The following is a 115,343-nucleotide window of genomic DNA, read 5'->3' as shown; positions in this document are numbered from 1 at the left end:
AGCCTTTTCCAGAAGCATCGGGGGCAAACAGCGTGACATGATGCCCAAGAGCAGCAAGAGCCTCAGACACATGCATGGCATGAACCACACCGCCGCGCGGGTTGGTTGAATGAGTGAGCATGGCAATGCGCAGGCTGCGGCTCATAGGGCGGCCTCCTCTTGCCTGAACTGCATCAACGGTTCTGCGGCATAATCGCGGATGACTGCCGAGCCAGCTGCCGCATGAATGCTGACGTCCGCGCCATGCCTGACCTCACCGATCGCCGCCGCCACCAGGCCGCGCTCGCCAAACAGGCCGAGTACGTCCGTCACATGCTGGCCGGGAACGGAGAGCAGAAAACCAAAACTCGGGAATGTGGCGAGCCAGCGCTCGAGCGTAACGCCTGGAGGAACCGGAATGGCATCAAGGTCAAGGCTGATGCCAACGCCGGAACATTCCGCCAGCATGATGGCCGTGCCGACGATACCGCCCTGGCTGATATCCTTGGCAGCCCTCGACCAGCCTGCCTCGGCGATCTGCGGTAACAGTTCAAGATCGGCCCGCAACCGCTGACCTGGGGCAAGGGTTGCAGCCTCCCAGTTGTTGAAAGGTTCCCGGTAGCGGCCACGATGGTCCACAACGGCCACCAGATGCTCTCCCGGCCTTGCATCAAAACTGGTGAGCAGACTGCTGGCGCGGCCGAGGACGGCTGCCGCGAGCTGCCCGCGGTCTGCCATCAGATTGGTATGCCCGCCAACAACCGGCACGCCATAGACCTCCGACGCAGCCTTCATGCCCGCCAGAACCTGACTGGCACCGGCCTCATTCGAAGCCCAGAGTGCATCCACCACAGCAACCGGCCGGCCACCCATGGCAGCAATGTCAGACAGGTTCACCATGATGCTGCACCAGCCCGCAAACCAGGGGTCTCCGGCGACGAACTCGTTCATGAAGCCTTCGATGGCAAAAAGCAGATAGCCGCCGGCATCGGCGAGTGCTGCACAGTCATCGCCAACAGCCACGGGACCGCCAGCAAGATTCAACTGCTGCGCCGCAACGGCGATGTCCCGTTTGGCGGCAATTCCGCGGCTGGAATGCAAGGACTTGACGATCTGGCTGAACTCGTCTGGCGTCAGTTGGGCCTTCATCCTCACGCTGCCTTTCTCGGCAGAGCCGTAAAGCCGGACTGAGGCGTGTAGCAGGGCGGATAATGCGCGAGGTCCGCCTGCATGCGCAGGTGAACCTTGCCGTGAAGCTCCACCTCCTCCAGCACCTTCCAGCGCATCCGGCGGAAAAGCAGCCCGTTCTGCTCCTGCACATGGGCAAGAAACGTATGCGCGCCCATGGCATGGGCGGAGGAGACGGCGAGCCGGATCAGGGCAGCTCCCAGCGCGCCAACCTTGCGGTAATCCGGATGGACCGCTAGCCGGGACCCCCACCACACGCCAGGCCGCTCCTCATGGATACGCACTGTCCCTGCAACGGCATCAGCCACCACGCCCAGCATCGCCAGTGCAACGATGGGAATTGCGGTTTCATCAATCGCATCACGATCACTGCCGCGAAAGATCCGCTGCTCTTCGCAGAACACAGCCTGACGCAATGCTTGGGCCTGTTCCCGCTCCCACGAGCAAGTGGCGAACTTCACCTGATATTCAGCGGCCCTGAAGGCCTGAACCGGCTCGATTATCATGCGGTCAGCCTCCGTTCATAAGTCGACAGCGCCGAACAGGCCCCGCATTTGCCGCAACCAGCCTTGATGTCCACTGACTTCAGCCCGCTCGTCACCAGCATGTCCGCCAGGGGCTGGAGAATTGAATGCATGAACGCTGCAGATGGCGCCGGGTGGCTTTCGAGCGGGGTACCCGAGATCGGCACGAAGGGGACAACGAAGGGATAGACACCCAGCGCAGTCAGTTTCCCGCAAATGTCCAGAATGGACTCCACGCTGTCGCCGAGGCCGGCGAGGATGTAGGTCGAGACCTGCCCACGCCCGAACACCTTCACGGCCGCCTCGAAAGATCTCATGTATTTGGAGACCGGGACCTGCGCCTTGCCCGGCATGATGCGGGCCCGCACCTCGGGTGTGACCGCCTCCAGATGCATGCCGAGCGTATCGATGCCGGCCTCGCGCATGCGCTCGAACCAGACATCATCCTCAGGTGGCTCGCACTGGCACTGCAGCGGCAGATTGACAGCCGCCTTGATGGCTCTTGCACTTTCAGCCAGAACCGCAGCGCCCCGGTCACTTCCCTTCGGCGTGCCCGTCGTCATCACCATATGCTTGACACCGTCCAGCTCGACGGCGGCTTTGGCGACTTCCGCCAGTTGCTGCGGTGTCTTGTGGGCAATGGTCCGCCCGGCGGCCAAAGACTGACCGATGGAACAGAACTGGCAGGTCTTCGTGCGGCTCTGATAACGGATGCAGGTCTGCAGCACGGTGGTTGCCAGAACGTCACGGCCATGCAGAACGGCGATCTTGGAATAGGGTATGCCATCCGCCGTGCTCAGCTCATAAAAGCGTGGCCGCAGCGGAAAGCTGACATCCGCCAGAACTTCGCCGTCACGGCTGATGCGGCTGCGGCCCTGTTCATCCGGCTTTTCCACCATGTAGGGGCTTTCAAAAGCACCCGCCGTGTGCACCGGCACCATCACCGTCATGCCATCAATCGTCATGGCCTTGTGGTCGGAAGGACCGGCTCCACCCCGGCGGCTTTCGTGCCCGGCCTTCGGGTCAACCAGCCTCACTCCGCAGGACTGCAATTCGTTGATCAGGGTTTCTGTCGCTTGCGGGCGTTGCAGCATGTCCATCGTTGGTGCTCCCTGTATCGGCGGCTGCCGGTTCGGTGGAAATTCGGGAAAAGGCGGGTTGGGTGACCGTCAGAGGGGCTGACGGGCGGTTGTCGAGCGAGAGCGACAGCAGTTCGGGCCGCGCGTAATGGCCAATCGAATCCATCATCCGTTTGCGTTTGAGGATGAGGCTCATGTCGAGGTCGGCGATGACCAGCCCCTCGCCCTCGGTCAACGGAGTGGCAAGATGCTTGCCCTCCGGCGAGATGATTGCGGTCATGCAGCCACCGCGAAGCGCCTTCTGCAGCTGCTCATCAGGGGTAATCGAGCGGACTTGCTCATCCGTCAGCCAGCCAGTGGCATTGACAACGAAACAACCGCTTTCCAGCGCGTGGTGGCGGATTGTCACTTCCATCTGGTCGGCGAAGATCGGCCCCACCATGGAGCCCGGGAACTGGGCTACATGGATTTCCTCATGCTGGGCCATCAGGGCGTAACGGGCGAGCGGGTTGTAATGCTCCCAGCAGGCAAGCGCACCGACACGGCCCGCCGCAGTGTCAACCACCGTCAGACCAGCCCCGTCGCCCTGCCCCCAGATCATCCTTTCATGAAAGGTCGGAGTGATCTTGCGGCGTTTCAGAACAAGGCTGCCATCCGCATCAAAGATCAGCTGCGCATTGTAGAGCGAGCCATGGTCACGCTCATTGACACCCAGCACCACAACCATGCCGGCCTCACGGGCGGCGGCCGCAACGGCCTCGGTCGCACCGGAGGGAACCGTGACGGCCTCCTCATAGAGGCGCAGATGCTCCTGACCCGATAGGACGGGCGGCAGAACGAAAGAGAAATAAGGATACCAGGGGACGAATGTTTCTGGAAAAACAATCAGCTCGACGCCTTTCCCAGCGGCCTCGCGGATCGTCTCCAGCACCCGGGAGAGTGTCTTTTCGCGTGAGGTCAGATCGGGCGCTATCTGGGCGGCAGCCACCTTGACTGATTTCTTGGCCACAGCGAACTCCTTGGCTTCTTGGTTGGATTTGCGGCGGAATGCGGAGCCTTTCAGCGGGCTGCCGGCCGGCCGCAGACCGGGGTGCAGGCTGGCCCGCACCCCGCAACAGGCTCAGAGCGTCCAGGTGTCGAGGATGAATGCACCGTCACGGCGATGGATGAGGATCAGGTCCAGCACATCCAGCGGATTGATCGGCTTGATGCCCGGGATCAGCGAAGGCTCCCCGTGGCCATAAAGCGCCTGAAGGGCAAAGCGGCACGCATAGACCTTGCCACCCTCCTCCATGAAACCATTGATCTGATTATTGAAATTGAGATGACCGGGGAAAGCTTCATCACCCAGCTTGGGGAAACCGCGCTGCACACCAAGCGTGACGCCGGGCCCATACAGCAGAACGGAGGTCTCGAACCCCTTGCGCTTCAGACGCTTGGCCTGGAGAAGGTTGACGAGGCCGATCGACCCCTCAAAGGCCACCGTGTGGAAGGTGATCAGGGCTTTCTCACCCTCCTTCGCTTGAACGTCCTCAAAGACCTTCTCTTCATAGTCGACAAAAAAATCACCGGCTTCGTGGGCGGGTTTGGTAACTGCAGGCATCCAAGGCTCCTGTGACTGAATATCTGCCCTCCTCTTCGGGGCAGCAGTCATTTTGCAAGCTGCATGCCAAATTGAATCAGCTCATAAAGCATTCATTTTCACATCATATGCATTCAATTATGCATACAATTTTCTGCAGATCGTAACCCGAAGCCCAGAATACAAACATTTCCCTGCTCGCCATTCCGGCAGAATGGCGTTTTTTTGATCCATTCAATATGCAGTCTTTCGCACTTCTACCGCCGCAGCCGGACTCTTTGCAGCTTTTGGGGTAGAAACCGATGCCAGCTATCGCAGCTAATTGTTGACTCCGCACCTGCGGCAACTTGCGTCATCCAAGAAGCCCCGAAACAGGAGTGACAGGAATTGATTGCATGAATATACAGTCATTCCGCAAATTGAAGGGATCACCATGAAGGAATGGACGCCGGATCTGCGGCGCAGCAGCAGCCCGCGCTACATGGCAATTGCAGACCTGATCGAAATGGACCTGCGCAGCGGCATCCTCGTGGTGGGGGACCGGCTGCCCGCACAGCGGGAGCTGGCAAAACGGCTTGGCGTGGATTTCACCACCGTGGCCCGTGGCTACGTGGAAGCCAAGAAGCGCGGCCTGATCGGCACCCATGTGGGACGCGGCACCTTTGTGACGGGCGGTCAAGACCGGGAACGCCGAGGATTTGCCCTGGACGCGGCACCGGACGCCAGGCGGCTGTCTGCGGCCGACTATTCGATGAACATGCCGCCCGACCCGGATGATCCAGAACTGGTCGAGCGCATGCGTGAAGGGCTTTGCGCCGTCGCGTCATCCATGGTGCCGCTGCTGCGCTATCAGAGCTTTGGCGGCTCGGAGATTGACAAGGACGCTGCAGCCGCCTGGCTGGGACGGCGGGCTCTGGTGCCTTCGCAGGAGCGCATCTTCGTAACCCCCGGCGCCCATCCCGCCCTGCTGACCATCCTGACCCTGCTGGCCAAACCCGGTCAGGTTATCCTGTCGGAGAATATCACCTACCCTGGCATCCGCTCGATCGCAGCCCAGCTGCGGCTGAGCATATGCGGCCTGCCGATGGATGAGCACGGCATCCTGCCGGACGCTCTGGCCCATGCCTGCGCCACCCGCTCGCCCAAGGCCCTCTATCTGAACCCTACGCTGCACAATCCGACAACGCTGACCATTCCCGTACAGCGCCGGGAGGAAATCTGCGCGGTTGCCCGCAAGTTCCGTCTTCCCATTATTGAAGACGATGCCTATGGCTTCATTCCACTGCATGCGCCGCCGCCACTGGCCTCGATGGCCCCTGACCTGACATGGCACATCGGGGGATTGGCAAAATGTATCGGCGCAGGCCTGCGCCTTGCCTTCGTCGCCGCCCCAGACACCAAATCAGCCTGGCCCTTTGCCGCTGCCATGCGCGCCAACTCGGTCATGGCCTCACCGCTGAACATGGCGCTGGCGACCCGCTGGATCGAGGACGGCACAGCAGACATGATCCTGCGCTTCATCCGCAGCGAAACCAGTGCGCGTCAGAGAATTGTCGCAGAGCATCTGCCGCCCGGCAGCTACAGCGCCGATCCGATCAGCTTCAACATCTGGCTGCCGCTGACCGAAGGATGGACCCGGTCCGGTTTTGCCGCCCATATGCGCAATTCCGGTCTCGGCATTGTCGCAAGTGATGCCTTCACCGTGGACAGCCAGGCCAGCGAAACTGTGCGTGTGTGCATCTGTGGCCCCATCACCCGTGAAAAACTACGCCACAGCGTCGAGTTCATGGCCCATGCACTGGAGGGCACGCCTGAAATGGCCGGTTCCTTCTTCTAGAATCTGGCAGGAGAACCGGAGACAGGGAAAACCAGCATGTGTCAGGTTCGGAGCGAACCTGACACATGCTGGCGTAGTGCAACCGGATAATGCTGTGCCTAGCAAAGCGGGTGGCCCGCCAGGAACTGATGCTACTCAGCCGCCGCCACAAACTCCGGAGTGTCTCCCTTGAGCCGGTCGAGAAGCTGTTCGCGCTTGGCTTCTGCCTTCTTCAGGTTCTCTTCCTTCACCGGGCCATAGCCGCGCACCAGATCCGGAACACGGGCCAGCTCAACCAGCAGGCCATAGCTGGCCTTGGGCAGCGCCGCGATGATGGTCTGGAGGTCAGCTGAATAGCTTGCCACAAGCGCCCGTTCTGCACGGCGTTCAGCCGTGCGGCCGAAGAGATCAAAGGCTGTGCCGCGCAGGCCCTTCATCCTCGACATCAGGCGGAAGGCGGAGAACACCCAGGGACCGAATGCCATCTTGGCCGGGCGCCCAGTCTTCGGGTCCTTGCCCCGGGACAGCAACGGCGGGGCGAGCATCACCTTTACCTTTTTCGGATCCTCGAACTGGGCCTTGAGCTTTGCGGCAAAGGCCGGATCGGCATAAAGCCGCGCCACTTCATACTCGTCCTTGTAGGCCATGACCTTGTAGAGCATGTCCGCCGCCGTCTCTGTGAGCCGGAAGGTGCCGGGGCCATGGGCGGCATCGGCTGCCCGCACGGCATCAATCAACTTGCGGAACCGGGCGGCATAGGCCGCATCCTGATAGAGAACCAGCTCGCGCTCCTGACGGGCAATGCGCACGTCCAGGGTCTCGGGCTCCAGCTTTTCCGGCTGCGGCAGGGCAGCCAGGATCTTTTCGGGAGCCGCCGCCAGTACCCGCCCGGCGCGGAAGGCCTTCACATTGGCCTTCACCTGCGCGCCGTTGAGATGCAGCGCCGTTTCAATGGCTTCCGCACTCACCGGCAGGGCGCCGCTCTGGAAGGCCATGCCCACCAGAATCATGTTGGCGTAGATGGAATCACCCAGAAGCTGCTCCGCGATCGTTGCCGCATCCGCTGCCTTGCACAGGATGGAAGCAGCCTCCAGCGACTTCAGCATCCGTGCCTCGTCGAAGGAAAGCGTCTGCTTCAGCACGAATTCCGCCGTCGGCGCCACGCGGGTGTTGGCAAAGACGCGGGTGGCGGAGCGGTTCGTCATGGCCAGCTGCTCGGCATTGGTGGCCACCACCATGTCGGAGGCAATCAGCACATCAAGGCTGGCGGTGGGCACGCGCGGACCCTCGATAGAGCGGGCCAGCGAGGCAAAGCGCACATGCGAGGTCACCGGCCCGCCCTTCTGGGCAAGACCTGTCATGTCCAGCGTTGAAGCCTGCTTGCCATCCAGATGCGCAGCCATGGCCAGCACGGCCGAGATCGTCGTCACTCCCATGCCGCCGATCCCCGCGATGAGCAGGTTCAGCGTCCGCTCCAGACCAGGCAGTTCCACCGGTGGCAAGCCGGCCAGAAGGCTGTCCACGTCCACGCCGTGGGTCTCAGCCTTGCGCAATGCCGCGCCCTCAATTTCCACGAAGGAGGGGCAGAAGCCCTTCACACAGGAAAAGTCCTTGTTGCAGCTGGACTGGTTGATCTGGCGCTTTTCGCCGTAGCGGGTCTTAACCGGCTCCACCGACAGGCAGTTGGACTGGACCGAGCAATCACCACAGCCTTCGCACACCCGGTCGTTGATGAAGAGCCGCAGATCCGGGTCCGGATAGGCGCCCTTCTTGCGGCGGCGGCGCTTTTCGGCGGCGCAGGTCTGGTCGTAGATAATGATGGTGACGCCATCAACCTTCTGAAACTCGCGCTGCACGTCCATCAGATGATCACGGTGCAGCACCTCCACCAGAGGTGCCAGATCCTTGCGGCCGGTATAGTTTTCCGGCCGCTCGCTGACGATCGCGATGCGCGCCACGCCTTCGGCCTCCAGCTGACGCGACATCTGCGGCACGGTGAGCGGACCGTCATGCGGCTGGCCACCGGTCATCGCCACCGCGTCGTTGTAGAGGATCTTGTAGGTAATTGGCACCTTCGAGGACACCGCCTGACGGATCGCCAGAATTCCGGAGTGGAAATAGGTGCCGTCGCCGAGATTGGCGAAGACGTGGGTGTCGCAGGCAAAGTCCTTCTGCCCCACCCACAGCACGCCCTCGCCGCCCATGGCAATCTGCCCGTCGGTGGTACGCCCGGCCTGTTCGGTCATCGCGTGGCAGCCGATGCCTGGCAGCGCGCGGGCACCCTCCGGGACGATTGTGGAAGAGGAATGCGGGCATCCGGAGCAAAAATAAGGAATGCGCACTGCACGCTCTGCATGCCCCTGCGCCCACATCACCTGATTGTTCATGCGAGTACTGACCGCCCGCATGTCCTCGGTGACCACATCCTCCGGCAGATAGCCGAGCAGCGCCCGGATGATTTCGGCAACCGACAGTTCCAGCACATCGGAGAGCATCGGCTCACCCTCAGGCGTCCGCTTGCCCCAGATGCGCGGACGGGCTTCCGCCGGCCAGTGATAGGAGATTTCCTTGATCTGCGGCTCCAGGAAGGCGCGCTTGTGCTCCACCACCATCAGCTTGTTGAGACCACGCGCAAACTCGGCCAGCCCCGACGGCTCCAGCGGCCAGGCGAGCGCTACCTTGTAGACCGCAAGGCCGATCTCCTTCGCCCGCTGTTCGTTGATGCCCAGAAGATCCAGCGCCTGCAGCAGGTCACGGTAGGCCTTGCCGGTCGCAACAAGGCCAAGGCGCGGGCGGCTGGCACCGAAGGCCACCCGGTCCAGCCGGTTTGCCCGCACATAGGCCTGAGCTGCCGGGATGCGCACATCGCGCAGCAGGCGCTCCGTCTCAAGCCGGTTGCCCAGCAGCAGCACACGGTTGAGATCATGCAGCAGCCAGGGGTCCTGCTCGGGGCGGACGAAATGGAGCCGGTCCGCATTGACCGAAATGGTCGCCGAAGCATCCATTGTATCGGCAAGGCAGATCAGCGCCGACCAGAGGCCGGCAAAGCGCGACATCTCAAAGCCATGAAGGCCGAAGTCGAGCACATCCTGAATATCGGAGGGATTGAGCACCGGGATTTCGGCATGCTCGAAAAAGAATTCACTCTGCGCGGGGAGGATCGAGGACTTTGCCAGATGGTCGTCGCCTGCAAGTGCAAGCACACCGCCGTTGCGGTCCACGCCCGAGGCATTGGCCTGCTTCAGCACATCCCCTGCACGGTCCACGCCCGGCGCCTTGCCGTACCAGATGCCGAAAACACCATCGAAATCGGAGCCCTTGCCCTGCAAGCGCAGCTTCTGCGATCCCCAGACCGCCGTTGCGCCCAGCTCCTCGTTCACGCCGGGCTTGAACACCACGTCATGGGCTGCAATATGCTTGCGAGCGCGGGTCAGTTCCGTGTCGTAGCCCGCCAGCGGAGAACCGCGGTAACCCGAGATGAAACCGCCGGTCCTCAGGCCAGCCATTCGATCCAGCCGCTGCCGGTCGAGTGCGAGGCGCACCAGCGCCTGAATGCCGGTCAGATAGATCCGGCCGCCTGTTGCGGTATATTTGTCGTCCAGCGACACCACGGGCGCGTAAGCGTTCATCGGTTCCCTCCTCGGCCGCCTGACGCCCGCCTTCTACTCCCGGGTGCCAGAGCGGTTTCTCGAAGACCAATATCCTCCTTTTCGCGGGTGATTTCTGTGCTATTGTGCCTCCAGCCAAGCCCTTGGCCGTGATTTTCTTCCCCGACAGGCCCATGACAGAGAATTTTCTTCTTGATCCTTCCGATATCCGCGTTTTGCGGGTCCTGCAAAGAGATGCGTCCCAGTCCATCGCAGAAATCGCCCGCGCTGCGGGCATGAGCCAAACGCCTTGCTGGCGGCGGATCAAGAAGCTGAAGGAGATGGGCGTCATCCGGCAAGTGGCCGCCATTGTCGACCGCGAAGCCGTCGGTCTCGGCTTCGTTGCCTATGCCTTCGTCAAGCTGACCGTACCCAGCCGTGAGAACATGGAGACCTTCGACAAGCTGGTGCATCACTGGCAGGAAGTCGTTACCTGCGAACGGATCACCGGTGCCGTGGACTATCTGATCAAGGTGGTCACCGAAGACATCAAGGCCTACGACAACTTCCTGAGGCTGAAACTTCTCGACAACACGCTGGTCTCCGACGTGCAGTCCCGCATTGTCGTCAACACGGTCAAAGACACTGTCGCTCTGCCCTTGCGCGAACGGTAAAACCGCCCCCGACACGCCAGGCACTTCAGGATCAGATCAAGCCCTTGCGGCTATTGAGTATCTTCAGGACGCGATACGTCAGTATCGGACGATTGGGCATTTTATCCGCATCCAGTGATCCTTGCTCAGGGCGGGCTGGCGACAGCCGTCCGGCACATAGTCATGCCTTGCCCGGAATGCAGTGCGCGCCCATTTCCCTCATCTTCGCCCAGCTGAACATCCTGCAAACGAGCAGAACGCAGGCCGTCTTCGGCCGCACACACTCAACCTGAACACGTAAAAAAACAAAATAAAACACAAAAAAACACAAGACAAAATACACTAATCACCAGCAGAAACCCAATAAAAATAGAGTTAAACATATAATAATATTATATATAAAAGAAAATACAGCAATGGAACTTCACAGTCGTTCCACTCATCCGTCCTCATCAATGGGCGGCCTGGCACACACGCAAACCGTGCACACCCGGCCGCATGAAATTGAATTGGAGATCAGGATGAGAAAGCAGCTCAAACCCGCCCACATCTTCGGCCACGGACTGTCCACCCTGGGTGCCCTCGCCATGCTGGGTGCAGGCAGCACCGCCCTCGTGATCGGCAGCTCAGCTCCGGCACAGGCTTGCAACATGGAATCCTATATCGGAAGTGTCTGCGCCTTTGCCTTCAACTGGTGCCCGCGGAACTGGCTGCCCGCCGACGGGCGGCAGATTGCGATCAACGGCAATCAGGCGCTCTACAGCCTGATCGGGACCCAATATGGCGGCTCCGCCCAGAGCGGACAGTTCGCACTGCCGGACCTGCGCGGCCGGGCGATTCTCAATTATGGCACAGGACCAGGGATGCTCCCCCAGCCTTTTGCCGCCCAATCCGGCACGCAGACAACAACCCTCACAATAGCCAACCTGCCTCCGCACAATCACTCGGCGACATTTGTCGGCACCGGCGGCGGCACGCAGACAGTCAACGTCCCTGCCTCAGCAGGTACCCTGGGCGTCACCGCAAAACTTAATGCAAAAGATGCATTTGGCAGCGCAACTCTTGCTGCCAACTCCTATTTCGGCAAGGGCGCCGCATCAGGCGGCGGCGCAGCAAACATCTATGTTGCTTCCCCCAGCACAGCGCCAGACGTGGAACTGAGCGGCCTTGACGTGCAATTGACGGGTGCCGCCGGCAATGGCCCCATCAGTTTCACCTACCAGTCAGGCATCACCGGCGGCGTCGTAGCAATTGGCAATACTGGTGGTGCCACAGCCTTCGTGAACCAGTCTCCTTCGCTTGCCATGAGCTACTGCATTATGATCAACGGCCTTTACCCTGACAGACCGTAACGGAAACTCCCCATAAATTGTATGGGCAACGTTGCAAAAGCGTTGCCCATACACGCGAAGCATGGCAAGAAACTTTCAGTAGCAGCATCTAGAAATTGCATAGTTTGCCGCGAACTATGACCGCACACAGGATGCCTTTTGCAGGCGGTACCCGTTCTTGCAGGACTGGCATCATCGGCAGACAGCCGGAAACCAGCGCGTCGTAGCAGAGAGTTTTCCGGGGCTTAAATTGCCCCGGCCATGGGGGAATGGGCGCATGCACTTGGTGACGGGCAGCAAGCTGGCAGGAAATGGATTGCCGCGTCTGGAATGGGCTGGGCCACAAAGGGCAGAATTCCGGCCGGGCACGCAAGTTGAGAACATCATAACCACCGTGGGCCGTTTCTCACCCCTATCAATCTTGTCCCGTCTTTGCCTGTTCCTCTGCCTTGCTCTGACGGCCCTTCTCGTCACCGCCACCCGCTCGGAAGCTGCGCTCTCTGCGGCGTGTCAGGCGGTGAATGATGAATGGAGAAGCGGGAAGACGATAACGATCGGAGACATCCCGTCTGGTGGAAGCTTTCAGTTCGTCTCAGAACACGACACGTTCAACAATGGCGAGTCGCTGTCCTGGTTCGCGACTGGCACATCTGATCCGTCCGGAAACACAAGCGCCAAATATGAAGTCGGCTCCTTTGATGACACGAGCTGGATAGGAACCGCCAATACGACAGACAACGGTTCATTCACCTCAAGCGGCACGCGCACACTTGCCTCTTCAGACACGGTTTACATTCAGATCGATGTTCAGAGAAACAACACGAACCTGACAACAGGCGCCTCGACAACGCTTCGCGTATCCTGCACCGAAGGCCCTCCAGTAACGCTTTCCCCTGGTTCGGGAGCACTGCCGGCCGGCCAGGAAAGCGTAAGCTATAGTCAAAGCGTCACCGCGTCCGGCGGTGCGGGTGGATATTCTTACGCTGTCTCCGGCGGCAGTCTCCCCGCAGGCCTCAGCCTCAACACCGGCACCGGTGAAATCAGCGGCACGCCTTCAACCGCAGGTACTGCGAACTTCACCATCACGGCCACCGATGCCGGCAGCTCGTTCGGCAGCGCCTCCTACTCCCTGCAGATCAATGCAGCCCCGGTCACCATCACCCTGTCGCCAGCGGCAGGCGCCCTCACCGCCGGGCAGGTCGGCACCGCCTACAGCCAGTCCGTCTCCGCATCCGGTGGCACCGGGCCTTACACCTATGCCCTCACAGGCTCTCTGCCCGCAGGCCTCAGCCTCAACACCAGCACCGGTGAGATCAGCGGCACGCCCACAACCGTCGAAAACCCGAACTTCACCATCACCGCAACGGACGCCAACAACGCTACGGGCAATGCGGCCTATTCCCTGCAGATCAATGCAGCCCCGGTCACCATCACCCTGTCACCAGCGGCAGGCGCTCTCACAGCCGGTCAGGTCGGCACCGCCTACAGCCAGTCCGTCTCCGCATCCGGCGGCACCGGGCCTTACACCTATGCCCTCACAGGCTCGCTGCCCGCAGGCCTCAGCCTCAACACCAGCACCGGTGAGATCAGCGGTACGCCCACAACGGTCGAGAACCCGAACTTCACCATCACCGCAACCGACGCAAACAACGCTACGGGCGATGCGGCCTACTCCCTGCAGATCAATGCAGCCCCGGTCACCATCACCCTGGCCCCTGCAGCAGGCGCCCTCACCGCTGGTCAGGTCGGCACCGCCTACAGCCAGTCCGTCTCCGCATCCGGCGGCACCGGGCCTTACACCTATGCCCTCACAGGCTCGCTGCCCGCAGGCCTCAGCCTCAACACCAGCACCGGTGAGATCAGCGGCACGCCCACAACCGTCGAAAACCCGAACTTCACCATCACCGCAACGGACGCCAACAACGCTACGGGCAATGCGGCCTATTCCCTGCAGATCAATGCAGCCCCGGTCACCATCACCCTGTCACCAGCGGCAGGCGCTCTCACAGCCGGTCAGGTCGGCACCGCCTACAGCCAGTCCGTCTCCGCATCCGGCGGCACCGGGCCTTACACCTATGCCCTCACAGGCTCGCTGCCCGCAGGCCTCAGCCTCAACACCAGCACCGGTGAGATCAGCGGTACGCCCACAACGGTCGAGAACCCGAACTTCACCATCACCGCAACCGACGCAAACAACGCTACGGGCGATGCGGCCTACTCCCTGCAGATCAATGCAGCCCCGGTCACCATCACCCTGGCCCCTGCAGCAGGCGCCCTCACCGCTGGTCAGGTCGGCACCGCCTACAGCCAGTCCGTCTCCGCATCCGGCGGCACCGGGCCTTACACCTATGCCCTCACAGGCTCGCTGCCCGCAGGCCTCAGCCTCAACACCAGCACCGGTGAGATCAGCGGTACGCCGACAACGGTCGAGAACCCGAACTTCACCATCACCGCAACCGACGCAAACAACGCTACGGGCGATGCGGCCTACTCCCTGCAGATCAATGCAGCCCCGGTCACCATCACCCTGGCCCCTGCAGCAGGCGCTCTCACCGCCGGTCAGGTCGGCACCGCCTACAGCCAGTCCGTCTCCGCATCCGGCGGCACCGGGCCTTATACCTATGCCCTCACAGGCTCGCTGCCCGCAGGCCTCAGCCTCAACACCAGCACCGGTGAGATCAGCGGTACGCCGACAACGGTCGAGAACCCGAACTTCACCATCACCGCAACCGACGCAAACAACGCTACGGGCAACGCGGCCTATTCCCTGCAGATCAATGCAGCCCCGGTCACCATCACCCTGGCCCCTGCAGCAGGCGCTCTCACCGCCGGTCAGGTCGGCACCGCCTACAGCCAGTCCGTCTCCGCATCCGGCGGCACCGGGCCTTATACCTATGCCCTCACAGGCTCGCTGCCCGCAGGCCTCAGCCTCAACACCAGCACCGGTGAGATCAGCGGTACGCCCACAACGGTCGAGAACCCGAACTTCACCATCACCGCAACCGACGCAAACAACGCTACGGGCGATGCGGCCTACTCCCTGCAGATCAATGCAGCCCCGGTCACCATCACCCTGTCACCAGCGGCAGGCGCTCTCACAGCCGGTCAGGTCGGCACCGCCTACAGCCAGTCCGTCTCCGCATCCGGTGGCACCGGGCCTTACACCTATGCCCTCACAGGCTCCCTGCCCGCAGGCCTCAGCCTCAACACCAGCACCGGTGAGATCAGCGGTACGCCGACAACGGTCGAGAACCCGAACTTCACCATCACCGCAACGGACGCCAACAACGCTACGGGCAACGCGGCCTATTCCCTGCAGATCAATGCCGCCCCGGTCACCATCACCCTGTCGCCAGCGGCAGGCGCCCTCACGGCCGGTCAGGTCGGTACCGCCTACAGCCAGTCCGTCTCCGCATCCGGCGGCACCGGGCCATACACCTATGCCCTCACAGGCTCGCTGCCCGCAGGCCTCAGCCTCAACACCAGCACCGGTGAGATCAGCGGTACGCCGACAACGGTCGAGAACCCGAACTTCACTATCACCGCAACGGACGCCAACAACGCTACGGGCAACGCGGCCTATTCCCTGCAGATCAATGCAGCCCCGGTCACCATCACCCTGTCGCCCGCGGCAGGCGCCCTCACCGCCGGGCAGGTCGGCACCGCCTACAGCCAGTCCGTCTCCGCATCCGGTGGCACGGGGCCTTATACCTATGCCGTCACAGGCTCGCTGCCCGCAGGCCTCAGCCTCAACACCAACACCGGTGAGATCAGCGGCACGCCCACAACCGCAGGCACTGCGACTTTCACCGTCACAGCGACGGATGCCAACACCAATACTGGAGACGCAGCATATAGCCTCAACGTGAACGCTGCTCCTGCATCAATCAGCTTTGAGCCCGCAGGCGGTGCCCTGCCCGAGGCGATGGCAGGCGAAGAATACACCACCACCATTGCTGTCAGCGGTGGTTCCGGCCCCTATCTCTTCAGCATCAGTGCGGGGGCATTGCCTCCCGGCATGGTCCTGAACGTGTCGACTGGCGCGCTGAACGGGCCGCTCAATACGGGCACGGAAGGCAGCTACAGTTTCACCATTCAGGTGAGCGACGCCAACAACGCAGTTGCTTCTGCTGCCTATACGCTTGAAGTCAAGAAGCGCGCCGTGACCGTGACAGACAAGGTGGTGACCGTTCCTGCCGGATCAACGCCCACCAACGTCAATCTCGCCACAGGCGCGACCGGCGGTCCGTTCATTGACGCAAACATTGTGTCTGTTGAACCCGCAAATGCAGGGACGGCACGCATTGTAAACAGCCAGTTTGCCCAGGCTGGCGGCGTTAGCGGCTCAGCAGGCTACTATCTGAAGTTCACGCCGGACCCGGCCTATTCCGGACAGGTTACCATTCGCTTCTCACTAACGAGCGAGCTCAGGATCTCGAACACCGGCAGCGTGATCTACAACCTCGGATACAATCCACAAAAGGTCGCTGCGGAGATCGACAGCCTTGTCCGGGGCTTCGTGCGGACGCGGCAGGGCCTTATCGCAAACTCCGTCAAGGTGCCCGGACTGCGTGACAGGCGGCGGATGCAGACGGCGAACGAAATCGTCAGCATGCGCTTCACCCCTCGCAGCGTGGTGTATCCCTTGGATTTGCCACAAGCCTTGAACAGATGCGCGCAGCCAGCAACGCACTGACACCGGATCTCAAAGCCGAACCGCTGGCATTCAACGTCTGGATCCGGGGTTCAGCCTCCGCCCATACGCGCAAGCAGAATGATGGCCGCTGGGGCAGCTTTGCCATGCTCTCCGCAGGTGCCGACTATCTTCTGGCCGACTGGGCCCTGCTTGGTGTGTCTTTCCACTATGACCGCATGAGTGACCCCACCCCTGGCGGGGCACGGCTGAGCGGCAATGGCTGGCTGGCCGGTCCCTATGCCTCCATCGAGGTCTACCGGAACGTCTTCTGGGATACGCGGCTGTTTCTTGGCGGGTCTTCCAACGACATTGACACGGAGTTCTGGGACGGCACCTTCGACACCACACGCTGGATGGCAGATACAGCTCTGTCCGGTGAGTGGAATCTGGACGCAGCCACGACGCTCTCCCCCACCCTGCGGGCCGTCTATCTGTCAGAGAAGGTCAAGGACTATGGAGTCCGGAACGGTGCCGGTGACCAGATCCTTATGGATGGTTTCATCGAGGAACAGTTCCGTGTGAGCGGTGCACTTGAACTGGCGCGGCTCTTCATCCTGGACAATGGCCTGCTGCTGACCCCCGCCCTTGAACTCACGGGCGGCTATGCGGGGCTTGGTGGCAAGGGAGCCTTTGGCGCAGCCGAGGGCAGCCTGATGCTGACCGATGGCTCCAGCTGGCGGCTGAACGCAGGTGTGAAAGTCAATGTGGAGGGCGACGGCAGCACGTCCCTCACCGCAAGGGCTGGCGCAGGCATCCGCTTCTGACATCAGGTCTTGCGACACGGAAGCCCCACACCAGACAGCCTCTCTGCCCCAGACAACCTCTCTGCCAATGAGCAAGGCTCATTGGCAGAGAGCGTGAGGCGTCAGCGCAATTGCTGCGCCGGCAGCAATGGACCGCCGTGCTGCAATCTGAATGCCTGAACCCGAATGTCAGGGAAAGAGCGGCCGCTCACAGGAAGCGGAGGGGGACAGCGGCGCAGGGTCGATGACCGGCGGCACTCCGGTGATAAGATCAGCCAGAATATGCCCGGTGACCGGCCCCAGCGTGAAACCGCAATGGCCGTGGCCGAAATTGAGCCAGAGGCCGTTTTCGCCGGGAGCTGCGCCCAACACCGGAAGGCTGTCCGGCAAACAGGGGCGGGAGCCCATCCAGGCACCAGGTTCGGCAGGAACCGTCAGCGGAAAAATCTCGCGGGCCTTGCGGAAGGCGCGCTCCACCTGCACAGGCGTCGGCGCGGCATCGCGTTCGGAAAGCTCGATGCCCGTCGTCAGTCGGACACCCTTTTCCATTGGCGCCAGCACATAGCCCATTTCGGCATCCACCACCGGCCGCGACAATCCCGCTCCGGCTCTGGCCTTGTAGTGCTGATGGTAACCACGCTTGACCGCAAGCGGGAATTGGTAGCCGAAGCCCTTCAGGATATCCATGGACCATGGCCCCAGACACAGGGCAACGGCGCGCCCTCGCACCGGCCCCTTGTCCGTGGCGATAGCCCATCCCCCTTGAGAGCGCGTCAGACGCCTTGCATCTCCGGTCAGGATCTCCCCGCCCTTCTGCGCCAGTGACCGGGCAAAGGCCTTGGTGACTGCGCCGGGATTGGACACCGATCTCGCTCTCGGGCCAGAAGATGCCCCTGCAGCCTTCGGCCGTGAGATACGGCTCCAGTTCATTGAGGTCGAGATCATCCAGCTCGTGGTAATCTACACCAAAGATGCGCGCATAATGACGTTCGGCCCCGGTTGCCTCAAAACCTGCCTCAGTGCGGTAGAGATAAACGGTGCCCGTCTGCCTGTAATATTTCAGCGCCTCAGCAGCTTCCGCAAGCACCCTGTGCTCGCCAATGGCATAGGCCTCCAGCGCATTCATCGCATGGGCAAAACGCTGCACGCCCGTGCGGCTGCCATGGCGCCGGAAAGCCATCAGCCAGGGCAGCAGACGCAGCAGCGCGCCAAGGCTGTAATTGGCACCGGGCCAGCGCCCCAGCGCGATGGTGAGCAGAAATCCCGCATCACTGGGAAAACCGGGCGGCAGGAATCCGTTGCGCTCTATGATCCCGGCATTACCATGGGACGTCTCTTCGCCAGGCTGGCGCCGGTCGACAAGGGCAACGTCAAGCCCCCGTCGCTGCAACTGCAGGGCGGTCGAGGTTCCGACCATGCCGGCGCCAAGCACGATGACGTCAACTGTGCGCACCTGCCACCCTTCCAGCCCTGCCTGCACCCGCCCGAGTTGCTTAATATTCTGACGCTTATAGCCTCTTTCGCCAACACCTAAAGGAGAGAATTACCGTATGGCACTTTCCCTCACAGGCACGCTCGGCTGGCTGGGCCGCCGGGGCACGGGCGCGGTGGCCCTGAGTGCCTTCGCCGGCATGGTGCTGCCCGGCCTCTCCGCACTGGCGCGGCCCTTTGTCTCCGAAGCCATTTTCGCGCTTCTGGTCCTCGCCTTCCTGAAAGTGGATCAGACCGCCGTTCTGGCCCGCCTCCGCCGTCCTGGTCTGGTGCTCGCGGCCAGCCTCTGGATGATGCTGCTGCTGCCAGCAGGCGCCGCCCTTCTGGCCTCGGCCGCGGGTTTGCGGGAGGCAGCGCCCGATCTTGCCATGGCGCTCTTCATCGTCACGGCAGCACCTGCCATCATGTCATCGCCCGCCTTCATGTATTTTCTGAAGCTGGATGGTGCGCTCAGTCTTACTGTACTGACCCTGTCGATGCTGCTGGTGCCGCTTACGGCCCCCTTCACCGCCTATCTCATTCTGGGAGAGACGCTGCCGCTCGACAGCCTGACACTGGGCCTCAAGCTATTTGCGTTGCTTGCCGGATCCATGGCCGTGGCGGCGCTGCTCCGGCGTCTGGCAGGTGAGGCGCGGATCGCTGCTGCGCAGGATGTAATCAGTGGTGGCAACGTGCTTTTGCTGTTCTTCTTTGCGGTCGCCGTGATGGACGGTGTTGCAGCGAGCTTTGCCAGCCGTCCGCTGGCATCACTCGGCATCGTTCTGCTCACCTATACGGTGACGCTGACGCAGGCAGGATTGACACTGCTGGTCTTTGCCCCGGCCCTGCGTAGCGACGCCTTCGTCATCGCCTATTCTGCGGGAAACCGGAACATGGGGCTGATGGTGGCAGCCCTTGGCGGCACCCTGCCGGACCTTGCCTGGCTCTATTTCGGCCTGGGCCAGTTGCCAATCTACACCCTGCCCTATCTCGTCCGCCCGCTGGCCCGGCGCCTGACGGCAGCAACGGATGCAAAACAGGCATAGCAACGCCTATCCCTGCATTGAGATAAGCGCCGGTCTCTGATAGACCCCAGCCAGTTTTCCCAGAATGAGGACCCGCGATGATCCCGCGCTATTCCCGCCCCGACATGGTTGCCATCTGGTCTCCCGAGACGAAGTTCCGCATCTGGTTCGAGATCGAGGCCCATGCCTGCGACGCGCTGGCAGATCTTGGCGTCATCCCGCAGGAAGCGGCACAGACCATCTGGGAAAAGGGTGGCGCAGCCACCTTTGACATCGAGCGCATCGACGAGATCGAGCGTGAGACGAAGCATGACGTCATCGCCTTCCTCACCCATCTGGCCGAGATCGTCGGCCCGGATGCGCGTTTCGTCCATCAGGGCATGACCTCCTCGGACGTGCTGGACACCTGCTTCAACGTGCAGCTGGTGCGCGCCACCGACCTTCTGCTGAAGGACATGGACGCGCTGCTGACGGCCATCAAGCGCCGCGCCTTCGAGCACAAGGACACGGTTTGCATCGGCCGCTCACATGGCATCCATGCCGAGCCCGTCACCTTCGGCCTGAAAATGGCAGAGGCCTATGCCGAGTTCGACCGCTGCCGCAAGCGCCTGATGAATGCGCGTGAGGAAATCGCCACCTGTGCCATTTCCGGCGCCGTCGGCACCTTCGCCAACATCGACCCGCGTGTGGAAGAACATGTGGCCCAGGCCATGGGCCTGAAGGCTGAGCCGGTGTCCACGCAGGTCATCCCGCGCGACCGTCACGCCATGTATTTCGCCACCCTCGGTGTCATCGCCTCGTCCATCGAGCGTGTAGCCACTGAAATCCGCCATCTGCAGCGTACGGAAGTCCTGGAAGCGGAGGAGTATTTCTCCCCGGCCAGAAGGGTTCTTCCGCCATGCCGCACAAGCGCAACCCTGTGCTGACCGAGAACCTGACGGGCCTTGCCCGCCTCGTACGCGGCTTCTCAATCCCGGCTATGGAGAACGTCGCCCTCTGGCATGAGCGGGATATCTCCCACTCCTCTGTCGAGCGCATGATCGGCCCGGATGCAACCGTCACCCTCGACTTCGCCCTGGCCCGCCTCACCAGCGTCATCGACAAGCTGCTGGTCTATCCGGAGCGCATGATGGGCAACATGGACCGTCTGGGCGGCCTCGTGCATTCCCAGCGCATCCTGCTTGCCCTGACCCAGGCAGGCTCCTCGCGTGAGGATGCCTACCGTCTGGTACAGCGCAACGCCATGAAGGTCTGGGAAAGCTATCAGGTCTCCGGCGCCGCCGGTGTGGACTTCCTGAGCGAGCTGCTGAACGATGCAGACGTGCGCCAGTACCTGTCCGAAGACCAGATCCGCGACCGGTTCGACCTTGGCTATCACACCAAGAACGTGGACGTGATCTTCAAGCGCGTCTTCGGGGAAAGCTGACACCATGAAGATCGCCGACGCCGACATCCTGCTCATCCCCGGCTACGCCAACAGTGACCCCGGTCACTGGATGCGCCGATGGGAAGAGAAGATGGCCAATGCGCGGGTGGTGGAGCAGGATAACTGGTTCACGCCCTCGAAGAAGGTCTGGATGGAGACGCTCCTTGCCGCCATCGAGGCGGCGGAGCGCCCGGTGGTGCTGGTCGCCCATTCCCTTGGCTGCATACTGGTTGCCCATGGCGCCCATGTGCTGCCGAAGGAGAAGATCAAGGGCGCCTTCCTCGTCGCTCCGTCCGACTGGGACCGGCCCGGCCTCGTGCCGGCCTTTGACGGCGGCGACTTCGTGCCAGTGCCGCGCATGCCCCTGCCCTTCCGCACCCATGTGGTGGCAAGCCAGAACGATCAGTACTGCGATTTTGAGGTGGCCAAGGGCTTCGCCCACAGCTGGGGCGCTACGTTCCAGGATGCAGGCCATGTCGGCCACATCAACCTTGAAAGCGGCCACGGCCCCTGGCCGGAAGGTATGATGTCCTTCGCCCATTTCATGGCGCGGATGTAATTATCCCCCTCAACGAGACCTCTCGTTGAGGGGGATCAGTCTCTTCCAGCGCCGGGAAGACATCTCAGTCTTCTCGGGCCAGCCTTCCAGTCTCTTTCACACAACCCGGTTGCGGGGCTGGATCATGTCGCGGATGTGCTTGCCAGCCAGGATGCTGGCTGGAATGGCCAGGAGCAGGCCGCAAGCCGCCGCCCCTGCCAGCATCAGCGGATTAAAGTGGTCAAGACCATAGACCGATAACGGCACCAGAGCGCCGATGCCGGCCATTGTCGGTCCGATAATGATGAAGAGAATCGCGGCAAGCTTCCACATGAGACAGGCTCCGGTTACGAATGCACGGCGCGCAGGAGCACGCCGCACCATCCCAATCACCGAGCCTGCCGTCCGGGCCCCACTGCCCCATGCCGGTGATCTTCCCTGCCAAGGTGCGCTGACCGAAGCCGTTGGTCCTTGATCCCGATCAAGCAAGCCGCGCCAGAACGTCGCGGAAGGCGCCCTGAATGACTGGCAGATCCATACCATGGGCCAGCAGACGGTAGCCCATGGCCTCAGCCGCCTTCACATCCTCCGGCGTCATGCAGAAGTAGCCTGCAAAACGTCCGGCGGCGCGGGTCTTGCTGATGATCAATTCAGCGGCCTCCCGCACTGCCTCGCTGTGGGGATTGAGCGCGGCGCCATTGGACAGCGTCAGCGACAGATCGCCCGGCCCGACAAAGACCCCGTCAATGCCCGGCACAGCCAGGATCTCATCCAGCACCGCCACCGCTTCCGGTGTTTCGATCATGGCAAAGGCCAGAACCTCGCTGTTGGCGCAGGCGAGATACTCCGGCATCGTCTGACCGGCCAGCATGGAGGCACGCACCGGGCCCCAGCTGCGGCCGCCTAGCGGCGGGTATTTAATTGCCGCGGCAAAGGCTCTGGCGTCTTCCACAGAGTTGATCATCGGCGCAATCACTGCCTCGGCACCCGCATCAGCGGCACGGCTGGCCATGGCATTGCCCCCCACGGGAATACGGACGATCCGGTGCGCCCCGCCCAGCGCTACAGCAGACAGACAGTCGCGGATGCTGCCCGCATCATGAATGCCATGCTGCATGTCCAGCGTCACCGCGCCGAAGCCCGCCCGGGCCATGGCTTCGGCCACCACCGGTGCCGGCAGCACGGACCAGGCCGTAACCACCGTTTCATCTGCCTTGAACCGCGCTGCGAGTGTCTTCCTGTCTGCCATCCGGGCCTCCCTTTTCTGATCGCCATCAGACAGGATGTCAGACAACCCGGCAAGACAGAATCGGGCTGCATCCGTTCGCCGTCCCCATACGCAGCAAAAACCTCCGCGCCGCTGGCACGGAGGTTTCATTCATGCGTCCAACAAGATGGCGCTTCAGATGCCCTTCTGGATCTGATCGATCGCAGTGTGCATCAGCTCGTCCATGGTGCGGCGAGATCTGATGATCCGACTGGTCCACGTGCCCCTTGTCAAAGTCGGCGCGGATCTTGCGGAAAACGTCCTCATCGCCAGCTTCCTCGAAGTCAGCGCGCACCACTTCCTTTGCATAGTCATCTGCTGCTGCAGCAGAAAGCCCGAGCTTTTCCGCAGCCCACAGGCCCAGAAGCTTGTTGCGCCGGGCGTTTGCCTTGAAGCGCAGTTCCTCGTCATGAGCGAACTTGTTTTCGAAACTCTCCCCACGACCGTCAAACGTGCTCATGAAATGCCTCCTCTTGTGCAGACAGCAAACCTTCAACCACCTGCGTGGCCCCACTCATATGGTATCTGTTCCGCGCTCTGCATATCCCCCGCAATGATGCAAATCAACGCACTAGAGCAGAGACTGCTGTGGCGGAAGCAGCTTCCTCAAATGATTACCCCGGCTCCATTGTACTTTTGCAAAGGATCGTTTAAGTTCCGCGCCGCTGATGCGGGGCTGATTGTCGACGTTGAATGAAATGGCCAGCACTTGCGCCACTTCAGAATCGCACGCACAGGAGCTTCCCGCATCGATGGATTTTCTCAAGCAAACACGGTACGTGCCCATGAATCGCCGCCGGCGTATCTATGAAGGCAAGGGCAAGATCCTCTATGAGGGCCCTGAGCCTGGAACCTTGATCCAGCATTTCAAGGACGATGCAACCGCCTTCAACGCCAAAAAGCACGAGATCGTGGACGGCAAGGGTGTGCTTAACAACCGCATCTCCGAATACATCTTCAATCAGCTGAATGGCATGGGCATCCCGACCCATTTCATCCGCCGGATGAACATGCGCGAGCAGCTGATCCGCGAAGTCGAGATCATCCCGCTCGAAGTCGTCGTGCGCAATGTTGCCGCCGGTTCGCTCGCCACCCGCCTCGGTATCGAGGAAGGTGTGCAGCTGCCGCGCTCCATCATCGAGTTCTATTACAAGAACGATGCCCTCAACGACCCGATGGTCGCTGAGGAGCACATCACCGCCTTTGGCTGGGCCACCCCGCAGGAACTCGACGACATCATGGCACTCGCCATCCGCGTCAACGACTTCCTGTCCGGCTTGTTCCTCGGCGTCGGTATCCGCCTTGTCGATTTCAAGATCGAATGCGGCCGTCTGTTCGAAGGTGACATGATGCGCATCGTGGTTGCCGACGAAATCTCGCCGGACAGCTGCCGTCTGTGGGACATCGCCACCAACGACAAGATGGACAAGGACCGCTTCCGCCGTGACATGGGCGGGATGCTGGAAGCCTATCAGGAAGTCGCGCGCCGTCTCGGCATCCTGAACGACAACGAGCGTCCGAACGGCTCCGGCCCGACCCTCGTCCAGTAAGGTTCAAATCGCTCAAGGCCCCGTCCGGCAGCTGCCAGACGGGGCCTTTTGTGTTTACAGGCCTACGGCAGGACCTCCATCTCCTGCTTGCGCCAAGCCCCTCTTGCACAAATGCATCGCGTGTGGTTGCCGCAAGCATGCGTTCCAGCTCTGCCCTTTTCAGCCGCCTGCAGTAAACCGGCCGGGCGCGCTCAAAACGCCAGCCTTCACTGAGCGGTCCGGCATCCACCACATCGAAACCAAACTCTTCATAAAGATGGGCCACGAGTGCCTTCGCGTCCGCATCATCCCCGGCGATCGGAAGCGCGCGCCGGTCAGCGGCACCAGACGGGCGCCCGCCATCTACAAGCTCGGCCATCACAATAGCGTTGAACGCCTTGACCACACGCGACTGCGGCAAATGTGCCGCCAGCAATTCGCTCGTCGTCGTTTCCTGCCGGTCCAGCTCTTCAATCATGCCATCCCGTTCCCGATAATAGTTGTTTGTATCGATCACGATCTTGCCTGCGAGCGGCAGAACAGGGATTGACCTCCAGGCCTTCAGCGGCACGGCAACAACGGCGAGATCACCAAATGCAGCCGCTTCTTCCGCCGTTCCAGCAGCGCAGCCGAGAGCAGACCGCACGCTGAACAGGGTGTCCGGCCCGCGAGAATTGCTGATCATCACCTCATGGCCATTGGCTGTGGCAAGCTTGGCAATGGCCTGACCAACAAATCCTGCACCGATAATTCCTATCTTCATGACTCATTCCCTTTTCAGGTGTTGCAGCCATGATCTAAATTCACAACCAAAGCAGAATAAACTTCCCATATGACCCAACACTAACAACATATAGTAGGCAATTGATGGACAGGCTCACCAGCATGGCTGTTTTCGTAAAGGCTGCGGATCTTGGCTCCTTTGCCAAGGCAGCAGCTGCGCTGAACCTGTCGCCGCAAATGGTCGCCAAGCATGTGCTCTCCCTCGAAGACCGGCTTGGCACGACCTTGCTCAACCGGACGACACGGCGGCAGAGCCTGACCGATATCGGCCGGGCCTATTACGACCGCTGCAAGCTCGTGCTGGCGGAAGCAGAAGCGGCGGATGGTCTTGCCAATGAAATGCGCAAGACCCCGCGTGGCATCCTGCGGATCGGCGCGGGCAAAACATTTGGAGCCTTCGCACTGGCTCCTTTCCTCAAAAACTGGTTGTCGGAGCATCCCGGCGTAGAGGCCGACCTGGTCCTTGAAGACCGTCACACCGACCCGATTGAGGAAGGCCTTGATGTCATTATCCGCATTGGAGAGCTGGCGGACACAAATCTCATTGCTCATCCGCTGGCGCCCTACAGCCTGATCGCCTGCGCTTCGCCTGCCTATCTTGCCGAGCACGGCACGCCCGTTCATCCCTCGGACCTCGAGCACCATCAATGCCTGGGCTTTGCCAGCTGGTCACGCACCTTCGGCTGCGAATGGAAATTTGCAAAGGAAGGCAGGACTCACACTATCAACGTGCAGGGGCGGCTGCGCAGCAATGACTGGGCAGCGCTGCTGAATGCAGCCGTAGCAGGAATGGGAATTACACTCGGCCCGGAGATTGTCCTGTCGGCGGAATTGACGTCAGGGCGGCTTGTCCGGGTGTTGGCGGATTACGATGGACCGGCCAAGCCGGTGCATCTTCTTTATCCCGCTTCCCGCCGTCCGGCTGCAGCCTTGCGCTCCTTCATCGAGGCAGCCGTGAGAGAATTCGGCCCTCCCCAATCGACAGGGCAAAAACCAACACTCAGCGGCGCCTGATCCGCCGCGACCGGAAGGAAACAGCCCTGTCTGCGTCAGCCCCATCAATATGCCCTTAAGTTTGTGCCGATGGGGCGAAGCCCCTTCCGTCGCGGGGCTGGTTGGTGTAAGCAGCGCGGCAGAAAAGGGCCGCATTGGCCATGGCGATTAACGGAAAGACGAGAGCGATGAAGGCACGTGTCACCGTCACCCTGAAGAACGGCGTTCTGGACCCCCAGGGCAAGGCCATCGAAGGGGCGCTCGGCGCTCTCGGTTTTGACGGCATCAATGGCGTGCGCCAGGGCAAGGTCTTCGATGTGGAACTGAGCGACCGCGACGCGGCCAAGGCCCGCGAAGAGCTGACCGCCATGTGCGAGAAGCTGCTCGCCAACACCGTCATCGAGAATTACGCTATCGAAATCCTCTGAGGCAGAATGAGGCTGCGGCCATGGATCAGGATGCAAAAAGAGCAATCCGCTTTCTCCTGATCAAGGCCGCCATCTTCTTCCTGCTGCCGGCAGCGCTCAGTCTTCTGGCTGTGCTCTTCCTGCTCAAGAGCTGAATTTCAAGCTGAACTGCCGGGCCGCACGGCCCATCCGATCCGCCGCAGTCCGCCAGGACGACACACGGGAAGCCTGCCATGAAGTCCGCCGTCATCCTCTGCCCCGGCCTCAACCGCGACCGTGACATGCTCTATGCACTGGAGCAGATCACCGGCCAGAAGCCTGTCACGGTCTGGCACACGGACACGGATATTCCGGATGTAGACCTGATCGTCATCCCCGGCGGCTTCTCCTATGGCGACTATCTGCGCGCCGGTGCCATTGCCGCCCGCTCGCCGGTGCTGCAGGAAGTGATCGCCCGTGCCGCCAAGGGCGTGCATGTGCTGGGCGTTTGCAACGGTTTCCAGATCCTCACCGAAGCAGGCCTGCTGCCCGGTGCCCTGATGCGTAATGCCGGGCTGAAGTTCATCTGCAAGGAAATCGAACTGGAAACGGTCAACGCCAAGACGGCTTTCTCCAACGCTTTCCGGCAGGGTGAAGTCTGGCGCTGCCCGATCGCCCATCACGACGGCAACTACTTCGCTGATGCTGAAACGCTGAAAGCCATCGAGGACAACGGCCAGGTGGTGTTCCGCTATGCCAACGGCTGCAACCCGAATGGCTCGATCAACGATATCGCAGGCGTGATGAACAAGGCCGGCAACGTGCTCGGCATGATGCCGCACCCGGAAAACCTGATCGAAGACCTGCAGGGCGGCTCGGATGGCCGCAAGATCTTCGAAAGCCTGGTCGGCCAGCTGGTAGCCTGAGACATCCGGGGCAAGGGAAGATATCCATGAAGAAGCTGGAACTTCCCCGCGACCTTCAGACCCGGATTGCCAGCCGTCTTTCGGATTTCTGCCGCGACGAGCTGGACGTGGATCTGGGCAACATGGACGCACTGCGGCTGCTGGACTTTCTGGCTGAGGAAGCCGGCACCGCCTTCTACACCCTTGGTGTCCGTGATGCCGCCGCACAGGCGGCAAAGCGCTTCGAAGACCTCTCGGACGATCTGGCTGGCCTTGAGCGTCAGGACTGGCGCTGAAATCCTCTTGTCCTTCCCTGCCCCCGCCGGGCATGCTGGGAAAAACGGGCAAGGGGCACAGCATGGACGACACCTTCTTTCAGCCGGTATCCGGGTTCGAGCTGCCGCGTTTCGCTGGCATTCCCACCTTCATGCGCCTGCCGCATGTGAACATTGCCTCGCCGGAGGCTGAGCGCGTCGACATCGGCCTGATCGGCGTGCCCTGGGATGGCGGCACCACCAACCGGGCAGGCGCCCGCCACGGGCCGCGTCAGCTGCGCGATCTCTCCACCATGATCCGGCAGGTGCATCCCCACACAAGGGTCAATCCCTTCGGTCTGGCCAATTGTGCCGATCTGGGCGATGCACCGGTCAATCCGGCCGATGTACAGGATGCGCTGGCGCGGATCACCGGCTTCTATGACCAGATCGTCGACCTCGGGATCATGCCGCTCACCGCAGGCGGAGATCACCTTGTCTCTCTGCCGGTCCTCAGGGCGCTGGCCCGAAGCGGACCGCTGGGCATGATACATTTCGATGCCCACACCGACCTGTTTGACAGCTATTTCGGCGGCTTCCGCTACACCCACGGCACACCCTTCCGCCGCGCCATCGAGGAAGAGCTCCTGGACCCGGAGCGGGTGGTTCAGATCGGCATTCGCGGCACAATGTATGATGGGGAGGATATCGAGTGGGGCGAGGCGCAGGGCGTGCGCATCATCATGATCGAAGAACTGATGGAGCGCGGGATCGATCACGTGATGGCTGAGGCCCGTGAGCGGGTGGGGAGAACACCGGCCTACATCAGCTTCGATATCGACGTGATCGACCCCGCATTCGCCCCCGGCACCGGCACACCGGAAATCGGGGGCATAACGTCATTTCAGGCACAACGGCTGATCCGCCGTCTGGCGGGCGTCAATGTTGTGGGCGCTGATCTGGTGGAGGTGTCGCCACCGTTTGATCCCTCAGGAGGCACCGCATGGCTCGGTGCCTCACTCATGTTCGAGCTGCTGTGCATCCTGGCCACGGCCAAGGCGCGAGAGGATTGACCACCAGCACCACACGAGAAAGGCATCAATCGCGCGGCCGCTCCCGGTAGATCCAGAAAGGCCGCGCAGCCTCCTTCGTAGCCTGCTCCCGGGTGATACCGATATCGGCCAGTTCATCATCCGTCAGATCAGACAGCTGCGCCCGTGTCCTGCCAATAGTCAGCCACATGCTCAGGGTGGAGATCACAGCCCCGAGCAGACCGGAGAAGCGGCGTACCGGGCGCGCTTCACTCAAGACAATTTCTGGCTCTTCGCACTGATGAACGTGGGACATGTCACTCTCCAAGAGATACAATTGATACAATTTCGTTTCATTGACCCCATGACTGCTGTATGAATTGACTCACTTTCCGGTGCAAGATATAGAATTGTCACCATGACAAATTGGCTCCCTGAACTCCCGCAAGGGAAAGGTCCGCTCTATGTGCGTCTTGCGCAGCGCATTGCGGATGACATCGTCTCTGGTGCATTGCCTGCCGGCGCGAAGCTGCCGCCGCAGCGCGACCTTGCCTATGATCTGGGCGTCACCGTCGGCACGGTGGGACGGGCCTATGGCATCGTGCGCGAGCGCGGGCTGGTCAGTGGCGAGGTTGGCCGGGGCACCTATGTGCTGGGCAGCAGCGCTGCGCCGGGTGTAGCCGCACCGGTGAATGGGATCGCCCCCTGCAGTGCTTCGCCCGCTCGAAGAAAAGCCGGTAGCCACGCCCGTCAGCACCCCCGCCTGGACACATCTGGCGATGGCCAATCCGGATCCTGGCTTCGGCGGCACGCGGACATCTGTCGCCCCAACCGGCGCCTTGCGGCTGGACAGCACCTCCGCGCCGGAGGTCGGGCAGGCACAGGCGATCGAAAAGGTCATTTCCGGAATAGCCCGCGAGATGCCGCATGAGATCGCCAGCTACACCCGGCTGGTGCCGGACAGCTGGCGCCTGGCTGGCCAGCAATGGCTCGCCCGCTGCGGCTGGACGCCTGCCTCAGAGACAATTGTTCCCACCACGGGCGCACGTGGCGGGCTTATGGCCATTATCAGCACCACCACAATGCCGGGCGACCGGGTGGTCTTTGAGGAACTGACCTACAGCTCCATTGCAAGAGGCGTCACTCTGACCGGCCGCCAGCCGGTGGCCGTGGCGCGCGATGACGAAGGCCCAATTCCGGAAGAACTGGCCCGCCTCTGCGCCCAGCAGCATCCACGCGCCATCTTCCTGATGCCAACAGTGCATAATCCGACGCTGGGCCAGATGGGCAAGACGCGCCAGACCGAGATCATCGCCATCGCCCGCGAGCACAATCTCTGGATCATCGAGGATGAGGTCTACGGCTCCCTGCACGCGGGCGGCATCTCGCCCTTTGCCGCGCTTGCTCCGGAGCGGACCTTCCATGTGGGTTCGCTGTCCAAGTCCGTCTCGGCAGGCATTCGCGGCGGCTGGATCGCATCTCCGCCAAGCCACGCACAGCGGCTGTTTACAGCCCACAACATGCTCACCGGAGGCCTGTGCTTCCTGATGGCAGAACTCGCAGCCCGCCTCGTTCTGTCCGGCACTGCTGAAGAATTGCGGCGTAGGATTTTGGAGGAACTGGCGGCCCGGCATGAGATCACGCAAGGCCTGCTCTCCGGCCAGACCTTCAACGCTTCACCACAGACCCCCTTCATCTGGCTGAAGCTGCCGGAGCCCTGGATGTCCGGAACCTTCAAGACCGCCGCCGCTGCTCAAGGGGTGCTCGTGGATGACGAAGACGAGTTCAAGACCGGCCGCAGCGCCCGCGTCTACCACCGGGTACGGCTTGGCACCAGCAACACCCACACACGGGAAGAGCTGATCAAGGGCCTCGGCATTATCCGCGACCTGTTACGCAATGCCAGCACTGGTTACGACAGCTTCGAATAGAATGAAGGCCCTCCCCTGAACGGGAGGGCCTCCACAAAAGATCAGAGCAAGATCAACGCGTGGCCCGTAGCAGGGCATCGATGCGGGACAGGACTTCGTCGGACGCCCGTTCCATGGCAGCGATCTCCGCCTCCGCGCCGTTCACATCCCCCGCCGCATGCAGATCCGCAGCCTTCTTGCCATGGGCATGGACAGCCTCATGCACCGGCAGAAGGGCGGTAAAAGCAGGATTGGAGCGAAGCGCCTTGTCAGAGACCGCATCATACCATTTGCCCAGACGGCACTGGTGATGATCCGAGAGCTCCGCGCTCTTCAGGCTGTTGAGACCGACGAGCATTTCAGACAGACGTTTCTTCCACAGCAGATGATCAGACTTTGCCCGGTGCAGCACGTAATTGCGCACATTGCGCCCTTCGAGGCTGGCGAACTGGGTGTTGATCACAGCCTCGGAACTGCCGACCGCCTTGATGACGTCATCAGCATAACGGCTTGCCGCCTGCGAATGGCTGGCAACGGCATGAATGCCTTCGGCAATCTCCCGCACAGCTTCGCTCTGCGCCTGCAACAGGCCGGAAATAGCGTTCATCCGGGAGTTATTGGAGCCAACATGCCCCAGGACCGAACCGATCTTCTCGGCAGCTTCTTCGGCCTGCTCCACGCTGGAAGCCACGAGATCCTGCACCACCGAAACAGTATCCAGAACCTCAGAGACATGTACCTGCAGCCGCTCGATGCGGGCGCGGATATCATCCGTTGCCTTCTGGGTCTGCCCGGAAAGCTGCTTCACTTCGCTGGCCACCACGGCAAAACCCTTGCCGGCTTCACCAGCCCGCGCGGCTTCAATGGTCGCATTCAGCGCCAGAAGATTCGTCTGCTGGGCAAGTCCATCAATGGTCGACACAAACATGCCGATCTGCTCGGCAGCGGCCGCAAGCTGGTGCGCACCCTCGCTCATACGGTCAAAGGAATCGCCGATGCGGCGGGATGAAACCGCTGCGCTGCGGGTGGCCGCAGCCCCTCCATCCAGAACGGAATGAGCCTCTTCCATCGATGAAGCTGCTTCACTGGCAGTCGCTGCGATCTGCTCGATGGAGGCCGTCAGTTCGTCAACCCCACCGGAAATTGCCCGGGCGCGATTGTCCGTCTCCCGGATTTCACCGGTGATCCTTGCCGTGGCGGCCATGGCGCGGCTTGCCTGCAAGGAATAGTCCACCGTCTGCTGCAACTGCGTCTCGTTTTCCCGATCGACAGCCGTCTTCAGCGAAATGAGCGCCGAGACGACTTCAGCCGGCAAGCTGCCGGTTCCCTGAAGCTCCAGATGCCCTTCAACGGCACGCAGTGCGCCGACAAGTGCTGCTACATCAAATTCTGGCTGCTTCACCGCGATGGCGGGCGCTGCAGACTTCAAGCCAAACATCATGACCTCCCGAGGATATCGCCCTGAGAAATATTGGTAAATCCGTGAACCAACCCTTAAATCCGGCTGTAACTTGGGTGCGTACAAACCCTGAAGGCCAAGCCCGGCGCAGGTGCAGCGCCGGGCAATGAAACCTATGCCGGCAGACGCATTCTGGTTCGCTGTGCGGGCGTCAGCCGCCAGCCTGTGAACGGGAAAAATATCCGGCTTCACACTTCTGCCAAAATAGCCGCCCGAAACCGCGCAATGGTCTCCCATTCGCGCCGATGATCTGTTAAACCGGCCCCGAACATCATCCCCGGCACGACCCTGCCAGACGACTGCGGACGCCCATGATCCCCAACGACATCAAAATCACGCCAGATCTCGTCGCGGCCCACGGCCTGAAGCCCGACGAATACCAGCGCATTCTGGATCTGATCGGCCGCGAGCCGACCTTCACCGAACTCGGCATCTTCTCGGCCATGTGGAACGAGCACTGCTCCTACAAGTCCTCGAAGAAGTGGTTGAAGACCTTGCCCGTTACTGGCGAGCGCGTGGTGCAGGGCCCGGGCGAAAATGCCGGCGTCGTGGACATTGGCGATGACGACGTGATCGTCTTCAAGATGGAGAGCCATAACCACCCGTCCTACATCGAGCCCTACCAGGGCGCAGCTACGGGCGTGGGTGGCATCCTGCGAGACGTCTTCACCATGGGCGCACGCCCGGTGGCTGCCATGAACGCGCTGCGCTTCGGCGCCCCGGACCATCCGCGCACCCGCCACCTTGTCTCCGGCGTCGTCGCCGGTGTGGGCGGCTATGGCAACTCCTTCGGCGTGCCGACGGTGGGCGGCGAGGTGGAGTTCCACCCGCGCTACAACGGCAACTGCCTCGTCAACGCCTTTGCTGCAGGCCTTGCCAAGAAGGACGGCATTTTCCTGTCCAAGGCGGAAGGCGTCGGCCTGCCCGTCGTCTATCTGGGTGCCAAGACCGGCCGCGATGGCGTGGGCGGTGCGACCATGGCTTCGGCCGAGTTCGACGACACCATCGAGGAAAAGCGCCCGACCGTACAGGTGGGTGACCCCTTCACTGAAAAGTGCCTGCTGGAAGCCTGCCTCGAGCTCATGGCCACCGGCGCCGTGATTGCCATTCAGGACATGGGCGCTGCCGGCCTCACCTGCTCTGCCGTTGAGATGGGTGCCAAGGGCGACCTGGGCATTGAGCTGGATCTTGACAAGGTGCCAGTGCGCGAAGAGCGCATGACCGCCTACGAAATGATGCTGTCGGAAAGCCAGGAGCGGATGCTCATGGTGCTGCGCCCCGAGAAGGAGCAGGAAGCGGCCGCCATCTTCCGCAAGTGGGGTCTGGACTTTGCCATCGTCGGCAAGACCACCAACACGCTGCGCTTCATTGTCAAGCACCAGGGCGAGGTCGTGGCCGACCTGCCGATCAAGGAACTGGGCGACGAAGCCCCCGAATATGACCGTCCGTGGGTGGAGCCGGTGAAGCGTCCCGTGCTGGATGCAGCCGCCGTCCCGGCCCCTGCCGACTATGCCGCAGCCCTGCTGCAGCTGGTGGGCGGCGCCAATGGCTCGTCCCGCCGCTGGGTCTACGAGCAGTATGACACGCTGATTCAGGGCAACACCGCAGCCCGTCCGGGCGGTGATGCCGGTGTGATCCGCGTCAATGCTGCCGGCAAGGGCCTTGCCTTCTCCGCCGACGTGACGCCGCGCTACTGCGAGGCCGATCCCTTCGAGGGCGGCAAGCAGGCGGTGGCCGAAGTCTGGCGCAACCTGACCGCCACCGGCGCAGAGCCGCTGGCCGTGACCGACAACCTGAACTTCGGCAACCCCGAGAAGCCGGAAATCATGGGCCAGTTCGTCTTCTGCATCAAAGGCATTGGCGAGGCCTGCCGCGCGCTGGACTTCCCGATCGTCTCGGGCAACGTCTCGCTCTACAACGAGACCCATGGCCAGGCGATCCTGCCGACCCCGGCGATTGCGGGCGTTGGTCTGCTGCCGGATGTGAACGTGCGTGCCTCTGCCGCCTTTGCAGAGGATGGCGACGTGATCTTCCTCATCGGCGGCAATGGCACGCATCTTGGGGCCTCGCAGTATCTCTACGAGGTGCTGGGCCGCGAGGAAGGCGCGCCGCCGCCGGTGGATCTGGCCGCAGAGCGCCGCAACGGCGATCTGGTGCGTGGCTGGATCCGTGAAACCCGCGTCAGCGCCGTGCACGACATCTCCTCCGGCGGCCTTGCCGTGGCGCTGGCTGAGATGGCTATGTCCAGCAATCGGGGTGCAACGGTGAAGGTGAATGGCCCGGCGCACGCCGCCCTCTTTGGCGAGGACCAGGCCCGCTATGTCGTCACCGTCAAGGCAGACGAGGCCGATGGTCTCGAAGAAGACGCGCTGGACGCAGGTATTTCCGTAGAGCGCCTCGGCATGGTGGGCGGCAGTGAATTGACTGTCGAGGGTATCCTCACCATATCCGTTGCAAAGCTCAAGGAAGCACACGAGAATTGGTTCCCGAACTTCATGGCAGCCGGCTAACGGCTGCCATACCCCGCGCCAAGCGGACGGAACTTCAGAGGGAAGAGGACTGACTAGATGCCGATGGACGCAAACGAGATCATCACCCTGATCAAGGCTGCCCTGCCCGACGCAACTGTCGAGGTGCGCGATCTGGCGGGCGACGGCGACCACTACGCCGCCAACGTGGTCTCGGAATCCTTTCGCGGGAAGAGCCGCGTCCAGCAGCATCAGATGGTCTATCAGGCCCTGAAGGGCAATATGGGCGGCACGCTGCATGCCCTCGCCCTGCAGACCAGCGCTCCCGATTGAGTAATGGACTGAGACTGAACCGGAGCGGGTCAGCCTTCGCCGCAAGACGCAGACCCGCAGCCGATGTGTAAAACGGACAGGCCGGCCCGCGCCCGGCCCATCAGGGACAAGACTCCCGGAAGGACATGGCAATGAGCATCCAGGACTGGATCAAGAACGAAGTCGAGACGAACGATGTCGTGCTGTTCATGAAGGGCACGCCGAACTTCCCGCAGTGCGGTTTCTCCGGCCAGGTCGTGCAGATCCTCGACTACATCGGAGTGCCCTACAAGGGCATCAACGTGCTGGAAGACGCGGACCTGCGCCAGGGCATCAAGGACTTCACCAACTGGCCGACGATCCCGCAGCTTTACGTCAAGGGCGAGTTCCTCGGTGGCTGCGACATCGTGCGCGAGATGTTCCAGAACCAGGAACTCCAGGCCGTCTTCACGGAAAAAGGCATCCCCACGACTGCCGCCTGAGGCAGTTAACGTGAGAGATTGAAAAAGGCCGGAGCGCTGGACGCTCCGGCCTTTTTGTTTTTAACGCGCCCCTGTGAGGGGGCGACGCGGCGCAGCGCTCGGCACCATCGTGCTGCGGCCTGTTTCGATCCGCGCCCCTGTGAGGGGGCGACCTGCGGGCTTTCATAGAGCGCATCGAGCGGCTGGAGGTTTCGATCCGCGCCCCTGTGAGGGGGCGACTAGGCGTTGCGCGCCGGCCGCCCCGCCCGGTCATGTTTCGATCCGCGCCCCTGTGAGGGGGCGACAGGTTCCATTCATAGACCATGGATGCCGCTTCAGCGTTTCGATCCGCGCCCCTGTGAGGGGGCGACTCCCTGAAACCGCCGTACCAGACCGGAGCGTACGGTTTCGATCCGCGCCCCTGTGAGGGGGCGACGCGTCATGGCCTGCGATGAGTTCGGCGGTGACGCTGTTTCGATCCGCGCCCCTGTGAGGGGGCGACCGCCAAAAAGTTGCCGTTGAGCATGGCTGGTAGTTTCGATCCGCGCCCCTGTGAGGGGCGACGCCGCGAGGAATGGATAGCTGGAGGCGGAAGGGGTTTCGATCCGCGCCCCTGTGAGGGGGCGACTGCCTGAGGATCAGATTGTCGAGGTTTTTGTAGATGTTTCGATCCGCGCCCCTGTGAGGGGGCGACACGTCGAACCACTGGCAAGACGTCAGGTCCACAATGTTTCGATCCGCGCCCCTGTGAGGGGCGACGCCGGGCTCGCGTTGATTTTTGGCCGCCCGCGCAGGTTTCGATCCGCGCCCCTGTGAGGGGGCGACTTGTCCAGGCATGAAAGCCGTCCGTCTTGACGCGTTTCGATCCGCGCCCCTGTGAGGGGCGACCCAGCGCGTTCTTCAGATCGGCCTTGCTGGCGCTGTTTCGATCCGCGCCCCTGTGAGGGGGCGACCTGCAGGAACTTCGGACGCGTTGATAGCTTCAACGTTTCGATCCGCGCCCCTGTGAGGGGGCGACATACTGGCGGTGGCGGCACAGGCGGGACGGCCGGGTTTCGATCCGCGCCCCTGTGAGGGGGCGACACCTCCGGCCCGCGTTGAGGACTCGGTAACCCGGTTTCGATCCGCGCCCCTGTGAGGGGGCGACTGTAGGAGAATGGATTAGCCATGTACTCATTCAGGTTTCGATCCGCGCCCCTGTGAGGGGGCGACCGCAGGCTCGATCCGGACATTGTCCCCGATGGGCCGTTTCGATCCGCGCCCCTGTGAGGGGCGACAAAAGGCGCTAAAGATTTTAACTCCATTTTAATTGTTTCGATCCGCGCCCCTGTGAGGGGGCGACTCTGCCTGTTAATCAAAACCTTCGTACTAGAGCCGTTTCGATCCGCGCCCCTGTGAGGGGCGACTTCACGGCTCGCGTCTCCTCACTTCAAGATGAAATGTTTCGATCCGCGCCCCTGTGAGGGGGCGACCAGACGGATCATCGGACAGGTGGGTTGCACCGGGGTTTCGATCCGCGCCCCTGTGAGGGGGCGACGCGGCGGTGGGCATTACGCCGGGGTGCTTTGCCGGTTTCGATCCGCGCCCCTGTGAGGGGGCGACGTTCGCCGGGGCGGTGGATGCGCGGCGGCTGGCGCTGTTTCGATCCGCGCCCCTGTGAGGGGGCGACCGCGCACAGCTCGGGCGATTCCCAACTCCTCTTTGTTTCGATCCGCGCCCCTGTGAGGGGGCGACTCGTCATCGGTCGGCCAGTAGTCGCGCAGCACGCGGTTTCGATCCGCGCCCCTGTGAGGGGCGACGCCATGACGCGGTTGGGGTGGATCATCACCTTGCCGTTTCGATCCGCGCCCCTGTGAGGGGGCGACCGTCATCGGTCGGCCAGTAGTCGCGCAGCACGCGGTTTCGATCCGCGCCCCTGTGAGGGGGCGACTGGGAGCTAGGCGGTTCAATTTGGCTCAATGGCGAGTTTCGATCCGCGCCCCTGTGAGGGGGCGACCCCGTCATTTTTGACGTGCACCAGCGCCTGGGGCGTTTCGATCCGCGCCCCTGTGAGGGGGCGACAGCCTGCGTTATCCTCATCTTTCTCACAGGCTACGTTTCGATCCGCGCCCCTGTGAGGGGGCGACGGCCTATTTTGAGCGGCCCACGGCAGACATTTTCCTGTTTCGATCCGCGCCCCTGTGAGGGGCGACGCAGCTCAACCGGGCGTTCAATGAGTTCAAGGCCGTTTCGATCCGCGCCCCTGTGAGGGGGCGACTCGATCGCGGCTTTAAAACAGCGCGAGCGCGAAGTTTCGATCCGCGCCCCTGTGAGGGGGCGACAATGAGAGCCGCGCTTGAGGCGGCACTGGCCGTGTTTCGATCCGCGCCCCTGTGAGGGGGCGACTGGGACGGATGGGGCACGGCCCTGAAACCGTCATGGGTTTCGATCCGCGCCCCTGTGAGGGGGCGACCGATTTTCGAGCGCCCCGCCGTCTCTTTTTCGATGTTTCGATCCGCGCCCCTGTGAGGGGGCGACGATCGAGGGCCGTGGCTATGACCGGGGCCGGGCTGTTTCGATCCGCGCCCCTGTGAGGGGGCGACTTTCCGTGATGACGTCGAATGATCCGGTTGACTGTTTCGATCCGCGCCCCTGTGAGGGGGCGACATACATCGGCAAAATCACCCGTCACCGGGTTGCCGTTTCGATCCGCGCCCCTGTGAGGGGGCGACCGCCATGGCCGCCGCACGCGACAATGTTGCAGCCGTTTCGATCCGCGCCCCTGTGAGGGGGCGACCAGCTGTGCCTCATCAGAACCGTTGACGATGTACAAGTTTCGATCCGCGCCCCTGTGAGGGGGCGACCGCTTCAGTCGTAACAGCTTGTCCCCAAAATGCAATTCCGCCCCGCAGCGCGATCCTGCGGGAAAAGGGTGGACAAGGATCGAAGGCGAAGGCAGCGCGGCACAGAGCGCGGCAGAAAAGACAGCAATGTCAAAGAGCGGGGCGGAGCGCGAACCTGCCGGGGAAAAGGGTCACACTTCAGGTTCGCGCCCGGCACAAAAGCCCGCTGCGCCGCACCGGGCCACGTGCGCAGGTGCAAAGAACTGCCCTAGATGATCAGCGGGCTGTTGAGGTCAGCGGCGGGCTTGGCGCCCACGTGTTCCACCCGGCGCTGCCAGTTCGCCCCCAGATAGTAATAGCGCAGGCTGTCTGTTTCCAGATCGACGATGCCTTCCAGCCTGGCTTTCAGCATGGTCCATTGTGCCGGGTCCACCTCGATCTCGAAAACCGAATATTGCACCCGCTGGCCATAGTCGCGGCAGGACTTGGCAACGCGGCGCAGGCGCCCTGCCCCGCCGGGACCGGACGTGTTCACATCATAGGTGACGAGCACGAGCATGAGGCCGCCTCACTTCCAGAACCAAGGGGGATAGGCGTCGAGATCCCCGCGCAAATGGCGGGAGAGAAGCTGCGCCTGAAGATAGGGCACGAGGCCGAGGGGCGCCTTTTCCTCCAGAAATGGATGCTGGCGCTCCTCGCGCTTGCGCTCCTGCCAGGCGGTGAGCACAAGCTTGCGCGCCTCATCGCCCAGAAAGACGGCGCCGCCATCGCGCAGCTCGAAATCTTTCGCCCGGAGCTGACGGCGGTTGAAGAGGGACAGCGCCAGCCGGTCGGCCAGCACGGGCCGCAGTTCCTCCATGAGATCCAGAGCAAGGCTGGGCCGTCCCGGCCTGTCCCGGTGGAGGAAGCCGACCGCCGGATCAAGGCCGACGCTTTCCGCCGCGCTGCGGCAGTCATGGGTCAGAAGCGTGTAGAGGAAGGACAGCAGCGCATTGACCGGGTCCAGTGGTGGACGGCGGGAGCGCCCCCGGAAGCGGATTTCTGCATCCGGGGAGCGGATCAGATGGTTGAAGACGCCGAAGTAAAGCTGTGCCGCCTCCCCTTCTGCGCCGCGCAGCAGGTCCAGCCCCTGCAGCACATCCAGCTTTTGCAGAAGGCGGGCCATGCGGCCCGTGGCATGGTCCAGCGCCTGCCGGGCCTCCTCCGGCGTGTCAGCGCCATGGTCGCGCAGATGGCGCAGGAGCACGCTGCGCTGATTGGCGATCTTGCCCATGATGAAGCCGCGCACGATGCTGTCCGGGTCTTCCGAAGCGGTGTACTGCGCTCGGCGCAGAAGCACATTGCCGCTGACCGGCCCATCCACGCGGGCCTGAAACCGGCCATTGCGGTCCAGCAGAACGATGGTGATGCCACCGGCGGCACAGGCCCCCATCAGGGCCGGAGACAGAAGAATGGGGCCGAAGGCAACAAGGCCGCCCAGCATGTGCAGCGGCACGCGGGCGCGCTCCACGCCTTCCACCTCGACCACGAGGTTTTCGCCGTCCTTGCGCAGGGCAGCCCCCTCGGTGGTGACATAGACCGTGTTCAGAAGCTTCTTCATGCGCCGTCCTCAGATTCCAGCAGATCCCGGATCTGCCGCGCCCGCCAGGCAAGGACGGGCCGTGCCACCTGCTTCGGGCGGCAAAGCTCTGCCAGAGAACACGCCCGGCAGCGGTCAGCGCGGTAGACGGGTGGCGGTGTGCGCCGGGTGGCAAAGATGGCCGCAAGCTCTGCAATGGTGGCCAGCGTCAGCGCCCGCAGCTCCGCATCGAATGGCACCTCCAGCCGCCGTTTTGGCTCGGCATAGTAAAGCGCGCCTGCGGGCACGGGCTGCCCCGTCATTTCCTCAAGGCACAGCGCCTGCGCACAGAGCTGCACCTCGTCGGCCCGGTGCAGCTTGGCCTTACCGCGCTTGAATTCCACCGGATAGGGCACCTCCCCGCCAGCCCCCTCACCAGACGGAGCCTTGTGGAACTCCACCAGATCAGCCACGCCTGCGATGTTGAGGCTGCGGCTGGCGAGCGGCAGGGCTGAAACCCGCCGCACGCCGCGCCCGTGCCGGGTGCCCGGCTTGTCCGCCACCGCATGCAGCACATGGCCCTCGGCGGTGAAGCGGTTGTCCGCCCACAGCCGTTCCAGATGAATGAGGGCGGCCTGCCGCAGGCAGTAGACGGCGTGCTGAAGCGCGGAGAGAGGTATTGCCCCCCTCGTCCAGCCCCGGTTCTGCGCTGCCGGTCAGGTCCGCCCCTCGCCCATGGCTTACAGCCGCTCGATGATCTCCACCCCGGCCGGCAGGTTTTCCCGGTCGATGGTGACGATGTAGTCGGAGAACTTGCGGGCCGGCGGCAGGTTGCCAAGGCCCCGGTCCTCGATGGCGCGGAACTCGCCATCCACATTGCGGCCCACCTGCACCCGGTCGAAAAGGGCATGGGCAGGCGCCTTGCCGAGGGCGCAGTCATGCCGGAACACGATCAGCTTGCGGCTGGCCATCTCGCCGCGCGCGGCGGAACGGTCATGCTCGAACATGCTTTCCAGCGCTTCAAACAGCAGATCCTTGTCCGCTTCCGAAAAGCCGGTTCGCTCCGCCAGCTTCGCCGAGATGAAGCCATGGGCGCGGTAAAGGCCATAAGGCACGATGTGCTTGCGGCCCATGGTGCGGTTTTCGGTGCGCTCGTTGCCATCCGATCCGGCCTGCTGAGCGGATTTCTCCTTCTCGCTGGTGGCCGCCATGCGGGTGATGGAAACTTCCAGCGGCTGGATCGGCTCGACCGAATGAGAGAAGGTCACCTGCACCGGGCCCCGCACCTGCCCGCAATTGATGCCCGTGCTCATGACGGCGCCAAAGGTGCGCACATCGAAGAAGTTGCGGCACATGAAATCGCGCAGCTTCAGCGCCTCCTCGTCATTGGCGGGGTTGAGCGACTTCTCCTTTGCCACCTTTTCCGCCTCCGGGCGCAGGGCCTTGTAGGCTTCCCGGTGCTTCTCGTTGAGGATGGCACCTTCCTGCACATAGATGCCGAAGCCAGGCTCGCCGCTTCGGGCAAACTCCATGTAGTTGCGCACCTTGCGCTTCAGGCTCACGTCGGTGACGAGGCCATGGTTCGTCTCCGGGTCCATGCGCGGCAGGTTGCCTGCATCCGGATCGCCGTTCGGATTGCCGTTGGTCACTTCAAACAGCAGGACGAATTCGTAACGGTTGGCGAGCGTGGTCATTCTGCAGTTTCCTCCTGCGGAGCGGCATCTTTGGCCGGTTTGAAGAATTCATTGCGCTGATGGTAGTAGCCGAGGCCGAAGAGCGCCTGTTCCTGCGGAGCCAGGGCCGCGGGGAACGGATCGCCGTCCGGCGACATCTTCTCCATGATGGAGAAGACCAGCTTCTCCAGGTTGACCTTCTGGCCCGGCCGCGTCTTGCCCAGCTTGGACAGGTGCGGGGCCGAGCCCCTGTCGAGCATGGCAAAAACCTTCTGCGGCTGCGCCGGGGCCGAGCCATAGAACTTGTCCTTGATGCTGGCGTTGACGCCGCCCAGCGCGGCAGACTGGATCTGCTCGTAGACGGCAAACAGCCGCCCCAGCAGATAGCCCTTGTTCTCGTTGTCCGGGTCAAAAGCCACGGGAGCCTCCTTCTCAGGGTGAAGTTTGAAATTGCGGATCAGGACAGCGCGCAGCATCGCCACGCGCAGGGCATTGACATCGCCATCCGCCCGCAGGCGCATCAGCACCGAGGACAGCAGCGTCAGCGGATAGTCACTGCCGGTCAGGATCGCGCGCAGCCACTCCCCGGCAAGGTTCGGCGGCACGTTCTCGCTCTTGCCCAGAACGGCAGTCTCGCGAAGGTAGCGCCACAGGGGCGGATTGCCGGAGCGGGGTGGCGGCGCAATCGCCATGTCGGCGGAGAAGCGGCGGTAGTTCTCCGCCAGCACGCCGAAATCATCCTGCCAGTAAAACCGGACAGACAGGCGCGCCGCATTGGGGGCAAGGCCCAGCACGTGAAAGCGCACGCCTTCCGCCAGCTCCGGCTTCAGGCTTTCCAGTCTTTCGCCCGCCCTTATGCGCAAGAGAATGGCCTGCACCTGCTGCGCCTGTGCGCCCATGTCCACCGGCGGCGGCTCGTCAAAGAAGCCGATGGCAACCGATTCAGCCAGCTCCAGCAGCCCGGCATCAAGCCCATCCTCCTTGGGTTCGGCCCAGAAGATGGTCGAGGCATCTCCTAGTTGCAGAAAATGGCCGCTGCCACGCTTGAGGCATTCGTTCAGCGCACCGGTGTAACGCGCTGCGACTGCTGCGGAAACGGGCGCATTGTCGCCCTGCTCATGGCCATAGGAGGTGAAGGCATCCAGATTGAAAGAGACAAGCGAGGCACCGGAAGACTGAGCCCCCAGACGCCCTTGACCGCCGGATGCAGCCGGGCGACAGGTGCGGCCTCACCCGTGACAAGACAGACCGCAAGCCCGGATGCGCCTTCGGCATTGAGGCGCTCCCACAGCGCCCGCGCGGCCGGCCGCTCGTGCAGGAAACGTTTGCGGTGATCTGCCGCCAGTTCGAAGACGACATTCTGGTCCCGCATCTCCTCCGGCCAGAGCGGCGGCGTGAAATTCTCCGGGTTCCAGGACTGGAGAAACAGGCGCAGCGCCTTCAGCCCCGCATCCTCGCTGCCGTCCAGCTCTTTCAGGTGACGCTCCACGAAGGCGGCATGCTCCTCCGCCAGCCGCTTGCCCTCGCCCGCCGTCACACCCAGCACATAGGCCGTCTTGTCCCAGAGGAAATTCGGCGCCACACCGGATGTGCGCTTCACCGGCTGGGGAACAGCCATCTGCTTCGGCGGCAGTTTCTTGCTGGTCACGTCGCGCAGGTCGATGACTTCGGCACAGGTGCCGTCTTCCCGCAGCGATATGGCGAAGCTGATCTTTTCGGTCGAGAAGCCCAGCGGGGAAGCCTGCCTTCGGCCTCCATCCGCTCGCCCAGCCGGTTCAGGGCCTGAAGTATCGTCATTTGCGGATCTCCGGTGAGCCGGGCTGCGGCACGTGCAGGACGCCGTCCACCAGTTCCGCCCGGAAGAACATGGACGGACGGTCCGGCCGCGTGTGGTCGATGTCCCACAGCATGAAGCCGAGGTCACGGTTGCCGGCTTCGGAGGCAGGGATGGGCTCGCCTTCGCCGATCAGGCGGAAGTCAGCGGCAAATTCCCGCGTGCCGAGGCAGGGCTGGTGGAAGCACTGGCCGCGCGCGGCCCGGCGGTTGAAGATGTCGAGGTGCTTGCCCTCGTTGTCGGAGGCATCGGCCCTGGCCGTCAGGTCGAAATGCGCCTCGATGACATAGGCCACATCGACAAGCACAGTGGAGGCCCGCTGCTGCCGGTCCTCATCCACCAGAAGCGCCAGCCCCTCAAGGCTCTCCCGGTTCATCGCCGTGCGGATTTTCCCGGCCGGGGCCTTGTGGCCCACTTCGTTGCGCCGGATGGACTGGAACCGGATGGGCTTCAGCACGTGGATACGGTCGATCACCCAGCGGATCGCCGGCTTCCAATGAATAGCCTCCAGAATGCCCCGGGCGGCAGAAGGTGTCATCACGTCATAGGAGACGCGCTCAACCTTCATTTCAGGTCTGGTGAAACAGGCATAAGGGCCTGAGACTTTTAGTTTAACTCCAAACGGCATAAGCGGCTCGCTCCCGACTTATCTCAATTAAAGCCCTTAGATTCTCGGAGCTTGTTTCAATCCGCGCCTCTACAGATGCAGGGCGACAGGGAGCGAGCCTCATGGACCAATAGCCCACATCAGCAACCTGACCAACCCCTCAGGAGCAGGTAAGCAACATCACTCCAGACCCCATCATCTCGCTTCGGCAATCTCATGAGAGCCTCCATCATCATCCTACAATGAAGATAGGGACGCTTCATTAAATCTTCAAGCTTCGAGAATCTAAAATATCATCTCCTCTACTCGCAGAAATCCGGCATCATCCCAGAGCAGCCCCAGATCCGGCTTGTACAGGCCGCTCGCCTTGCCCAGCACGGCGAACTGGTCAGCGCGCAGATGCGGGGCGTGAAAGGAGACGTGACCGGCGCCAATGAGCAGATCCCGCGCCGGTTTGGGCACCTGCACCACATGGCGCTGCAGCTTGCGGGCAAGGGAGCCGGAGGAGATGGTTTCGAATGGCAGCTTATCGATCCACTCCTGCGCCTCATCGTCATAGGGGATGATCACCGGCACCATGGCGGTCTCGATCATGCGGAACCGCTCCGCGATGCTGCGGTAGGACATCTGCGTGCCCGTCACGTCCCAGCGGACGAGATCAAGGATGTTTTCCCGGTCAAGGCCTGCGCCACGCCGCCAGTACAGCTCCTGGAAATAGGCCTTCACCGCATCGGGTGAGAACAGGTCGCCGTGCTTGCTGGAGATGCTGCGGAACACCTCTGCAAGCTGGCGCATTTCCCGTGGCGGGGCGTGGTCTGCCGGGGTGAAGACCGTCACCACGCTTTCCTCCGGCCCTTTGCGCCCCTCGCGGTTGCAGCGGCCAGCCGCCTGCAGAACCTGATCCAGCCCGGCCTCCGCCCGCCAGACGCGGGGAAATCCACATCAACGCCTGCCTCGATCAGCGAGGTGGCAATAACGCGGCAAGGGCTGCCGCCTTTCAGGCGCTGACGCACATCGTCCAGAATGAGCTTACGGTGTGCGGCGCACTGGCGGGTGGTGAGATGCACCAGCCCCTCCAGCCCTTCGGCCTGCGCCGCCCTGTAGAGATCCAGCGCATGCTTGCGGCTGTTGACGATGACGAGCGCCTGCGGCGTATCCGCCAGAGCCCTGACGAGATCATCATCGGCCAGAGCGCCCCCGTGCCGGATGGTGGCACGCCTGAGCTGCCGTGCAAGGCCCGCCGGGTCCGGCGCCAGTTCCCTGCCCTCCAGCGCCAGCCCGAGCAGCGGGTCATCCGCATAGTCCCTGCGGTCCAGTGCCGGCTGGGTGGCCGTACACAGCAGGATCGTGCAGCCATAGTTGCGCGCCAGTTCGTCCAGCGCCATCACCGCCGGCTTCAGCAGATGCAGCGGCAAGGTCTGCGCCTCGTCCAGAATGATGACGCTGCCGGCAATATTGTGCAGCTTGCGGCAGCGACCGGGCCGGTTGGCGAAGAGGCTTTCGAAGAGCTGGACGTTAGTGGTGACGATAACGGGCGCCGCCCAGTCCTCCATCGCCAGCTTCAGCTTGTCGCGCTGGCCACGCTCTTCAATCTTATCCTCCTCAATGGCCGAGTGATGCTCCAGCACCATTCCGCTGCCCAGCACTTCCTGAAAGATCTGCGCCGTCTGGTCGATGATGGAGGTGAAGGGGCAGGCATAGATGATGCGCCGGTGGCCGTGAACCGCCGCGTGATCCAGCGCAAAGCCGAGAGAAGCCAGCGTCTTGCCGCCGCCGGTCGGAACGTTGAGCGAGAAGAGGCCCGGAGCGTCGCCTGCACGGGCGCGGACATGGGACAGGATCCTGCCCCGCAAGCTGTTGAGCGGGCCCGCCTTCGCCGCCTGCGCCTTGGCGGTCATGTAGGCATCGAAACCCGCCCTCAGGCGCTCCAGCTCGCTGCGCAGATCCGGCCACTCGCGGTCCGGCGTCTCCTGCGCAATCCGGCTGTAGAAGGCCTCCGTATCCTTGAAGTCCGCATCCACAAGGCAGGAGAAAACCATCCGCCCCAGAAACGCCAGCTGAAACGCTCTTGCGGTATCCGGCGACCTGCCGCGCGTACGCCCGTCAACCCGGAACACCGGCGGGAAAAGCGGCCCCGCCACTCCGGTCAGGATCGCCTCAAGCTCCTGCCCCAGCTCTTCCTCCCAGCCGGTATCAAGCGTTGCTTCGTCAAAGGCTTCCAGCCGCTGTGCAAGACTGCGCCCGGTTGCGTCCGGCAGCAGCAATCTGTCCGGCATGCCGCCGTGATGACCGGCAATGGCATGAGCCAGTAGTTCCAGCACAACCTTGAGCCAGGGAACGGCAGCCGCCGCTCTCTGCATGAGAATTGCCGCCCCAGCGGTGGCATGATCCACGGACGAGCTCTTGCCGGCGATGTAGCGCTGAAAGGCCGGATTGTACTTGCCCAGGTCATGCAAAAGACCGGCAAGCCGGGCCATTGCAGCCGCGCCGAACGGCCCGGCAAAGCTGGCCGCCAAGCTGCTAACCTCGCCCAGATGCTCCTTCAGCCCCTGCCACGCCTCAAGCGGCGCGCCCTCGACCGAATGCGCGAAAAATCTCTCCACCCTGCCCCCAAGCCATTGCGATGGTTAATGGCGGCAACATCAGAAAGGTGCGGAAAGAAAATTGCAAGCTGAAGATGTATTTAATGCCTATAGCAAAAATATCGATCAGATATTTTAATCGTCCGGACGGCTGCGGCGCCCCTTACTCCGCTGCAAAAAGGTTGCGGGTCATGGCAAGACCGGCGCCACAGGGCTCTTCGGCATCACGCGCTTCACCGCCGTTGTTTTCGCCGGGGCGCAGGGACGCAAAGTCGAAGAGAGTGCGGTCGAGAAGGTGGGAAGGGCGCGTGTGGGCGAGTGCACGCGCCATGACGCCGAGGCGGCCCGGAGAGGCGCGCTCCCAGTCCATCAGCATGCGCTTCACTTCCTCGCGCTGGAGGCCATCCTGCGAACCGCAGAGGTTGCAGGGGATGATCGGGAACTGCATGCCCGCGGCAAACTTTGCCACATCGCTTTCGGCGCAATAGGCAAGCGGGCGCAGCACCATCAGGTCGCCCTCGTCATTGACCAGCTTCGGCGGCATGGAGGCAAGGCGCCCGCCGTGGAAGAGGTTCATGAAGAAGGTTTCCAGAATGTCCTCGCGGTGGTGGCCCAGCACGATGGCCTCGCAGCCCTGCTCCCGCGCGATACGGTAGAGAATGCCGCGGCGCAGGCGCGAGCACAGCGAGCAATAGGTCTTGTGCGCCGGGATCTTCGACGTGACGATGGAGAACGTATCCTCGCGCACGATGATGTTCTCGATGCCGTTCTTTTCAAAGAAGGCCGGAAGGATCTCCGGCGGGAAGCCTGGCTGAGCCTGATCGAGATTGCAGGCCAGAAGATCCACCGGCAGCAGCCCGCGCCACTTCAGATCCATCAGCACGGCCAGCAGCGTGTAGCTATCCTTGCCGCCGGACAGGCACACCAGCCACTTCGGCCGCTTCACTGCGGCATCCGCAGGCACCATGCCGTAGTCATCAATGGCCTGCCGCACCTCACGCAAGAGGCGCTTGCGCAGCTTCTTGAACTCCACCGTCGAAGGCGCATTGCGCAGCATCACCGGGCAGCCGCTGTCATCCTCCGGCAGGTCCATCAGGGCTGCGGGCGCGGCAGCATCGGCGGTGAGGCCCGCCTCGGGGCCGCTGGTCAGGTCGGTGGCACTCATCGTGGTGGTCCGGATTGCGAAAACTGGGCGAAAGCTGGCGGGCCCTTGCGCATGCGGAATGGCGCCGCGCGCCCGGCCCTTCCCCTTAGACGCGCTGATGGCTGCTTGTAAAGGCCTGCAAGGCCACAGTGCCGCGAAACCCGTCCAGAAGCCCCATTTGGGCATGGACGGCAAATGGGTTAGACAGGAGAACAACCAACACTCGCATGAGTCGGCTCCGCATGACCTATTGCCTCGGCATCCTGCTTCGCAACGGCCTGATCCTAGCGTCAGACTCCCGCACCAATGCAGGCGTGGACCAGATCGCTACCGTTTCCAAGATGACCACCTTTGAAACGCACGGCGAGCGCATCATCACCGTTCTGTCCGCTGGCAATCTGGCCACCACGCAGGCCGTGATCTCGCAACTGAAGCAGAGCTATGGCAGCGGTGACTATCACCGGGACCTTGCCCAGTCGCTGACGCTGTTCGATGCCACGCAGAAAGTGGGTGACACCCTGCGCGACGTGCTGAACCGGGATGCCTCCTTCGTGCAGCCCTATGGTGATCCGGCAGCCTCCTTCCTCGTCGGAGGACAGATCCGTGACGAGGAGCCGCGCCTGTTCCAGGTCTATTCTGCCGGCAACTTCATGGAAGCCTCCGAGCGCACGCCCTTCCTGCAGATCGGCGAGACCAAATACGGCAAGCCGATCCTCGACCGGCTGCTGACGCTGGAGACAGGGCTTGCCGAAGCGGCCAAGCTGGCGCTGCTTTCCTTTGACGCCACAATCCGCTCCAATCTGTCCGTCGGCCCGCCCATCGACCTGATGGTCTATGGCAGGGACAGCCTGACATCCGAACACCTGCATACCTTTGGCGAGGACGACACCTACCTCCTCACCCTGCGCCAGGCCTACGCCCAGGGCCTGCGCGACCTCGTGCGCGGGTTGCCCGTGCCGGAGGTGTGAGGGCGGGTGAGCTCGACATCCAGGACGGTTGCGCCGGAAGGCAGGAGCGCAGGACGTTAGGCACAGTGTCACCCCGGACGGAGCTAAGCGGAGATCCGGGGCGACCCGGAATGTCGCGGCAGGCCTCAGCGAAACGCCAGCGTAGTGAGCGGCGATCCCCCCAAATGCAAAAAGGCCGCCCCGGAGGGCGGCCTTTTCTCCAGCTGGGCTGGAAACCTTAGCGCGAATAGAATTCGACGATGAGGTTCGGTTCCATCTGCACCGGGTACGGCACTTCCGAGAAGGACGGCACGCGGGTGAAGGTGACGGTCATCTTGCTGTGGTCAGCAGCCAGGTATTCCGGCACGTCACGCTCGCTCGACTGGGAAGCCTCGAGAACCAGAGCGAGCTGCTTGGAGCGGTCGCGGACCTCGATGACGTCGCCCGGGCGGCAACGGTAGCTGGCGATGGTGACGCGCTTGCCGTTGACCTTGACGTGGCCGTGGTTGACGAACTGACGGGCAGCGAACACGGTCGGGACGAACTTGGCGCGGTAGACGATGGCGTCCAGGCGGCGCTCCAGCAGGCCGATCAGGTTCTCGGAGCTGTCGCCCTTCATGCGCGAAGCTTCGGTGTAAACCTTCTGGAACTGCTTTTCGGAGATGTTGCCGTAGTAGCCCTTGAGCTTCTGCTTGGCGCGCAGCTGCACGCCGAAGTCGGAGAGCTTGCCCTTGCGGCGCTGGCCGTGCTGGCCGGGGCCGTATTCACGCTTGTTCACCGGGCTCTTGGAGCGGCCCCAGATGTTCTCGCCCATGCGGCGATCAATCTTGTACTTTACGCTGTGGCGCTTCGACATCGCTGTTTCCTTGTGTCGGTTGGCTCATTTTATAAGGAAACGCGCCCTCCTTTACCCCGTTCGCAAGGAACAGGATCGACAGGGGTCCAGCTGAACGGCGCCGGCTGGAAAACCCCACGGGTGCGTGGACCGGCGAGACAAAGCCCCGCACGGATCGCGGGTGCATAGACGAGGCAGGGGCGAATGTCAAATGCAGGCCGGTCTTTGAGCCGCTTTTGCGCGCAATCCAGCCAGTTTTTCCTAAACCAGCAAAGACAGACCGAAGCCCTGCATCAGGCGGCAAGTGGCAAAATCCGGCGAGTCTGACGTGAAAACCACGCGGTCAGGCCGGGAATCGGCACGCAGCACGTCCATCACCGGCACAATGCGCCGCGCCTGCCGGGCAATCGCCTCTGCCGGATCGATCCAGTCCACCGGCCAGGGAGCAAGACGGCGGAAGACATTGGCAAGGAAAGGATAATGCGTGCAGGCCAGCACGACGATATCGGTGCGCGCACCTTCTTTTTCATAGAAGCAATCGCGGATCTCGGCTGTCAGCGCCTCGTCATCAACGCCCTCGCCGCGAATATAGGCCTCTGCCATGCTGGCGAGATTGACCGAGCCGACCAGCCGCACATGGCATTGGCTGGCGAACGATTGGATGAGATCGCGCGTGTAGGCGCGCTTCACCGTGCCGGGGGTAGCCAAAACCGAGACGAGGCCCGAGCGGGTGCGCTCCGCCGCCGGCTTGATGGCCGGCACCGTGCCGACGAATTTCATGTGCGGGAAGGCGGCTCGCAGGTCTGCCCCGGCAAGGGTGAAGGCCGTGTTGCAGGCCACCACCGCCACTTCCGGGTCAAACCGGTGCAGAAGATCGCGGAACAGGGAGATGAGCCGCGCCTTCAGCGCTTCTTCTTCCCAGCCGCCATAAGGAAAGCCTGCGTCATCGGCCACATAGACAAAGCTGCGCTCGGGCATCAGCACCCGCGCCTCGCGCAGCACCGTGAGCCCGCCTATGCCAGAGTCAAAGACGAGCACCGGTTTTGTCATTCGTGGTCATCCTCTCGCGCAGCCTCTTCTCCCGCGCCGTCCTCATCGGCACGGCGGGCGCCATCCGGCTGGTCCTTGCGCGGCCGTGTGGGCCGGCCTTCCAGTGCCGCGATGATGCCGCGAAGCGTCTTCACTTCCTGGTCGGTCAGCGTGGCTTTCTGGAAGATATTGCGAATATTGCGGACAATGTGTGGCCGCCGCTCGACGGGACGGAAAAAGGATACCCGGTCCAGCGCACCTTCCAGATGCTCGAACAGGCGCAGGATGTCGTCCTTGGCCGCTGGCGGGTTGGATTCCACATCAAGACCGAAGGGCAGCGCACCGGCAGTCGCCGTCTTGCGCCACTCATAGGCGCAGACAAGCACCGCCTGGGCGATGTTGAGCGAGGCAAAATTGGGATCAACCGGCAGCGTCAGGATTTCGTCTGCCAGCGCCACTTCCTCGTTGTTGAGGCCCCAGCGCTCGCGCCCGAAGAGATAGCCCGTGGCCATGCCCTTGACGCCCAACGGCACAACCTTGGCCGCCGCTTCATCCGGTCCGCGAACGGGCTTGGCGACCTCACGGGGCCGCGCGGTGGTTGCATAGACGAGAGTGAGATCGGCAATCGCCGCCTCGACACTGTCGAACACCTGCACCTTGTCGATGACATGGTCAGCGCGTGAGGCAGCGGCACGGGCCTTTTCGCTCGGCCACCCGTCACGCGGGTTGACGATGCGCAGGTCGGTCAGGCCGAAGTTGGCCATGGCACGGGCAGCCGTGCCGATGTTCTCGCCAAGCTGCGGTTCGCACAGGATGACGGCCGGCGGGAGCACGTCCACGCTCAGGGCTTCGTCGCGGATATTTGCGTTTCTGGTCATGGGCCGGGGATTTAGCGGAAAGCGGCGGCAAATTCCAGCGCCAGCAGCAGCTCCAGGTGCCCTTGCGGCCAAATTGTCCAACTGATTGCGGCGGATCGTCCATTCATGCCGCAGGCCAGCGCAGCCATCATGGCCACAAGAGGACGGGCAAGGCCGTTTCCCTCACAGGGAAGCGCGGGAGATCCCGTCCGCATGAGGTAATGAGGAGGAACTCCATGCGCACTCAGGTCGTCATCATTGGCGCGGGCCCATCCGGCCTGCTGCTTTCCCAGCTTCTGCATCTTGCGGGCGTCGATTGCGTCGTGCTGGAGCGCAAGAGCCCGGATTACGTGCTCTCGCGCATTCGCGCCGGCGTGCTGGAACAAGGCATGGTCCAGATGCTGGAAAAGGCAGGCGTGGCGGAGCGCATGCACAAGGAAGGCCTTCCGCATGATGGCTTCACTCTCTCGGTCGGAGACACGCGCCTGCGCATGGATCTCAAGGGCCTGACCGGCACGCCGGTGATGGTCTATGGCCAGACGGAAGTGACCCGCGACCTGATGGAGGCGCACACCGCCCGGGGCGCTCAGGTGATCTATGACGCCGAAGACGTGACGCCGCTGGATTTCGATACCGATCACCCCCGCGTCACCTGGAAGAAGGACGGGGTGACTCACGAGATCGCCTGCGACTTCATCTGCGGCTGCGACGGCTATCATGGCGTGGCACGCGCGAGCGTTCCGGAAAAAGCCATCACAACATATGAAAAGATCTATCCCTTTGGCTGGCTTGGCATTCTCTCGCATGTACCGCCCTGCGACCATGAGCTGATCTATTCCAACCACCCCCGCGGCTTCGCCCTTGCCTCCATGCGCTCGCACACGCTCAGCCGCTACTATGTGCAGGTGCCGTTGGACACGCCGCTGGAAGAATGGCCGGACGAGCGCATCTGGGACGAACTGAAGCTGCGCCTCGGCGAGGAAGCCGCTGCCAACATGAAGACCGGCCCCTCCATCGAGAAGAGCATCGCACCGCTGCGCAGTTTCGTTGCCGAGCCGCTGCGCTTTGGCCGGCTGTTCCTGGCGGGCGATGCCGGACACATCGTGCCGCCGACCGGCGCCAAGGGGCTGAACCTTGCCGCCTCGGACATCCATTACCTATCGTCCGGCCTCATCGAATATTACGGCGAGAAGTCGAGCGCAGGCATCAACGCCTATTCGGCCAAGGCTCTGGCACGCATCTGGAAGGCGGAACGTTTCTCCTGGTGGATGACCACCCTGCTGCACCAGTTCCCTGAACTGGGTACCTTCAACGCCCGCATCCAGCAGGCCGACATGGATTATCTGGCCAGCTCCAAAGCAGCCCAGACCAGCCTTGCCGAAAACTACGTGGGACTGCCTTACTGAGGCGGATCTTGCCGGGCAGCATCGGAAAGGGTGCTGTCCGGCGCAGCGCCACCCATGTGGCGGGCGCGGAAGTCAGCAGGAGCCTCGCCGGTTTCCTTGCGGAAGACGCGGGAGAAATACGCCGGGTCTTCGAAACCGAGGTCATAGGCTACCTGCGAGACGGAAAGCCCCGAGAAGGCCAGAAGGCGCTTCGCTTCCAGAATAAGCCGGTCGCGCACATTCTGCGCCACGGTGCGCCCCGTAAACAGGCGGCAATAACGGTTGAGCCGCTGCACCGTCAGGCCCATTTCCGCCGCATAGGCTTCCGCCCCCTGCCCGCTGCGGAACATGTCTTCCACCAACTGGCGGAAGCGGAACAGGGAGAAGCCGGGTGCACGGTCTGCAGATCCCGCCACCTCGCCGGGAAAGACGATCAGCAGGCTGAGTGCGACCAATGGCCGGAAGAACGCCCGGCGCCGCGCGCCCTCGTCAAACTCCCGAGCCATCTCTCCGAAGTAAAACGATAGCCGTGCCTCATGCCCTTGCGGATGCAGGAGCGTGTTTCCAGCCGAGGTCAGCGCCGCGCGCTCCGCGTCACTGCGGCTCTCGCCGCCTGCCACCAGATAGTCGGGCGTGAAGGAAACCACGTAACCTTCCGTTTCAGGTGAAAAGCTCCAGCCATGCAGGACGCCCGGCGGCGTGAAGGCAATGCCGCCCGCCCGTATCTCCCGCTCTCCGTCCGCCTCAATCAGGCGCCCGCCACCCTTCGAGATATGAAGGATCTGCGCCAGATGCTGATGGGCATGCAGCTCCAGCTGCCAGCCCAGCGCCAAAGACCGCGCCCGGATCGTTTCAATGTGAAAGAAATCAAATTCGGAAGCGCCTTCCGTCTCACCATACAGGTGATAGCGCGGCAGGGACGCAGCGGCGCTCATGGGACGGAACCTGCGCTGCAAATGACCGCAGCGCTCCCCTTCCCCTTGAGGGAGAGAAGTTTGCGCGCCGCCATATGAAGAACCTGTTCCCCATCACCCCTCCCCAGCGGCCATTCAGCCGGCCGCGTGGTGGGCGTGCCAGTGCCAGGCGATGTCAATGCGCCGGGCGAGCCAGACCTTTTCATGTGAAGCGACATAATCAAGGAAGCGCGCCAGAGCCGCAGCCCGGCCTGGCCGGCCAACGAGACGGCAGTGCAGACCGATGTTCATCATCTTCGGACTGCCAGCCTCCCCTTCGGCATAGAGCGTGTCGAAGCTGTCCTTCAGATAGGCAAAGAACTGATCGCCCGAGTTGAAGCCCTGAGGCGTGGCAAAGCGCATGTCGTTGGCGTCCAGTGTATAGGGGATCACCAGATGCGGGCCGGAGGGACCTTCCACCCAATAGGGCAGATCGTCGGCGTAGCTGTCACTGTCATAAAGGAAACCACCCTCCTCCATCACCAGCTTGCGCGTGTTCATGGAGCAGCGGCCAGTGTACCAGCCGAGCGGACGCGAGCCAGTGACCTCTTCATGCAGGCGGATGGCCTCCTGCATGTGTGCCCGCTCTTCTTCCTCGGCCATGTTGGCATATTCGATCCACTTGAGCCCGTGGGAAGCGATTTCCCAGTCAGCCTCCTTCATGGCCGCTACCACATCCGGATTGCGGGCAAGCGCAGTGGCAACGCCATAGACGGTGACGGGAATGTTGCGGCTGGTGAACATGCGCCACAGGCGCCAGAATCCAGCGCGCGAGCCGTACTCGTAGATGGATTCCATGTTCCAGTGGCGCTGGCCGGGCCAGGCCTGCGCACCGACGATCTCAGAGAGGAAGGCTTCGGAGGCGGCATCCCCGTGAAGGATGTTGTTCTCCCCGCCTTCCTCGTAGTTGATCACGAACTGAACCGCCACATTGGCCCCACCGGGCCACTGCGGATCGGGAATCTCACGGCCATAGCCGACAAGATCACGCGGGTAGGATGCGTCCATGCGCCTTCAAATCCTTTTGCAAATCAAATCGCAAACAGGATCCATGGAAGCCGGAACAGACAGCTTTGGCAAGCCATGTTCTGACGGCAGGTACCATAAAGGAAGTGATCAGCCGCGCCGCACCGTCCGCTGCGGGGTGGAGCGCACGGGGATCGGGATCAGCACCGGCTCACCCGGAAGGCTCCGGTAGACCTGATCGCGGCGGCCACGTCCCCGGCCTTCCCCGCCATCGCGCGGCAGCATCATGACCGCCGTTCCCATGGCAGCAGAGCCGAGCGTAATGATGAAGCCGAAAGCGAGCAGGATGACCGGCACTGCCGGCTCACTTGCATTGGCGACCAGATCATAGAGCCCGCCCGCATTGAAGGCAAAAAGACCAGCCACGACCACAAGCGCCACGGCAGAACCGGACAGAACGTTGATCACCAGAAGCCGCAACAGCGGGTTTTCAGGCAGAATTCTGGCCGGGCGGATGCTCAGGAGCAGACGGGACAAAACGGGCATGAACGGAGCCTCCTCATGCGGCGAAGCACTTTCGCCATACTGAAACAATGCCCCTCCCCGCCCCGGCAATCAATCCTCCAAAAGGCGGCAAAACGTCTCTTTGAATTTTACCTTTCCACGCTCTTAAAGTTCGTTTCCTAAACTCTATATACTCAACCGATATATATCGGTATGATATATGGAAAGCTCGCATTCCGGGCTCTTTGCCGGAGAACCATCCAGATGAGTGTACGCCGCCTCTGCCTTGCCATGCTTTCGGCAGGCGATGCCACCGGGTACGAAATCCGCAAGGAATCGACCTCCGGCTGTTTCAGTTACTTCGAGGATGCGAGTTACGGGTCGATCTATCCGGCCCTGGCGAAGCTGGAAGCGGACGGTCTTGTCACCATGCGGGAAGAAAAGCTGCCCGGCAAACCCGCCCGCAAGGTGTACAGCATCACGCAGGCCGGGCGTGCCGCGTTGCTGGAAATGCTGCAGGAAGAGCTGCCGCCCGACATTTTCCGCTCGCCGTTCCTTCTGGTGGCCATGTGCGCGCAGCAAGCTGGCGGACCCGCCATACGCAGGGCATTGGACCAGCAGATCGAGCAGACACGCTTCAAGCTCAATCAACTGAGCGAGCTGAAGTCGCGGGTGCCGGACACAGCCGCAAACAAAGGCATGCTCTGGAGCATTGGCTATGGCATCGACTGCATGACACGGAAGATCGAATTTCTGGAGGCTAACCGCATGGAGCTGGAGGCCATCGCTGATGGCGAAGCCGTGCAGGAAACAAGCCCTCCAGTCATCCAGACACCGCTGGCTGCCGAATAAGCAGACCCTGATCATTGGAGCGAGTTCCATGCGTGTTAATTTCTCTGTTCTGCTGGCCGCAGGTATTGCCGGTGGCGTTGGCCTGTGGATGTGGAGCGGCACTCTTGTGGTTGGGGGACTGGGGGACGAGGCCCATGCCGCCCCTCCGATTGCCGAACGGCAGAACGCAGCGGATGTGAAACCCTTCCGTGTCCAGGTGGCCCGGCTGGTGGCCGAGCCGCGCTCGGCTATGCTGGAGGTGCGCGGCAGCACCGAAGCATTCGCCAAGGTTTCCGTGCGCGCCGAAACAGCGGGGCGGATTGTTGAACGCCCGGCCCGGGAAGGCGGCACGGTGAGTGCAGGCGATGTGCTTTGCGTGATCGACAAGGGCACCCGTGAGGCCCGCGTGCTGGAAGCGAAGGCCGCCCTTGCACAGGCCCGCGTCGACTACGAAGCCGCAACGCAGCTCAGCTCGAAAGGCTTTGCCACGGAAAACCGCGTGGCTGCGCTGAAAGCATCCCTTGATGCTGCTGATGCCCGCTTGCAGGAAGCCGAACTGGAGCTGGACCGCACCATCATCCGCTCGCCCATCGCAGGTGTCGTGGAAAGCCCGATGGCCCGGGTTGGTGATCATCTCTCGGTGGGGGCCGCCTGCGGCACGGTGGTGAAGTCAGACCCGATGATCGCCATCGGCCAGGTGTCGGAACTGAATATATCCGGCCTCAGCCTCAACATGCCCGCAACCGTCGAACTGGTGGGCGGAACGACGATGGAAGGCCATGTGCGCTATATCGCCCCGGCCGCCAATCCCGACACCCGCACCTTCCGCGTGGAAGTGGAACTGCCGAACCCGGACGGCCTTGCCCGTGATGGCGTCACAGCCGTCACACGGCTGGAGCTGTCGAAAGGTCAGGCCCACCGCGTCAGCCCGGCAATCCTGACGCTGGATGATGACGGGCGCGTCGGTGTGCGCAGCGTCGACGCAGACAACAGGGTGCGGTTCCTGCCCGTCACAATTGCGGGCGGCGAGAGTGATGGCATCTGGATTACCGGACTTCCGGACACGGTTGACGTCATCACTGTCGGACAGGATTTCGTCGGTGAGGGCCAGCTGGTCGAACCGGTGATGAGCACGGGGGCAAACGGATGATCAGCGCCCTCGAAGCCATCCTGCGCCGCCCAAAGACGGTGCTCATGCTGATGCTGGCGCTCGTCCTCGGCGGCACGCTCAGCTACATAAACATCCCCAAGGAAGAGAACCCGGATATCGACGTTCCGGTCTTCTACGTCTCCATTGCCCAGCAGGGCATTTCGCCGGAGGACGCCGAGCGCCTGCTCGTGCGTCCGATGGAAACAGAGCTGCGCGGCCTGGACGGGCTGAAGGAACTGACGGCCATCGCCGCGGAAGGCCATGCAGGTATCGTGCTGGAATTCGACATCTCGTTCAACAAGGACGAGGCCATGTCGGATGTGCGCGACAAGGTGGATCAGGCGAAGTCGAAGCTGCCTGCAGATGCGGAAGAGCCGACAATCTCGGAAACGAATTTTGCACTTGCTCCGACACTGACCGTAGCCCTTTCCGGCAACGTCCCCGAGCGCACGCTTTACACCTATGCCCGCCGTCTGAAGGATCAGATCGAAGCCGTGGACACCGTCCGCTCCGCCGATCTGGCCGGACACCGCGAAGAACTGCTGGAAGTGCTGATTAACAGCCGCAAGCTGGAATCCTATGCGATCACCCAGCAGGAGCTGATCACCTCCCTGACGCAGAACAACCAGCTGGTTCCTGCTGGCTTCCTCGACAGCGGTTCAGGCCGCTTCAATGTCAAGGTTCCCGGCCTTCTGGAAACGGCGGAAGATGTCTATTCCCTGCCGCTGAAACAGGCGGGCGAAGGCGTCGTCACGCTGGGCGATGTGGCCGAAATCCGCCGCACCTTCAAGGATGCAACCTCGTTCATCCGCGTCAACGGCGAGCCTGCCATTGCACTGAATGTGACGAAGCGCATCGGCACTAACGTCATCGAGAACAACGCCGCCGTCCGCGCCGTGATTGCCGAAGCTTCGAAAGACTGGCCGCAGACCATCCGCGTCAGCGTCATGCTGGACATGTCGGAGAACATTTTCGAGGTTCTGGGGTCGCTTCAATCCTCGATCCTCACCGCCATCTTCCTCGTCATGGTGCTGATCGTTGGCTCGCTGGGCCTGCGCTCAGCGCTTCTGGTCGGCCTTGCGATCCCGACCTCCTTCATGGTCGGCTTCCTCATTCTCACAGGCCTTGGCTACACCGTGAACATTATGGTCATGTTCGGCCTTGTGCTGACCGTGGGCATGCTGGTGGATGGCGCCATCGTGATGGTGGAATATGCCGACCGCAAGATCGCCGAGGGCATGGAGGACCGGGAGGCCTATATCCGCGCCGCCAAGCTTATGTTCTGGCCGATCTTCTCCTCCACCGCGACGACCCTTGCCGCCTTCCTGCCCATGCTGATGTGGCCGGGCGTGGCAGGCGAATTCATGAGCTATCTGCCCATCATGGTGATCATCGTGCTGGCGGCATCGCTGCTGACGGCTACGGTCTTCATCCCTGTCACCGGCGGACTGTTTGCGGTCATCTCCCATTGGGTGGCACGGCATGCCGCAGTGCTGCTGGCACTCGTGTTTTCTGCCCTGTCCGCCTCCGCAGTGCTCAGCGCTCCAGCTCTCAAGGCACTGCCCGCACTCGCCGTCACCGGCCTTGCCATTGCAGCCTTCATCCTTGCCGGCTTTATCAGCCACCGGCTGCTCGTCCCCGCCGTCACCGTCCTGAAACGCCGGGCAGCTCTGCGTTCTGAAGAAGCCCGCGTGGAGGCCGAAATGCTCTCGGGCAGCCATGCTTTCGACGTGCGTGAAGTCAGTGGCCTGACCGGTCTTTACGTGCGCGGGCTCAAGCTGCTCGCCGGAAGCCCCATCGGCAATCTGGCTGCCCTTGCCGCGATGGCCGGGCTCTGCGCCTTCATCACCATCGGCTTCATGACGCACAGCACGGGCGTTGAGTTCTTCGTCGATGAAGAGCCGAAGCAGGCGGTCGTGCTGGTCTCGGCCCGCGGCAACCTGTCTGCTGCCGAGGCCCGCGACATCGTCATGGGTGTCGAGCAGGAAGTGCTGCAGACGGCAGGCGTCATGAACGTGGTTGCCTCTGCCTTCCCCCCGGAGGCAGCAGCGGCGGCGGCGGCATGGACGGCGTACGCGACAAGCCTGCGGATGTGATCGGCGAATTGCAGCTGGAGTTCGAGGATTATTGCTGCCGCCGCAAGGCCGTGGAGATCTTCCAGGAAATCCGCGAGCGCACAGCCCCTCTGCCCGGCATCAAGGTGGAGACCCGCAAGATCGAGGGCGGCCCGCCCACCGGCAAGGACCTCCAGCTTGAGGTGAAGTCCACAGACTACAAGACGCTGGTGGAAACGGTGGCTCGCGTCCGCGCTCATGTGGACAGCATGAAGGATCTGATCGATCAGGAGGATGACCGGCCTCTACCCGGCATCGAATGGCAGATCTCCATCGACCGGGCCCATGCCGGGCGCTATCAGGCCAGTATCGTGCCGGTTGGCAGCATGGTTCAGCTGGTCACAAACGGCGTGCTGATTGGCAAGTACCGTCCTGGTGACAGCGAGGACGAGGTGGACATCCGCGTGCGCCTGCCGCGCGAGGAGCGAACGCTCGACCGGTTTGACGAGTTGCGTCTTCAGACGCCCTTGGGACTGGTGCCGCTTGCCAACTTCATCAAGCGGGATGCCGCGCCCAAGGTTTCCTCCATCACCCGCCGTGACGGCCTTTATTCGATGATGGTGAAGGCCACCGTTGATCCTGCTTCCGGCTTCACTCCGGACGACAAGGTGAAGGAACTGGACACATGGCTGAAGACACAGAGCTGGCCTTCCAACGTGTTCCTGAAGTTCCGTGGCGCGGATGAGGACCAGAAGGAGTCCGGCGAGTTCCTGATGAAGGCGATGGTCGCCTCACTCTTTCTGATGTTCCTGATCCTGCTGACACAGTACAACTCGTTCTACCAGACCTTCCTCACCCTCACGACCGTGATCCTGTCTGTCTTCGGCGTGCTGCTGGGCATGTGGGTGACGGGGCAGAAGTTCTCCATCATCATGACCGGCACCGGCATTGTCGCACTGGCGGGCATCGTGGTGAACAACGCCATCATCCTGCTGGACACGTTCAACCGGTTCCGGGAAGACGGCATGGAAACCCTTGATGCCATTCTGAAAACCTCTGCCCAGCGCCTCAGGCCGATCATGCTGACCACGATCACCACGATTGCGGGGCTGATCCCGATGGCCACGCAGATCAATCTGGACTTCCTCAACCGGGAGATCGCCCTCGGCGGCGTCACCTCCGGCTGGTGGGTGCAGCTGTCCACCTCGGTCATCTTCGGCCTCGGCTTCTCCACACTGCTCACGCTGGTGCTGATCCCGGTGATGATAGCCATGCCCGGCGTCTGGGCCGGCTTTGCGGTGAAACTCTGGCAGCGGATGACAGGCAGAAAACCGGGGTCCGGACCGGGCGCAGACGAAGGCAAGCAAGCTGCCAACAGTCCCGGCACGCCCTTGACCAGTGCAGCCGAGTAAACCGCCGCCCTGACACGCAAAAGCCCCCGTCCGGTGGACGGGGGCTTTGTTTATGGGCCCGGGCAGAGGGGCATCAAGGCGTATCGTTGCTGCCCTTCTCTCCCAGATGATCCAGATCCGTCTCGCTTTCATCCCCATCATCATCACCTGCTGCCAGCACCGCATCAGAGCGGGCAAAGCCGCGATAACTGCGCAAAGCAAAGGGGATAGAAGAGAGATAGGCCAGTGTCGCCAGCGTCAGCATTTCAAACGGATAGCTGACGGTGAGCGCCACAACCAGCACCGCAAGCACGAAGAGCGGCAGCACCAGATCGCGCCGCACCCTCATCCCCACCTTCTTGCCGGAGAATGTCGGCAGACGGCTGATCATCAGGAAACCGATAGCGATCGTGTAAAGCGCAACGAGCGGAGCAAATTCGGGCCAATGCGGCAACAGGCCCAGAAACTCCAGATAGATGGGCAAAAGCACAGTCAGCGCCCCCGCGGGAGCAGGCACCCCTGTGAAGAAATTCACCGACCAGGCAGGCTTGTCCGGATCATCCAGCGCTGCATTGAACCGCGCCAGGCGCAGAGCCGCACAGATGGCAAAGGCGAGCGCGGCAATCCAGCCCAGAGATTTCACCTCCTGAAGCAGCCAGATGTAGAGCATCAGCGCAGGCGTAACACCGAAGTTGACGAAATCCGCCAGCGAATCCAGCTCCGCCCCAAACCGCGACGTGCCCTTGAGCATCCGTGCCAGACGGCCATCCAGAGCGTCCAGAACGGCAGCAATCAGCACCGCACCCACCGCAAAATCCCACCGGCCCTCGAGGGCCATGCGGATGCCGGTCAGGCCGGAACAGAGTGCCAGAAGCGTGACAAGATTAGGCAGGATAAGACGAAGAGGCACCTGCCGGAAACGCCCTGACCGGCGCGGCTTGCCGTCTTCATGACCAGGTTCATAGCTTGCGAAAGGCGTCTCCAAAGAGCTTCTCCTCAGCTGACGCGGGTGATGTGCTGGGCGGTTTCCGGACCAGCCCGCAGATCAGCCAGCACGGTTTCCCCTGCAATCATCGTCTGGCCCATGGCCACTTTCGGCACAGTCGCCGCAGGCATGTAGATATCAAGGCGCGAACCGAAGCGGATCAGACCGAAGCGCTCACCGGCGCCGATGCTCTCGCCTTCGCGCACGAAGCAGACGATGCGGCGGGCCACAAGTCCGGCGATCTGAACGACACCGATCTTCGTGCCGCCGTTCTCGATAACAAGGCCGTTGCGCTCGTTGAACTCGCTCGCCTTGTCCAGCTCCGCATTGAGGAACTTGCCCGGCTTGTAGGCCACACGTGCAATGCGGCCACCAACGGGAGCGCGGTTCACATGGCAGTTGAACACGTTCATGAACACGGAAATCCGCATCATCGGCTCGGTGCCAAGCTCCGCCGCCAGTTCGGCAGGCGGCACGCAAAGGCCAAGCTGATTGACGACGCCGTCAGCGGGCGAAATCACCAGCCCGTCAGTTACCGGCGTAACGCGGGCCGGATCGCGGAAGAAGTAGCAGACCCAGCCCGTCAGGAAGAGCCCGATATAGAACAGCGGGGTGAAGAACCAACCCAGGATCAGCGTTGCCACGAAGGCGATGGCAATGAAGGGCCAGCCCTCACGATGGATCGGAACAAAGGCCTTGGTGATGGTATCGGCAAGCGACATGGGTTTTCCCGTTGATCTTGGGTCCGGAGCCGGAGATTGAAGTGGTCTGCCTCTCTCTTAGTGCCTTTGCCGCCGCAACTGAACCCCGAAAGTGCCTGTGCCCACCAATGCTCAGGCCTGCCGGTAGTCAGTCTCCCAGTAGGCAGGATTGCCATATTTCCCAATCAGGAAGTCAGCCAGCACACGGGCTTTTGGCATCATCGCCCGACCCGGCGGTGCAACGGCCCAGATGGCTCCTGTTCTCGTCACCGGGAAATCAGTCATGACCGCCACCAGCCGGCCATCGCGCAGATCCTCCCACACATGGGCAAGCGATTTCACCGCCAGCCCCAGCCCCAGCAGGGCAGCGTCATAGGCAAAGTCACCATTGTCGCCGCTGATCGCGGCGTCGATGGGACAGGCGATCTCTCCCTGCGGCCCCTCGAAATACCAGACCGGCATGGACCGGAAGCTGAGGCAGTCATGCCGGGCAAGGTCAGCAGGCGTCTCCGGCATGCCCTTGCGGGCCAGATAGGCAGGCGAGGCACAGAGCACGCGGGGATTTCCGGCAAGCCGGCGTGCCCGCAGCGTGGAATCTGCGAGCGGCGCACCCCGGATGGCAAGATCATAGCCCTCCGCCAGCAGGTCAACGATACGGTCCGAGAAATCCAGCTGGAGCCGGAGCTCTGGGTATAGGTCACGGAACTCGGCCAGATACGGCAGCACATGCTTGCGGCCAAAGAACATGTTGAGAGACACACGCAGCGTCCCGCGCGGCCTCGCTGCCTCGTCCTCCAATTCGCGCAAGGTGCCGTCGAGCAGATCCAGCGCCTCGCCAGCCCGGCGCAGGAGCAGTTCCCCCGCGTCGGTCAGCTGAAGACGGCGCGTTGTTCGGCTGATCAGCTGCACCCCGGCATCGCGCTCCAACGAAGCCAACCGGGAGCTGGCGGCCGATGGCGACAGACCGGTCTCGCGCCCTGCGGCGGAGAGATTACCGAGCGCTGCAGCCCGGACAAAAAACGGAGATCCTCCAGCCGCATTATCCGATTCCTTGGGAAAGTTTATGCGATGGCGGCCAGATTATCAGAAATCAACGAAGATGCGAAGGTAGCCGCAGATCACTCCAGCGGAGAAACAGCCATGATGCACATGGGCGGCTATTACGAACACCGGGCCAGACAGGAACGCGCCTTGGCCTTGCGGCAAGCGTGGCAGGGGATGCGGCATTTGGTGAGCAGGCTCATCCATCGCCGCCAACAGGGCACCGGGCGCCCAGTCAGCGTTGAATGCGCGTTGACAGGATGATGGACGAAAGCGTGCGGTCAACGCCGTCAAGTTCGCCGATCCGGTCGATCAGATGGTCCAGCTCCGAGACGGAAGCGGCCTCGACGATGGCGATGAGATCATGACTGCCGCTGACCGAATGCAGCTGGCGCACCTCGCGGATGCCGGCCAGCTCCGCACTCACCCGCGCCAGCGCCTTCGGCACCAGCGTGATCAGCACATGCGCCTTCACCTGCGCCGCCTCATAGGCCTGCGACAGACGCAGGCCATAGCCGGTGATCACCCCTTCCCGCTCCAGCCGCTCAATCCGGGCCTGAACCGTAGTCCGCGACAGGCCAAGGCGGCGCGCCAGTTCGGCAACCGGCATGCGGGCGTTCTCGGACAGGAGGCCAATCAGGGCCCGGTCAGCCTCAGTGATGGACAGAGTGTTCATTACTCTCGTCATTCTGATCAATTTCCAGCTTCATAATGCCATATCCGCAGCTGTGAATCGACACGTCTTTCGCTCATGCTGGACTTCACAACGCCCGGAAAGGGCCAGAGGGGTTCGAGATATGAAGACGATTGCCATCATTGGCGCCGGCAAGATCGGCGCAACCATTGCCCGGCTGCTCACCGGCTCCGGCGACTACCGGGTCACTGTCATTGACCGCTCGCCCGCTGAGCTCACAGCTCTTTCCGGTGAACCTGCCATCGAAACGCTGGCGCTGGACATCAGCGACGGCGCAGCACTGACAGCAGCCCTCACCGGCAAGTTCGCCGTCTTGAGCGCCGCGCCCTTCCACCTGACGATCACCATCGCGGAAGCGGCAGCGAAAGCTGGCGTGCATTATCTCGACCTGACAGAAGATGTGGCGGCCACCCGGCGGGTGAAAGAGATCGCCGCCACAGCGGCCACCGCCTTCATCCCTCAGTGCGGCCTGGCGCCGGGCTTCATCTCCATCGTGGCCAATGATCTGGCGCGCCGTTTCGACAGTCTCGACACTTTGCGCATGCGCGTCGGCGCGCTGCCGCAGTACCCGTCCAACGCGCTCAACTACAATCTGACCTGGAGCACGGACGGGGTGATCAACGAATATATCGAGCCCTGCGAGGCCATTGTGGATGGCCATATGGCCGAAGTGCCAGCTCTGGAAGAGCGCGAGGAATTCGCACTCGATGGCGTCACCTACGAAGCCTTCAACACCTCCGGCGGGCTTGGCACCCTGTGCGAAACGCTGAAGGGCAAGGTGCGGACGCTCAACTACAAGACCATCCGCTATCCCGGCCACGCAGCCATCATGAAAGCGCTGCTGAACGACCTTGGCCTGCGCCACCGGCGCGAGGTGCTGAAGGACATTCTGGAAAACGCACTGCCTGCCACCCTGCAGGACGTGGTGATCATCTTTGTCACCGCCAGCGGACGGCAAAACGGCCGCCTTCTGCAGGAGACCTACGCCAGCAAGGTCTATAGCGGCGTCATCGGTGGACGGCTCTACAGTGCCATCCAGATCACCACAGCCAGCGGCATCGCCGCCGTGCTGGACATGCTCGCCACCGGCCAGCTGCCGCAGCAAGGCTTCCTCCGTCAGGAAGACATCCCCCTCCCCGCCTTCCTCGCCAACCGCTTCGGCCACGCCTATGCCCAGGACGCAGGGCACCGCATGGCGGGATGAACCGCGGTTTCTCACGCAAGCTCACCGCAGACACCGGCCCGCGCTTATGCAAAGCTGCGGGCCGTTTCATATGCTGCTGCTCGCGAAGAGTGCTTGTATCGGCGCCTTGAGTTCCCAAGCGGTTGGGTTTATCTTTGGGGGAAACTCGATTGCCAACGGTGCTGAATTTTTATGGCCTGCGAGTGGTGATCTATCCGAACGATCACAGGCCCGCCCATGTGCATGTGATCGGCCGGGGTAAGGAAGCAGTGCTCCTGTTGAACTGTCCAGATGGCCCGGCTGATGTTCGGGAGAATTTTGGTTTCTCCCGCCGGGAGATGCAGCATATCGTGACAGGACTTGGCGCCAGCGTTGCCGCCCTCTGTCAGAAGTGGAGTGAAGTCCATGGATCTTACTGAGAAGGCCCTTGAAGAGGCCAACAGCCGGGGCGGAGAGGCGCGCAGCGGGGGTATGCCGTGAGTGCCAGCTATGATGCGGCACAGAGCCGTCTTGTAGTCGAACTCGACAGCGGTGTGATCTTACTGGTCCCGGTACACTTGGTGGAAGGGATCGCCGGGGCAAGTCCGGAAACTCTGCGGGATATTGAAGTCAGCCCCTCCGGCCTTGGCCTGCACTGGCCGGAGCTGGACGCCGATGTCTATGTGCCCGCACTTCTGCAAGGCATCTTCGGCACAAGGCGCTGGATGGCCGCACAGCTTGGCGCCTCGGGAGGCAAGGCTTCCAGCCCTGCAAAAGCCTCCGCCGCCCGCAGCAACGGCGCCAAAGGCGGCCGGCCTCGCAAGCAGGCTTAATTGGAGTAAAGCAAATACGACCCTGACAGATCCCGGCACGGAGGCCGGGACCTGTGAGGAAGACAACGTCCAGTCAGGCAAGCTTGCGCCCGCTCACTCACCCGCCTTATGGCCACGCACAACGACGCCGAGTTCGTCCGCTTCCCTTGCAGCACGCAGGCGCTCTTCGGCTTCGTCGGCCTCGCGCTGGCGGCTCCACATGGAGGCATAAAGACCGCCCTTGGCGAGCAGCTCCGAATGGGTGCCGCGCTCGGCGATGACACCGGCCTGCAGCACGAGGATCTGGTCCGCATTGACTACAGTGGACAGGCGGTGGGCGATGACCACTGTGGTGCGGTTGCGGGAAACCTGATCCAGCGCGGACTGAATCTCCCGCTCCGTATGGGTGTCGAGGGCCGAAGTCGCCTCGTCCAGAATGAGGATGGGCGGAGCCTTCAGGATGGTACGGGCGATGGCAACGCGCTGCTTCTCGCCGCCAGAGAGCTTCAGTCCACGCTCGCCCACCTCACTGGCATAGCCCTTGGGCAGCGCCTCGATGAAGCTGTCGATCTGCGCCATCCGGGCAGCGGCACGCACGTCTTCATCCGCGGCATCCGGACGGCCATAACGGATGTTGTAGGCGATGGTATCGTTGAACAGCACCGTATCCTGCGGCACCATGCCGATGGCCTGACGCAGGCTTTCCTGCGTCACATCGCGCACATCCTGCCCGTCAATGGTCACCCGTCCGCCGGTGACATCATAGAAGCGGAACAGCAGCCGGGAGATGGTGGACTTGCCCGCCCCCGAAGGCCCGACGATGGCGACCGTGTTTCCAGCCGGAACCTCGAAGCTGATGCCCTTGAGGATCGGACGGTCCGGATCATAGTGGAACACCACATCTTCAAAGCGGATGGCACCGGAGCCGATGGCAAGCGCCGGAGCGCCCGGCTTGTCCTCGATCTCCGCCGGGACGGCGAGAACGGCGAACATCGCCTCGATATCGGCAAGCCCCTGACGGATCTCACGGTAGATGAAGCCAACGAAATTGAGCGGAATGGCGATCTGCAACAGCAGCGCGTTGATCAGCACGAAATCGCCGATGGTCTGCTCTCCAGCCATCACCGAACGGGCGGAGAGGATCATGCAGGCTGCCGTGCCGATGCCCAGAATGAAGGACTGACCGAAGTTGAGCCAGGCAAGCGAAGTCCAGGTGCGGGTCGCGGCGCGCTCGTAGACTGCCATGGAGGCGTCAAAGCGGGCTGCCTCCATTTTCTCGTTGCCGAAATACTTCACCGTCTCGAAGTTGAGCAGGCTGTCGATGGCCTTGGAATTGGCTTCCGTATCGCTCTCGTTCATTTCGCGGCGGATGGAAATGCGCCAGTTGGACGTCTGCACAGTGAACCAGACATAGGCGGCGATCATCAGCGCTACGATGACAACATAGGCAAAGCCGAACTGGTACCAGATGATGCCCGCCATGATGGCGAATTCAAGCAGTGTGGGAACGCCGTTGAGGATGGTGAAGCGGACAATCGCCTCGATGCCCTTTACTCCGCGCTCGATCACCCGGCTGAGGCCGCCCGTGCGGCGGGACAGGTGAAAGCGCAGCGACAGGCGGTGCAGATGCGAGAAGGTGATGAAGGCCAGCTGGCGTACTGCATGCTGGCCGACACGCGCAAACAGCGCATCGCGGAACTGGTTGAAGGCGACAGCCAGAACGCGGGCGGCATTATAGGCAATAACCAGCATCATTGGCGCCACCAGAAAACCCGGCAGCCCCATGGTTTCGCCTGTCAGAGCATCAGAGGCCCAGGCGAAGAAATAGGGCGAAGCGACCGTCACGAGCTTGGCCACCACCAGAGCCATAACCGCCCAGATCACGCGCAGCTTCAGATCTGCCCGCCCCTCTGGCCAGATATAAGGCCACAGGTTGGCGAGTGTGGTCATGGTCGAGCCATCATCCGCACTCACCTTTGCCGGACCAGAACCGGGGCCATGGGGATTTGCACGTCTTGTCATTCTTGTTTCTCCCGCGCCTGCGAGCTGGCCTGTGCGGCGGTCATGATTTGTGAAAAAAGCCGGAAGCTTCAGCCAGCAGGTGCGCACCCGCAGCGCCCTCGCCTGTCAGAAAGTCCTCGTTGATCCGGTAGGAACAGCTGCGCCCGCGGATCTCGCAGGTCAGAAGCCCCGCCTCCTTCAGCACCAGCAGGTGCTGGGACACTGTGGACTGGGCCAGCGGCAGGCGAGCCGACAATCTCGCCGCAGCTTGCTTCCTGGCGCTGAATGATTTCCTTCAGAATGCCAATGCGCACCGGATGGCCAAGAGCCCGGAACAGATCTGCCAGTGCCGCGGCTTCAGGATTCCGGCAGAGGTTCTCCTTCGGAGCACAGCACGCTTCCCCGCCGCGGCCGCCACCCGGCAGCTCAGCCTCATGACTGGACATGATCTCTCCCTCTGCCTGCCAGCGTCATCACTGCCAGCAGGCCAATTCATCGCCTAGATACGATGAATACGCTTCCGCGCCAACCCCGGAACGGAAATTCATGCGGAAGAGGCGTCCTGCTGCACGTACCTGTCTGCCCAGTCTCCCGCATCATGCAAAGACAAGCTGGCCTGCGGGTTTTCGCTTGATTGCCTTTTCCCCCGTGTTTGTTAGAACTCGTTGCGGATTTCCGGCCGGGGCAGGCGCCCGGAAATTGCGCACAACTGTATACGTGTCTATGGTGGCACTCCCCGGAGCTGCCCCGGCACCTCCGCCTGACCGTTTCAAACTGTGGGAATGATTGAACATGGCCGACACCGGACGTCCCGACATCATCTACACCAAGGTCGACGAAGCGCCTGAACTGGCGAGCGCGTCGTTCCTGCCGATCATCAAGGCTTTTGCCAAACCGGCAGGGATCTCCATCGGCACCAAGGACATTTCGCTGGCAGGCCGCATCCTCGCCGCCTTCCCGCAGTATCTGACGGACGCGCAGAAGCAGTCTGATGATCTCGCCGAGCTTGGCCGTCTGGTGGTCGAGCCGGATGCCAATGTCATCAAGCTGCCGAACATCTCCGCCTCGCAGCCGCAGCTCAATGCCGCGATCAAGGAACTGCAGTCACAGGGCTATGCCATTCCCTCCTACCCGGACAATCCGGCGACGGACGAGGAAAAGGCGGTGAAGGCCGCTTATGAAGCGATCAAGGGCTCGGCCGTGAACCCGGTTCTGCGCGAAGGTAACTCCGACCGCCGCGCTCCGAATGCGGTGAAGGAATTCGCCAAGAAGAACCCGCATTCGATGGGCGCATGGCTGCCCACCTCCAAGACCCATGTCTCCACCATGGGCAAGGATGACTTTGCCGCCAACGAAAAGTCCGTCACGATTGCCGCTGCCTCTGCAGGCACCGCACGCATCGAATTCGTGGCCAAGGATGGCGCTGTCACCGTTCTGAAGAACAACCTGAAGCTCACCGAAGGCGATGTGCTGGACGCAACCTTCATGAGCGCCAAGGCCCTGACCGCTTTCCTCGAAAAGGAAATTCAGGACGCCAAGGACAAGGGCGTGCTCTTCTCCGTGCACCTCAAGGCGACGATGATGAAGGTCTCCGACCCGATCATCTTCGGCCATGTGGTCAAGACCTTCCTGAAGGACCTCTTCGCGAAGCACGCAGCCACCTTCGCTGAGATTGGCGTCAACCCGGATCTCGGCATCGGCGATCTGGAAGCCAAGATTGCCACGCTGCCTGCTGACAAGGCCGCAGAAATCAAGGCCGATCTCAAGGCTGCGCTCGACAATGGCCCGGCCATGTACATGGTGAACTCGGCCAAGGGCATCACCAACCTGCATGTCTCGTCCGACGTCATCATCGACGCTTCGATGCCTGCCCTCATCCGCGCTGGCGGCAAGGGCTGGGGCCCGGATGGCAAGGAAAATGATGCCAAGTGCGTGATTCCGGACTCGTCCTATGCCGGCGTCTATGACGCAGTGATCGAGTTCTGCAAGAAGAACGGCGCGCTTGACCCGTCCAAGATGGGCACCGTGCCGAATGTCGGTCTGATGGCCCAGAAGGCCGAGGAATACGGCTCGCATCCGCAGACCTTCAAGGCTCAGGCCGATGGCTCCATCCGCATCGTTGATGCCGCTGGCACCACGCTGCTGGAGCATGCGGTTGAAGGCGGCGACATCTGGCGCGCCTGCCTCACCAAGGACGCCCCGATCCGCGACTGGGTGAAGCTCGGCGTCAGCCGTGCCCGCCTCTCCGGCATGCCGGGCGTGTTCTGGCTGGACAAGAACCGCGCCCATGATGCCGAACTGATCAAGAAGGTGGAAGCCTATCTGCCGGAGCATGACACGTCGGGTCTCGACCTGCAGATCATGTCGCCGAGCGATGCAGCCCGCTACTCGACGGAGAGGATTGCCAAGGGCCTCGACACCATCTCCATCACCGGCAACGTGCTGCGCGACTATCTGACGGACCTCTATCCGATCCTGGAAGTCGGCACCTCGGCCAAGATGCTGTCCATCGTGCCGCTGATGAACGGCGGTGGCCTGTTTGAAACGGGCGCCGGCGGCTCTGCCCCGAAGCACGTGCAGCAGCTGGTGGAAGAGAACTACCTGCGCTGGGACTCGCTCGGCGAATTCTGCGCCCTCGGCGCCTCGCTGGAGCATCTGGCCCAGGTCAAGTCCAACGCCAAGGCCCAGGTTCTGGCCGACGCACTGGACAAGGCCATCGAGAAGCTGCTGGACAACGACAAGTCCCCGCAGCGTAAGGTCGGCCAGCTCGACAACCGCGGCAGCCACTTCTACATCGCGCTCTACTGGGCACAGGGCCTTGCCGCACAGGACAAGGACGCCGAGCTGAAGGCGTATTTCGCCCCGGTCGCAGAGGCCCTGACTGCCAATGAGGCGAAGATCGTGGCGGAACTCAACGGTGTGCAGGGCAAGGCGGCTGACCTCGACGGCTACTACCACGCCCCGGCCGAAAAGGTCGCAGCAGTCATGCGCCCGAGCGCCACGCTGAACGCCATCATCGGCTAAGGCTGATCAGCGCATTGAATGCAGAAGGGCGGCCCACCGGGCCGCCCTTTTTCGTTTGTTGGACAGTTCCTTCCGGGTCATCCTTGGTGTAATTCCTGGAGACTTGGGGCCTGCTCATTTGCAGAAAGGTGCCGCAAACCACTGCAGATAAGGCACGTAGGGTCTCATACGCCTGCCTCTCGGCTTTCCACTCCTCATAAACGCTCTGCAAGCGAGTGGTCCCCGGGTCTGCGCTTCGCTCCGCCCGGGGTGACGCTGAGTATGAGGCCCGCCAGAGCTTATCCCTCCGCTTCAGCCGCGCGGGCACAGCTCTGTACACATGGCACGGTGTCACCCCGGCCAAGCGCAGCGCGAGCCGGGGCCTACTCGCTCGCAGAGGGGTGCCGTTGTCTCAAGCCGCGCCGTGGCAGGGATTTACGAAAACCTCTGCCACCTACGCCACTCTGACAGCTCTGAAAACGAATTCCCCCAGAATCTCCGCTTTGCTTCATCCCGGGCGCCGCCGCCCCTTCATCCGCTCAAAGCCGCTTTTCGAAGAAGAAATCCGGATAGGGATCATCGTTGAAGCGGTCGATTTCGGTCCAACCTTCCTTGCGGTAGAAGTTGACCGCCTCGGGCAAAGCCTTGTTCGTATCGAGGCGCAGCAGGCCTATGCCGAGTTCGCGGGCAGCCGCTTCGGTCTTCGCCATCAGCTTGCGGGCAAGGCCGAGGCCACGGGCGGCAGGCGAGACCCACAGGCGCTTGATCTCCGCATAGCCTTTGTCGGTACCCTTGAGTCCGGCACAGCCTAAAGGCATGCCGTCCGAGAGGGTGACAAAGAACGCGCCCTTCGGCCGCATCATGCTTTGCGCATCCGGATCTGCGGACAGCGATACCTGAAAGCCGCCCTCGAACCGCCGGTCCAGCTCGGCGTAATATTGCTCAAGGCAGTAGCGTGCGGTTTCAGAGCGCGGATCCACTTCCTCGAAGCTCCAGCGCTCGCGCCCCAGAGCCGAGGCAATCAGATCCATGGCATCCAGCAAGGCTTGAGGATGGGCATGGCTTTGCAGCAGCCGCTCTGCCCGCTCATCGGACAGATTTTCATAGATCTCGAACTCCGCCTGCCCTGCGGCGGTCAGCTGCGCCCGGCGCTTGCGGGCATCATCCGGATCTGGGGTCATCTCGATCATGCCCTCCTCCTCCAGAGACCGGAGAAGACGGCTCATAAGCCCGGAGTCGAGCCCGAGATAGGAGCGGATGGCCGCCACATCCGTGCGGCCATGCCCGATGGCGTTGAGAACACGGGCCGCACCCAGCGGACGGCCACGGCCAAGAAACGACGTATCCAGCGCACCCACCTCGGAAGTGACGGCACGGCTGAAACGGCGGAAACGGGAGATATCGTTCAACATGATTTATCTGACTTAAGTCAGGTAAATCATGTTGTCAAAGGATTTGGCTGACGATATGCCCGGCCGGGGAATAGCTCTGGCGTTTTTATTTCGCCACGGTGAGCCACGTCCGCGCCACTCAATCGTCCAGTTTCAATAATGATAGCGCAGCTGCGCGATCTCGAGGCTCTGCGCCCCGGCTTTGCCGGACACACGGTAGACAAAGCGATGGTCATCGGCGATCCGGCGGGACCACCATCCTGTCAGATCGCCCTTCAGCGGTTCGGGCTTGCCTGTTCCACCAAAGGGCTGCCGTCTGGCTTCCTTGATCAGTGAATTGACGCGCTCAAGCCCCTTCTCCCGGCCCGGCTGCTGCCACCAGAGATAATCCTCCCAGGCCTGATCCGAGAAGACGAGCTTCACAGATCAACCTCACGCTCCTTGCCTTCGCCTGCCGTCAGCTGCGCAATCGCGGCCTGCAGCCGCCGGGCATTTTCCGGGCTCTTCTGCAAATGCAGCGTCTCCTGAATGGAATTGAATTCGTCCAACGACATGATCACGACGGCTTCCCGCTTCTTACGGGTCACGATCACCTCCACCCGGTCATGGATCACCCGGTCCATAACGTCTTTGAGGGACGAACGCGCATCGGTATAAGTCATCACGTCCATGGAACCGCTCCTTGCTTACGCCGTACATATGCACAGAATCTTGTACAATTCAATGAGCATCATTTCCGAACCGTCACCTGCTCCCGCACCCACTCCAGATACGCCGCGCTGCCCTTCACCACCTCGAAGGCATAGATTGCGGGCAGGTCGTAGGAATGGAGGCGCTGGATGAGGGCCTCGAGAGCGGGATAGGCATCAGCCTCCGTTTTCATCGTCAGGCGCACCTCGCAGCCCTCGTTCACCTTGCCCTGCCACATATAGATGCTGGTGATGTCCTCCATATGCACGCAGGCTGCCAGCCCGGCCTCCACGGCGGCACGCGCGATTGTCCGCGCTTCCTCTTTCGTCTCCGTCGTCGTGCAAACGGCAAGAAGCATCTGTCTCAAGGCCTCCGGTGGACGGGATGGCAATCAGAAATCCCTGTCATGTTCGCCCAGCATGTCAGGCAGCAGTCTCCTCTGCCAGAATTTTTCAAGATTTTGCCGCATTCTGCGGAACCATCCCCAGCCCCACAAGTTCAGTTAACATCAACGCCGCCCCCCAAAAGCGGCGTATTGTGGGCCTGCATCTGATGTTCCGGCCCTCTCATCCGAAAACAGGCAACTCCGGCAGGACCGGAAACAACTGTCCAAGGACCCAATAATGGCACGAATTTTCACTTTCGGACTATTGCTGATAGTCGGGCTGATACTCATTGCCGGCGGCGGTTGGCTGGCAATTCTTGATGGCAGCCCGTACTACGTACTCACCGGCCTTGCCTTTCTGGCAACGGCATATCTGGTATTGCGAAGACAGTCCTCCGCGCTTTGGCTTTACGCAGCAATAGTGGCATCGACCCTGGGCTGGGCCATGTGGGAGGTCGGGCTCGACTGGTGGGCGCTGGCACCTCGCGGTGGCGTCATCATGATCATCGGCCTCTGGATGCTTTCTCCTGGGTGCGCCGCAGCCTCAAGGGAGCCAAAACAGACACCCCGGCCTCACGCGGGCATGCAGCACCGGCATTTGGACTGGCAGCTGTCATGCTGGCCGCATTTGCAGTGGCCGGGATTTCCATGGCCAACGATCCCCACGACCTTCAGGGCGAGCTGCCGATGCAGACCGTCACGGCCGATCCTGCGACCGGCAACGGCATGCCTGACGGAGATTGGCACCAGTATGGCCGCAGCAACTACGGCCAGCGCTATTCTCCGCTCGCTCAGATTACCCCTGAAAACGTCCAGAACCTTGAAACGGCATGGACGTTCCAGACAGGTGACACCAAACAGCCGGGCGACACGAAGGAAACGACCTATCAGGTCACCCCTCTCAAGATCGGCGACACGCTTTACCTTTGCACCCCGCACAACTGGGCCATTGCGCTTGATGCCGTCTCGGGCCAGCAAAAGTGGAAGTATGACCCGGGCATTGGCCCAAACACCAGCCGCCAGCACCAGACCTGCCGGGGCGTGACCTACTGGTCAGACACCCAGATGGCAGATGGCGAGCGTTGCAAGGAGCGGATCTATCTCCCGACGTCTGACGCCCGGCTGATTGCGCTGAACAAGGAAGACGGCACAGTCTGTGAGAGCTTCGCCCAGAATGGCTCGCTGGATCTGAGCCAGCACATGAAGTACAACCCGGAAGGCTACTACTACTCGACGTCGCCGCCACTCGCCGTTGATGGCAAGATCATTATTGGTGGCGCAGTGAATGACAATTTCTCGCTCTATGAGCAGTCCGGCGTCATCCGCGCATTTGATGCCCGCACCGGCGATCTCGTCTGGAACTGGGATTCCGGCAACCCGGATGTCACTGCGCCGCTGACTGGAGACGAGACCTACACCACCAACTCACCCAATAGCTGGTCTGTCGCAAGTGCCGATGCGGAGCTCGGACTTGTCTATATCCCGATGGGCAACCAGGTGCCCGATCAGCTCGGCATGAACCGCAGCGAAGCCGTCGAGAAATACTCCTCCTCCCTCACTGCGCTGGACATCAACACCGGGCAAGTGCGCTGGGTGCGCCAGTTCGTCCACCACGACCTCTGGGATATGGATGTCCCCGCCCAGCCGGTGCTGATTGACCTGAAACAGCAGGATGGTTCCGTCGTCCCTGCCGTTGTGCAACCCACCAAGCAGGGCGACATCTATGTCCTGAACCGGGCAACGGGCGAACCCATCATACCTGTCGAGGAAGTGAAGACCGGTAGCACCAGGACCATCCCCGAAGACCATGCTTCCCCGGTTCAGCCGCAGTCGGCACTGTCCTTCAATCCGCCGCCGCTCACCGGCAAGGATATGTGGGGCGTCACGATGTTCGACCAGCTGGCTTGCCGCCTGAAGTTCCATTCCCTGAACTATGCCGGCCGCTACACGCCGCCCTCGCTTGAAGGCAGCATCATCTACCCCGGCAACTTTGGCACCTTCAACTGGGGCTCTGTCGCGGTTGACCCGGAACGGCAGGTGATGTTTGCGATGCCTGTCTATCTGGCCTTCACGTCGCAGCTTGTTCCGAAATCCGAAATCCCGCCGAAAGGCGCGGATGAGAAAGCCAGCGAACAGGGGCTGAACCGGAACGAGGGCGCGGATTACGGCGTGTTCATGGGCCCGCTTTACAGCCCTCTCTCCCTGCCCTGCCAGCAGCCTCCCTGGGGCTATGTTGCAGGTGTCGATCTGAGCACCGGCAAGATTGCCTACAAGCACAAGAATGGCACAGTGCAGGATCTCGCTCCGGTGCCTGTCCCCATCAAGATGGGCGTCCCCGGCATTGGCGGTCCGATGATCACCAAGGGCGGCGTGGTTTTCATGGGGGCTGCCGTGGACAACTATCTGCGCGCCTATGACCTAACCACCGGCAAGGAGCTCTGGAAGGGCCGTCTGCCTGCGGGCGGCCAGGCAACGCCGATGAGCTACGAAGTCAACGGCACCCAATATGTGCTGATCGTTGCGGGCGGACACGGCTCCATCGGCACCACACCGGGCGATTATGTCATCGCCTACAAACTGCCCTGACGGAGGTTGCCCCATTCCATAAGGGGCAAGCTCAAACGAACTGAGCATGACGGCGGCCTTCAGCAGAAGGCTGCCGTTTTTGCGTCATGGCCCAAAATGCTATGTTCTCAGGGAGGCTGGAACAGGCAAAGCCTTGATGAATGACTCCAGCCTATTGCCTTCGCACGTGCAAAATCGTATACACGCGAACACAATCCAGTTTCCGCAACCCAGACAAGGCCCAGAACCCATGGCAAAGATCAAGGTAGCGAACCCGGTCGTCGATATCGACGGCGATGAGATGACCCGCATCATCTGGCAGTTCATCAAAGACAAGCTCATCTTCCCCTATCTGGATATCGACCTCGATTATTACGATCTGTCGATCCAGAAGCGCGATGAAACCGGTGACCAGATCACCATTGATGCGGCCAATGCCATCAAGAAACATGGTGTTGGTGTCAAATGCGCGACAATCACGCCCGATGAGGCCCGCGTCGAGGAATTCAGCCTCAAGAAAATGTGGAAGTCGCCGAACGGCACCATCCGCAACATTCTCGGCGGCGTCATCTTCCGCGAGCCGATCATCATCCGCAACGTACCGCGCCTCGTGCCGGGCTGGACGCAGCCGATCATCGTTGGCCGCCATGCCTTCGGCGACCAGTACCGCGCCACCGACTTCCGCTTCCCCGGCAAGGGCAAGCTGACAATCACCTTCACCGGTGAAGACGGCAGCGTCATCGAACACGAGGTCTATGACGCACCGTCCGCCGGTGTCGCCATGGCCATGTACAATCTCGATGACTCGATCATCGACTTCGCCCGCGCTTCCTTCAACTACGCCCTGCAGCGCGGCGTGCCCTGCTATCTCTCCACCAAGAACACGATCCTGAAAGCCTATGACGGCCGCTTCAAGGATCTGTTCCAGGAGGTTTTCGACAAGGAGTTCAAGGACGCCTTTGCCGAAAAGAAGATCTGGTACGAGCACCGCCTGATCGACGACATGGTGGCTTCGGCGCTGAAGTGGTCCGGCGGCTATGTCTGGGCCTGCAAGAACTATGACGGTGACGTGCAGTCCGACATCGTGGCGCAGGGCTTCGGCTCGCTCGGCCTGATGACTTCCGTGCTGATGACGCCGGATGGCAAGACGGTGGAAGCGGAAGCCGCCCACGGCACCGTCACCCGCCACTACCGCCAGCACCAGCGCGGCGAGCAGACCTCCACCAACCCGATCGCCTCGATCTTCGCCTGGACCCGTGGCCTCGCCCACCGCGCCAAGCTGGACGGCAATACGGATCTGGCCAAGTTTGCCCAGACGCTCGAGAAGGTCTGCATTGAAACGGTGGAAGCCGGCTTCATGACCAAGGACCTCGCGCTGCTTGTCGGCCCGGACCAGAACTGGCTGACCACGACCGGCTTCCTCGACAAGATCGAGAGCAACCTGCAGAAGGCCATGGCGGGCTGAGGCTTTCCGGTTTCAGGACAAGATAATGAATGGCCCGGGCCTCCCCGGGCCGTTTGCGTTTCTGCCGCCACCTTACAGGTATGAACGCAGCAGGGGGGACGCAGGAAGACTGGAAATTTCCATGCCGATCGGGCACGGATAACTACGGCTCAGCCAGAGTGGCGGGGTCATGCACTCCGTTTGCAGAAAGTTCGTTTCAATGCGGTCCTTTCAGAGCCCCGGCGCAAGGCTGCGGCACCTTCTGGCAGTCACCCTGTTTCAGGCTGCCCTTCCCCTTTCCCTCGCAACCGGCGCTATCCTTCCCACAGTGATGACGGCTCCCGCGATGGCGGAGAAGGCCTATGAGCCCGAGCGCGGCAGTGATGAGCGCACTGCCATTCTCGACTCGGCCCGCCCAATCATGGAAGTGCGCGTCGGCGCGCCGGTCGAGTTCTCCGTCCGCCACATGCGCGTTGCCGATGTCTGGGCCTTCGCCATCCTCGATCCTCAGCGCCCTGGCGGGAAGGAGATCGACCTCAGCAAGACGCTGATTGCCGAGGAAATGGAATACCGCGATGGACCCGGGCTTTTCGTGCTGCTGCGGGAAGTAGACGGCTACTGGTACGTGGTCGACTTCGCCATCGGGCCGACGGATGTCTACTGGCTGGGTCAGCCACTCTATGACCAGCTGCCCAAGGGCCTGCTGCCGGTCATCAACTGATCAACGTGCGGTGAAATCCAGGGGCATCGCCAGCATGCCATGACCTGGCCCGGCCTTTCCCTAACATCAAGTCTGTTCATCAGGCGGCAGATCGAGTGCTTCCGCCTGATGAAGTTCCTCCTCGGAGATGTCACTGGATGGTCCTTTACCGGCTACCCGGCGGCGGCGGGCCTCGTCAACAATCCGGCTGGCAATCTGAGAGTTGCGCGCCATCAGATGCCGTAGCGCGGTCCGCTCGAGCACAAGCAACTGGGTGCGGACCTGAGCACGCACAGTCGCGGCCCGGCGGCGGCCGGACAGAAGCGCCATTTCCCCGAAGAACGCTCCCTCCCCGAGCAGCACCCTGTCATGCGGCAGCATGATCTCGACTTCCCCGCTGGCGACGAAGTACATGCAATCGGCAACATCACCGCGCTCTGCGATGACTTCCCCGGCAAGAACCGTGTGCGAGCGCAATAGCTTCGCCACTTCCGCCACTTCAGAAGCCTTCAGGTCCTCAAACAGTGGCACGCGCGAAACCATGGACCACGTGACGACAAAATCGCGGCTATGGACCTCCCTCGCGAATGCCGACGCGATAATACCGACCGGCAGGGCAAGAAGGGCGTAGCCCGTCAGCATCACCAGGCCGCCGATCACCTTGCCCAAGGGCGTAATGGGCACCACGTCGCCATAGCCAACCGTGGTGGCAGTGGTGACAGCCCACCACATGGCGGCAGGAATGCTGCCAAAGCTCTCCGGCTGATCATCATGCTCAACCATGTACATCAGCGTTGCTGCGACAAGGATCACCCCGACGATAATTATCAAGGATCCGGCAAGCGCCCGGCGCTCCCCGCTATCGCCGACGAGAGCGACCGGAGCGCGGGCGAGTATCGCGCCAGCTTCAGAAAACGCAGAAGTCTGAGAATTGAAAGCGCCGGCAGCGCCGAAACTGGCACGACAAACACCAGAACAAGCGGCAGCACCGCCAGAAAATCGATCACGGCCATCGGGGACAAGGCATAACGCAGCCTCGCTACAGCCGCTCCGTGCCCGCGAAAGGAAGGATGAAGATCCGCCACATAAATCCGGAGGGCATATTCAATGGCAAAAACAAACCCTGCGAAGAACTGAAAATCCGCCAGGAGAGCCCCGTGACGTTCGAAGATCTCGGGAACAGTCTCGAGAATTGAAACGCCTACTGTTGCGATAATAAAACCGACAAGCAATGCACTGGCGAAGGCAGAGACCCGGTCTCCGTCCCGCCCCTCTTCAAGAATCCGATAAATGATCTTCTTGTATGTCATACCAATGACCCACTCATACCCCACGGCCGCGGGGCATCCCACACATTTATTCCTATAAGTATAAATAGACATAAATACTTACTGGCCATTTTTACCACTTTCATGAAATAGATAATCATGGCTTTAACGAAACATTTCCAGAATTACATGCACAGTCAAACGGTTCCCGATCACGGTGGTGTGAGCATCACATATGACCGTCATGGATTTCGATTTAGACAAGGTGGATTTCCGTAAGGCTTTGCAAGCACTGCCATATGGTGCCTGGATACTCGACGCTGACGGATACTATGTCTTTCAGAACAGCATTGACATTTCCACCTATGGAGACCTGACCGGAAGGCGGGCACAGGAAAGCTGGCTGCCGGAAGACCAGGCTGCAGATTGGCAGCAGTATCACGAGCGTGTTCTGAAGGGCGAGCAGATCCGCTACAGCCGTCATGTCACCACGCGGGAAGGCCTCCAATACATCGAGACAACACTCGTGCCCTTGATGCGCAAGGGGAAGGTAGCGGGTGCGCTTGGTATTGCGGTCAACAACACCCCGTGGATGACGGCACAGAATGAGGCCGATCAGGCCCGCGCTCTTCTGGATGACGTGCTGGAAACCATCCCGGATGCACTGGCAGCCTATAACAGCGAAGACCGGCTCATCCTCTTCAATGCAGCTTACAAGGATCTCTACAGCTACTCGGCTCCCGCCATCCGGCTCGGTGAGAAATTTGAGACCATCCTGCGCTACGGGCTGGAGACCGGACAATATCTGGACGCCGGCACGACGCCAGAGGAGAAGGAAAAATGGCTGCGGACACGCCTTGCCAACCACCGCAATCCGCCCGGCAAGGCCCTGATCCAGAAGCTGCCAAACGGACGCTGGCTGCATGTGCGCGAGCGCAAGTCTGCCTCCGGCAACATCGTCGGCGTGAGGACCGATGTGACCGCGCTGAAAGCCGCAGAAGTAGCTGTACGGCAGACGGCAGAAACGGATTCCTTAACCGGCATTGCCAACCGCAGCGTCCTCATTACCGCGCTTCAGCGCACTCTCAAGGGCTTTCGCTCATCCGACCGTATGGGCGCTCTCATTCTGCTAGATGTAGATCACTTCAAGTCCATCAACGACACGCTTGGCCATGATGCGGGAGACCAGGTGCTCAAGACGGTGGCCAAACGCCTGCGGCAGACCTTGCGCGGCGAGGATACCGTTGCCCGGCTCGGCGGAGATGAATTCGCGGTGCTTGTCACCGGCTTCGAAAGGGAAGAAGCCAGCGAGGTGGTCGCCAATGCGCTGCATAAGGCCCTGACGAAGGAGATGACGGCCGGAAGCCGGCAACTTCGGCCCGGCATCTCGATGGGCATTGCCCTCTTCCCCAGAGATGGCAACACGGTGGATGAACTGTTCAAGAATGCAGACAGCGCCCTCTACAAGACGAAGGAAAACGGCCGCAACGGCTGGACACTGTTCGATGAGCAACTTGGGCGTAGATTGCACCGGGCGGCCGAGATCAAGACCGCCCTTACAGAGGCTCTGCTAGCGGGAGACATCGCCGTCGCCCTGCAACCCATTATCAATATTTCGACCGGACGGCACCACGGCTTTGAAAGCCTTGCCCGCTGGAACAGGCACGGCGAAGACATGCCACCCTCCGAGTTTGTCGCCATAGCAGAAGACGCCGGAATGGGGCTGGCGCTCGGCCAGGAGCTTTTCGAGAAGAGCTGCCAGAGCTTTGCAGCCCTAGAGAGCGCAGGGCTTTGCGCGGGCTCTCTGTCGGTCAACCTGGGTCTCGCCCAGCTGAAATGTGACAGCCTGCCTGCCATATTGCACGAGAGCCTTGTCCGCCACGGCCTGACGCCGGACAGGCTGGTCCTCGAGATTACAGAGACCGTGCTGCTCGACCGCTCCGCCTTTCAGATCGGCAGAACCCTTGAACACCTGCATGACATGGGTTTTCAGCTGTCGCTTGATGATTTCGGCACCGGCTTTGCCTCCCTGACGCATCTGCGTCAGTTCCCGGTCTCCGGCGTCAAGATAGACCGGTCTTTCACCACATGTGTCACCACCTCCCGTCAGGACGCCGTGATTGTGGAAACTATGATCCATCTGGCAAAGGGCCTGGGGATCAGCATTGTCGCCGAAGGGGTGGAGGATGAGAGGCAGCTGACATTCCTGAGAGACGCGGGCTGCACCTATGCTCAGGGCTACTTCCTGGCACCGCCTTTGCGGGATGCCGCCAGCCAGCATGCCTGGCTGGGAGACAGATCAGCGAAAATGAAAGCTGTACAGAGTTGACCAGCGTTCCGGTCTGAACGTTGCAGCCCAGTTCAGGCAAGCTGGCGCTCACCATCTCCCTTTTTCCACTCTGCTCCGCTGCAGCCTCATGCACCAAACGAGATCTGTGGCAGCCGGCGGAAGCAGTTCCTACCCGAGCGTTTGGCGAGATAAAGCGCGCGGTCGGCTTCGGCAAACAGCTGTTCGTAAGAGGAGTTGGAGCCAGAAGTGTCGGCCACACCCGTGCTGATCGTGATCGGAACAGCCTTGCCGGCATGTTCCATCTGCAACACGGCTGCAGCGCGGCAAAGCTGCGCAGCCAGCATGTCCAGATGCGGTCCCGTCAAGCCGGGCAAGAAAATGCCGAACTCCTCCCCGCCGATCCGCGCCGCAAACAACCGGTCACCGGCGAGCTGTTCAAGCATCGCCGCAAAATTCTGCAGCACAGCATCACCGCACTGGTGGCCATGGCGGTCATTGATCTGTTTGAAATGGTCAACATCAGCGATCAGCAGCGTGCCGCCCCCGCCCGTTGCCAGAGACTGCTCGACCTGTCGCAAAAAGGCGCGCCGGTTTGGCAATCCTGTCAGTTCATCCGTGTCCGCCAGATGACGCATAGCCTCGGCCATGCGCTCGTTCGACAGCACAATTCCCAGAAACACCGCCGCAACGGTGTGCATCAGCGACAGGAAGAGCAGCCCGAAGAACCAGTCAGAGCTGGGAATGAGTCCGTCGAACCGGACGGGGAAGAGGAAGGGCAGCGGCAGGGCAGCAAGATGCACAATAGCAAAGCTGGTATAGACAGCGGCGGCCGCCCGCGCCGAAGGCAAGCCCTCTTCACGGATGCTGCGCCGCAGCTCAGACGCTGTCAGCAGAAAGAAGAGCCCAGCGATTGCAAGCGCGTAGACCATACGCCAGAGCGCTGCAATATCCTGACTTTCATCAAGGGCACGGCTAAGTGGCACAATACCAATTGCAGCTAAAACGGACAGCAGATAAGGCACATGCCGGCCGAAAAAGGACCGCATGCCGAGCCAGACGAATCCCAGAGCAGTGACGAAGAGGCCAAAGCCCACGTTGTCGCTGACGGCAAGTGGCACCGTACCCCGCAATGCCATGCACGTACTGCCAGCCGATGCCAGCAGGAAAACAGCCAACCAGAGGCGCAGATATGTGGAGCCTGGATAGCGCACGACAGCTGCCACCAGCGTCAGCATAAACACTGCATAGACGCCAGAAAGACCAAGCAGCATCGCTGGCACAGAAAAAGAAGCTCCAACGGCACCTCCAGAAACGCAACCCTGCACTTGCAACGCGCAATGAACACGGCCGAGAGCACATTCATCAAGTCCGCGTGGCACCTGAGTAATCTCAGGCCGTGATACGCAAGGCAGCGAGGGCCTTGGTGCAAGAAGCCAGCCAAGGCTATAGGCAAAAAATCAATTATTTCAAAACAAACAACCGGCAGTGCGGCAGAGGCCTCTCAGAAGGCACTTTGCCGCACTGCCGGGTTTCAATTCACTCCAGCGGACTTAAAAGGCCGCTCAGCCTGCGATGGCAGCCTCAATGGCTGCCAGAGCATCCGCAGCCTTGCTGCCATCCGGACCACCGGCCTGCGCCATGTCCGGACGGCCACCGCCGCCCTTGCCGCCAAGGGCCTCAGAGGCGACGCGCACCAGATCCACCGCGCTGAAACGGGAAGTCAGGTCTTCGCTGACACCAACCACGGCACTGCCCTTGCCATCTTCGGAGACCGAAATCAGCACAACGATACCGGAGCCGAGGGCGGTGCGGCTTTCGTCCACCATGCCCTTCAGGTCCTTGGCCGGGATGCCGTCCAGCGCACGGCCAAGGAACTTGACGCCGTTGATCTCACGCGGCTGGTCTGCGCCACCGGAAGCTCCACCGCCCATGGCGAGCTTCTTGCGCGCTTCGGAGAGTTCCTTTTCCATGCGCTTGCGCTCATCCAGCAGCTGGGCAACGCGGGCGGTTATCTCGCCTGCCCCAACCTTCAGAATGGATGCAATCTCACGGACGCGATTGTCCTGCTCGTCGAGATAGGCACGGGCGGCTTCGCCGGTCAGCGCTTCCAGACGGCGCACACCGGCGGCGACAGCGCCTTCGGAGACAAGGCGCACGAGCCCGATATCACCGGTGCGCTTCACATGGGTGCCGCCGCAAAGCTCGACCGAATAGGTCTTGCCTGCCTTTGGACCATGCAGTGCCGTGCCCATGGACACCACACGCACTTCCTCGCCGTATTTCTCGCCGAAGAGTGCCATGGCACCACTTTCGATAGCCTCATCCACCGCCATAAGGCGGGTGTCGACAGGCGCATTCTGCAGGATGATTTCGTTGGCGATGGCCTCGACCTGCTTCAGCTCTGCATCGTCAATCGGCTTGGGGTGGGAGAAGTCGAAGCGCAGGCGGTCCGGCGTGACCAGCGATCCCTTCTGCGCCACATGCGAGCCAAGCACTTCGCGCAGGGCCTCATGCAGCAGATGGGTGGCAGAGTGGTTGGAGCGGATGTGGCTGCGGCGGGAATGGTCCACCATCAGCTCGACACCAAGACCAACCGTCACCGTGCCTTCTTCCACCGTCACCGCATGAATGAAGAGGCCGTCGGCCTTTTCTGGGTCTCGGTGACCTTGAGACGCACACCAGCGGCCTTCATGACGCCAGTGTCGCCAACCTGACCACCGGACTCACCATAGAACGGCGTCTGGTTGAGGATAACGAAGCCCGTCTGTCCAGCCGTCAGCTTGTCCGTTTCCTTGCCATCGGCAACCAGCGCCAGAACGGCGCCTTCCGCATGCTCGGTCTCGTAGCCAAGGAACTCGGTCGCACCGCACTTCTCCTTGAGCGCGAACCAGACCGTATCCGTGGCGCTTTCACCGGAACCGGCCCAGGCTGCACGGGCTTCTGCCTTCTGGCGCTCCATCGCGGATGAAAACCCATCCGTATCCACGGTGATACCGCGGGCGCGCAGGGCGTCCTGCGTCAGATCCAGCGGGAAGCCATAGGTGTCGTAGAGCTTGAAGGCCGTCTCGCCATCCAGTTCGCCGCCCTTGGTGAGGTCAGCGGTCGCCGTGTCGAGGAGGCCAAGGCCGCGCTCCAGCGTCTTGCGGAAACGGGTTTCTTCCAGGCGCAGTGTTTCTGTAATCAGAGCCTCGGCACGCACCAGCTCCGGATAGGCACGGCCCATTTCGCGGATGAGCGCAGGCACCAGCTTCCACATCAGCGGCTCGCGCGCGCCCAGCAGGTGCGCATGGCGCATGCCACGGCGCATGATGCGGCGCAGAACATACCCGCGCCCCTCATTCGACGGCAGCACGCCATCGGCAATCAGGAAGCAGGAGGAACGCAGGTGGTCGGCGATGACGCGGTGGCTGGAACGGGCAGCGCCATCAGCCTCAACGCCAGTCGCATTGACGGAAGCCGAAATCAGGGCGCGGAACAGGTCAATGTCGTAGTTGTCATGCACGCCCTGCAGCACGGCAGCCACACGCTCCAGCCCCATACCGGTGTCGATTGACGGGCGCGGCAGGTTGAAGCGGCCTTCCGGCGTCTGCTCATACTGCATGAACACGAGATTCCAGATCTCGATGAAGCGGTCGCCGTCCTCCTCGGCAGACCCCGGAGGGCCGCCCCAGATATGGTCGCCGTGATCATAGAAGATCTCCGAACAGGGACCACAGGGGCCGGTGTCGCCCATGGTCCAGAAGTTGTCGGATGTCGGGATGCGGATGATCTTGCTGTCGGAAAGACCGGCGACTTTCTTCCAAAGCGCGTGCGCTTCGTCGTCTTCCGAATAGACGGTGACGATCAGGCGCTCTTTCGGCAGGCCGTATTCCTTGGTGATCAGGTTCCAGGCCAGTTCGATGGCCCGTTCCTTGAAATAATCACCGAAGGAGAAGTTGCCCAGCATCTCGAAGAAAGTGTGATGGCGTGCGGTGTAGCCCACATTGTCGAGATCGTTGTGCTTGCCGCCGGCACGCACCACCTTCTGCGCGGTGACGGCGCGGTCGTAGTCGCGTTTCTCCAGGCCGGTGAACACGTTCTTGAACTGGTTCATGCCCGCATTGGTGAACATGAGCGTCGGGTCATTACGCGGCACCAGGGGCTCGACTCCACGACCTGATGGCCATTCTTGGCAAAGTATTCCAGAAACGCTGATCTGATCTCGTTTACGCCGCTCATCTAGGTCTCGCTCTCGATCCATCGGCAGCGCGGGATATTTCCGGCGGGCGCACTCTCCTGCCCCCTGCTCCGGCCTCTCCCGCGCAAGCAGTTCAAAGCCTTTTATCTTTCACCCTTCGGCCTGTCCAGAAGCGAGGCAGCTGCAGCATCTGCATTTGACGCTTGCCTTGAAGGGCGGAAGACAACGCCGGGCAGAAATATTGCTCCAGACAGCAGAAGACCCGCAAAACGCGGGTCCTCAAAACCGTCTGATAAAAGCCGGCAGACATTAAAAGACATTTCACCGGCAGCCAGTGGCCGGCAAAGGATATCAATCCTCAGCGTCTTCGCTATCGCTTTCACCTGTGGTGATGGCTTCGGCCAGGAGACCGGCATTCTGGCGGATCGCCAGCTCGATCTCGTCCGCAATCGCCGGATTGTCACGCAGGAACTGCTTGGCGTTCTCGCGGCCCTGACCAAGGCGCTGGCTGTTATAGGAGAACCAGGCACCGGACTTCTCGACGATATTCGCCTTGACGCCGAGATCAACCAGCTCACCGGACTTGGAAACACCCTCGCCGTAAATGATGTCGAACTCGACCTGACGGAAGGGAGGTGCCAGCTTGTTCTTGACCACCTTCACACGGGTCTGGTTGCCAACAACCTCTTCCCTGTCCTTGATGGAGCCGATGCGGCGAATATCAAGACGCACAGAGGCATAGAACTTCAGCGCATTGCCACCCGTCGTGGTCTCGGGCGAGCCAAACATGACGCCGATCTTCATACGAATCTGGTTGATGAAGATCACCATGCAGTTCGACTTGGAGATGGAGGCCGTGAGCTTGCGCAGCGCCTGGCTCATCAAACGGGCCTGCATGCCAGGCAGGCTGTCGCCCATCTCGCCTTCCAGCTCCGCCTTTGGCGTCAGTGCGGCAACCGAATCCACCACCAGAATGTCAATGGCACCGGAGCGCACCAGCGTGTCGGCGATTTCAAGCGCCTGCTCACCGGCATCCGGCTGGGAAATCAGCAGGTCATCCAGGTTGACGCCGAGCTTGCGGGCATAGATTGGATCGAGCGCATGTTCTGCATCCACAAAGGCGCAAATGCCGCCGGATTTCTGCGCTTCGGCAATCGTGTGCAGGGCAAGCGTCGTCTTGCCCGATGATTCCGGGCCATAAATTTCGACGATACGGCCTTTTGGCAGACCGCCGATGCCCAGCGCAATATCAAGGCCGAGGGAGCCGGTAGAGACCGTCTGGACCTCAACCACCTGCCCCTGCCCCATGCGCATGATGGAGCCTTTACCGAAGGCCCGTTCGATTTGTGAGAGCGCTGCATCCAGCGCTTTGGTCTTGTCCATCTGGCTGTTCTCTACAAGGCGAAGTGAACTCTGAGACATGTGCGAGGCTCCTTATTCCACGATGGACCCGCCGTTTCAAACTGAGCTTTTGTACCCTCTTTGTTCCAATTTGCCAAGATCTTTTACAAGATTGTTTTTTATCGTTTTTCGCCAATGAGTTCCACGTATGTTCACGATTTCACACGCATCCGGAAACCCGTTCTTTTCACGTCGCTTTGCAAGCAGGCTGGCGGGTTTGGCAGAATCGCTGGCATATGGTTTGGGCCCTGCAGAGCTGCAGCGGCGGCCCCAAGGAGACGCACTTCTCCCTTCTTTTGAGCGAGACAGGCCTTGCAAGGAAACGTGGCAATGAACGGAACAGTCCAGACGGCAGCCCCGGCGGCCTGCTTCGGCGCCATTCATCTTGACCTGATCGCCCATGCGAAAGAGCCCATTCAACGCGAAACATCGACCCCGTCTACCATGCGGGGCATGCCCGGCGGCGTAGCGACCAACGTGGCGCGCGGGCTGGCAAAGCTCGGCGTGCCGGTGGCCCTGAGCGGCGCCCTCGGAGATGACGGTGACGGCGCGGCGCTGCGCAGCATTCTGGGGCGTGAGCAGCTGAACCTCTATGGCGTGCGCACCCTGCCCCTGCCAACGGGCCGCTATGTGGCCTTGCATGACCCGGATGGCTCGCTTGCAGCCGCCGTCGTCGATACGGATATCACCGAGAGCCTTGATGCTTCGCTCGCACGTGATCTATCGCCTGCAGCACGCGCAGCTGGCCTCTGGTTCATTGAGGCAAACCTGCCCCAAACTGTGCTTCAGGCGCTGGCAGGAGTTACCGGGGACAGGCTGCTGGTGGCCGATGCTGTGTCGAATGCCAAGGCAGAGCGCCTGCTCCCCATCCTGCAGCGGCTCGATATTCTCTTCGTCAACCGGGGCGAGGCTGCCCGCCTTACCGGGCTAACCCCTGATGCCCCGCAGGACAAGCTTGGGTCTGCCCTGCGTGCCCTTGGCCCCAAGGCCGTGGTGATCAGCGCAGGTGCAGAACCGCTCTTCTGGTCAAAAGAAGAAGAGAGCGGACAGCTACTCCCGCCCCCTGCCATGGTTCATGACGTGACGGGTGCGGGCGATGCCCTGATGGCCGGAACGCTGGCGGGTATAGCCCGGAATCTGCCCTTCGCTGACAGCCTCGAGAAGGGCCTTGCAGCCGCAGCCTTGACGCTTGCCGTCACCGGCGCGGTTGCGGCGGGTCTGAGCTGGGCAGCGCTTGAAGCACTGCCTTCGGCCTCTGCCCCACGTTGAACCTCCGGCTTCCGCAGGTCTATAAGGACATCAAACGGGCACGATGCCCGGCCGGGCTGCTTCCGCCTGTCTCCCCTTCAAAGCCGTGCCGCCCTTCATTCAACTGGCACCGGCTGCAAGCCTTGAGGAAAGAACCATGTCCACCTCCGACCCGCTGCCCGCAAGCCTTGCGGATCTTCTCGTCTATTCCGCTGAGGTGCAGGCTGCCCTCGCCGCCGGAAAGCCCATTGTGGCGCTGGAATCGACCATCATCACCCATGGCATGCCTTTCCCGCAGAATGTGGAAACTGCCCGTCAGGTGGAGGCCGACATCCGTGAAGCTGGCGCCGTACCTGCCACCATCGCTGTGCTCGACGGACGCATCCGCATCGGACTTGACGCAGCTGACCTTGACCGGCTGGGGCAGGAAAAGAACGTGATGAAGTGCTCGCGCGCCGATCTTGCCATTGCGGTGACGACGGGACGTCCGGGCTCCACCACGGTGGCGGCCACAATGATGGCCGCTGATGCTGCCGGGATCAGCGTTTTCGCCACGGGCGGCATCGGCGGCGTGCACAAGGGGCTGAAACCAGCTTCGATATCTCCGCCGATCTGGACGAACTTTCCCGCACGCCGGTCTGCGTTGTCTGCGCCGGGGCCAAGGCCCTGCTCGACATTCCGAAGACGCTGGAAGTGCTGGAAACGCGCGGCGTGCCGGTTGTCGCTTATGGCACGGACGAAGTACCTGCCTTCTGGTCGCGTGAGAGCGGACTGCCTGCCCCTTACCGGATGGACAGCGCTGAGGAAATCGCCCGCCTGATCGAGGCGCGCAAGCTGTTCGGCGGCCACGGCGGCGTTCTGATCACCAATCCGGTTCCGGCAGAAAGCGAAATCAGCCGCGGGGAGATGGGCCAGTACATTGACGCAGCCATTGCAGAGGCAGCCCGGCGCGATATCCGCGGTAAGGCCGTCACCCCCTTCGTGCTGGGGCATATCTTTGAGCTGACGAAGGGGCGTAGCCTTGTCACCAACATCGCGCTGGTGCGCAACAACGCCCGCCTAGCTGCCGCAATTGCCGTGGCTGTGGCAGCGGCGAAGTAACGATACGTCACATGAACCCGCCCGCCCTGTCGCCTTCATGTGACAGGGCGGATGGATTATCATGCACCTGCAAGTCTTTGCGTTGACTTGCTGTCATCAGCCTGACCTATTTGACTGCAAAATGCGGAAGCCCTGCCAGATCCTCCGGCAGGGCGCAGATGCAGGAGGAAGACGATGACCGAGACACAGAGCAAAAGCCCGCTGCAGTATCTCGACCGGGCCGTCGGCGCTCTCAGGGACCTGGGCCTTATGCCCGAGACGCAGGCCGATGCACCGATCAACGCGCTTCTGGAGCAGATTTCCGATCTTTCTCCTGACAAGATAGCCGTCATCACCCGCACGCTGGGTCAGGCATCGACTTTCAACGAGATCGTCCGCACCCAGATCGCGGCCATGACCATTGGCGAGCGCTACGAGGCGATCACGGACGCCTTCAACTCGATCCGCGACGACGCCAAGGCCATGGTCGACCAGCTGGCCGATGGCAAGATCTCCATGATGGAAGGCCTTGCGAACAAGTGGCGGGACATGCGGCGCGGCACGATCTCCGACCGCTTCGACGATATCCGCAAGACCTATCTCGAGGTCGCGAAGGACACGAAAGAGCAGATCCAGCGCGAGCAGACCATCCTCAATGCCTACCGTGACTATCGCGGCGCGCTGAAGCAGGCCGAAGTTCTGGCGCTGGAAGTGCTCAACACTGCCACCGCAAAGCTGAACACTGCAAAGGCATCGCTGGAAGCCGCCTCGGAGGAAGTCGCGGCTTTCACCGGCGAGGATCTCGCGGCGAAGGCAAGGCTGGAACTCGCCCGCGACGAGCGCATGCGCGAGATGCAGGACGAGGAAAAGCGCTATCAGGTCGCCAAGGATCTCTCCGACAATCTGACGATTGGCTACAATACGTCCGAAGTGATCATGGCACGCCTGATGCAGACGACCAACGCCAAGGAGCGGGTCTATGCCCAGTCGGTCAGCTTCTTCTCCACCAATGAGTCAGTTCTGACGGCCCTCAACGCCTCCTTCACCGGCTTGCAGGGACTGCATGAATCGACCGCGACGCTGAATGCCATGAAGGACGGCGTCAATAAGAGCCTCGAGACGCTGGCCGAGATCGGCGACGCCGTACAGGAAGCTGCACTGAAGGCTGGCTATGGCCCCACCGTACAGGCGGCATCGGTGAAGAAGCTGGTGGACAGCGTGGTCAACTTCCAGATCAATTCGCGCAATATCATCAATGAGATGCGTGAGATGTCGACGAAAAACTCCGAAGAAATCCGCCTTGCTGTCGAAGACGGCAAGCGCCGTCTGGCAAAGCTTGCAGCCGATGAGGCCCTGATCAAGGGCTGAGCTCATCCGGCCGGCTTGACACGCCGGCCGGCGCACACGACTTGATGAACCAGCCCAAGCGGGCCGGAGGATTGGAATGGCCGCAACACAGAAGGCCGCAGGACAGCCGCTCGACGAGCTGATGATGGCGATGGATGTGGTCGACACATTGCGCCATGACGACGCCCTTGTTCAGCGTGAGCTGAGCGGAACTGACCGTGATGCGCAGCTGATCACCCGCTTGCGGGATATCTATGCCTCACAGGGCATTGACGTACCCGATCACATCCTGCAGCAAGGGGTTGCCAGCCTCAAGGAAGACCGTTTCGTCTATGCCCCGCCGAAGGCCGGGCTGCAAAGGTTCCTCGCCCTGCTTTACATCCGGCGCATGAGCTATGCCCGCATGGCAGCGATCGCCTTTGCAGCACTCGTGATCTCCTTGTCCGCATGGCATTTTCTCGTTACGGCACCGCGTGAAAGGGCCGCGGAGGCCCTCCAGGCCGAGTTGAGTGAGACTTTGCCTCAAGACATTGTGCGGCTGACCGCAGCCATCAATGCCGCCGCGCTTGACGACGCAGTCAAGGTGCAGGCCGCAGGGCTTGCGGCTGACGGCGAACGGGCCCTGGCGCGTGGTGATGCCGCCGATGCGCGGCGGGTGCGTGACCAGCTGGCCGCACTCGACAGCGAACTGGCAACCACCTTCACGGTTCGCATTGTCTCGCGCCCGGATGTGCCCACGGGGGTGACGCGCATTCCCGATGTGAACCAGTCGGCCGAGAACACCTATCTCGTGGTCGAGGCAATCGGCGCCGATGGGAAGCCTATGCCACGGCGGATCGTCTCGGAGGAGGATGGCAAGGAAAGAACGGTAACCATTTGGGCGCAGCGTGTTCCTGTCAGCGTTTTCAACTCGGTACGAGACGACAAGGCAAAAGACGGCATCGTGCAAGATTCAGAACTTGGCGTGAAGCTGCGCGGCAAACTCGGCATCGACTGGAGCAAGCCGGTGGAACAGGGAGCCATTACGGAATGGTGACACCGGAACAAGGGCTTAAGCCATGCTGAGCGGACGCCAGACACTCTCTGCCATCGAACAGGCCCTTGCGGATCTGCGCCGCGAGGAGACTGAGCTTGCTCACCGTATCGAACGGGCAACACGGTCCATTTCGTCGCTTTCGGAGAAGATGAGCGAGGGCTTCAAGGATCTTGCAAAGTTCCGGATGGAGACCGAACAAGCCGACAATCTTGGCGCTGATCTGGAAGGCGCGGCGCGCACAGCACGCCAGCTTCTGGAGCGGCGCAATGCCGATCTGACGCGCCTTGCCGAAGAGGTCCGCATCAAGGAAAGCCAACGGGCAGAGCAGATGCGCGAGCGGGACAAGATCTCCGCCGCCCGGGCCGCCATTCTTGAGAAGATCGATGCTCTGGAAGGTGCCCTTGTCCAGGCTCTTGCCGCAGACGAGGCCCACAAGGAACTGAAAGCTGAGGCAGAACAGGCCGCCCGCACCGCCACCGCCGCTTCGGACAAAGCCCTTCAGGCAGAGGCTGACCGGGAGGAAAAGGGCAAGGCATACGAAAACGACCCGCTGTTCATGTATCTCTGGCAGCGCGGCTTTGGGACCACGGGCTACAATCATTCAGGTCTGGTGCGTTCGCTCGACCGTTGGGTCGCCAGCCTGATCCGTTTTGAGACTGCCCGTCCGAACTACGCCATGCTGACCGAAATCCCTGTGCGCCTGACGGCCCATGCGGCCCGCTACAGCGAACTGGCCAATCAAGCAGCGGATGCCGTTGCCGCTTCGGAACGCCAGACACTGGCACGGCTCGCCGGGCGGGACCTTGAGGGAGAGGCCATAGAACTGCAGGACGCCCTCCTGCAGCTGGACAGCCGGATTGAGGCAGATGAGGCGGAGCTGGCGCCCCTGCAGGCCCGGCTGCAGACCTTTACCGACGGTGAAGACGAAGGCTATCAGGCCGCAGCCGCAGAACTTGCCAAGGCCTTGCAGCGGGAGGATCTGCACACGCTGCTGCGCAAGGCCATCGACACGCCCTCGCGCGAAGACGATTCCATCGTGCGCGCATTGCAGAATGTTGAGGCGCAAATCGAGGATCTGAACCGCGAGATCCGCCAGGACAAGGAATTGCAGCGCGACATTTCCCGGCGCCGCGACGAACTGACCAAGGTAAGCCGGCAATTCCGGCAGAACGGCTATGACGACTACGGTTCCTCGTTCAAGGACGATAGCCTCACCACAATATTGCTCGGAGAGCTCGTGAAAGGGGCCATCAGTGGCGCGGACTACTGGACCCGGGCCCGCAAGGCGCATGTGCAACAGAACACCGGCAGTCGCAGTTCCGGGCGCAGCTCGTTTGGCGGCGGCTTTTCGGGTCAGGGGCTTGGCGGCGGCAGCTCACGTGGAAGCGGTGGCTTCAGAACTGGGTCTTCCGGAAGCGTCATGAGCCAGGGCGGCGGATTCCGCACCGGGAAAACTTTTTGATTCCTGAGCATTCAAGATGCAAAGGCATCGCGTCCCGAAAGGCTCTTCCTCTCCAAGGCTTGAACGGTTTGCGGAGCATGAGGCTGGTAAAACTTGTCTGAGACAAAAAGACATCAACCGGCAAATTTCCGCGTGGATTGTGACGTAGCCAGCTTTCAAGGCCTCCATTCCGATCTATGAGTGACGGAACCAAATGTGTTCTAACTTTGTTAATCGGACTGGTGGCCTGTTTGGGGCTTGCCGGAGCCTGAACATGATTACCTTGAGGATCGCAGCCATGCGCCAGATGATCATCGTCCCTGCCCTCGCCGCAGCACTTGCTGCCTGTCAGTCGAGCGGCCAGCAGCCTATCCAGTCCAGTCTGCCACCGCAGCCGCAGCTTACTGTGCCCCAGGGCGCGCAGTCGCTCTCTATCGCCGGAAGCCCGGAGCAGGTGCGCATGGCACTGATCGCCAGTGCCACCGAACGCGGTACCCCCGTTGTGCAAGATGAAGCCAACATGGTGGTGATCGAACGCAAGATGACGGAAGCCAACCCGGCGCTCGACGCCGAATTCGGCCCCTCTGACAACGGCGACCGTCTGATCCGCGTGCGCGTACGCTTCACCGGCGAGGCCTGCCGGACGCTGGCCGTTCAGGACGTCGCCATCGTCAACAATGCCCGGACCGCTCTTGCCCAGAGTTTCGTGCTGCCGGGCAACCCGAACACCATGCAGAGCCTGCAAGGGCTGAAGACCCGTGTTGAACGGACTTCGGGCTGCCCTGCCCTGCCGGTCAGCTAAAGGCGGACGTCCGCCGTCCTTTGGTCTGCTGAGCGATGAACGCAAAAAGCGCGATGCTTCCGCACCGCGCTTTTTTCATGCCTACCAGTCATACAGGACCATGATTCACGGTAGCGGCCGCCCCATGGTTCCCACCGCCTCAGCTCGACAGCACATCCTTCACGGTCGTTGCCAGCTGCTTGAGGGTGAAGGGCTTGGGCAGGAAGAAGAAGGTCTCGCCCTCAGGCAGATTCTCCTCGAAGGCATCTTCCGCATAGCCCGAAACGAAGATGATCTTCAGGTCCGGGCGGGTCTTGCGCAATTCGCGCAGGAGCGAGGGGCCATCCATTTCCGGCATGACCACATCCGACACCACCAGATCGATGCTGCCGCCGGTTTCCTCCATCACCTCCAGCGCTTCCGTGCCGGAGCCAGCTTCGTGGACGGTATAACCGCGTGAGGCAAGCGCACGGGCTGCAAAGGCGCGCACGGCTTCCTCGTCTTCCACCAGTAGGATCGAAGCCGACCCGGTGAGGTCCTTCACCTTGTCGCTGTCCTCGATAATCTTCTTCTCGATGACCGGCTGTTCCTTGGGGATGTGCCGCGGGAAGAAGATGCGGAAGACCGTTCCGACACCCACCTCGGACGAACAGAAGATATAACCGCCAGTCTGCTTGACGATGCCATACACGGTGGAGAGGCCGAGGCCAGTTCCCTTGCCCACTTCCTTGGTCGAGAAGAACGGCTCGAAGATCTTTTCCATGATCTCCGGCGTCATGCCGTGTCCGGTGTCTTCCACCTCGATCAGCGTATATTCGCCGGGAGGCATACCGCGTGTGTTGTCGAAGCGTGTGGACTCTTGCTCGCCCACATTGGAGGTGCGGATGGTCAGGCGGCCGCCATCGGACATGGCATCTCCCGCATTGACCGCCAGATTGACGATCACCTGCTCCAGCTGGTTCACGTCTGCCATCACCGGCCAAAGGTCGCGGCCATGCACGACCTTCAGCTCCACCTTTTCGCCAAGCAGCCGGTCCAGCAGATTGGCAAGATCGGCAAGAACATCATTCAGCGCCAGTTGCTGCGGGCGCAAGGTCTGACGGCGTGAGAAGGCCAGCAGCTGGCGGACGAGGCCCGCCGCGCGGTTGGCATTCTGCTTGATGTTCATGATGTCCTGGAAGGACGGATCGGTCGGCCTGTGGCTCGCCAGCAGAAGATCTGAGAAGCCGATGATAGCGGTAAGCACATTGTTGAAGTCATGCGCCACACCGCCTGCCAGCTGGCCGATGGCCTGCATCTTCTGGCTCTGGGCGAACTGGGCTTCCAGCGCCCGCTGCTGTGTCGTCTCCAACGCGTAGACGATGGCCATCTCGCCATCCCCCTCCCCGTCCTGCACGGCGGAGACATAGAAGGTGGCGGAGCGCCCGTCAGAGGCATTGGCGAGCGGCAGGTCAACCGGCGCGATTTCACCGATGCCCTTCGCGGCAGCGGAGAGCGCCCGTGACAGCTCTTCCCGGCCATGCTCGCCAACGAAGTCCTGCATTCGGGTACCGGCACCAGAAATATCAACCGGACCAAAGAGCCGCAGGAAGGGCGCGTTGGTGCGCAGAACCCGGCCCTCAGCGTCCAGCGAGGCGATGGCAATCGGCGTGTTGTTGAAGAAGCGTGCGAAACGCACTTCGGCAGCGCGCAGCGCCTCGGCCACCTCTTCCCCACGCGAGCGGTTGAGAACCAGCGTGCGGCTGTCGCCCGGCATGCCCTCGGCGCCGAACGGCACGCGGTGCAGCAGGCGCACCGGCAGCCCCCGGCCGTTGCGGGTGACGAGGTCAAGGTCGAAGGTTTCGCTCTTCACCTCACCGGCGGAACCGCGCACCGAACGCACGAGCTCCGCACCATCACCGCGGATGATATCCGCAAGCAGCACTTCGCCAGCCTGGAACTGGGCCAGGTCATAGCCCAGCCAGTCGGCGAGCGTGGCGTTGAGATAGACGATCCGTCCGCGCGCATCGCAGGAGAAGAAGCCGGCAGGTGCATGATCAAGGAAGTTGATGACACGCTGCAGCTCCTGGAAGGAGCTTTCCTGATCACTGCGGTCGCGGGTGATATCGGCAAGTTGCCAGACCATCAGTGGCCGGCCGGAGCCACCTTCCTTGCGCGGGATCTGCAGGGGCCGCACAGACACCCTGTACCAGCGGGCCCCGCTGTCGTCGCCGTCCAGCGCCGTGGGAAGGCGCACCTCTTCCTGCGCCTTGCGCCCGTCACGCATGGCCTGGGAGAGGCGGAACATCACATCAGCCGCATCAGGATCGCTGGAGAAGACCCTCTCGATGGTGCGCACCTCTGCGGGGGTCTCTGCCCCCGTCAGCACGGCATAGGCCTGGTTCGCGTAGATCAGACGGCCTTCAACATCGGTGACAACCGCACCTTCCTCCAGCGTATCAAGAAAGGCCCCGCCCAATGGGCTGGCGCGGCCGCGTGTGGAAAAGCGTAACAGGCCGATGGCTGCAGCAAACAGCGAAAATACCCCGACCACAGCCAGAATGCCAAGCAGGGCAAGGACATAGGGCTCTGCAGCCTCGCGGCCCATGACCGCAAAAGCTGTGGCCGCGCCCAGAAGGGCCAAGGCCAGAAGCAGCAGCGCGGCAATACTTCCCGACCGCTCAGCGCGGTCGACAACCGGCTCTGCCATGTGTGAGTCCCTGTCGCTCATTACTACTCTTCTCCCTCCCGCCCTGCGGGATTCGGTCTTTCATGCAGCATTCTGCCCCGCGCAGCTAAATTCAACCGATCTGGTGTCAATTATCACGCCAGCTCCGGGTTTTCCGCATTCTGTACACGAAGCCGATGACCTCAGCCGCTGCCTTGAAGTGTTCCTCGGGGATGAACTGATCGATTTCGGTCGCTGCATAGAGGGCGCGGGCAAGCGGCGGGTTCTCGACGATGGGCACCTTGTTCTCTTTCGCAATTTCCCGAATACGCAGGGCGACCGCGTCAACACCTTTGGCCACCACTTGAGGTGCCCCCATGCCATCCTCATACTTGAGTGCAACAGAGTAGTGCGTCGGGTTGGTGACAATCACTGTTGCCTGCGGCACTGCGCTCATCATGCGGCGGCGGCTGCGTTCCATGCGCAGCTGACGGATCTTACCCTTGACCGCAGGATCACCTTCCGTCTGCTTGTATTCTTCCTTGATCTCCCGCAGGCTCATCTTCTGCTTTTTGAACCATTTGGTCTTCTGCCAGAGGAAGTCGCCTGCAGCGACGATGGTCATCACGGCCAGAATGGCGCCTATGAGTTTGAGGGAGAGAATCCGGGTCTCTTCCATCACCGCAAGTTCGTCCATGAACATGACGGCTTCCGCCATGTCCCGCTCCGGCCAGAGCACAGCCACCATCAGCACCGAGACGATGGTGATCTTGATCAGCCCCTTGACGAAGTTCATCAGGCTATCGGACGAAAACAGCCGCTTGAAGCCGGACACCGGCGAGACCTTGGAGAATTTCGGCTTGAGGGACTCTGCCGAGAAGACAAGCTGATGCTGAACCATATTACCGATGACTGCCATGAGCAGCAGTGCCAGCATCGGCAGCGCAACGGCGGCGGCCACTGCATAGCCAGTGCTGGTCCAGAGATCGACAAGCCCTCCACGGTCTGCCGGGATGGCGTCAGCGTGCTCCACATACCATTTCAATTTTCCGCCGAGATCGCGGACAATTCCGGGAGACAGAAATGCAATGACCATCGCGGTTCCGGCAAGCGTGAACCACGTGCTGACTTCCTGAGATTTTGCGACATCCCCTCGCTCCAACGCTTCTCTCAAGCGTTTTTGCGTGGGGTCCTCGGTTTTCTCCGAATCGTCGGTCTCGTCAGACATTGTTTCCCCTGCAGCCTCCGCCCCCAGAAACAGGAACGGGATGCCCGGACGTGTTGAATATGATCAGCCCGCAGGCAGAAGCCCCCACCAGCGGCGGCCGCGGCCAGACAGGCCTACCCCCTGTGAACTTGCCGATCGCCTCGATGAAATGCTCCAGATACTTGTTCATGATGGCGATCAGAAGCGCGTAAAGAAGCAGGATGCCAATGGCAATGCCAACCGGCGCCGAGATGAAGAAGATCTGCATCTGCGGCATCAGTTTGTTGAGAAGCCCCAGGCCGAAATAGAAGACAAGCCCCACCACGATGAAAGGAGCGCTCATCCGCATGGCGATGGAAAAGACCCCGGACACCGTCTCCTGAGCCATCCGGGCAAAGTCTCCCACCGGCAGCACAACGCCCGGCGGAAACAGGTTGAAGCTGTCATGCAGAGCCGCAATCACCAGATAATGGGTATCGGTGGTGAAGATCAGCGTGACGGCGAGAATGGACAGATAGTTGCCGATCAGCGCGCCTTGCTGGCCGGAATTGGTCACGTCCGAACCAAGCGCGAAGGACAGGCCCGTCTGGTTGGCAATGATGACGCCCGCGGTCGTCAGGGCCGAAGTGATCATTCGGCCGCACAGGCCAACCGCAAAGCCAATGATGAACTCCCCGAAAAGCATCACCCCGAAACGGCTGATGTTGTCCGTCAGGCCCGCCGGATAGAGCCGGGACGCCATGGGGTACAGCAGCAGTGTGAGGGACAGGGCCAGCGTCAGGCGCAAGCGCATCGGAATCGAACGTTCGCTGAAAGACGGCAGCAACATCATCAGCGTGCCGAGCCGGGCAAACATGAGCATGAAGATTGCCGCCATCTCAGGCAGAAAAGAGAGCTGGATGGTCACATCCCCTCCCGTCTAGCCTGGACCGGTCATCAGGATCATTTCGGAAATTCGCGTCATGAAGGCGTTCAGCGTACTGCCCATGAAAGGAAAGGCGACGATCATCGTCACGAAAATCGCGAGGATCTTCGGAACGAATACCAACGTCATTTCCTGGATCTGGGTCAGCGCCTGGAACAGCGCCACAACGACGCCAACGAGAAGGCCAACGATCATCACCGGAGCTGCTACCAGCACCAGAGTCCAGATGCCCTCCCGGGCAATATCCATGACCTCAGGTCCGGTCATCTGGCTGTCAGCCCCTTGTCCCGCCGCGATCTGATATCAGATCGACATGCGCATGATTTCCTCGTAGGCCGCAATCACACGGTCACGCACGGAAACCATCGTCTCCAACGCGACTTCCGTTTCCGCAATGGCCGTCACCACATCAACCACATCTGCCTTGCCCTGGACAAGGCCAAGGGCCATGCCTTCGGACTTCTGCCCGGCGTCGGAGACAGAACTGACAGCGTCGCGGACCATGCCGCCGAAATCCGGAGTTTGGGTAAGGGCCCCGGCAGCGTCTTCGCTGCCGCCAAGCCCTGCCCCTGCTGTCCGAGGCGGGCCATCGTCTGATAGGCATTCGCGGCAACGGATGGAATAGCCATGATGGATTATCCTCTGGGTTCAGGTTCGAATGCGTTGGCTGAAGGATCAGCCACGCAGGATGTCGATGGTCCGCTGCAGCATGCTGCGGGTCGTCTCGATGACATTGAGGTTCGCTTCGTAGGAGCGCTGCGCCTCGCGCATGTCGACGCTTTCCACCAGTGAATTCACGTTGGGCATGCGCACGTTGCCTTCCGCATCGGCAGCCGGATGGCCGGGCTCGTAGCGGGTGGGAAACTGCGACTGATCTTCCTGGATCCGGCCCAGAGCCACGACTTCCGCATCCAGCGCCTTCTCGAAGCGGTTCGTGAACGTCGGGATCTTGCGGCGGTAAGGGTCTTCCTGCGGCATACGTCCCAGTGGAATCCGCATTGGCAATGTTCTCAGCGATCACACGGATGCGGCCCGTCTGCGCCTTGAGCCCGGAGGCCGATACGAACAGTGTCTTTGTCAGATCCATGGCACTCTCCTTTGCAAGTGTTCAAAGCCCGCCTCAGGCAGACTTGCCAATGGCCGTCTTGAGAAGCTTCATGCTCCGGCTGTAGAGCGACGCCGCAGCCTGGAAATCCATCTGGTTCTGCGTGACTTTCATCATCTGCTCTTCGAGAACCACATTGTTGCCATCCGGCGTCGTCTCGAAGGTACTGGGTGAAATCTGCCCACCACCCGAGGAGGCACGCATGACACCTGACAGATGACCTGCCTGTGTTCGCGTCGTCTCCAGCCCCGGCTTGGCGAGCTTCAGATCCTCGTCCACCTTGAAGGTCTTGAGATCCCGCGCCCGGTATCCCGGCGTATCTGCATTGGCGACATTCTCCGCCAGCACGCCCTGCCGGGCCTGATGCCACTGCATCTTGGACTTGATTGCGCGAAACATCGGCAGGTCGGTCAGAGACATGCGAGTCACCATTTGTTAACACTTCGGCAAACACTGCCGCTCAAAGGGTTAACGGAAAGTTAATGGCACGTTAATGATTTTCGCAAGAATGGCGCGGTTTTCCGTGGAAACTCGTAAACAGCCCAATCAAACGCAGTCGCAAATCACGAAATCACCCGGCACTTTTTGCCTGCCCCTGTTAATATTCAGAGGGCATCGCCGATCTCGACAGGCCGGAATTACAAGCTGACTGAGTTTGTCCAGTCAGAATCATGCAGGGAGAGACAGGGCAGCGCAAGCTTCCTCACTACAAGTTCCCGGCTTTGGATGGCGAAGCGGGAATGACGGCGCAGTGAAGGAGCAGTGGCACAGGCATCTGGTCAGCCTCCAGGCTGAGGTGGAGGAAGAGCCGGTGCAGGCAGAGCGCTGCGGGGCCCGCAAGTCTGGTGAAGCGCAAGTGAAGCGCTGTAACGGGCTCGCGTGTAACTGGGATGTATACCTAAGCGCCTGCAGATGCTATTTGCAGCATTGATCTATCACGCAGGCGGGGCAAAAGTGAGCTCCGCAGCTTGAATGCAAGGGAGATCTGGCGCCTGCCCCGGCAAGGAGACGGCCGCCAGTCCGGCGCAGAGTAATGAGGTTGGTATGTACGAGTGGATCGCGGATACTTTCGGCGTCGGAGACGGCATTGCGCGGGCAATGTCTTTCATCATTGCGCTGGCCATTGTCTTCGCATTGATCGGCCTGATGGTCCATTTCCTGCGGCAGTTCACCGGAAACCGCATCAACGCGGGCCGCAACCGCCAGCCGCGTATCGCAGTGATGGATGCAATGAGCATTGACGCCCGCCGCCGCCTGCTGCTCGTGCGCCGCGATAATGTGGAACATCTTATCCTCGTCGGTGGCCCGACCGATGTAGTGGTCGAGCAGGCAATCATTCGCGGCACCCCGGTCACCACAAACTACCAGCGCCAGATGGCAGGCTATGGTGCGGCGGACTATGACGCAGCCGAACCCGCCATGCCGGTCCCGGCCGCAGCCCCTGCTCCCGCCATGACGGCATCGCCCGCCGCCTCGCCCGTATCAGCTCCTGGCGCTCCTCAACTGCGTTCCAACCCAGCTGCCCCGCCTTCCGCTGAAAAGACGCAGGCTGCTCCCTCAGGCCCTCAGCGCCTTGCTGCAAATCTTGCGGCCCGCGCAGCGGCGGCGGCAGGCAGCCTCGCCGCGAGCGCCCGTGCACGGGGACAAAACGAGCCTCAGCGCGACACTGGCCCAGCTGCACCGCAGGCCTCTGCTTCAGCAGCTGTACGCCCGCACGCACCCGCGCCGGCCCCTGAAGCGCCCCAGGTCAAGAGCCAGGCTTCCACGCCTCACGCAGCACCGGCGCCCTCTGTCCAGCCGGCAATCAGCGCAGGTGCAGAGCTAAAGGCTGTGACCTCACCGCTTGACACGATCAAGACACTGCGTGCCCGTGCCGCCGAAGCCATGTCGGCCGGAACATCCGCATCCCCGGCCACCGGGGCTCCTGCCGTCCAGGCACCCGCCGCTCCGGCGAGCCCTGTGCTTCGGGCGCCCGAGCCGTCCCAGCGTACGCAGGACCTTTCAGCCCCGGCAGTCAGAGTGTCCGCCCAGGCGCCAGTGCAGCCTGTGGGTCACCCCGCTCCGCAGGCGCCTGCCACAGCAGATACGGCACAGACGGCAGCCTCAGCCCTCACCCAGAAAGCTGGCGCCTCGGTGGCAGCTGCCGGTGCTGCGGTTGCAGGTCTCGCACGTACCTTCTCCCGTCCGGCATCAACAGATGTCCAGGCGCCCGAACCTGAACCGCGCCGTCAGGTTACTCCCCCATCTTCGGGTCCTGCAGCCCGCGCACGCACCGCCTTCCAGAACCCGCTTGCTTCCAGCCAGACGACTGCCCCCGGCGAAGTCACTGCGGCAGATGCCGTTCGCACGCAGCCGGCCGCTCAAAATGCAGCCGCATCGGCTGGCACGTCCCCTGCCGCACCGGCAGCAACAGAGCGCAGCGGCGAGGGCTTCGGTTCGCTCGCCTCCAACCCCTATCTGAGGCTGGATCCGGCCCGTGCAGCCAGCTACCGCGGCAACGCAGGAGCGCAAGGCAGCGCGCAGGCGGGTACACCCGCAAGCGCCGCAGAGACGGACACTGCGGCCTCAGCTCCTTCGACAGGCGCGGCAGCCTCTGATGAAACAAACAGTGAAGCTGCATCGGCAGCTCCGCAGGCTCCGGCAAAGACCGTGAGCCCCTCAGCCGCACCGGAAAACAAGGCGCAAGCGCCCCAGCAGGCCGAAAGTTCCGCAAGCGCCGCCCAGCAGACAGACGACCAGAACGGCGGTTCCCAGGATGCTGCGGCAGACGAAGAGGACCTGTTCGCCCCGATCGCATCAGCGGATCAACCTGAAGAACCGGCAAACAAGGTGCAGGCCGATATGGCGGACGACCTGCTGTCCGATGCGCTGGCTGATGTTCTCGACAATCATCTGCAGAGCAGTTCCTCCACGCCCGCAGCCGCAACTGCAGCAGTTGTCCCGGCGGCAGAGGCCACGCCCCCAGCGCCACGTCTCCGGAGCCGGTCGCGTCACAGGACAGTGAGGCAGACCAGCCGGGCGCTGCGCCAGAGGTGAAGGTTCAGGCTGTACGCGAGAATCCCGGCGTGACAGCCATTGAAGAAGAGATGGCCCGCCTCCTCTCCGAAATCGGCACGCAAGAACGCAAATGAGCGGTCGAGCGGTCGCAATCAGATCCGCAAGATACCTGCGCCTGGCGGCAATTGCCTTTGCCGGAGTAGCGGCGGTGCTGCTTGCCGCCCCGGCATGGGCGCAGGACATTTCGATCGGCTTTGGCGAGGGCACGGGCGTCACCCAGCGCGCCCTGCAGCTTGTCGCCCTGCTTACAATTCTCAGCCTGGCACCGTCGATCCTCGTCATGGTGACGAGCTTCACCCGTATTGTCGTGGTCCTGTCGCTGCTCCGTTCGGCCATTGGCCTGCAGACCGCACCACCCAATACGGTGATGGTGTCGCTTGCACTCTTTCTCACGGCCTTCATCATGGCTCCCGTCTTGCAGACGGCCTATAGCGAAGGCATCCAGCCGCTGGTGGAAGGAACCATCGAGTTCGACCAGGCATTTGAGCGGGCTTCGGAGCCTTTTCACGGGTTCATGCTGACCCAGGTGCGAGAGAAGGACCTCGCCCTGTTTCAAGAGCTCTCGGGTCAAGCCCCGCCAGAGACCCCGCAGGAGCTGAGCTTTCAGGTTCTGATCCCGGCCTTCATGATCAGCGAACTCCGCCGCGCTTTCGAGATCGGCTTTCTGCTCTATCTGCCGTTCCTGATCATCGATCTGGTGATTGCATCCATCCTCATGTCCATGGGCATGATGATGCTTCCACCAGTAGTCATCTCGCTGCCCTTCAAGCTGATCTTCTTCGTGCTTGTGGACGGCTGGTACCTGGTAGCCGGAAGCTTGGTGAGAAGTTTCGGCGCAGCCGGATAGAAGCTCAAAAGATATATAAATCAGAGATTTAGGCGAGCTTCCGGAATCAAAGACAACAGCTCTTGAATCAATCTCTTCAAGAGCTGAATCTGTTTCTCCGGAAGTTTCAGCAGAGGTTCAGGCCGCAGAAGTTCAAGCCATTGCTGCCAGCATCTGGCTGGGCACGCCGCTCCAAATGCCGGAGATGGTGTCAGCCATTTGCAGGCATTGGATTGGCCAGTGAGCTGCTGCCACTGTCTGCGGAAGGCGACATGTACTGGCGCCGGTATTCCTGCAGGAACGTGTCGAGCGTGTCTGTCGCGGCAATGCCCTTGACCACATCGAGAAACTCGACGCCCTGCGCTGCAACGGGGCGGGTCACCACCTCAAATGAAGCAGCCTGCGGGCTGTCGGCCATCTTCTTCGCATACTTGGTCCGCAAACGGTCGAGGCTGAGCTGATCGCCGGCCAAGGAGTAGCCGATTGCGGCTTTCAGAATGTCATCGCGCTCGATCTGTTCCAGCGGAATATTGTCTGACCAGCGTGAGCCATACATGGCCTCCAGCTGCTCACCAGCCTCACGCCAGCTCTGTGCCTTCCAGAACGTATCGGCGCGCAAACGGTCCACATCTGCGCCGCGCATGTTGCGCACCAGTTCCAGCGCCAGATCCGGACGCCCGCTCTCGGTCATGGCACGCGCTTCAATGATGTTGCGCTGCCGCTCAAGGGAGGAAGGCAGGTTTGCCTGACGGGTACGGTTGAGCACAGCCAGCGCCCGCTCCGGCTTGCGGTCCATCAGATAGATTGCTCCAAGATCAGCCGCAATCTGCGCACGGGCAGCCCCCTTGAGACGGTTGTCGACCTGATGCTGCAACAGACCGGCAGCCTGATCCAGAAGGTCCACCTCGACCAGCCGCTTGGCGAGCTTGCGCACCATCTCGTCGCCCTGACGCCCCACCGGCATCAGCTCGCGGAAATCGTAGAACAGCGCAAGAGACTTCACCGCCGGCATGTCGTCCGCCTTGCCATGCAGGAAGAGGCTGGAGAACAGTGCGGACATCTCCTCCTGCAGCAGGCGGGTGGTCTCCGCGTCCGGCTGCGCCTGAAGCGCAGACTTCATCGCCTCGAACGCCTCGCGGTAATTGCCCTTTTCCGCCTGAAGCTGGGCGAGCAGCCGCAGCGTTTTCAGTTCCGTCTCGTCACCGCGCCAGGAAGCAGCAAGTCCGCCAAGCTCGTTGATTGCATTGTCTATTCCGATCTCCCCGTCCCGGTAACGGATACGCAGGGCACGGTACTGCGCCTCGGCCGCACGCGGCCGGTCAAAACTGCGGGCAACGAGATCAAAGGCGGTGAGCGCCTCTAGCGAGCGGCCAGAAGCATCGGCCACCCGGCCCCGCAAAAGGTCATAGCGGGTGGCCTGCTGCGGGGAAATGAGCGCAGGCTCAATCTCGGCAAGAATGGTGTTGGCCATGCCGAAATCGTTCAGTTCCACCATGGCCTGCGCGGCGGCAAGATTGAACTCGGCCTGAATGTTGACCGGATAGTTGCCGATGACAGAACGGCCACGCCCCAGTGCGGCGCGGGCCGGTGCCCACTGACCAAGGGCAACTTCAACAATAGTCTGCCAGACAGCCGCATCCGGATTGTTCTCAAGATCATGGCGGCTGAGATAAGGCATAGCCTCCCTGGGCCGCCCGGCGAGCGTTTGCGCCGCACCCATCATCAGATTGAACATCGGGTCCTGCGCCAGCGCCGGCTCCTCCTCCAGCGCCAGCTCCATCAGCCCCAGAGATTCATGAGGGAAGACATGCGCCAGATAAAACCGGGCCAGATCAAGTCTGGGTCCTTGCCGCTGCCCTTCAGGAGCTGCTGCCATTGCCGCTTCAAGCTCAGTGCGGCGTCGGATGAATTCCTCCGGTGCGGAAGTCGTCAGGTTTGAAAACTCAATGGACGCGACATTGTCAGCAGCGACGATGGAGTTGAAGGAGCCAGATCCTTGCCGCAGATGGCTGTTCGACAGGATCAGGCCGTCAGTCTTCTCGAGGATGACATCATCCCCCACCAACTGGACCCGGACGCCGTCCGACTTTGGCACGACTGCGACACCATGTGCGGAGGACAAGGCATCCAGATCGACAAACCCCTGCGGCTTGAGCAAGCCACGCGCAGGGCCATAGCCGGTCACGGCGTGGATTTCGTCTCCCACGTCGGGATCGGTGAACTTGCGGACATAACGCGGGTTCTGGAACGACACACGAAGCACCGATCCGCCGTCTATGCGTACGGTACGCTCCAGCAGCAGCGGGCGGGAAGGCTCGACAATCATGTCGCCGATGACAAGATTCCAGGCATTGCCATCAGCACCCAGGGTCGCCAGTGTGGCAGAGCTGACGTTTACCCGAAGCACCGAGAAATCACCATAGCTCTGGATATCGACCTCGCTGGCGATATCGCCAAGGGCGGAACGCATGCCGCGCACGTCAATTGCAGAGCTGGTGTCAAACACCATCCAGACACTGTTGTTGCGCCGGAACAGGGCGGTCGAAACCTGCTCCCGAAAGGGAAATACGACACGCACGGAATTGCCGATGCGCCGGGCTTCGGCAGCAACGAAATTTAGGGTCGCTTCAGCCGCATCAGCCGGAAGGCTCTCGGGAGAACGGGCGGGCCCGCCGAAGATGCTGGGCGGCACGGCCTGCGCCTGTTCAGCCGCCGCATCACTGCCGCCAGTGGCACGCCAGGGCTCATTGACCTGCGGCCGCGCCTCCCCGTCAGATCGATGACTGCCGGCAAGTCAGAGGGGACAGTTCCCTGAGAACCAGGCGCCGCTGTACGGCTGGCAGGCTCAGGCATAGGATCCAGCGGTACAACATCAATCAGGCGGTCGCCAACATCCGGCCCTGCCGCAACAGGAACCGTTTGCGGAACATCACCTGTGGGGCCGGCGGAGGCCGGGTCCGTTTCCTGGGCAGGCGGAACAAATGCGACAGATGCCACCGTATCCGGCTCTCCGGCCAATGGCGGAATGACGATCGGCTGGGTGCTCTGCGCAACCCCTGCCACTGGCCCGTTCAGTGCCAGCTCCGTTGCGGGAGCAGGCTTTGCCCTGGGAAGCGGAAAAGACGGCTCTGCGCCAGCGGGTTCCGCAAGAGCCACGTCGGCCTGCGTCTCGCCAGGTTCAACGGTAACTGCCGGATCGCTCTGCGCAACTGGCGTTTCAGGCACAACACGCGGGCCGATCGCTCCGGGCCGCGGACGGCTCACACCGCCACCCTCGACACCATCGAACACAGGATCCTGGCCCGGCTGCCCAGAACTGGGGGCGGGAGCTCCCTCGGGTTGGCGGGGGTATAATCCCGGCTCCCCGGCGCGACGATCATGCCCGATGCCCCGGAAGGCGCATCGGCCCCCATGGCACCGTTTATGGCAGCATTGGTAGGATCGGCTGGCACCTTTGCTTCCGGCGGACTGATGTCGATCACATAGGTCTGCTCTTCACGGAAGGCCCGGATATCGACGCCCGGCTCAAGGCGCATCAAAAACTTCAGCTTGCCCTCATCAATGAAGGCCGTCGCATCGACAACACCACGCGGCAGACGGGCGCGCAAGTCACCCACGTCGAGCTGGGCAGGATGATTGAAGGTGACGCGAACGATATCGTCCTCGCGCACGAAAGCGGTATCAAACTGGATGGACCAGTCGAAGACCAGGCGCGTGAACGTCGGATGATCCCCGATGTGGAGCGTGACCTTCGGCCCCTCCTGCGCCTTGAGACGCGCCTGCTCCAGTGCGCGCACCTGGCGCATGGCCTCTTCTGCGCGCTGCGCAAGTTCGCGCACCACCTCATCCGGAAGACCGGGAGGCAGGCCTTGCCAGTTGGCCGGCAAAATATCAATGAACAGCTTCTCGCCCGCCTCAAGCGTGTTGATGCGGAACTTGTCCTTCAAGGCAAAACGGATTGCACTTCCGTCCGGATCACGGCGGGCGATGGCCACGTAGTCGCTGAGTTGCAGAGGAACATCGTCGACACTGATCTGGATCGGCGCCTCAAAGGCGACGCGCAGCACATTGCTGGTCACAGCAGCATCATAGTGCGGCAGAAGAGTCCTGTCCTTGAAGGTCAGGATCATCCGGCCATAGCCCTCTTCTGCCCGCGCCTCAATATCCACGGCTTCGGCAGTCTGGGCATGAGCCTGGGTCGAAGGCATCAGCGGCAAGGACACAGCGAGCACAACGGCAAGCCTGCGGCACAATACAACCGCCCCCGGAATATACCGGGACGCTGCGTGGACCCTGGCTGAGGCCCACTGGCGTGCATGCCTCACAACATTCAACAAGGTCAGGGTTATCCTCTGGAACAAGCTCCGGTCTGACTCTGGGGAGCGGCCTTAACACCCTATTACGCCACATCCTGAAACTTGCCGCTTTCCGTCAGTTTGAGCCAATCTTTGGAAGCGCAGCAGGAGCCTGAACTGATGCACCCTGCGGCTGGTTCGCATCCCCGCCGGCGATGGCCACCGTCAGCTTCTCAGCCGCCTCAGGAGACATGCGCGCAAGAATGTCAGCCATTTTTCTCGGCTTCATCTGGCGCACAACCTTGAGCAGCACATCGAGGTCGAGACGATCGAAGATGCGTGCCGCATCCTTGGGTTTCATGTTCTCATACATGACCACAAGTGCGGCGATCTCACCCTCTTCCTGCTTCTTCTTTTCCTCAACGCCTTGCTGGATCTGCTGCTCAAGCGACTTCAATTCGTCGACACGCTTCTGCAAGCGCTCCTCGGTCGCCTGCAGCAATTTCTCCCGCAAATCAAGCTGACCTTCCTGATCCTGCAAGGCCTTGCGCCGCTCTCCAAGGCTTTCAAGCACGGCACGCTCGGCGCTCGACCCGCCGATTTCCAGCGCATCGGGAACGGGCGGCACCGCATCCGCAGCTCCTTCGGCAGGAGCTTGCGTTCCTTCTGCGGCCGGGGCTTCGCCAGGAGCAGGAGCTCCGGCCCCGCCGGCCGGCGGGGCAGCGGGTTCGCCCGCCGCCGGTTGCTGGGCCTGAGCGCGCGCTTCCATGACCGGCCCCACAGCCGTGTGCCCACCGAGCACAAGGCCGAGCAGCTTCAGCGCCAAAGGGCGCTGGCAGCAATGCCGACAACTGGAAGCAGGCGAAGGTTCAAGCAGCAGCCTCCCTGACTTCTTGCGGAAGCGCTCAAGCCGTGCCGTGGCTTCGGCTGCGGCAGCGCGGATATCACGGGCACTCACCGAAGGAGCGGCGGCGGGAGCTGCCGGAGCAGGTGCATAGGACGGAGCTTGCTGCCGGTAGGGCGCAGCGTAGGAAGAAGGAGCAGCCTGGCGCGGCGCAGCTTGGGGCGCAACATACCCCTGCGGCGCAGGTTGATAGGCCGGAGCTGCGGCCTGCTGTGCAGCAGCCATGCGGCGGGCTTCCGCCTCGGCCTGAGCCTGAGCCTGAGCCTGGGCGCGATGGCGGGCTTCTTCCTCGGAGGCGCGGCGGGCATCCTCGGCCGCATGAGCCGTGCGGGCTGCTTCGGCAATCTGACTGATACGCGTCAGAACCGCTTCGCCTTCACCCAGCTGTCCGGCCAGAAGCTTGGACAGATGCTCTGCCTGTGTCAGCCGGGTTCCAAGCGTCTTGTCCGCATCATTCGCGGTGGCTTTCAGGCCGAGAATGGCACGCTCGGCGATCTCGGTGGCCGTGATCAGTTCGGAGATCGTCGCACGCAGGGTCTCTTCATCGGCGCGCAGACGCTGCAGCCGGCGGTTCAGTATCCAGCAATAGCCGATGGTGACCAGGAGAAGGACAGCCACCAGAGCCTCGATCAACATTCCAAGCGGCAGGGACGTCATGACGTTTCCATTTCCTTCTGCATGGCACGCTCAAATGCGGCCAAGGTCATCTTCGGCTTGCGCAATCCGCGGGTGACACGAATCGCGATCGAGATCCTCGACCTTGCCGAGTGTACCCTCACTAAGCTCCACGTTGCCGCACTTGATTGTCACCGGATCATCAGGTTCCACGTCAAAAATCAGCGTCTGCCCCACATCAAGGCTCAAAACACGGCTGAGAGGCAGGAAAGTCTCGTAGAGAACCGCATCCACCTCCACCATGGCGGCATGAATCTCGCTCGCAAGATGCCCTTCCCAGATCGGGTCACGGCCGAACTTCTCACCCATGAACATCTGCAGCAGCAGGTCACGGATGGGCTCCAGCGTGGCATAGGGCATCATGATCTCGATGGTGCCGCCACGGTCTTCCATGTCGATCCGCAGTTCGACAAGGATGGCCGCATTGGCCGGGCGCGAGATCGCCGCAAAACGCGGGTTCGTTTCCATGCGCTCCAGGCTGAAATGCACCGGAGACAGCGGCGCAAAGGCTTGCTCCGCATCCGCAAGGATGATTTCCAGCATGCGCCGGACGAGATTGGTCTCGATGGTGGTGTAGGGCCGCCCTTCGACGCGGATACCTGTCGTGCCGCGGCCACCGCCCAGCAGCACGTCGATGATCGAATAGATCAGGCTCGATTCCACCGTGACCAGTCCGAACCCGTCCCATTCCTCGGCCTTGAACACGCCAAGGATAGCAGGCAGGGGAATGGAGTTCAGATAGTCACCGAAACGCACGGAACTGATTGAATCCAGAGAGACTTCCACGTTGTCAGACGTGAAATTGCGCAAAGATGTCGTGGTCAGGCGGACAAGCCGGTCGAACACGATTTCCAGCATCGGCAGGCGTTCGTAGGACACCATTGCCGAGTTGATCAGCGCGCGGATGCCGCTCTGATCGCGCGAAATCGTATCCTCGATATTGAAACCGAGGAGGTTGTCGATTTCTTCCTGGTTCAGAACGCGGTCTGCGCCGCGCGAGGCATTTTCAAGCTCCGGCTCACTGTCATCGATCATCGCAGCCCATTGGGCCGCCATGTCATCTGCGCTGCCGACGCCCTGCTCTTCCAGCGCCGCACCCCAGGCAGCGGCCAGATCGTCGTCGTCGTCGCCAGCTCCCTGCTCGGCGAGCGCGGCACCCCAGGCATCAGCCAGGTCGGCATCACTCAGATCGTCATCGTCAGCCATGTATCACCGTCACTGAATCAGGATTTCCTTGAACAGCACTCCATCAACCTTCGCCGGATGAACAGCCAGATTGATGCGCCGGAGCAGCTCTTCCTTGAGCCTGAACAAACCGGCCGACCCTTCGAGGTCAGCGGGACGCAACTCACGCAGGTAGATCTGGAACGCATCCAGAATACGCGGCAGATAGGGACTGATCCGGTCCACCATGGCCTGGTCGGACACCTCAAGCGCAATTCGCACCCTGAGGTAGGTTGCCCGCCCTTCGGTGGACAGGTTCACAGTCATCTCCGGCAGGTCATAAAAGACCACCGGCTTCTGCTCAACGACCGGCGGCGCAGCCGGGTCTACCGGTTCTTCGCCCCCTGAGAGGAAAAGAAACCAGACCGCCCCGCCAATGGCCAGCAGCGCAACAAGCCCGGCTGCCCCGAAGATGATCAGCTTCTTTTTGCCGCCCTTCTTCGCACCGCCTTCTTCGCCGTTCTCGGCGTCGGTATCCGTATCGGCCATTGCCGCCCCGCCAGCTTGCCGCACATGCCATGCGCGTGAATAGTTTCTAAAGGGTTAATCGTTAACGAGTGGTTACCAACTCCTTAACCCATCACCCGGCAACTGTTGCCCACTGGTTCGTTTTTTCCTCACCTATTTCTACCCTGCGCCGCGATGAAATGAAAAATACCCAATGATTTCAACAAAATGAAAACTGGCACACTCCCTGCTTGAGGGGTGACGGCACGCTGACCTGGGGAGGCTGGCGTGCCCTCGGGGAGCAAAAAGGAATCGTTAACATGGAGAATGCGCAGCTCATTAACCTGTCCCGGCAGGTTGCCTTGCGCAGGCAGCTGGATGTGACCGCCAACAACCTGGCGAACATGACCACGTCTGGCTACAAGGCCAAGCATATGAAATTTGAGGAATATCTGATGCCAGTGGCGCAGGCGACGGCCTTCAACCGCGGCGACAGAACCCTCTCCTACGTACAGGACGCCAGGACCTTCACGGACTTTCAGGCCGGTGGAATCATCATGACAGGCAATCCGCTTGATCTGGCCGTCGATGGCGACGGCTGGTTCGCGGTGCAGATGGAAGATGGCAGCGAAGCCTACACGCGCAACGGCTCGTTCCATCTCGACAGTACAGGTCAGCTGGTCACGCCGGATGGCCGCCCGGTCCTGACAGAAGGCGGTCCGATCACCTTCACAACGCAGGACGGCCACATCGATATTTCGGCTGACGGGACGATTTCCTCCGAGCTCGGTGTGCGCGGGCGCGTACGTCTTGTGGCCTTCCAAGAACCGCGTAACGCGGTTTCCATCGGCAACAACCTGATGACCTACACCAATCCGCAGCCTGTCACGCGCACGCGGGTGGTTCAGGGCGCCGTCGAACAATCGAACGTCCATGGCATCACGGCAGTTACCGAACTGATCGAGATCACCCGCAAGTACGAAAGCGTCACCAAGCTGATGAAGGACACCTATGACCTGTCCCGTTCGGCAGTTGAACGCCTTGGCAAGTCGCAGGCCTGAGACGGACAGGAGAGACCAGCATGAAAGCACTCCATATCGCCGCCACAGGCATGAAGGCGCAGGAACTCAACGTTGAAGTCATTTCGAACAACGTTGCCAACATGCGCACCACCGGTTTCAAGCGCCAGCGGGCCGATTTTCAGGATCTGCTCTACCAAAACCTGCGCCGCATGGGCACGGACACCTCGAATGCCGGTACAGTCGTACCGACAGGCGTTCAGATCGGTTCGGGCGTGAAGACAGCTTCCACGACACGGATCATGAGCCAGGGCAATATTGAGCAAACCAATAAGGAAACGGACGTTGCCATCCGTGGCGAAGGGTTCTTCCAGATCCAGATGCCTGATGGCACGATAGCCTACTCGCGTGACGGCTCCTTCGAGCGCGACCCCAACGGCACACTCGTGACCGTGGACGGCTATACGGTCGCGCCCGGGATCGTAATTCCTGAAAATGCCCGAGATCTGACCATCGCAACGGACGGCACGGTGCAGGTCATTGTCGCAGGCGCTGCCGTGAACCTTGGCCAGATCCAGATTGCCCGCTTCATCAACAAGGCAGGTCTGGAAGCGGTTGGCGACAACCTGTTCCTGCAGACAGATGCAAGCGGTGCGGCACAGGTTGGCAACCCAGGCGAAGACGGGTTCGGCAATCTGCAGCAGAACTTTCTCGAAATGTCGAATGTCGACGCAGTGACAGAGATCGCGGATCTCATCTCGGCGCAGCGCGCCTACGAGATGAACTCCCGCATCATCAAGGCCGCAGATGACATGTACTCGACCACGACCAACCTGCGATAAAAGGAGGCTGGCGATGAGACCCCTGTTTCTTGCGCTTCTTGGCGCAGCCCTCGCGGGCTTGATACACGGCAGCACTGCAAGCCTTGCGGCCGGCAGCGGCACGCCTGTCTGGCAGCGCGGCAACGAAGCCCCTATTCTGCGGCCGGAGGTCGTGACCTCGTCGGACATCGTCACCGTTGGCGATTTCTACCTCAACGCGGGAGCTGCCGGTTTCGAGCCGCTGTTCCGGTCGCCTGATCTGGGCACGTCCGGCAGAGTGAGTGCGGCACTTGTTGCCGAGCGCGCCCGTGCGGCGGGCCTGAAGTCTGCGGGCACGGATGGGCTCGCAGAAGTCACCGTCCGCCGTGACTCCATTTCCTTCGATGCCCAGCGCCTGTCGAGCATGATTGCCGAACGGCTGGCACGGCAAGAAGGTCAGATCTCCGCGGATGATCTCGAGATCGTCTTCGCCCGCACACCACAGGTCATTCATGCCGATCCCCGCTCTGCAGATCCTCTGCGGATCGAGCAGGCCATCTGGTCACGTGCGGATGGCAGGTTCGATGTCGTCATGTCCTACGCAGGGGAAAACGGTTACCGCAGGGTCAGCGTCACCGGCGTCGCACGGGAGATGCTGGCCGTCGTCGCGCTGGCAACCCCGCTGGACAAGGGTGGGATTGTTCGAGAGCAGGATCTCATAACCATGCGTCTGCCGCGCGAGCGTGTGCAGGGCCGGGCCGTGACAGATCCCCAGGAGATCCTCGGATTGGCCGCACGAATCCAGCAACGGCCGGGCCGCCAGCTCAGCAAGGCAGACTTCGAGCGCCCGATGCTGATCCAGCGCGGCGACAAGGTCACGCTCATCTATGAGATTTCGGGAATGAAACTGACCACGCAGGGCCAGGCTGCAACTTCGGGCGCAGATGGCGACATGATCGACGTGATCAATCTGCAGTCCCGCCGCACCGTCAGGGGCACTGTAAGCGGACGCGGCGAAGTCCGGCTCGGCGCCACCCCACGCACAGTTGCAGCCAACACCAGCCTGCCCGCCCAGGAGAGCGCACAATGATCCGTCCGATTCACAAGGCTGTTGTCCTGACCCTTCTGGCACTCCCGATGGCTGCCTGCGGTTCTGCGGACCGCCTGGCGCAGGTTGGCAAGGCCCCGGCACTCAATGCCATTCAGGACCCGACCACCATGCCCGGTTACCGCCCGGTGCAGATGCCGATGCCGACGCCCCAGCCTGCGCATTATAATGCCAACTCGCTGTGGAAGTCCGGCAACCGCGCCTTCTTCGAGGACCAGCGCGCCAAACAGGTCGGCGATCTGATGACCATTCTGGTGACGATCTCCGACCGCGCACAGTTCGACAACGAAACTGAACGCTCACGCACCGGGTCTGACAAGTCAGGCGTAAGCGGTGCACTGGGCACAGCCATCGACAAATATGTGCTGCCGGGCAACGCCAGCGCCGATGCCCTTGCAACCGTCACCGCCAACTCAGCCTTCAAGGGCAAGGGGTCGGTGGACCGGAAGGAAACGCTGCGCACCTCCGTCGCGGCAGTCGTGACCCAGGTTCTGCCAAACGGAAATCTGGTGATCGAGGGCCGCCAGGAAGTGCGGGTGAACTTCGAAGTCCGCGAACTTATCATCGGCGGCATTGTGCGGCCGCAAGATATCCGGTCGGACAACACCATCCTGAGCGAGAAGATCGCAGAAGCCCGCATCGGCTACGGCGGGCGCGGCCAGATCACCGATGTGCAGCAACCGCGCTACGGCCAGCAGGTGCTGGATATCGTTCTGCCCTTCTGACCTGACAGAGGAAGACCGGCTGCCTTCCCCAGCAGACGGTCTTCTCCTCATTCCTTGCCCCCTCCAGGTCTTCCTTTTCGCAAACCCGACAGATCCCCCTGCCAGCCCGGCGCTCCCCATACCGGGCTGGCTGACAGACGGGCACGGCGTCTCGCTCCCCGAGCGGCGTGCCCGTCCTCCCCTTCCAGTCCCTCCCCCACGGACAGCTCGCAAAAACAA

Annotated in this window: 89 protein-coding genes, 13 pseudogenes and 1 CRISPR repeat array (1 of these 103 only partly in view); of the genes and pseudogenes, 45 read left to right on the top strand and 57 right to left on the bottom strand. The window is 61.9% G+C overall.

The features are described 5' to 3' along the window. The 6 genes from ACQB61_RS05790 to ACQB61_RS05765 all read right to left on the bottom strand — a co-directional run. A protein-coding gene (locus ACQB61_RS05790) for an MSMEG_0565 family glycosyltransferase (RefSeq protein WP_430511853.1) crosses the window boundary here: on the bottom strand, positions 1–145 show its start. It extends 1,025 nt beyond the left edge of the window; the window shows 145 of its 1,170 coding nt (coding positions 1–145); it begins with the start codon at positions 143–145; its stop codon lies off the left edge, out of view. Then, positions 142–1,116, bottom strand: a complete 975-nt coding sequence (locus tag ACQB61_RS05785; RefSeq protein WP_430514306.1) for a sll0787 family AIR synthase-like protein — start codon at positions 1,114–1,116, stop codon at positions 142–144. Before ACQB61_RS05785 ends, ACQB61_RS05790 begins: the two co-directional genes overlap by 4 nt. Before the next feature lie 14 nt (positions 1,117–1,130). Next, positions 1,131–1,673: an MSMEG_0567/Sll0786 family nitrogen starvation N-acetyltransferase gene (locus ACQB61_RS05780; protein WP_430511852.1), complete on the bottom strand. Its 543-nt coding sequence runs from the start codon at positions 1,671–1,673 to the stop codon at positions 1,131–1,133. Continuing rightward, entirely contained in the window at positions 1,670–2,785 is a 1,116-nt protein-coding gene (locus ACQB61_RS05775; RefSeq protein ID WP_430514305.1) for an MSMEG_0568 family radical SAM protein, read from the bottom strand. The genes ACQB61_RS05780 and ACQB61_RS05775 overlap by 4 nt, the downstream gene beginning before the upstream one ends. After that, positions 2,715–3,779, bottom strand: a complete 1,065-nt coding sequence (locus ACQB61_RS05770; RefSeq protein WP_430511851.1) for a Nit6803 family nitrilase — start codon at positions 3,777–3,779, stop codon at positions 2,715–2,717. The genes ACQB61_RS05775 and ACQB61_RS05770 overlap by 71 nt, the downstream gene beginning before the upstream one ends. A gap of 111 nt (positions 3,780–3,890) precedes the next feature. Next, positions 3,891–4,373 (bottom strand): MSMEG_0572/Sll0783 family nitrogen starvation response protein, encoded by a 483-nt coding sequence (locus ACQB61_RS05765; RefSeq protein WP_430511850.1) that lies wholly within the window; start codon positions 4,371–4,373, stop codon positions 3,891–3,893. A 412-nt stretch (positions 4,374–4,785) separates the two neighbouring features. On the opposite strand from ACQB61_RS05765, the gene ACQB61_RS05760 reads away from it, so the two are divergent. Continuing rightward, positions 4,786–6,189 (top strand): PLP-dependent aminotransferase family protein, encoded by a 1,404-nt coding sequence (locus ACQB61_RS05760; protein ID WP_430514304.1) that lies wholly within the window; start codon positions 4,786–4,788, stop codon positions 6,187–6,189. A gap of 131 nt (positions 6,190–6,320) precedes the next feature. Here ACQB61_RS05760 and ACQB61_RS05755 read toward each other — a convergent pair whose 3' ends face one another. Further along, entirely contained in the window at positions 6,321–9,797 is a 3,477-nt protein-coding gene (locus ACQB61_RS05755) for an indolepyruvate ferredoxin oxidoreductase family protein (protein ID WP_430511849.1), read from the bottom strand. A gap of 152 nt (positions 9,798–9,949) precedes the next feature. On the opposite strand from ACQB61_RS05755, the gene ACQB61_RS05750 reads away from it, so the two are divergent. The 4 genes from ACQB61_RS05750 (at position 9,950) to ACQB61_RS05735 (ending at position 17,199) form a co-directional block, all read left to right on the top strand. Next, positions 9,950–10,429: an Lrp/AsnC family transcriptional regulator gene (locus ACQB61_RS05750; protein WP_019966625.1), complete on the top strand. Its 480-nt coding sequence runs from the start codon at positions 9,950–9,952 to the stop codon at positions 10,427–10,429. Between the two features lie 500 nt (positions 10,430–10,929). Continuing rightward, positions 10,930–11,760: a phage tail protein gene (locus ACQB61_RS05745; RefSeq protein WP_430511848.1), complete on the top strand. Its 831-nt coding sequence runs from the start codon at positions 10,930–10,932 to the stop codon at positions 11,758–11,760. Positions 11,761–12,016: 256 nt separating this feature from the next. After that, entirely contained in the window at positions 12,017–16,435 is a 4,419-nt protein-coding gene (locus ACQB61_RS05740; RefSeq protein WP_430511847.1) for a beta strand repeat-containing protein, read from the top strand. After that, positions 16,411–17,199: an autotransporter outer membrane beta-barrel domain-containing protein gene (locus ACQB61_RS05735; RefSeq protein WP_430511846.1), complete on the top strand. Its 789-nt coding sequence runs from the start codon at positions 16,411–16,413 to the stop codon at positions 17,197–17,199. The genes ACQB61_RS05740 and ACQB61_RS05735 overlap by 25 nt, the downstream gene beginning before the upstream one ends. A 168-nt stretch (positions 17,200–17,367) precedes the next feature. Here ACQB61_RS05735 and ACQB61_RS05730 read toward each other — a convergent pair whose 3' ends face one another. Together ACQB61_RS05730 and ACQB61_RS05725 are read right to left on the bottom strand one after the other, a co-directional pair. Continuing rightward, positions 17,368–18,042: an NAD(P)/FAD-dependent oxidoreductase gene (locus ACQB61_RS05730; RefSeq protein ID WP_430511845.1), complete on the bottom strand. Its 675-nt coding sequence runs from the start codon at positions 18,040–18,042 to the stop codon at positions 17,368–17,370. Between the two features lie 100 nt (positions 18,043–18,142). Further along, positions 18,143–18,595, bottom strand: a pseudogene (locus ACQB61_RS05725) (FAD-dependent oxidoreductase); the annotation flags it as partial. Positions 18,596–18,728: 133 nt separating this feature from the next. Here ACQB61_RS05725 and ACQB61_RS05720 point away from each other — a divergent pair. From ACQB61_RS05720 to ACQB61_RS05710, 3 genes and pseudogenes are all read left to right on the top strand, one after another. Further along, entirely contained in the window at positions 18,729–19,694 is a 966-nt protein-coding gene (locus ACQB61_RS05720) for a sodium:proton symporter (protein ID WP_430511844.1), read from the top strand. Between the two features lie 77 nt (positions 19,695–19,771). Further along, positions 19,772–21,099, top strand: a pseudogene (gene purB / locus ACQB61_RS05715) (adenylosuccinate lyase). Positions 21,100–21,103: 4 nt separating this feature from the next. After that, on the top strand, positions 21,104–21,658 hold the full coding sequence (locus tag ACQB61_RS05710; RefSeq protein ID WP_430511843.1) for an RBBP9/YdeN family alpha/beta hydrolase: 555 nt from the start codon (positions 21,104–21,106) through the stop codon (positions 21,656–21,658). A gap of 96 nt (positions 21,659–21,754) precedes the next feature. Here the strand turns inward: ACQB61_RS05710 and ACQB61_RS05705 are convergent, their stop codons facing one another. From ACQB61_RS05705 to ACQB61_RS05695, 3 genes and pseudogenes are all read right to left on the bottom strand, one after another. Next, positions 21,755–21,970: a hypothetical protein gene (locus tag ACQB61_RS05705; protein WP_430511842.1), complete on the bottom strand. Its 216-nt coding sequence runs from the start codon at positions 21,968–21,970 to the stop codon at positions 21,755–21,757. A 148-nt stretch (positions 21,971–22,118) separates the two neighbouring features. Continuing rightward, positions 22,119–22,886 carry an HpcH/HpaI aldolase family protein gene (locus ACQB61_RS05700; RefSeq protein WP_430511841.1) on the bottom strand — a complete coding sequence of 256 codons (768 nt, stop codon included), beginning with the start codon at positions 22,884–22,886 and terminating at the stop codon, positions 22,119–22,121. A gap of 153 nt (positions 22,887–23,039) precedes the next feature. After that, positions 23,040–23,364: pseudogene (locus ACQB61_RS05695) on the bottom strand (DUF1476 domain-containing protein). A gap of 292 nt (positions 23,365–23,656) precedes the next feature. Between ACQB61_RS05695 and purC the strand changes: the two are divergent. After that, a complete protein-coding gene (gene purC, locus ACQB61_RS05690; RefSeq protein ID WP_019964626.1) occupies positions 23,657–24,454 on the top strand; it encodes a phosphoribosylaminoimidazolesuccinocarboxamide synthase in 798 nt (265 codons plus the stop codon). A gap of 535 nt (positions 24,455–24,989) precedes the next feature. On the opposite strand, the pseudogene ACQB61_RS05685 reads toward purC, so the two are convergent. Continuing rightward, positions 24,990–25,196: pseudogene (locus tag ACQB61_RS05685) on the bottom strand (NAD(P)-binding domain-containing protein); the annotation flags it as partial. 122 nt (positions 25,197–25,318) lie between these two features. Between ACQB61_RS05685 and ACQB61_RS05680 the strand changes: the two are divergent. From ACQB61_RS05680 to speB, 6 genes are all read left to right on the top strand, one after another. Next, positions 25,319–26,230, top strand: coding sequence for a LysR substrate-binding domain-containing protein (locus ACQB61_RS05680; protein ID WP_430511840.1), 912 nt, complete (start codon positions 25,319–25,321; stop codon positions 26,228–26,230). A gap of 167 nt (positions 26,231–26,397) precedes the next feature. Further along, positions 26,398–26,637: a phosphoribosylformylglycinamidine synthase subunit PurS gene (purS, locus tag ACQB61_RS05675; protein WP_019964623.1), complete on the top strand. Its 240-nt coding sequence runs from the start codon at positions 26,398–26,400 to the stop codon at positions 26,635–26,637. Positions 26,638–26,657: 20 nt separating this feature from the next. Continuing rightward, a complete protein-coding gene (locus tag ACQB61_RS05670) occupies positions 26,658–26,771 on the top strand; it encodes a phosphoribosylformylglycinamidine synthase-associated small membrane protein (protein WP_430511839.1) in 114 nt (37 codons plus the stop codon). Between the two features lie 78 nt (positions 26,772–26,849). Next, positions 26,850–27,521: a phosphoribosylformylglycinamidine synthase subunit PurQ gene (purQ, locus tag ACQB61_RS05665; protein ID WP_430511838.1), complete on the top strand. Its 672-nt coding sequence runs from the start codon at positions 26,850–26,852 to the stop codon at positions 27,519–27,521. A 26-nt stretch (positions 27,522–27,547) separates the two neighbouring features. Next, the gene (locus tag ACQB61_RS05660) at positions 27,548–27,796 is read left to right on the top strand and encodes a DUF2164 domain-containing protein (protein WP_430511837.1); all 249 of its coding nucleotides are present in this window, start codon (positions 27,548–27,550) and stop codon (positions 27,794–27,796) included. Positions 27,797–27,858: 62 nt separating this feature from the next. Next, on the top strand, positions 27,859–28,827 hold the full coding sequence (gene speB, locus ACQB61_RS05655) for an agmatinase (protein ID WP_430511836.1): 969 nt from the start codon (positions 27,859–27,861) through the stop codon (positions 28,825–28,827). Between the two features lie 25 nt (positions 28,828–28,852). Here the strand turns inward: speB and ACQB61_RS05650 are convergent, their stop codons facing one another. Beyond that, positions 28,853–29,101 (bottom strand): DUF1127 domain-containing protein, encoded by a 249-nt coding sequence (locus ACQB61_RS05650; RefSeq protein ID WP_430511835.1) that lies wholly within the window; start codon positions 29,099–29,101, stop codon positions 28,853–28,855. A gap of 102 nt (positions 29,102–29,203) precedes the next feature. Between ACQB61_RS05650 and ACQB61_RS05645 the strand changes: the two are divergent. After that, positions 29,204–30,716, top strand: a pseudogene (locus tag ACQB61_RS05645) (PLP-dependent aminotransferase family protein). 52 nt (positions 30,717–30,768) lie between these two features. Here ACQB61_RS05645 and ACQB61_RS05640 read toward each other — a convergent pair. Then, a complete protein-coding gene (locus ACQB61_RS05640) occupies positions 30,769–32,133 on the bottom strand; it encodes a methyl-accepting chemotaxis protein (protein ID WP_430511834.1) in 1,365 nt (454 codons plus the stop codon). Positions 32,134–32,465: 332 nt separating this feature from the next. On the opposite strand from ACQB61_RS05640, the gene purL reads away from it, so the two are divergent. The 3 genes from purL (at position 32,466) to grxD (ending at position 35,416) form a co-directional block, all read left to right on the top strand. Further along, positions 32,466–34,664 (top strand): phosphoribosylformylglycinamidine synthase subunit PurL, encoded by a 2,199-nt coding sequence (purL, locus tag ACQB61_RS05635; protein ID WP_430511833.1) that lies wholly within the window; start codon positions 32,466–32,468, stop codon positions 34,662–34,664. A gap of 57 nt (positions 34,665–34,721) precedes the next feature. Continuing rightward, positions 34,722–34,955 (top strand): BolA family protein, encoded by a 234-nt coding sequence (locus tag ACQB61_RS05630; protein ID WP_050472653.1) that lies wholly within the window; start codon positions 34,722–34,724, stop codon positions 34,953–34,955. Between the two features lie 131 nt (positions 34,956–35,086). Next, on the top strand, positions 35,087–35,416 hold the full coding sequence (gene grxD / locus ACQB61_RS05625; RefSeq protein ID WP_019964614.1) for a Grx4 family monothiol glutaredoxin: 330 nt from the start codon (positions 35,087–35,089) through the stop codon (positions 35,414–35,416). Positions 35,417–35,537: 121 nt separating this feature from the next. Continuing rightward, positions 35,538–38,238: a CRISPR direct-repeat array (repeat unit 31 nt; unit sequence GTTTCGATCCGCGCCCCTGTGAGGGGGCGAC). A 247-nt stretch (positions 38,239–38,485) separates the two neighbouring features. Here grxD and cas2 read toward each other — a convergent pair. The 9 genes and pseudogenes from cas2 to ttcA all read right to left on the bottom strand — a co-directional run bounded on the left by cas2 (position 38,486) and on the right by ttcA (position 47,564). Continuing rightward, positions 38,486–38,776 (bottom strand): CRISPR-associated endonuclease Cas2, encoded by a 291-nt coding sequence (gene cas2 / locus ACQB61_RS05620; RefSeq protein ID WP_430511832.1) that lies wholly within the window; start codon positions 38,774–38,776, stop codon positions 38,486–38,488. A 9-nt stretch (positions 38,777–38,785) separates the two neighbouring features. Further along, on the bottom strand, positions 38,786–39,817 hold the full coding sequence (gene cas1c, locus ACQB61_RS05615; protein WP_430511831.1) for a type I-C CRISPR-associated endonuclease Cas1c: 1,032 nt from the start codon (positions 39,815–39,817) through the stop codon (positions 38,786–38,788). Then, positions 39,814–40,455, bottom strand: a complete 642-nt coding sequence (gene cas4 / locus ACQB61_RS05610; RefSeq protein WP_430514303.1) for a CRISPR-associated protein Cas4 — start codon at positions 40,453–40,455, stop codon at positions 39,814–39,816. The genes cas1c and cas4 overlap by 4 nt, the downstream gene beginning before the upstream one ends. A 60-nt stretch (positions 40,456–40,515) precedes the next feature. Further along, positions 40,516–41,469: a type I-C CRISPR-associated protein Cas7/Csd2 gene (gene cas7c / locus ACQB61_RS05605; protein WP_430511830.1), complete on the bottom strand. Its 954-nt coding sequence runs from the start codon at positions 41,467–41,469 to the stop codon at positions 40,516–40,518. Then, positions 41,466–43,141: pseudogene (cas8c, locus tag ACQB61_RS05600) on the bottom strand (type I-C CRISPR-associated protein Cas8c/Csd1). Before cas8c ends, cas7c begins: the two are co-directional and overlap by 4 nt. 100 nt (positions 43,142–43,241) lie before the next feature. Beyond that, complete coding sequence (gene cas5c / locus ACQB61_RS05595) at positions 43,242–43,850, bottom strand: type I-C CRISPR-associated protein Cas5c (protein WP_430511829.1); 609 nt, start codon at positions 43,848–43,850, stop codon at positions 43,242–43,244. A 324-nt stretch (positions 43,851–44,174) separates the two neighbouring features. Then, complete coding sequence (locus ACQB61_RS05590) at positions 44,175–44,726, bottom strand: hypothetical protein (protein ID WP_430511828.1); 552 nt, start codon at positions 44,724–44,726, stop codon at positions 44,175–44,177. Then, a complete protein-coding gene (locus ACQB61_RS05585; RefSeq protein ID WP_430511827.1) occupies positions 44,723–46,492 on the bottom strand; it encodes a CRISPR-associated endonuclease Cas3'' in 1,770 nt (589 codons plus the stop codon). The genes ACQB61_RS05590 and ACQB61_RS05585 overlap by 4 nt, the downstream gene beginning before the upstream one ends. Before the next feature lie 142 nt (positions 46,493–46,634). Continuing rightward, positions 46,635–47,564, bottom strand: coding sequence for a tRNA 2-thiocytidine(32) synthetase TtcA (gene ttcA / locus ACQB61_RS05580; RefSeq protein WP_430514302.1), 930 nt, complete (start codon positions 47,562–47,564; stop codon positions 46,635–46,637). A gap of 278 nt (positions 47,565–47,842) precedes the next feature. Between ttcA and ACQB61_RS05575 the strand changes: the two genes are divergently transcribed. After that, a complete protein-coding gene (locus ACQB61_RS05575; RefSeq protein WP_430511826.1) occupies positions 47,843–48,583 on the top strand; it encodes a peptidase in 741 nt (246 codons plus the stop codon). Positions 48,584–48,800: 217 nt separating this feature from the next. Here the strand turns inward: ACQB61_RS05575 and rpsD are convergent, their stop codons facing one another. From rpsD to ACQB61_RS05560, 3 genes are all read right to left on the bottom strand, one after another. Further along, positions 48,801–49,418: a 30S ribosomal protein S4 gene (gene rpsD / locus ACQB61_RS05570; RefSeq protein WP_019964611.1), complete on the bottom strand. Its 618-nt coding sequence runs from the start codon at positions 49,416–49,418 to the stop codon at positions 48,801–48,803. 240 nt (positions 49,419–49,658) lie between these two features. Continuing rightward, positions 49,659–50,447, bottom strand: coding sequence for a glutamate racemase (gene murI / locus ACQB61_RS05565; RefSeq protein ID WP_430511825.1), 789 nt, complete (start codon positions 50,445–50,447; stop codon positions 49,659–49,661). Continuing rightward, entirely contained in the window at positions 50,444–51,304 is an 861-nt protein-coding gene (locus ACQB61_RS05560) for an RNA methyltransferase (RefSeq protein ID WP_430511824.1), read from the bottom strand. Before ACQB61_RS05560 ends, murI begins: the two co-directional genes overlap by 4 nt. A gap of 215 nt (positions 51,305–51,519) precedes the next feature. Here ACQB61_RS05560 and pobA point away from each other — a divergent pair, with 215 nt between their 5' ends. After that, positions 51,520–52,689, top strand: coding sequence for a 4-hydroxybenzoate 3-monooxygenase (gene pobA / locus ACQB61_RS05555; RefSeq protein WP_430511823.1), 1,170 nt, complete (start codon positions 51,520–51,522; stop codon positions 52,687–52,689). On the opposite strand, the gene ACQB61_RS05550 is transcribed toward pobA, so the two are convergent. The 3 genes from ACQB61_RS05550 to ACQB61_RS05540 form a co-directional block, all read right to left on the bottom strand. Next, positions 52,683–53,603, bottom strand: a complete 921-nt coding sequence (locus tag ACQB61_RS05550) for a helix-turn-helix domain-containing protein (RefSeq protein ID WP_430511822.1) — start codon at positions 53,601–53,603, stop codon at positions 52,683–52,685. The two genes, pobA and ACQB61_RS05550, sit on opposite strands and share 7 nt — an antisense overlap. A 114-nt stretch (positions 53,604–53,717) precedes the next feature. After that, complete coding sequence (gene puuE / locus ACQB61_RS05545; protein ID WP_430511821.1) at positions 53,718–54,629, bottom strand: allantoinase PuuE; 912 nt, start codon at positions 54,627–54,629, stop codon at positions 53,718–53,720. 108 nt (positions 54,630–54,737) lie between these two features. Then, a complete protein-coding gene (locus tag ACQB61_RS05540) occupies positions 54,738–55,133 on the bottom strand; it encodes a hypothetical protein (protein WP_430511820.1) in 396 nt (131 codons plus the stop codon). A gap of 222 nt (positions 55,134–55,355) precedes the next feature. On the opposite strand from ACQB61_RS05540, the gene ACQB61_RS05535 reads away from it, so the two are divergent. Genes ACQB61_RS05535 through ACQB61_RS05520 form a run of 4 tightly spaced genes read left to right on the top strand, consistent with a single transcriptional unit; the run spans position 55,356 to position 60,538 of the window. Then, a complete protein-coding gene (locus ACQB61_RS05535) occupies positions 55,356–55,943 on the top strand; it encodes a helix-turn-helix transcriptional regulator (protein ID WP_430511819.1) in 588 nt (195 codons plus the stop codon). 28 nt (positions 55,944–55,971) lie between these two features. Further along, positions 55,972–57,072: an efflux RND transporter periplasmic adaptor subunit gene (locus tag ACQB61_RS05530; RefSeq protein WP_430511818.1), complete on the top strand. Its 1,101-nt coding sequence runs from the start codon at positions 55,972–55,974 to the stop codon at positions 57,070–57,072. Next, a complete protein-coding gene (locus ACQB61_RS05525) occupies positions 57,069–59,168 on the top strand; it encodes an efflux RND transporter permease subunit (RefSeq protein ID WP_430511817.1) in 2,100 nt (699 codons plus the stop codon). The genes ACQB61_RS05530 and ACQB61_RS05525 overlap by 4 nt, the downstream gene beginning before the upstream one ends. Continuing rightward, positions 59,135–60,538, top strand: coding sequence for an efflux RND transporter permease subunit (locus ACQB61_RS05520; RefSeq protein ID WP_430511816.1), 1,404 nt, complete (start codon positions 59,135–59,137; stop codon positions 60,536–60,538). The genes ACQB61_RS05525 and ACQB61_RS05520 overlap by 34 nt, the downstream gene beginning before the upstream one ends. A gap of 73 nt (positions 60,539–60,611) precedes the next feature. Here ACQB61_RS05520 and ACQB61_RS05515 read toward each other — a convergent pair whose 3' ends face one another. The 4 genes and pseudogenes from ACQB61_RS05515 to ACQB61_RS05500 all read right to left on the bottom strand — a co-directional run bounded on the left by ACQB61_RS05515 (position 60,612) and on the right by ACQB61_RS05500 (position 63,920). After that, positions 60,612–61,502, bottom strand: coding sequence for a CDP-alcohol phosphatidyltransferase family protein (locus ACQB61_RS05515; RefSeq protein WP_430511815.1), 891 nt, complete (start codon positions 61,500–61,502; stop codon positions 60,612–60,614). Positions 61,503–61,513: 11 nt separating this feature from the next. Continuing rightward, positions 61,514–62,227, bottom strand: a pseudogene (locus tag ACQB61_RS05510) (phosphatidylserine decarboxylase); the annotation flags it as partial. Positions 62,228–62,335: 108 nt separating this feature from the next. After that, entirely contained in the window at positions 62,336–63,268 is a 933-nt protein-coding gene (locus tag ACQB61_RS05505) for a LysR family transcriptional regulator (RefSeq protein ID WP_430514301.1), read from the bottom strand. Between the two features lie 211 nt (positions 63,269–63,479). Then, positions 63,480–63,920 (bottom strand): Lrp/AsnC family transcriptional regulator, encoded by a 441-nt coding sequence (locus tag ACQB61_RS05500; RefSeq protein WP_430511814.1) that lies wholly within the window; start codon positions 63,918–63,920, stop codon positions 63,480–63,482. Positions 63,921–64,041: 121 nt separating this feature from the next. On the opposite strand from ACQB61_RS05500, the gene ACQB61_RS05495 reads away from it, so the two are divergent. The 3 genes from ACQB61_RS05495 (at position 64,042) to ACQB61_RS05485 (ending at position 65,933) form a co-directional block, all read left to right on the top strand. Next, positions 64,042–65,142 (top strand): saccharopine dehydrogenase C-terminal domain-containing protein, encoded by a 1,101-nt coding sequence (locus tag ACQB61_RS05495; protein ID WP_430511813.1) that lies wholly within the window; start codon positions 64,042–64,044, stop codon positions 65,140–65,142. A 158-nt stretch (positions 65,143–65,300) separates the two neighbouring features. Continuing rightward, positions 65,301–65,540 (top strand): DUF4160 domain-containing protein, encoded by a 240-nt coding sequence (locus tag ACQB61_RS05490; RefSeq protein ID WP_430511812.1) that lies wholly within the window; start codon positions 65,301–65,303, stop codon positions 65,538–65,540. Positions 65,541–65,597: 57 nt separating this feature from the next. Beyond that, positions 65,598–65,933: a DUF2442 domain-containing protein gene (locus ACQB61_RS05485; RefSeq protein ID WP_430511811.1), complete on the top strand. Its 336-nt coding sequence runs from the start codon at positions 65,598–65,600 to the stop codon at positions 65,931–65,933. A gap of 93 nt (positions 65,934–66,026) precedes the next feature. Here the strand turns inward: ACQB61_RS05485 and ACQB61_RS05480 are convergent, their stop codons facing one another. Continuing rightward, on the bottom strand, positions 66,027–67,934 hold the full coding sequence (locus ACQB61_RS05480; protein WP_430511810.1) for an ABCB family ABC transporter ATP-binding protein/permease: 1,908 nt from the start codon (positions 67,932–67,934) through the stop codon (positions 66,027–66,029). 40 nt (positions 67,935–67,974) lie between these two features. Further along, complete coding sequence (locus tag ACQB61_RS05475; RefSeq protein WP_430511809.1) at positions 67,975–68,169, bottom strand: ArsR/SmtB family transcription factor; 195 nt, start codon at positions 68,167–68,169, stop codon at positions 67,975–67,977. A 536-nt stretch (positions 68,170–68,705) separates the two neighbouring features. On the opposite strand from ACQB61_RS05475, the gene ACQB61_RS05470 reads away from it, so the two are divergent. Further along, positions 68,706–70,937, top strand: coding sequence for an NADP-dependent isocitrate dehydrogenase (locus ACQB61_RS05470; protein ID WP_430511808.1), 2,232 nt, complete (start codon positions 68,706–68,708; stop codon positions 70,935–70,937). A gap of 518 nt (positions 70,938–71,455) precedes the next feature. Here the strand turns inward: ACQB61_RS05470 and ACQB61_RS05465 are convergent. The 4 genes from ACQB61_RS05465 to cutA all read right to left on the bottom strand — a co-directional run bounded on the left by ACQB61_RS05465 (position 71,456) and on the right by cutA (position 73,355). After that, positions 71,456–72,328 (bottom strand): bifunctional helix-turn-helix transcriptional regulator/GNAT family N-acetyltransferase, encoded by an 873-nt coding sequence (locus ACQB61_RS05465; protein WP_430511807.1) that lies wholly within the window; start codon positions 72,326–72,328, stop codon positions 71,456–71,458. A 132-nt stretch (positions 72,329–72,460) separates the two neighbouring features. Beyond that, the gene (locus ACQB61_RS05460) at positions 72,461–72,730 is read right to left on the bottom strand and encodes a Txe/YoeB family addiction module toxin (RefSeq protein ID WP_430511806.1); all 270 of its coding nucleotides are present in this window, start codon (positions 72,728–72,730) and stop codon (positions 72,461–72,463) included. After that, entirely contained in the window at positions 72,727–72,978 is a 252-nt protein-coding gene (locus ACQB61_RS05455; protein ID WP_430511805.1) for a type II toxin-antitoxin system Phd/YefM family antitoxin, read from the bottom strand. Before ACQB61_RS05455 ends, ACQB61_RS05460 begins: the two co-directional genes overlap by 4 nt. A gap of 59 nt (positions 72,979–73,037) precedes the next feature. Beyond that, positions 73,038–73,355 (bottom strand): divalent-cation tolerance protein CutA, encoded by a 318-nt coding sequence (gene cutA, locus ACQB61_RS05450; protein WP_430511804.1) that lies wholly within the window; start codon positions 73,353–73,355, stop codon positions 73,038–73,040. Positions 73,356–73,620: 265 nt separating this feature from the next. On the opposite strand from cutA, the pseudogene ACQB61_RS05445 reads away from it, so the two are divergent. The 3 genes and pseudogenes from ACQB61_RS05445 to ACQB61_RS05435 all read left to right on the top strand — a co-directional run bounded on the left by ACQB61_RS05445 (position 73,621) and on the right by ACQB61_RS05435 (position 78,112). Beyond that, positions 73,621–75,968, top strand: a pseudogene (locus ACQB61_RS05445) (glucose/quinate/shikimate family membrane-bound PQQ-dependent dehydrogenase). Between the two features lie 229 nt (positions 75,969–76,197). Further along, a complete protein-coding gene (locus ACQB61_RS05440) occupies positions 76,198–77,412 on the top strand; it encodes an NADP-dependent isocitrate dehydrogenase (protein WP_430511803.1) in 1,215 nt (404 codons plus the stop codon). 199 nt (positions 77,413–77,611) lie between these two features. Further along, positions 77,612–78,112, top strand: a complete 501-nt coding sequence (locus tag ACQB61_RS05435; protein ID WP_430511802.1) for a hypothetical protein — start codon at positions 77,612–77,614, stop codon at positions 78,110–78,112. Between the two features lie 66 nt (positions 78,113–78,178). On the opposite strand, the gene ACQB61_RS05430 is transcribed toward ACQB61_RS05435, so the two are convergent. Both ACQB61_RS05430 and ACQB61_RS05425 read right to left on the bottom strand, forming a co-directional pair. Continuing rightward, positions 78,179–78,922: a cyclic nucleotide-gated ion channel gene (locus tag ACQB61_RS05430; RefSeq protein WP_430511801.1), complete on the bottom strand. Its 744-nt coding sequence runs from the start codon at positions 78,920–78,922 to the stop codon at positions 78,179–78,181. Continuing rightward, positions 78,919–79,401, bottom strand: a complete 483-nt coding sequence (locus tag ACQB61_RS05425) for an ion transporter (RefSeq protein WP_430511800.1) — start codon at positions 79,399–79,401, stop codon at positions 78,919–78,921. The genes ACQB61_RS05430 and ACQB61_RS05425 overlap by 4 nt, the downstream gene beginning before the upstream one ends. 202 nt (positions 79,402–79,603) lie before the next feature. Between ACQB61_RS05425 and ACQB61_RS05420 the strand changes: the two genes are divergently transcribed. Beyond that, positions 79,604–81,688, top strand: coding sequence for a putative bifunctional diguanylate cyclase/phosphodiesterase (locus ACQB61_RS05420; protein ID WP_430511799.1), 2,085 nt, complete (start codon positions 79,604–79,606; stop codon positions 81,686–81,688). An 86-nt stretch (positions 81,689–81,774) separates the two neighbouring features. On the opposite strand, the gene ACQB61_RS05415 is transcribed toward ACQB61_RS05420, so the two are convergent. From ACQB61_RS05415 to recA, 3 genes and pseudogenes are all read right to left on the bottom strand, one after another. After that, complete coding sequence (locus tag ACQB61_RS05415; protein ID WP_430511798.1) at positions 81,775–82,920, bottom strand: diguanylate cyclase domain-containing protein; 1,146 nt, start codon at positions 82,918–82,920, stop codon at positions 81,775–81,777. Positions 82,921–83,211: 291 nt separating this feature from the next. Further along, positions 83,212–85,867 (bottom strand): annotated as a pseudogene (gene alaS / locus ACQB61_RS05410) (alanine--tRNA ligase). Between the two features lie 310 nt (positions 85,868–86,177). Then, entirely contained in the window at positions 86,178–87,248 is a 1,071-nt protein-coding gene (recA, locus tag ACQB61_RS05405; protein WP_430511797.1) for a recombinase RecA, read from the bottom strand. Between the two features lie 309 nt (positions 87,249–87,557). Here recA and ACQB61_RS05400 point away from each other — a divergent pair, with 309 nt between their 5' ends. The 6 genes and pseudogenes from ACQB61_RS05400 (at position 87,558) to ACQB61_RS05375 (ending at position 94,181) form a co-directional block, all read left to right on the top strand. Then, entirely contained in the window at positions 87,558–88,496 is a 939-nt protein-coding gene (locus ACQB61_RS05400) for a PfkB family carbohydrate kinase (protein ID WP_430511796.1), read from the top strand. A 136-nt stretch (positions 88,497–88,632) separates the two neighbouring features. Next, a pseudogene (locus ACQB61_RS05395) lies at positions 88,633–89,576 on the top strand (pseudouridine-5'-phosphate glycosidase). A gap of 174 nt (positions 89,577–89,750) precedes the next feature. After that, complete coding sequence (locus ACQB61_RS05390) at positions 89,751–90,923, top strand: cell surface protein (RefSeq protein ID WP_430511795.1); 1,173 nt, start codon at positions 89,751–89,753, stop codon at positions 90,921–90,923. 76 nt (positions 90,924–90,999) lie between these two features. Further along, entirely contained in the window at positions 91,000–91,938 is a 939-nt protein-coding gene (locus ACQB61_RS05385) for a DUF6384 family protein (RefSeq protein ID WP_430511794.1), read from the top strand. A 22-nt stretch (positions 91,939–91,960) separates the two neighbouring features. Continuing rightward, positions 91,961–93,400 (top strand): hypothetical protein, encoded by a 1,440-nt coding sequence (locus ACQB61_RS05380; protein WP_430511793.1) that lies wholly within the window; start codon positions 91,961–91,963, stop codon positions 93,398–93,400. A gap of 253 nt (positions 93,401–93,653) precedes the next feature. Next, positions 93,654–94,181 carry a hypothetical protein gene (locus ACQB61_RS05375; protein ID WP_430511792.1) on the top strand — a complete coding sequence of 176 codons (528 nt, stop codon included), beginning with the start codon at positions 93,654–93,656 and terminating at the stop codon, positions 94,179–94,181. Positions 94,182–94,320: 139 nt separating this feature from the next. Here the strand turns inward: ACQB61_RS05375 and cckA are convergent, their stop codons facing one another. The 7 genes and pseudogenes from cckA to flgB all read right to left on the bottom strand — a co-directional run bounded on the left by cckA (position 94,321) and on the right by flgB (position 100,464). After that, positions 94,321–96,870 carry a cell cycle histidine kinase CckA gene (gene cckA, locus ACQB61_RS05370; protein WP_430511791.1) on the bottom strand — a complete coding sequence of 850 codons (2,550 nt, stop codon included), beginning with the start codon at positions 96,868–96,870 and terminating at the stop codon, positions 94,321–94,323. A gap of 85 nt (positions 96,871–96,955) precedes the next feature. Continuing rightward, positions 96,956–98,035 carry a flagellar biosynthesis protein FlhB gene (flhB, locus tag ACQB61_RS05365; protein WP_430511790.1) on the bottom strand — a complete coding sequence of 360 codons (1,080 nt, stop codon included), beginning with the start codon at positions 98,033–98,035 and terminating at the stop codon, positions 96,956–96,958. Next, the gene (gene fliR, locus ACQB61_RS05360) at positions 98,028–98,921 is read right to left on the bottom strand and encodes a flagellar biosynthetic protein FliR (RefSeq protein WP_430511789.1); all 894 of its coding nucleotides are present in this window, start codon (positions 98,919–98,921) and stop codon (positions 98,028–98,030) included. Before fliR ends, flhB begins: the two co-directional genes overlap by 8 nt. 12 nt (positions 98,922–98,933) lie before the next feature. Then, positions 98,934–99,206, bottom strand: coding sequence for a flagellar biosynthesis protein FliQ (gene fliQ / locus ACQB61_RS05355; RefSeq protein WP_430511788.1), 273 nt, complete (start codon positions 99,204–99,206; stop codon positions 98,934–98,936). Positions 99,207–99,242: 36 nt separating this feature from the next. After that, positions 99,243–99,568, bottom strand: a pseudogene (locus tag ACQB61_RS05350) (flagellar hook-basal body complex protein FliE). Between the two features lie 46 nt (positions 99,569–99,614). After that, positions 99,615–100,026, bottom strand: a pseudogene (gene flgC, locus ACQB61_RS05345) (flagellar basal body rod protein FlgC). 33 nt (positions 100,027–100,059) lie between these two features. Next, complete coding sequence (gene flgB / locus ACQB61_RS05340) at positions 100,060–100,464, bottom strand: flagellar basal body rod protein FlgB (RefSeq protein ID WP_430511787.1); 405 nt, start codon at positions 100,462–100,464, stop codon at positions 100,060–100,062. Between the two features lie 624 nt (positions 100,465–101,088). Here flgB and ACQB61_RS05335 point away from each other — a divergent pair. Both ACQB61_RS05335 and fliP read left to right on the top strand, forming a co-directional pair. Then, positions 101,089–103,080 carry a hypothetical protein gene (locus ACQB61_RS05335; protein WP_430511786.1) on the top strand — a complete coding sequence of 664 codons (1,992 nt, stop codon included), beginning with the start codon at positions 101,089–101,091 and terminating at the stop codon, positions 103,078–103,080. A 91-nt stretch (positions 103,081–103,171) separates the two neighbouring features. Beyond that, the gene (gene fliP, locus ACQB61_RS05330) at positions 103,172–103,948 is read left to right on the top strand and encodes a flagellar type III secretion system pore protein FliP (protein WP_430511785.1); all 777 of its coding nucleotides are present in this window, start codon (positions 103,172–103,174) and stop codon (positions 103,946–103,948) included. Between the two features lie 190 nt (positions 103,949–104,138). Here the strand turns inward: fliP and ACQB61_RS05325 are convergent, their stop codons facing one another. The 5 genes and pseudogenes from ACQB61_RS05325 to ACQB61_RS05305 all read right to left on the bottom strand — a co-directional run bounded on the left by ACQB61_RS05325 (position 104,139) and on the right by ACQB61_RS05305 (position 111,514). Beyond that, the gene (locus ACQB61_RS05325; RefSeq protein WP_430511784.1) at positions 104,139–106,619 is read right to left on the bottom strand and encodes a hypothetical protein; all 2,481 of its coding nucleotides are present in this window, start codon (positions 106,617–106,619) and stop codon (positions 104,139–104,141) included. A gap of 568 nt (positions 106,620–107,187) precedes the next feature. After that, positions 107,188–108,159 (bottom strand): hypothetical protein, encoded by a 972-nt coding sequence (locus ACQB61_RS05320; RefSeq protein WP_430511783.1) that lies wholly within the window; start codon positions 108,157–108,159, stop codon positions 107,188–107,190. 199 nt (positions 108,160–108,358) lie between these two features. Continuing rightward, positions 108,359–109,783, bottom strand: coding sequence for a DUF6468 domain-containing protein (locus tag ACQB61_RS05315; protein ID WP_430511782.1), 1,425 nt, complete (start codon positions 109,781–109,783; stop codon positions 108,359–108,361). Next, positions 109,780–111,007, bottom strand: a pseudogene (fliM, locus tag ACQB61_RS05310) (flagellar motor switch protein FliM). The gene ACQB61_RS05315 and the pseudogene fliM overlap by 4 nt, the downstream one beginning before the upstream one ends. A gap of 9 nt (positions 111,008–111,016) precedes the next feature. After that, positions 111,017–111,514, bottom strand: a complete 498-nt coding sequence (locus ACQB61_RS05305) for a flagellar basal body-associated FliL family protein (RefSeq protein WP_430511781.1) — start codon at positions 111,512–111,514, stop codon at positions 111,017–111,019. Between the two features lie 278 nt (positions 111,515–111,792). Between ACQB61_RS05305 and flgF the strand changes: the two genes are divergently transcribed. The 4 genes from flgF to flgH are packed head-to-tail and all read left to right on the top strand — an operon-like array spanning position 111,793 to position 115,124. Beyond that, complete coding sequence (gene flgF / locus ACQB61_RS05300; protein ID WP_430511780.1) at positions 111,793–112,533, top strand: flagellar basal-body rod protein FlgF; 741 nt, start codon at positions 111,793–111,795, stop codon at positions 112,531–112,533. Positions 112,534–112,553: 20 nt separating this feature from the next. Continuing rightward, positions 112,554–113,333 (top strand): flagellar basal-body rod protein FlgG, encoded by a 780-nt coding sequence (gene flgG / locus ACQB61_RS05295; RefSeq protein ID WP_430511779.1) that lies wholly within the window; start codon positions 112,554–112,556, stop codon positions 113,331–113,333. 13 nt (positions 113,334–113,346) lie between these two features. After that, positions 113,347–114,381 carry a flagellar basal body P-ring formation chaperone FlgA gene (gene flgA, locus ACQB61_RS05290; protein ID WP_430511778.1) on the top strand — a complete coding sequence of 345 codons (1,035 nt, stop codon included), beginning with the start codon at positions 113,347–113,349 and terminating at the stop codon, positions 114,379–114,381. Then, complete coding sequence (gene flgH, locus ACQB61_RS05285) at positions 114,378–115,124, top strand: flagellar basal body L-ring protein FlgH (protein ID WP_430511777.1); 747 nt, start codon at positions 114,378–114,380, stop codon at positions 115,122–115,124. The genes flgA and flgH overlap by 4 nt, the downstream gene beginning before the upstream one ends. Positions 115,125–115,343: the final 219 nt, after the last annotated feature.

This window comes from Pannonibacter phragmitetus, from assembly GCF_050510895.1.
In the GTDB taxonomy this organism is placed as follows: domain Bacteria; phylum Pseudomonadota; class Alphaproteobacteria; order Rhizobiales; family Stappiaceae; genus Pannonibacter; species Pannonibacter phragmitetus_B.
This window is presented reverse-complemented; position numbering and strand designations above follow the sequence as displayed.

Excerpts from the sequence above, each read along its gene's own strand:
- ACQB61_RS05435 (WP_430511802.1), top strand. The coding sequence starts at position 77,612 with ATGCGGTCCTTTCAGAGCCCCGGCGCAAGGCTGCGGCACCTTCTGGCA.
- ttcA (WP_430514302.1), bottom strand. The coding sequence starts at position 47,564 with ATGGACCTGCCGGAGGATGACAGCGGCTGCCCGGTGATGCTGCGCAAT.
- purC (WP_019964626.1), top strand. The coding sequence starts at position 23,657 with ATGGATTTTCTCAAGCAAACACGGTACGTGCCCATGAATCGCCGCCGG.
- ACQB61_RS05420 (WP_430511799.1), top strand. The coding sequence starts at position 79,604 with ATGGATTTCGATTTAGACAAGGTGGATTTCCGTAAGGCTTTGCAAGCA.
- purQ (WP_430511838.1), top strand. The coding sequence starts at position 26,850 with ATGAAGTCCGCCGTCATCCTCTGCCCCGGCCTCAACCGCGACCGTGAC.
- ACQB61_RS05630 (WP_050472653.1), top strand. The coding sequence starts at position 34,722 with ATGCCGATGGACGCAAACGAGATCATCACCCTGATCAAGGCTGCCCTG.
- ACQB61_RS05660 (WP_430511837.1), top strand. The coding sequence starts at position 27,548 with ATGAAGAAGCTGGAACTTCCCCGCGACCTTCAGACCCGGATTGCCAGC.
- rpsD (WP_019964611.1), bottom strand. The coding sequence starts at position 49,418 with ATGTCGAAGCGCCACAGCGTAAAGTACAAGATTGATCGCCGCATGGGC.
- ACQB61_RS05740 (WP_430511847.1), top strand. The coding sequence starts at position 12,017 with ATGCACTTGGTGACGGGCAGCAAGCTGGCAGGAAATGGATTGCCGCGT.
- ACQB61_RS05390 (WP_430511795.1), top strand. The coding sequence starts at position 89,751 with ATGACCGAGACACAGAGCAAAAGCCCGCTGCAGTATCTCGACCGGGCC.
- fliQ (WP_430511788.1), bottom strand. The coding sequence starts at position 99,206 with ATGACCGGACCTGAGGTCATGGATATTGCCCGGGAGGGCATCTGGACT.
- ACQB61_RS05315 (WP_430511782.1), bottom strand. The coding sequence starts at position 109,783 with ATGACGTCCCTGCCGCTTGGAATGTTGATCGAGGCTCTGGTGGCTGTC.
- ACQB61_RS05440 (WP_430511803.1), top strand. The coding sequence starts at position 76,198 with ATGGCAAAGATCAAGGTAGCGAACCCGGTCGTCGATATCGACGGCGAT.
- cas7c (WP_430511830.1), bottom strand. The coding sequence starts at position 41,469 with ATGACCACGCTCGCCAACCGTTACGAATTCGTCCTGCTGTTTGAAGTG.
- fliP (WP_430511785.1), top strand. The coding sequence starts at position 103,172 with ATGAGCGGTCGAGCGGTCGCAATCAGATCCGCAAGATACCTGCGCCTG.
- ACQB61_RS05750 (WP_019966625.1), top strand. The coding sequence starts at position 9,950 with ATGACAGAGAATTTTCTTCTTGATCCTTCCGATATCCGCGTTTTGCGG.
- ACQB61_RS05780 (WP_430511852.1), bottom strand. The coding sequence starts at position 1,673 with ATGATAATCGAGCCGGTTCAGGCCTTCAGGGCCGCTGAATATCAGGTG.
- ACQB61_RS05575 (WP_430511826.1), top strand. The coding sequence starts at position 47,843 with ATGAGTCGGCTCCGCATGACCTATTGCCTCGGCATCCTGCTTCGCAAC.
- murI (WP_430511825.1), bottom strand. The coding sequence starts at position 50,447 with ATGACAAAACCGGTGCTCGTCTTTGACTCTGGCATAGGCGGGCTCACG.
- puuE (WP_430511821.1), bottom strand. The coding sequence starts at position 54,629 with ATGGACGCATCCTACCCGCGTGATCTTGTCGGCTATGGCCGTGAGATT.
- ACQB61_RS05400 (WP_430511796.1), top strand. The coding sequence starts at position 87,558 with ATGAACGGAACAGTCCAGACGGCAGCCCCGGCGGCCTGCTTCGGCGCC.
- ACQB61_RS05540 (WP_430511820.1), bottom strand. The coding sequence starts at position 55,133 with ATGCCCGTTTTGTCCCGTCTGCTCCTGAGCATCCGCCCGGCCAGAATT.
- flgF (WP_430511780.1), top strand. The coding sequence starts at position 111,793 with ATGGAGAATGCGCAGCTCATTAACCTGTCCCGGCAGGTTGCCTTGCGC.
- ACQB61_RS05550 (WP_430511822.1), bottom strand. The coding sequence starts at position 53,603 with ATGAGCGCCGCTGCGTCCCTGCCGCGCTATCACCTGTATGGTGAGACG.
- ACQB61_RS05640 (WP_430511834.1), bottom strand. The coding sequence starts at position 32,133 with ATGTTTGGCTTGAAGTCTGCAGCGCCCGCCATCGCGGTGAAGCAGCCA.
- ACQB61_RS05465 (WP_430511807.1), bottom strand. The coding sequence starts at position 72,328 with ATGTTGAACGATATCTCCCGTTTCCGCCGTTTCAGCCGTGCCGTCACT.
- ACQB61_RS05700 (WP_430511841.1), bottom strand. The coding sequence starts at position 22,886 with ATGGCAGACAGGAAGACACTCGCAGCGCGGTTCAAGGCAGATGAAACG.
- ACQB61_RS05480 (WP_430511810.1), bottom strand. The coding sequence starts at position 67,934 with ATGACAAGACGTGCAAATCCCCATGGCCCCGGTTCTGGTCCGGCAAAG.
- flgA (WP_430511778.1), top strand. The coding sequence starts at position 113,347 with ATGAGACCCCTGTTTCTTGCGCTTCTTGGCGCAGCCCTCGCGGGCTTG.
- purL (WP_430511833.1), top strand. The coding sequence starts at position 32,466 with ATGATCCCCAACGACATCAAAATCACGCCAGATCTCGTCGCGGCCCAC.
- flgH (WP_430511777.1), top strand. The coding sequence starts at position 114,378 with ATGATCCGTCCGATTCACAAGGCTGTTGTCCTGACCCTTCTGGCACTC.
- ACQB61_RS05525 (WP_430511817.1), top strand. The coding sequence starts at position 57,069 with ATGATCAGCGCCCTCGAAGCCATCCTGCGCCGCCCAAAGACGGTGCTC.
- ACQB61_RS05705 (WP_430511842.1), bottom strand. The coding sequence starts at position 21,970 with ATGTGGAAGCTTGCCGCGATTCTCTTCATCATTATCGGACCGACAATG.
- ACQB61_RS05375 (WP_430511792.1), top strand. The coding sequence starts at position 93,654 with ATGATTACCTTGAGGATCGCAGCCATGCGCCAGATGATCATCGTCCCT.
- ACQB61_RS05560 (WP_430511824.1), bottom strand. The coding sequence starts at position 51,304 with ATGACCAGAAACGCAAATATCCGCGACGAAGCCCTGAGCGTGGACGTG.
- ACQB61_RS05385 (WP_430511794.1), top strand. The coding sequence starts at position 91,000 with ATGGCCGCAACACAGAAGGCCGCAGGACAGCCGCTCGACGAGCTGATG.
- cas1c (WP_430511831.1), bottom strand. The coding sequence starts at position 39,817 with ATGAAGAAGCTTCTGAACACGGTCTATGTCACCACCGAGGGGGCTGCC.
- grxD (WP_019964614.1), top strand. The coding sequence starts at position 35,087 with ATGAGCATCCAGGACTGGATCAAGAACGAAGTCGAGACGAACGATGTC.
- ACQB61_RS05500 (WP_430511814.1), bottom strand. The coding sequence starts at position 63,920 with ATGAACACTCTGTCCATCACTGAGGCTGACCGGGCCCTGATTGGCCTC.
- ACQB61_RS05720 (WP_430511844.1), top strand. The coding sequence starts at position 18,729 with ATGGCACTTTCCCTCACAGGCACGCTCGGCTGGCTGGGCCGCCGGGGC.
- ACQB61_RS05760 (WP_430514304.1), top strand. The coding sequence starts at position 4,786 with ATGAAGGAATGGACGCCGGATCTGCGGCGCAGCAGCAGCCCGCGCTAC.
- cckA (WP_430511791.1), bottom strand. The coding sequence starts at position 96,870 with ATGAGCGACAGGGACTCACACATGGCAGAGCCGGTTGTCGACCGCGCT.
- ACQB61_RS05305 (WP_430511781.1), bottom strand. The coding sequence starts at position 111,514 with ATGGCCGATACGGATACCGACGCCGAGAACGGCGAAGAAGGCGGTGCG.
- ACQB61_RS05680 (WP_430511840.1), top strand. The coding sequence starts at position 25,319 with ATGGCTGTTTTCGTAAAGGCTGCGGATCTTGGCTCCTTTGCCAAGGCA.
- ACQB61_RS05765 (WP_430511850.1), bottom strand. The coding sequence starts at position 4,373 with ATGCCTGCAGTTACCAAACCCGCCCACGAAGCCGGTGATTTTTTTGTC.
- ACQB61_RS05735 (WP_430511846.1), top strand. The coding sequence starts at position 16,411 with ATGCGCGCAGCCAGCAACGCACTGACACCGGATCTCAAAGCCGAACCG.
- ACQB61_RS05650 (WP_430511835.1), bottom strand. The coding sequence starts at position 29,101 with ATGTCCCACGTTCATCAGTGCGAAGAGCCAGAAATTGTCTTGAGTGAA.
- recA (WP_430511797.1), bottom strand. The coding sequence starts at position 87,248 with ATGTCTCAGAGTTCACTTCGCCTTGTAGAGAACAGCCAGATGGACAAG.
- cas5c (WP_430511829.1), bottom strand. The coding sequence starts at position 43,850 with ATGAAGGTTGAGCGCGTCTCCTATGACGTGATGACACCTTCTGCCGCC.
- ACQB61_RS05745 (WP_430511848.1), top strand. The coding sequence starts at position 10,930 with ATGAGAAAGCAGCTCAAACCCGCCCACATCTTCGGCCACGGACTGTCC.
- flhB (WP_430511790.1), bottom strand. The coding sequence starts at position 98,035 with ATGTCTGACGAGACCGACGATTCGGAGAAAACCGAGGACCCCACGCAA.
- ACQB61_RS05415 (WP_430511798.1), bottom strand. The coding sequence starts at position 82,920 with ATGCTGCTTGGTCTTTCTGGCGTCTATGCAGTGTTTATGCTGACGCTG.
- cas2 (WP_430511832.1), bottom strand. The coding sequence starts at position 38,776 with ATGCTCGTGCTCGTCACCTATGATGTGAACACGTCCGGTCCCGGCGGG.
- ACQB61_RS05470 (WP_430511808.1), top strand. The coding sequence starts at position 68,706 with ATGGCCGACACCGGACGTCCCGACATCATCTACACCAAGGTCGACGAA.
- ACQB61_RS05335 (WP_430511786.1), top strand. The coding sequence starts at position 101,089 with ATGTACGAGTGGATCGCGGATACTTTCGGCGTCGGAGACGGCATTGCG.
- ACQB61_RS05520 (WP_430511816.1), top strand. The coding sequence starts at position 59,135 with ATGGACGGCGTACGCGACAAGCCTGCGGATGTGATCGGCGAATTGCAG.
- ACQB61_RS05455 (WP_430511805.1), bottom strand. The coding sequence starts at position 72,978 with ATGGACGTGATGACTTATACCGATGCGCGTTCGTCCCTCAAAGACGTT.
- flgB (WP_430511787.1), bottom strand. The coding sequence starts at position 100,464 with ATGTCTCTGACCGACCTGCCGATGTTTCGCGCAATCAAGTCCAAGATG.
- ACQB61_RS05710 (WP_430511843.1), top strand. The coding sequence starts at position 21,104 with ATGAAGATCGCCGACGCCGACATCCTGCTCATCCCCGGCTACGCCAAC.
- ACQB61_RS05535 (WP_430511819.1), top strand. The coding sequence starts at position 55,356 with ATGAGTGTACGCCGCCTCTGCCTTGCCATGCTTTCGGCAGGCGATGCC.
- ACQB61_RS05775 (WP_430514305.1), bottom strand. The coding sequence starts at position 2,785 with ATGCTGCAACGCCCGCAAGCGACAGAAACCCTGATCAACGAATTGCAG.
- ACQB61_RS05425 (WP_430511800.1), bottom strand. The coding sequence starts at position 79,401 with ATGACATACAAGAAGATCATTTATCGGATTCTTGAAGAGGGGCGGGAC.
- ACQB61_RS05530 (WP_430511818.1), top strand. The coding sequence starts at position 55,972 with ATGCGTGTTAATTTCTCTGTTCTGCTGGCCGCAGGTATTGCCGGTGGC.
- purS (WP_019964623.1), top strand. The coding sequence starts at position 26,398 with ATGAAGGCACGTGTCACCGTCACCCTGAAGAACGGCGTTCTGGACCCC.
- ACQB61_RS05670 (WP_430511839.1), top strand. The coding sequence starts at position 26,658 with ATGGATCAGGATGCAAAAAGAGCAATCCGCTTTCTCCTGATCAAGGCC.
- ACQB61_RS05755 (WP_430511849.1), bottom strand. The coding sequence starts at position 9,797 with ATGAACGCTTACGCGCCCGTGGTGTCGCTGGACGACAAATATACCGCA.
- ACQB61_RS05380 (WP_430511793.1), top strand. The coding sequence starts at position 91,961 with ATGCTGAGCGGACGCCAGACACTCTCTGCCATCGAACAGGCCCTTGCG.
- speB (WP_430511836.1), top strand. The coding sequence starts at position 27,859 with ATGGACGACACCTTCTTTCAGCCGGTATCCGGGTTCGAGCTGCCGCGT.
- ACQB61_RS05495 (WP_430511813.1), top strand. The coding sequence starts at position 64,042 with ATGAAGACGATTGCCATCATTGGCGCCGGCAAGATCGGCGCAACCATT.
- flgG (WP_430511779.1), top strand. The coding sequence starts at position 112,554 with ATGAAAGCACTCCATATCGCCGCCACAGGCATGAAGGCGCAGGAACTC.
- pobA (WP_430511823.1), top strand. The coding sequence starts at position 51,520 with ATGCGCACTCAGGTCGTCATCATTGGCGCGGGCCCATCCGGCCTGCTG.
- cutA (WP_430511804.1), bottom strand. The coding sequence starts at position 73,355 with ATGCTTCTTGCCGTTTGCACGACGACGGAGACGAAAGAGGAAGCGCGG.